111 protein-coding genes, 1 tRNA gene, 1 other RNA gene, 3 pseudogenes and 1 riboswitch (1 of these 117 cut by a window edge) are annotated in these 110214 nt (G+C 61.5%); of the genes and pseudogenes, 47 read left to right on the forward strand and 69 right to left on the reverse strand.

The window, feature by feature from the left end:
- From N554_RS0104800 to N554_RS0104820, 5 genes are all read right to left on the reverse strand, one after another.
- Positions 1-270, reverse strand: partial view of a glutamate--cysteine ligase gene (locus N554_RS0104800; protein ID WP_029582439.1) — the beginning only. It extends 1101 nt beyond the left edge of the window; 270 of the gene's 1371 nt are visible here — the first part of the coding sequence; the start codon lies at positions 268-270; its stop codon lies beyond the left edge, outside the window.
- Positions 271-366: 96 nt separating this feature from the next.
- Positions 367-855, reverse strand: coding sequence for a MarR family winged helix-turn-helix transcriptional regulator (locus N554_RS0104805; protein ID WP_029582440.1), 489 nt, complete (start codon positions 853-855; stop codon positions 367-369).
- Positions 856-1180: 325 nt separating this feature from the next.
- A complete protein-coding gene (locus tag N554_RS0104810; RefSeq protein WP_029582441.1) occupies positions 1181-3397 on the reverse strand; it encodes a 3-hydroxyacyl-CoA dehydrogenase NAD-binding domain-containing protein in 2217 nt (738 codons plus the stop codon).
- A 199-nt stretch (positions 3398-3596) separates the two neighbouring features.
- The gene (locus N554_RS0104815; protein WP_029582442.1) at positions 3597-4805 is read right to left on the reverse strand and encodes an acetyl-CoA C-acetyltransferase; all 1209 of its coding nucleotides are present in this window, start codon (positions 4803-4805) and stop codon (positions 3597-3599) included.
- Between the two features lie 88 nt (positions 4806-4893).
- Positions 4894-6684 carry an acyl-CoA dehydrogenase C-terminal domain-containing protein gene (locus N554_RS0104820; protein ID WP_029582443.1) on the reverse strand — a complete coding sequence of 597 codons (1791 nt, stop codon included), beginning with the start codon at positions 6682-6684 and terminating at the stop codon, positions 4894-4896.
- Positions 6685-7028: 344 nt separating this feature from the next.
- Here N554_RS0104820 and N554_RS0104825 point away from each other — a divergent pair, with 344 nt between their 5' ends.
- From N554_RS0104825 to N554_RS0104835, 3 genes are all read left to right on the forward strand, one after another.
- Entirely contained in the window at positions 7029-10301 is a 3273-nt protein-coding gene (locus N554_RS0104825) for an SEL1-like repeat protein (RefSeq protein WP_029582444.1), read from the forward strand.
- A 222-nt stretch (positions 10302-10523) separates the two neighbouring features.
- Positions 10524-11450, forward strand: coding sequence for a sulfite exporter TauE/SafE family protein (locus N554_RS0104830; protein WP_029582445.1), 927 nt, complete (start codon positions 10524-10526; stop codon positions 11448-11450).
- Positions 11447-12229 (forward strand): TIGR02186 family protein, encoded by a 783-nt coding sequence (locus N554_RS0104835; RefSeq protein WP_029582446.1) that lies wholly within the window; start codon positions 11447-11449, stop codon positions 12227-12229. The genes N554_RS0104830 and N554_RS0104835 overlap by 4 nt, the downstream gene beginning before the upstream one ends.
- A gap of 26 nt (positions 12230-12255) precedes the next feature.
- Here the strand turns inward: N554_RS0104835 and pdeM are convergent, their stop codons facing one another.
- From pdeM to N554_RS0104850, 3 genes are all read right to left on the reverse strand, one after another.
- Positions 12256-12945 (reverse strand): ligase-associated DNA damage response endonuclease PdeM, encoded by a 690-nt coding sequence (pdeM, locus tag N554_RS0104840; protein ID WP_029582447.1) that lies wholly within the window; start codon positions 12943-12945, stop codon positions 12256-12258.
- Positions 12946-12969: 24 nt separating this feature from the next.
- On the reverse strand, positions 12970-15642 hold the full coding sequence (locus tag N554_RS0104845; protein ID WP_029582448.1) for a ligase-associated DNA damage response DEXH box helicase: 2673 nt from the start codon (positions 15640-15642) through the stop codon (positions 12970-12972).
- Between the two features lie 135 nt (positions 15643-15777).
- On the reverse strand, positions 15778-16704 hold the full coding sequence (locus N554_RS0104850) for a class I SAM-dependent DNA methyltransferase (protein WP_029582449.1): 927 nt from the start codon (positions 16702-16704) through the stop codon (positions 15778-15780).
- A 154-nt stretch (positions 16705-16858) separates the two neighbouring features.
- Between N554_RS0104850 and N554_RS0104855 the strand changes: the two genes are divergently transcribed.
- From N554_RS0104855 to N554_RS0104870, 4 genes are all read left to right on the forward strand, one after another.
- Complete coding sequence (locus N554_RS0104855) at positions 16859-17899, forward strand: ligase-associated DNA damage response exonuclease (RefSeq protein ID WP_029582450.1); 1041 nt, start codon at positions 16859-16861, stop codon at positions 17897-17899.
- On the forward strand, positions 17896-19584 hold the full coding sequence (locus N554_RS0104860; RefSeq protein WP_029582451.1) for an ATP-dependent DNA ligase: 1689 nt from the start codon (positions 17896-17898) through the stop codon (positions 19582-19584). Before N554_RS0104855 ends, N554_RS0104860 begins: the two co-directional genes overlap by 4 nt.
- Before the next feature lie 327 nt (positions 19585-19911).
- Positions 19912-20214, forward strand: coding sequence for a DUF6460 domain-containing protein (locus N554_RS0104865; RefSeq protein WP_029582452.1), 303 nt, complete (start codon positions 19912-19914; stop codon positions 20212-20214).
- An 80-nt stretch (positions 20215-20294) separates the two neighbouring features.
- Positions 20295-21569, forward strand: a complete 1275-nt coding sequence (locus N554_RS0104870; protein WP_051677329.1) for an MATE family efflux transporter — start codon at positions 20295-20297, stop codon at positions 21567-21569.
- 20 nt (positions 21570-21589) lie between these two features.
- On the opposite strand, the gene N554_RS0104875 is transcribed toward N554_RS0104870, so the two are convergent.
- On the reverse strand, positions 21590-22684 hold the full coding sequence (locus N554_RS0104875) for a quinone-dependent dihydroorotate dehydrogenase (protein ID WP_029582454.1): 1095 nt from the start codon (positions 22682-22684) through the stop codon (positions 21590-21592).
- Positions 22681-23025 (reverse strand): DUF952 domain-containing protein, encoded by a 345-nt coding sequence (locus N554_RS0104880; protein ID WP_029582455.1) that lies wholly within the window; start codon positions 23023-23025, stop codon positions 22681-22683. Before N554_RS0104880 ends, N554_RS0104875 begins: the two co-directional genes overlap by 4 nt.
- Positions 23026-23201: 176 nt before the next feature.
- Here N554_RS0104880 and N554_RS0104885 point away from each other — a divergent pair, with 176 nt between their 5' ends.
- Positions 23202-23855, forward strand: a complete 654-nt coding sequence (locus N554_RS0104885) for a S24 family peptidase (protein ID WP_029582456.1) — start codon at positions 23202-23204, stop codon at positions 23853-23855.
- 132 nt (positions 23856-23987) lie between these two features.
- Here N554_RS0104885 and N554_RS0104890 read toward each other — a convergent pair whose 3' ends face one another.
- From N554_RS0104890 to N554_RS35400, 6 genes are all read right to left on the reverse strand, one after another.
- A complete protein-coding gene (locus N554_RS0104890) occupies positions 23988-24770 on the reverse strand; it encodes a class II aldolase/adducin family protein (protein WP_245283525.1) in 783 nt (260 codons plus the stop codon).
- 212 nt (positions 24771-24982) lie between these two features.
- Positions 24983-26623: a lysine--tRNA ligase gene (locus N554_RS0104895; RefSeq protein ID WP_029582458.1), complete on the reverse strand. Its 1641-nt coding sequence runs from the start codon at positions 26621-26623 to the stop codon at positions 24983-24985.
- 215 nt (positions 26624-26838) lie between these two features.
- Positions 26839-27699 (reverse strand): transporter substrate-binding domain-containing protein, encoded by an 861-nt coding sequence (locus N554_RS0104900; protein WP_371259456.1) that lies wholly within the window; start codon positions 27697-27699, stop codon positions 26839-26841.
- Positions 27700-27856: 157 nt separating this feature from the next.
- Complete coding sequence (locus tag N554_RS0104905; protein WP_029582460.1) at positions 27857-28447, reverse strand: SCO family protein; 591 nt, start codon at positions 28445-28447, stop codon at positions 27857-27859.
- A gap of 21 nt (positions 28448-28468) precedes the next feature.
- Positions 28469-28663 (reverse strand): hypothetical protein, encoded by a 195-nt coding sequence (locus N554_RS0104910; protein ID WP_029582461.1) that lies wholly within the window; start codon positions 28661-28663, stop codon positions 28469-28471.
- Positions 28664-28735: 72 nt separating this feature from the next.
- A complete protein-coding gene (locus N554_RS35400) occupies positions 28736-29278 on the reverse strand; it encodes a hypothetical protein (RefSeq protein WP_245283526.1) in 543 nt (180 codons plus the stop codon).
- 271 nt (positions 29279-29549) lie between these two features.
- Here N554_RS35400 and N554_RS0104920 point away from each other — a divergent pair, with 271 nt between their 5' ends.
- The 5 genes from N554_RS0104920 to N554_RS35405 all read left to right on the forward strand — a co-directional run bounded on the left by N554_RS0104920 (position 29550) and on the right by N554_RS35405 (position 33470).
- A complete protein-coding gene (locus N554_RS0104920) occupies positions 29550-31208 on the forward strand; it encodes an FAD-binding dehydrogenase (protein WP_029582462.1) in 1659 nt (552 codons plus the stop codon).
- Positions 31209-31293: 85 nt separating this feature from the next.
- Entirely contained in the window at positions 31294-31644 is a 351-nt protein-coding gene (locus N554_RS0104925) for a RidA family protein (RefSeq protein ID WP_029582463.1), read from the forward strand.
- A gap of 244 nt (positions 31645-31888) precedes the next feature.
- Entirely contained in the window at positions 31889-32581 is a 693-nt protein-coding gene (locus N554_RS0104930; protein WP_029582464.1) for an RNA polymerase sigma factor, read from the forward strand.
- Positions 32582-32668: 87 nt separating this feature from the next.
- The gene (locus N554_RS0104935; protein WP_029582465.1) at positions 32669-33190 is read left to right on the forward strand and encodes a DUF4142 domain-containing protein; all 522 of its coding nucleotides are present in this window, start codon (positions 32669-32671) and stop codon (positions 33188-33190) included.
- Between the two features lie 10 nt (positions 33191-33200).
- On the forward strand, positions 33201-33470 hold the full coding sequence (locus N554_RS35405) for a cupredoxin domain-containing protein (protein ID WP_051677317.1): 270 nt from the start codon (positions 33201-33203) through the stop codon (positions 33468-33470).
- A gap of 205 nt (positions 33471-33675) precedes the next feature.
- On the opposite strand, the gene N554_RS0104945 is transcribed toward N554_RS35405, so the two are convergent.
- The gene (locus tag N554_RS0104945) at positions 33676-34248 is read right to left on the reverse strand and encodes a hypothetical protein (RefSeq protein ID WP_029582466.1); all 573 of its coding nucleotides are present in this window, start codon (positions 34246-34248) and stop codon (positions 33676-33678) included.
- A gap of 184 nt (positions 34249-34432) precedes the next feature.
- Between N554_RS0104945 and N554_RS35410 the strand changes: the two genes are divergently transcribed.
- Complete coding sequence (locus N554_RS35410) at positions 34433-34675, forward strand: hypothetical protein (RefSeq protein WP_036052425.1); 243 nt, start codon at positions 34433-34435, stop codon at positions 34673-34675.
- Positions 34676-34843: 168 nt separating this feature from the next.
- On the opposite strand, the gene ssrA is transcribed toward N554_RS35410, so the two are convergent.
- Positions 34844-35203: a transfer-messenger RNA gene (ssrA, locus tag N554_RS37850) on the reverse strand.
- 37 nt (positions 35204-35240) lie between these two features.
- A tRNA-Gly gene (locus N554_RS0104955) sits at positions 35241-35314 on the reverse strand.
- Positions 35315-35561: 247 nt separating this feature from the next.
- On the opposite strand from N554_RS0104955, the pseudogene N554_RS41715 reads away from it, so the two are divergent.
- The 6 genes and pseudogenes from N554_RS41715 to N554_RS39570 form a co-directional block, all read left to right on the forward strand.
- Positions 35562-35675, forward strand: a pseudogene (locus tag N554_RS41715) (cysteine methyltransferase); the annotation flags it as partial.
- 9 nt (positions 35676-35684) lie between these two features.
- Entirely contained in the window at positions 35685-36524 is an 840-nt protein-coding gene (locus N554_RS0104960) for an AraC family transcriptional regulator (protein ID WP_029582468.1), read from the forward strand.
- Between the two features lie 52 nt (positions 36525-36576).
- Positions 36577-36936, forward strand: coding sequence for a VOC family protein (locus tag N554_RS0104965; protein WP_029582469.1), 360 nt, complete (start codon positions 36577-36579; stop codon positions 36934-36936).
- 178 nt (positions 36937-37114) lie between these two features.
- Positions 37115-37516, forward strand: a complete 402-nt coding sequence (locus tag N554_RS0104970; RefSeq protein ID WP_029582470.1) for an SRPBCC family protein — start codon at positions 37115-37117, stop codon at positions 37514-37516.
- Complete coding sequence (locus N554_RS0104975) at positions 37513-38040, forward strand: hypothetical protein (protein WP_029582471.1); 528 nt, start codon at positions 37513-37515, stop codon at positions 38038-38040. Before N554_RS0104970 ends, N554_RS0104975 begins: the two co-directional genes overlap by 4 nt.
- 123 nt (positions 38041-38163) lie before the next feature.
- The gene (locus tag N554_RS39570; RefSeq protein ID WP_029582472.1) at positions 38164-38625 is read left to right on the forward strand and encodes a hypothetical protein; all 462 of its coding nucleotides are present in this window, start codon (positions 38164-38166) and stop codon (positions 38623-38625) included.
- Here the strand turns inward: N554_RS39570 and N554_RS0104985 are convergent.
- The gene (locus N554_RS0104985; RefSeq protein WP_029582473.1) at positions 38622-40076 is read right to left on the reverse strand and encodes an MATE family efflux transporter; all 1455 of its coding nucleotides are present in this window, start codon (positions 40074-40076) and stop codon (positions 38622-38624) included. The two genes, N554_RS39570 and N554_RS0104985, sit on opposite strands and share 4 nt — an antisense overlap.
- Before the next feature lie 239 nt (positions 40077-40315).
- Complete coding sequence (locus tag N554_RS0104990) at positions 40316-41368, reverse strand: hypothetical protein (RefSeq protein ID WP_029582474.1); 1053 nt, start codon at positions 41366-41368, stop codon at positions 40316-40318.
- A 124-nt stretch (positions 41369-41492) separates the two neighbouring features.
- Between N554_RS0104990 and N554_RS0104995 the strand changes: the two genes are divergently transcribed.
- Together N554_RS0104995 and N554_RS0105000 are read left to right on the forward strand one after the other, a co-directional pair.
- Positions 41493-42830, forward strand: coding sequence for a PQQ-dependent sugar dehydrogenase (locus N554_RS0104995; RefSeq protein ID WP_029582475.1), 1338 nt, complete (start codon positions 41493-41495; stop codon positions 42828-42830).
- A 171-nt stretch (positions 42831-43001) separates the two neighbouring features.
- Entirely contained in the window at positions 43002-44246 is a 1245-nt protein-coding gene (locus N554_RS0105000; protein ID WP_029582476.1) for an MgtC/SapB family protein, read from the forward strand.
- A gap of 176 nt (positions 44247-44422) precedes the next feature.
- Here the strand turns inward: N554_RS0105000 and N554_RS0105005 are convergent, their stop codons facing one another.
- Complete coding sequence (locus tag N554_RS0105005) at positions 44423-45529, reverse strand: 2'-deoxycytidine 5'-triphosphate deaminase (RefSeq protein ID WP_029582477.1); 1107 nt, start codon at positions 45527-45529, stop codon at positions 44423-44425.
- Positions 45530-45640: 111 nt separating this feature from the next.
- Positions 45641-45720, forward strand: a riboswitch (SAM riboswitch).
- A gap of 70 nt (positions 45721-45790) precedes the next feature.
- On the opposite strand from N554_RS0105005, the gene N554_RS0105010 reads away from it, so the two are divergent.
- Positions 45791-46996: an O-succinylhomoserine sulfhydrylase gene (locus N554_RS0105010; protein ID WP_029582478.1), complete on the forward strand. Its 1206-nt coding sequence runs from the start codon at positions 45791-45793 to the stop codon at positions 46994-46996.
- 81 nt (positions 46997-47077) lie between these two features.
- Here N554_RS0105010 and N554_RS0105015 read toward each other — a convergent pair whose 3' ends face one another.
- Genes N554_RS0105015 through N554_RS0105025 form a run of 3 tightly spaced genes read right to left on the reverse strand, consistent with a single transcriptional unit; the run spans position 47078 to position 50155 of the window.
- Positions 47078-48118: an SGNH/GDSL hydrolase family protein gene (locus tag N554_RS0105015; protein WP_029582479.1), complete on the reverse strand. Its 1041-nt coding sequence runs from the start codon at positions 48116-48118 to the stop codon at positions 47078-47080.
- Between the two features lie 13 nt (positions 48119-48131).
- Positions 48132-48890, reverse strand: a complete 759-nt coding sequence (locus tag N554_RS0105020; RefSeq protein ID WP_029582480.1) for an SGNH/GDSL hydrolase family protein — start codon at positions 48888-48890, stop codon at positions 48132-48134.
- Positions 48890-50155 carry an OpgC domain-containing protein gene (locus N554_RS0105025; protein ID WP_029582481.1) on the reverse strand — a complete coding sequence of 422 codons (1266 nt, stop codon included), beginning with the start codon at positions 50153-50155 and terminating at the stop codon, positions 48890-48892. The genes N554_RS0105020 and N554_RS0105025 overlap by 1 nt, the downstream gene beginning before the upstream one ends.
- Before the next feature lie 247 nt (positions 50156-50402).
- Here N554_RS0105025 and apaG point away from each other — a divergent pair, with 247 nt between their 5' ends.
- Complete coding sequence (apaG, locus tag N554_RS0105030) at positions 50403-50795, forward strand: Co2+/Mg2+ efflux protein ApaG (protein ID WP_029582482.1); 393 nt, start codon at positions 50403-50405, stop codon at positions 50793-50795.
- Positions 50796-51578: 783 nt separating this feature from the next.
- Here apaG and N554_RS0105035 read toward each other — a convergent pair.
- Entirely contained in the window at positions 51579-52340 is a 762-nt protein-coding gene (locus tag N554_RS0105035) for a hypothetical protein (RefSeq protein WP_156041779.1), read from the reverse strand.
- Between the two features lie 434 nt (positions 52341-52774).
- On the opposite strand from N554_RS0105035, the gene N554_RS0105045 reads away from it, so the two are divergent.
- On the forward strand, positions 52775-53815 hold the full coding sequence (locus N554_RS0105045; protein WP_029582485.1) for an alpha/beta hydrolase: 1041 nt from the start codon (positions 52775-52777) through the stop codon (positions 53813-53815).
- Positions 53816-54157: 342 nt separating this feature from the next.
- On the forward strand, positions 54158-54469 hold the full coding sequence (locus N554_RS41720) for a ParB N-terminal domain-containing protein (RefSeq protein WP_245283527.1): 312 nt from the start codon (positions 54158-54160) through the stop codon (positions 54467-54469).
- A gap of 217 nt (positions 54470-54686) precedes the next feature.
- On the opposite strand, the gene N554_RS0105060 is transcribed toward N554_RS41720, so the two are convergent.
- Together N554_RS0105060 and N554_RS39575 are read right to left on the reverse strand one after the other, a co-directional pair.
- Positions 54687-55253 (reverse strand): hypothetical protein, encoded by a 567-nt coding sequence (locus N554_RS0105060; RefSeq protein WP_029582487.1) that lies wholly within the window; start codon positions 55251-55253, stop codon positions 54687-54689.
- Positions 55250-55423 (reverse strand): hypothetical protein, encoded by a 174-nt coding sequence (locus tag N554_RS39575; protein ID WP_156041780.1) that lies wholly within the window; start codon positions 55421-55423, stop codon positions 55250-55252. The genes N554_RS0105060 and N554_RS39575 overlap by 4 nt, the downstream gene beginning before the upstream one ends.
- A gap of 246 nt (positions 55424-55669) precedes the next feature.
- Here N554_RS39575 and N554_RS0105070 point away from each other — a divergent pair, with 246 nt between their 5' ends.
- The 8 genes from N554_RS0105070 (at position 55670) to N554_RS37165 (ending at position 60883) form a co-directional block, all read left to right on the forward strand.
- A complete protein-coding gene (locus N554_RS0105070) occupies positions 55670-56083 on the forward strand; it encodes a hypothetical protein (RefSeq protein ID WP_029582488.1) in 414 nt (137 codons plus the stop codon).
- Between the two features lie 5 nt (positions 56084-56088).
- Positions 56089-56481: an ASCH domain-containing protein gene (locus tag N554_RS0105075; protein ID WP_051677318.1), complete on the forward strand. Its 393-nt coding sequence runs from the start codon at positions 56089-56091 to the stop codon at positions 56479-56481.
- A gap of 1 nt (position 56482) precedes the next feature.
- On the forward strand, positions 56483-57145 hold the full coding sequence (locus N554_RS0105080; protein ID WP_029582490.1) for an SOS response-associated peptidase: 663 nt from the start codon (positions 56483-56485) through the stop codon (positions 57143-57145).
- A 27-nt stretch (positions 57146-57172) separates the two neighbouring features.
- Positions 57173-57907 carry an AbiU2 domain-containing protein gene (locus N554_RS0105085; RefSeq protein WP_156041781.1) on the forward strand — a complete coding sequence of 245 codons (735 nt, stop codon included), beginning with the start codon at positions 57173-57175 and terminating at the stop codon, positions 57905-57907.
- A gap of 48 nt (positions 57908-57955) precedes the next feature.
- Positions 57956-58498, forward strand: coding sequence for a hypothetical protein (locus N554_RS0105090; RefSeq protein ID WP_029582492.1), 543 nt, complete (start codon positions 57956-57958; stop codon positions 58496-58498).
- 204 nt (positions 58499-58702) lie between these two features.
- A complete protein-coding gene (locus N554_RS35415) occupies positions 58703-59161 on the forward strand; it encodes a hypothetical protein (RefSeq protein WP_036052429.1) in 459 nt (152 codons plus the stop codon).
- A gap of 134 nt (positions 59162-59295) precedes the next feature.
- A complete protein-coding gene (locus N554_RS0105105; protein WP_029582494.1) occupies positions 59296-59601 on the forward strand; it encodes a hypothetical protein in 306 nt (101 codons plus the stop codon).
- A 19-nt stretch (positions 59602-59620) separates the two neighbouring features.
- Positions 59621-60883, forward strand: a complete 1263-nt coding sequence (locus N554_RS37165; RefSeq protein WP_051677319.1) for a DUF5677 domain-containing protein — start codon at positions 59621-59623, stop codon at positions 60881-60883.
- A 1176-nt stretch (positions 60884-62059) separates the two neighbouring features.
- Here N554_RS37165 and N554_RS0105115 read toward each other — a convergent pair.
- Positions 62060-62377, reverse strand: a complete 318-nt coding sequence (locus tag N554_RS0105115) for a hypothetical protein (protein ID WP_029582496.1) — start codon at positions 62375-62377, stop codon at positions 62060-62062.
- Between the two features lie 34 nt (positions 62378-62411).
- On the reverse strand, positions 62412-63377 hold the full coding sequence (locus N554_RS0105120) for an AbiU2 domain-containing protein (protein WP_036052431.1): 966 nt from the start codon (positions 63375-63377) through the stop codon (positions 62412-62414).
- 213 nt (positions 63378-63590) lie between these two features.
- Between N554_RS0105120 and N554_RS42875 the strand changes: the two are divergent.
- Positions 63591-63866 (forward strand): annotated as a pseudogene (locus tag N554_RS42875) (transposase); the annotation flags it as partial.
- On the opposite strand, the gene N554_RS0105130 reads toward N554_RS42875, so the two are convergent.
- Positions 63817-64830, reverse strand: a complete 1014-nt coding sequence (locus tag N554_RS0105130) for a serine protease family protein (protein ID WP_156041783.1) — start codon at positions 64828-64830, stop codon at positions 63817-63819. The pseudogene N554_RS42875 and the gene N554_RS0105130 sit on opposite strands and share 50 nt — an antisense overlap.
- A gap of 693 nt (positions 64831-65523) precedes the next feature.
- Between N554_RS0105130 and N554_RS0105140 the strand changes: the two genes are divergently transcribed.
- Complete coding sequence (locus tag N554_RS0105140) at positions 65524-65733, forward strand: hypothetical protein (RefSeq protein ID WP_029582500.1); 210 nt, start codon at positions 65524-65526, stop codon at positions 65731-65733.
- A 194-nt stretch (positions 65734-65927) separates the two neighbouring features.
- On the opposite strand, the gene N554_RS0105145 is transcribed toward N554_RS0105140, so the two are convergent.
- From N554_RS0105145 to N554_RS0105185, 9 genes are all read right to left on the reverse strand, one after another.
- Complete coding sequence (locus N554_RS0105145; protein ID WP_156041784.1) at positions 65928-66356, reverse strand: hypothetical protein; 429 nt, start codon at positions 66354-66356, stop codon at positions 65928-65930.
- A 209-nt stretch (positions 66357-66565) separates the two neighbouring features.
- The gene (locus N554_RS0105150) at positions 66566-66913 is read right to left on the reverse strand and encodes a hypothetical protein (RefSeq protein WP_156041785.1); all 348 of its coding nucleotides are present in this window, start codon (positions 66911-66913) and stop codon (positions 66566-66568) included.
- Positions 66914-67164: 251 nt separating this feature from the next.
- On the reverse strand, positions 67165-67467 hold the full coding sequence (locus tag N554_RS39585; protein WP_156041786.1) for a hypothetical protein: 303 nt from the start codon (positions 67465-67467) through the stop codon (positions 67165-67167).
- Positions 67468-67554: 87 nt separating this feature from the next.
- Positions 67555-69579 (reverse strand): AAA family ATPase, encoded by a 2025-nt coding sequence (locus N554_RS37170; RefSeq protein WP_051677320.1) that lies wholly within the window; start codon positions 69577-69579, stop codon positions 67555-67557.
- Positions 69579-70292, reverse strand: coding sequence for a hypothetical protein (locus tag N554_RS0105165; protein ID WP_156041787.1), 714 nt, complete (start codon positions 70290-70292; stop codon positions 69579-69581). The genes N554_RS37170 and N554_RS0105165 overlap by 1 nt, the downstream gene beginning before the upstream one ends.
- The gene (locus N554_RS0105170; protein ID WP_029582506.1) at positions 70247-71365 is read right to left on the reverse strand and encodes a DNA polymerase III subunit beta; all 1119 of its coding nucleotides are present in this window, start codon (positions 71363-71365) and stop codon (positions 70247-70249) included. The genes N554_RS0105165 and N554_RS0105170 overlap by 46 nt, the downstream gene beginning before the upstream one ends.
- Positions 71362-71574: a hypothetical protein gene (locus tag N554_RS0105175; RefSeq protein ID WP_029582507.1), complete on the reverse strand. Its 213-nt coding sequence runs from the start codon at positions 71572-71574 to the stop codon at positions 71362-71364. Before N554_RS0105175 ends, N554_RS0105170 begins: the two co-directional genes overlap by 4 nt.
- Positions 71575-71653: 79 nt before the next feature.
- Entirely contained in the window at positions 71654-71782 is a 129-nt protein-coding gene (locus tag N554_RS42625) for a hypothetical protein (RefSeq protein WP_256378722.1), read from the reverse strand.
- A 187-nt stretch (positions 71783-71969) separates the two neighbouring features.
- Positions 71970-72644 (reverse strand): hypothetical protein, encoded by a 675-nt coding sequence (locus N554_RS0105185; RefSeq protein WP_156041788.1) that lies wholly within the window; start codon positions 72642-72644, stop codon positions 71970-71972.
- 173 nt (positions 72645-72817) lie between these two features.
- On the opposite strand from N554_RS0105185, the gene N554_RS37175 reads away from it, so the two are divergent.
- Positions 72818-73132: a helix-turn-helix transcriptional regulator gene (locus N554_RS37175; protein WP_051677321.1), complete on the forward strand. Its 315-nt coding sequence runs from the start codon at positions 72818-72820 to the stop codon at positions 73130-73132.
- 52 nt (positions 73133-73184) lie between these two features.
- Here N554_RS37175 and N554_RS0105195 read toward each other — a convergent pair whose 3' ends face one another.
- Complete coding sequence (locus N554_RS0105195; protein ID WP_029582510.1) at positions 73185-74546, reverse strand: tyrosine-type recombinase/integrase; 1362 nt, start codon at positions 74544-74546, stop codon at positions 73185-73187.
- Positions 74547-75108: 562 nt separating this feature from the next.
- A complete protein-coding gene (locus N554_RS37875) occupies positions 75109-75369 on the reverse strand; it encodes a DUF1488 family protein (protein ID WP_081851112.1) in 261 nt (86 codons plus the stop codon).
- On the opposite strand from N554_RS37875, the gene N554_RS40800 reads away from it, so the two are divergent.
- From N554_RS40800 to N554_RS0105230, 6 genes are all read left to right on the forward strand, one after another.
- Positions 75339-75671, forward strand: coding sequence for a hypothetical protein (locus N554_RS40800; RefSeq protein WP_197033422.1), 333 nt, complete (start codon positions 75339-75341; stop codon positions 75669-75671). The genes N554_RS37875 and N554_RS40800 overlap by 31 nt on opposite strands.
- Before the next feature lie 191 nt (positions 75672-75862).
- Entirely contained in the window at positions 75863-76096 is a 234-nt protein-coding gene (locus N554_RS0105210; RefSeq protein WP_051677322.1) for a hypothetical protein, read from the forward strand.
- Between the two features lie 187 nt (positions 76097-76283).
- Positions 76284-76667, forward strand: coding sequence for a response regulator (locus tag N554_RS0105215; RefSeq protein WP_029582513.1), 384 nt, complete (start codon positions 76284-76286; stop codon positions 76665-76667).
- 106 nt (positions 76668-76773) lie between these two features.
- A complete protein-coding gene (locus N554_RS0105220; protein WP_029582514.1) occupies positions 76774-77553 on the forward strand; it encodes a sensor histidine kinase in 780 nt (259 codons plus the stop codon).
- A 342-nt stretch (positions 77554-77895) separates the two neighbouring features.
- Positions 77896-78396: a hypothetical protein gene (locus N554_RS0105225; RefSeq protein WP_036052434.1), complete on the forward strand. Its 501-nt coding sequence runs from the start codon at positions 77896-77898 to the stop codon at positions 78394-78396.
- Positions 78397-78424: 28 nt separating this feature from the next.
- The gene (locus tag N554_RS0105230) at positions 78425-78649 is read left to right on the forward strand and encodes a hypothetical protein (RefSeq protein WP_029582516.1); all 225 of its coding nucleotides are present in this window, start codon (positions 78425-78427) and stop codon (positions 78647-78649) included.
- A gap of 33 nt (positions 78650-78682) precedes the next feature.
- Here N554_RS0105230 and N554_RS0105235 read toward each other — a convergent pair whose 3' ends face one another.
- From N554_RS0105235 to N554_RS0105245, 3 genes are all read right to left on the reverse strand, one after another.
- Entirely contained in the window at positions 78683-79687 is a 1005-nt protein-coding gene (locus tag N554_RS0105235) for an Hsp33 family molecular chaperone (RefSeq protein ID WP_029582517.1), read from the reverse strand.
- Positions 79688-79884: 197 nt separating this feature from the next.
- Positions 79885-80811 (reverse strand): ornithine carbamoyltransferase, encoded by a 927-nt coding sequence (gene argF, locus N554_RS0105240; RefSeq protein WP_029582518.1) that lies wholly within the window; start codon positions 80809-80811, stop codon positions 79885-79887.
- A complete protein-coding gene (locus N554_RS0105245; RefSeq protein WP_029582519.1) occupies positions 80808-82019 on the reverse strand; it encodes an aspartate aminotransferase family protein in 1212 nt (403 codons plus the stop codon). Before N554_RS0105245 ends, argF begins: the two co-directional genes overlap by 4 nt.
- Before the next feature lie 466 nt (positions 82020-82485).
- Here N554_RS0105245 and N554_RS0105250 point away from each other — a divergent pair, with 466 nt between their 5' ends.
- A complete protein-coding gene (locus N554_RS0105250) occupies positions 82486-82995 on the forward strand; it encodes a GcrA family cell cycle regulator (protein WP_029582520.1) in 510 nt (169 codons plus the stop codon).
- Positions 82996-83290: 295 nt separating this feature from the next.
- On the opposite strand, the gene phoB is transcribed toward N554_RS0105250, so the two are convergent.
- From phoB to N554_RS0105300, 10 genes are all read right to left on the reverse strand, one after another.
- On the reverse strand, positions 83291-83995 hold the full coding sequence (phoB, locus tag N554_RS0105255; RefSeq protein ID WP_029582521.1) for a phosphate regulon transcriptional regulator PhoB: 705 nt from the start codon (positions 83993-83995) through the stop codon (positions 83291-83293).
- Between the two features lie 13 nt (positions 83996-84008).
- Positions 84009-84725, reverse strand: a complete 717-nt coding sequence (gene phoU, locus N554_RS0105260; protein WP_029582522.1) for a phosphate signaling complex protein PhoU — start codon at positions 84723-84725, stop codon at positions 84009-84011.
- A gap of 10 nt (positions 84726-84735) precedes the next feature.
- Entirely contained in the window at positions 84736-85557 is an 822-nt protein-coding gene (gene pstB / locus N554_RS0105265) for a phosphate ABC transporter ATP-binding protein PstB (protein WP_029582523.1), read from the reverse strand.
- On the reverse strand, positions 85554-86399 hold the full coding sequence (pstA, locus tag N554_RS0105270) for a phosphate ABC transporter permease PstA (protein ID WP_036052436.1): 846 nt from the start codon (positions 86397-86399) through the stop codon (positions 85554-85556). Before pstA ends, pstB begins: the two co-directional genes overlap by 4 nt.
- Positions 86400-86403: 4 nt before the next feature.
- A complete protein-coding gene (gene pstC, locus N554_RS0105275) occupies positions 86404-87399 on the reverse strand; it encodes a phosphate ABC transporter permease subunit PstC (RefSeq protein ID WP_029582525.1) in 996 nt (331 codons plus the stop codon).
- Positions 87400-87573: 174 nt separating this feature from the next.
- Positions 87574-88584 (reverse strand): phosphate ABC transporter substrate-binding protein PstS, encoded by a 1011-nt coding sequence (pstS, locus tag N554_RS0105280; RefSeq protein WP_029582526.1) that lies wholly within the window; start codon positions 88582-88584, stop codon positions 87574-87576.
- A gap of 140 nt (positions 88585-88724) precedes the next feature.
- Positions 88725-90023, reverse strand: a complete 1299-nt coding sequence (locus tag N554_RS0105285) for an ATP-binding protein (protein ID WP_029582527.1) — start codon at positions 90021-90023, stop codon at positions 88725-88727.
- 34 nt (positions 90024-90057) lie between these two features.
- Positions 90058-91113 (reverse strand): lysylphosphatidylglycerol synthase domain-containing protein, encoded by a 1056-nt coding sequence (locus N554_RS0105290; protein WP_029582528.1) that lies wholly within the window; start codon positions 91111-91113, stop codon positions 90058-90060.
- A gap of 360 nt (positions 91114-91473) precedes the next feature.
- Positions 91474-91767 carry a hypothetical protein gene (locus tag N554_RS0105295; RefSeq protein ID WP_029582529.1) on the reverse strand — a complete coding sequence of 98 codons (294 nt, stop codon included), beginning with the start codon at positions 91765-91767 and terminating at the stop codon, positions 91474-91476.
- Positions 91768-91773: 6 nt separating this feature from the next.
- Entirely contained in the window at positions 91774-93168 is a 1395-nt protein-coding gene (locus N554_RS0105300; protein WP_029582530.1) for an OmpA family protein, read from the reverse strand.
- Positions 93169-93331: 163 nt separating this feature from the next.
- Between N554_RS0105300 and N554_RS0105305 the strand changes: the two genes are divergently transcribed.
- Both N554_RS0105305 and N554_RS0105310 read left to right on the forward strand, forming a co-directional pair.
- Positions 93332-94390 carry a polysaccharide deacetylase family protein gene (locus N554_RS0105305; protein WP_029582531.1) on the forward strand — a complete coding sequence of 353 codons (1059 nt, stop codon included), beginning with the start codon at positions 93332-93334 and terminating at the stop codon, positions 94388-94390.
- A 180-nt stretch (positions 94391-94570) separates the two neighbouring features.
- Entirely contained in the window at positions 94571-95377 is an 807-nt protein-coding gene (locus N554_RS0105310) for an SDR family oxidoreductase (protein WP_029582532.1), read from the forward strand.
- 75 nt (positions 95378-95452) lie between these two features.
- Here N554_RS0105310 and boxB read toward each other — a convergent pair whose 3' ends face one another.
- The 4 genes from boxB to N554_RS0105330 form a co-directional block, all read right to left on the reverse strand.
- Positions 95453-96889, reverse strand: a complete 1437-nt coding sequence (boxB, locus tag N554_RS0105315) for a benzoyl-CoA 2,3-epoxidase subunit BoxB (protein WP_029582533.1) — start codon at positions 96887-96889, stop codon at positions 95453-95455.
- Positions 96890-97047: 158 nt separating this feature from the next.
- On the reverse strand, positions 97048-98748 hold the full coding sequence (gene boxC, locus N554_RS0105320) for a 2,3-epoxybenzoyl-CoA dihydrolase (RefSeq protein WP_029582534.1): 1701 nt from the start codon (positions 98746-98748) through the stop codon (positions 97048-97050).
- A gap of 138 nt (positions 98749-98886) precedes the next feature.
- Positions 98887-99705 (reverse strand): alpha/beta fold hydrolase, encoded by an 819-nt coding sequence (locus N554_RS0105325; RefSeq protein ID WP_029582535.1) that lies wholly within the window; start codon positions 99703-99705, stop codon positions 98887-98889.
- A gap of 127 nt (positions 99706-99832) precedes the next feature.
- Positions 99833-101383, reverse strand: coding sequence for a benzoate-CoA ligase family protein (locus tag N554_RS0105330; protein ID WP_029582536.1), 1551 nt, complete (start codon positions 101381-101383; stop codon positions 99833-99835).
- 151 nt (positions 101384-101534) lie between these two features.
- Here N554_RS0105330 and N554_RS0105335 point away from each other — a divergent pair, with 151 nt between their 5' ends.
- Positions 101535-102437 (forward strand): helix-turn-helix transcriptional regulator, encoded by a 903-nt coding sequence (locus N554_RS0105335; RefSeq protein WP_029582537.1) that lies wholly within the window; start codon positions 101535-101537, stop codon positions 102435-102437.
- Between the two features lie 16 nt (positions 102438-102453).
- On the opposite strand, the pseudogene N554_RS37880 reads toward N554_RS0105335, so the two are convergent.
- The 10 genes and pseudogenes from N554_RS37880 to N554_RS41460 all read right to left on the reverse strand — a co-directional run.
- Positions 102454-102624: pseudogene (locus tag N554_RS37880) on the reverse strand (IclR family transcriptional regulator C-terminal domain-containing protein); the annotation flags it as partial.
- Positions 102625-102677: 53 nt separating this feature from the next.
- Positions 102678-103397: an ABC transporter ATP-binding protein gene (locus N554_RS0105345; protein ID WP_029582538.1), complete on the reverse strand. Its 720-nt coding sequence runs from the start codon at positions 103395-103397 to the stop codon at positions 102678-102680.
- The gene (locus N554_RS0105350; protein ID WP_029582539.1) at positions 103390-104157 is read right to left on the reverse strand and encodes an ABC transporter ATP-binding protein; all 768 of its coding nucleotides are present in this window, start codon (positions 104155-104157) and stop codon (positions 103390-103392) included. The genes N554_RS0105345 and N554_RS0105350 overlap by 8 nt, the downstream gene beginning before the upstream one ends.
- A complete protein-coding gene (locus tag N554_RS0105355; RefSeq protein ID WP_029582540.1) occupies positions 104150-105097 on the reverse strand; it encodes a branched-chain amino acid ABC transporter permease in 948 nt (315 codons plus the stop codon). Before N554_RS0105355 ends, N554_RS0105350 begins: the two co-directional genes overlap by 8 nt.
- Positions 105094-106011 (reverse strand): branched-chain amino acid ABC transporter permease, encoded by a 918-nt coding sequence (locus N554_RS0105360; protein WP_029582541.1) that lies wholly within the window; start codon positions 106009-106011, stop codon positions 105094-105096. The genes N554_RS0105355 and N554_RS0105360 overlap by 4 nt, the downstream gene beginning before the upstream one ends.
- A gap of 91 nt (positions 106012-106102) precedes the next feature.
- Positions 106103-107275 (reverse strand): ABC transporter substrate-binding protein, encoded by a 1173-nt coding sequence (locus N554_RS0105365; protein WP_029582542.1) that lies wholly within the window; start codon positions 107273-107275, stop codon positions 106103-106105.
- Positions 107276-107617: 342 nt separating this feature from the next.
- Positions 107618-108346, reverse strand: coding sequence for a DUF899 domain-containing protein (locus N554_RS0105370; protein WP_029582543.1), 729 nt, complete (start codon positions 108344-108346; stop codon positions 107618-107620).
- A gap of 25 nt (positions 108347-108371) precedes the next feature.
- Positions 108372-109256, reverse strand: a complete 885-nt coding sequence (locus tag N554_RS0105375; protein WP_029582544.1) for a sigma-70 family RNA polymerase sigma factor — start codon at positions 109254-109256, stop codon at positions 108372-108374.
- Between the two features lie 37 nt (positions 109257-109293).
- On the reverse strand, positions 109294-109599 hold the full coding sequence (locus N554_RS0105380) for a hypothetical protein (RefSeq protein WP_029582545.1): 306 nt from the start codon (positions 109597-109599) through the stop codon (positions 109294-109296).
- 297 nt (positions 109600-109896) lie between these two features.
- A partial coding sequence (locus tag N554_RS41460; RefSeq protein ID WP_210165370.1) for a hypothetical protein occupies positions 109897-110214 on the reverse strand: 318 nt, incomplete at its 5' end.

Raw genomic sequence — 110214 nt, forward strand, 5'->3', positions numbered from 1 at the left:
GCCGCCGCCGGTAACGTCGTACAACCCGATGATATTGCCGCGTTCCATGATCGGCTCCCAGCCGAGCAGCAGCTTCATGCCTTCCAGCAGCGCGCCGATCCCGCGGGCGCCTTCGTAAGCGACGGGTTGATGGCCCTGAAGGGTAAACGGCGTTTTTTCGTGTTCGGTGCCGATCCGGAATTCGGAAGTCGGCTTAACGCCCGCTTCCATCCACGCCACCAACTCGGCGCGCGATTGCAGCGGGGTCATATCGATCTGGTCACGCGCCATGAAAGTTCCGGATGAAAGGCGCTTCGACCGAACGCGCGCGGTGTCGGGGGCATCCGCGGACCGATCGGTCCGGGGATGCTGGAGGGGAAAACAATATCATCGTGCGGACGCGCCGTCTCTTGCGGCGGGCGCCTGCGCCTCACTGCACGAGCAGCCCAGCCGGTCGAGCAGGCCGCAAAGCTTCACGGCATCCGCATCGGACAGTTTCGAGCCAACGTACTTCTCGATCGCGGCGGAATACGCGCTCCACATCTTCTTCTGCAGCTCGCGCCCGGCCTCGGTAATCTCGACGAACTGACCGCGCTTGTCGACCTTGCACTCGCGCCGCGCCGCCAGTCCCTCGTCCACCAGCCGGTCGATCAGGCGCGAGGTCGAGTATTGCGGGATCAGCATTTGTTTTTCCAGCTCGACCGGGCGCATTTCGCCCGTTGGCGCGCGCGACAATTCGAGCAGCGCATCATACCAGGCCAGCGGCGGGAAGCCGGCCTTCTTCAAGTCTTGCTCGACGGCGTCCAGGACACGGCTCTGCACCCGCATAAGGCGAATCCAGGCGGCGGTCGCCTCGGTCGATGGTTTGCGTCTCATGGCCTCGTCCATCATGAACGGGGATCAGTGTACCGCACTAAATGCAGCTGCATCAATCTTGACTATGCATGCAGATGCATTTAATCACCCCCCAAATACGTCCAAGGGAAGGAAAAGTCCGATGAAACTGGATTATTCTCCCCGGCGCCGGTTCCCAGAGCCCCGTTTCGATTCGATCGAAACGGAAAGGGCTCCAACGTTCGTCATTACGAGCCAACGGGTCGCACGAATGCGCGCCCGATGACAGGCTCCACGAAGCAATCCGGTCTTCGTCGCCAAGAACTGGGTTGCGTCGTCGCGAGCGCTCCTCGCAATGACGGCCAACTTACGCCGCGGCCAGCTTCTTCGGCGGGAAGCGGCCATAGAATGTCTCGCCCTTGGCCGCCATTTCGACCAAGAGTTTCGGCGGGGTGAAGCGTGAGCCGTATTTGGCTTCGAGCCTGTGACATAGCTCGACGAATTTTTTCGTGCCCATGAAATCGATATAGGACAGCGTGCCGCCGGTGAACGGCGCAAAGCCGAAGCCGAGGATCGAGCCGACGTCGGCCTCGCGAACGTCGGTGATGACGTGATCCTCCACCGTGCGTGCGGCCTCGACAGCCTGCACCACGAGAAAACGCTGCTTCAACTCCTCGACATCGAGCTTGTCGGGATCGAGATGCTTCGGCTGCAATCCTGACAGTTCCGACCACAGGCTCTTCTGGCCCTTGCCCTTCTCGGGATAATCGTAAAATCCCTTGCCGTTCTTGCGGCCGAAGCGGCCCTGCTTCTCGACCATCTCGACCAGCAGCTTCTTCTGGCTCTGATCGATGGCGTTGGCGCCGAGATCGGCTTCGGTCGCCTTCATGATCTTGAGCACGAGGTCGAGTGCGACTTCATCCGATAGCGACAGCGGCCCGACCGGCATGCCCGCCATCTTGGCGGTGTTCTCGATCATCGCCGGCGGCACGCCTTCCATCAGCATTTCCAGGCCTTCGGCGGTGAAGCGCAGCACGCAGCGGTTGGCGAAGAAGCCGCGGGAGTCGTTGACCACGATCGGCGTCTTGCCGATCACGCGCACATAATCGAGCGCGGTCGCCAGCGCGACGTCGCCGGTGTTCTTGCCGACGATTATTTCCACCAGCATCATCTTCTCGACCGGCGAAAAGAAATGAATGCCGATGAATTTGCTTTGATCCTTGAACTCTTCCGCCAGCGAATTGATGGGGAGCGTCGAGGTGTTGGAGGCAAAGATCGCATCCCCCTTCAACAGCGGCTGCGCCTTGGTGTAGGTCTCGGCCTTGACCTTGCGGTCCTCGAACACCGCTTCGATGACGAGGTCGCAATCCTTCAGCACATTGTAATCGGCGGTGGCGCTGATGCGCGACAGGATGGCGTCGCGATCGCTTTCCTTGGCACGGCCCTTCTTGATCAGATCGTCGATCACGGCCTTGGCGTGGCCCTTGCCCTTGTCGGCGCTTTCCTGATCGCGGTCGATCAGCACCACCTCGATGCCGGCACGCGCCGAGACATAGCCGACGCTGGCGCCCATGAAGCCGGCGCCGATCACGGCGAGCTTCTTGACTTTGGTCGGCGGCACGTTTTGCGGACGCCGCGCGCCCTTGTTCAACTCCTGCATCGAGAGGAACAGGCTGCGGATCATCGCGGCTGCTTCCTTGCTGCGCAGGATTTGTGTGAAGTAGCGGGACTCGACGCGCAACGCGGCGTCGATCGGCAACTGCAGGCCCTCATAGACGCTTTGCATGATGGCGCGCGCCGCCGGATAATTGTCGTAGGTTTCGCGACGATAGATCGCATTGCCGGCCGGGAACATCATCATGCCGCCCTTGGAATAAACCGGCCCGCCGGGGAGTTTAAATCCCTTCTCGTCCCAGGGCGCGACAGCCTTGCCGCCGCCCTTGATCCAGTCTTTTGCGGCCTTGATCAGATCGCCTGCGGGAACGACGGCGTCGACCAGCTTCAGCGCCTTGGCCTTTTCGAGATTGATCGCCTCGCCCTTAAGCAGCAATTGCATCGCATCCTGCGGCGACACGATGCGTGGCACCCGCTGGGTACCGCCGGCGCCGGGGAACAATCCGACCTTGACTTCGGGCAGTCCGAGGCGGGTCTTGGGATTTTCCGCGGCAACACGATAGTGGCAGGACAGCGTCAGCTCGAAACCGCCGCCGAGCGCAAGCCCGTTGATCGCCGCGACCCACGGCTTGCCGGAGGTTTCGATATTGCGAAACACCTGCGAGAGCCGGCGGCTCCGCTCGAACAGCATCTGGTTGGCCGCTTCGTCGCCTTTGGTCTTCTGCAAGTCCGCATATTGACGGCTCATGCCTTCCAGCATCGACAGATCCGCGCCGGCGCATAACGCTTCCTTGCCCGAGGTGATGACGACGCCCTTCACGGCAGCGTCAGTGGAGGTCTGCTTCACGATCTCTTCGAGTTCGTTGACCGAGGTCTCGTCCAGCACGTTCATCGAACGGCCGGGCGTGTCCCATGTCACCAGCGCAATGCCGTCGGCGTCGGTCTCGAGTTTGAAGTTTTTGAAGGCCATGTTGTCGCTCCCTCGATGCCGGCTGCCCGTGGGCGCGGCGGTTGTCTCTGCTCCCTCTCCCCTACGGAAGAGATTGTAGGGTGGGCAAAGCCGCGCTTCGCGCCGTGCCCAATACTAATCCGCGCCTGTCTTGATGGGCACGCGGAGTTTATCATCGGGCGCGCATTCGCGCGACCCGTCGGCTTTGCCCGCCCTGGGTTTACACCCGCTCGATGATCGTCGCGGTGCCCATGCCGCCGCCGATGCACAGCGTCACCAGCGCGGTCGACTTGTTGGTGCGCTCGAGTTCGTCGAGCACGGTGCCGAGGATCATCGCACCGGTGGCGCCGAGCGGATGGCCGAGCGCGATCGCGCCGCCATTCACGTTGATCTTGGCGTTGTCGATGTCGAAGGCCTGGATGTAACGCAGCACCACTGACGCGAATGCCTCGTTCAGTTCGAACAGATCGATGTCCGATTTCTTCATGCCCGAGCGTTCGAACAGCTTCTCGGTGACGTCGACCGGACCGGTCAGCATCATCGCCGGCTCCGAGCCGATATTGGTGAAGGCGCGGATTTTCGCGCGCGGCTTCAGGCCGTGCTTTGCACCGGCTTCCTTGCTGCCGAGCAGAACCGCGCCGGCGCCGTCGACGATGCCGGACGAATTGCCGGCGTGATGCACGTAGTTGATGCGCTCGATTTCCGGATGCGACTGGATCGCTACCGCGTCGAAACCGCCCATCTGTCCCACCGTGACGAATGACGGCTGCAACTGACCGAGCGACTGCATCGTCGTGGTCGGCCGCATATGCTCGTCCTTGGCGAGAATCGTGAGCCCATTGACGTCCTTGACCGGCACCACGGAATTCTTGAAGCGGCCTTCCTCCCAGGCCTTGGCCGCGCGCTGCTGGCTTTGCACCGCATAGGCGTCGACGTCATCGCGCGAAAAGCCGTATTTGGTCGCGATCAGATCGGCCGACACGCCCTGCGGCATGAAATAGGCCGGCACCGCGATCGAGGGATCCATCGGCCAGGCGCCGCCGGAGGCGCCGATGCCGACACGGCTCATCGATTCGGCGCCACCGCCGATGGTGAGCTCATGCTGGCCGCTCATGATCTGCGCGGCCGCGAAATTCACGGCATCGAGGCCCGACGCACAGAAGCGGCTGATCTGGACGCCGGGAACGGTTTCGCCGAGGCCCGCGTTCAGCGCCGCAAACCGCGCGATGTCGGAGCCGGCCTCGCCGACCGGATCGACCACGCCGAGGATCACGTCATCGACGACGTCTTCCGCCAGATTGTTGCGTTCTTTGAGAGCCTTTAGCGGCGCCGTCGCCAGCGCCAGCGCCGTCACTTCATGGAGCGCGCCATCGGGCTTGCCGCGGCCGCGCGGCGTGCGAACGTGATCGTAGATATATGCCTCAGGCATGATGCCCTCCTGGTATGAGGATCATAATATATTCAGCGATTTGGAAGATGTCGCGGATCGAATCGAGGCCTTGGAAGAATTTCTCCGATCAGAACGCTTCCGCCGCCAATTCCATGGTGGTCGCGCATCCGGTCTGGATGCGCGCGAGATGAACCGAGGTTTCCGGCAGCATCCGTTCCATGAAGAAGCGCCCGGTCACCAGTTTCGTCGTCAAATAGGGCGTCGTGCCGTCGGCCGCAATCTTGTCCAGCGCCACTTTCGCCATCCGCGCCCACATATAAGCGAAGGTGACGAGGCCGAACAGTTGCATGTAATCGGTGGCGGCGACGCCGGCATTGTCCGGCCGCGCCATCGCATTCTGCATCAGCCAGGTGGTGGCCTGCTGCAAATGGCCGAGCGCCGCACTCAGCGGCGCGACATAAGGCTTCATGGCGTCGTCAGCGCCGTGGTCCTTGGCGAAGGTGGCCACTTCATTGAAGAACGACATGATCGCCCGGCCACCGTCGCGCGGCAATTTACGTCCCACGAGATCGAGCGCCTGAATGCCGTTGGCGCCCTCATAGATCATGGCAATACGCGCGTCGCGCACGAACTGTTCCATGCCGTGCTCGGCAATGTAGCCGTGGCCTCCGAACATCTGCTGCGCCAGCACCGCATTGGAAAAGCCGACGTCGGTCAGAACGCCTTTCATGACCGGCGTCATCAGCCCCATGTGATCGTCCGCCTCCTGGCGATCCTTGGGATCGCTGGAACGGTGGGCGACGTCGCTCTTCAGCGCGGTCCACACCACCATGGCGCGCGCCGCCTCGTTGAAGGCGCGAATGGTGAGCAGCGTGCGCCGCACGTCCGGATGCACGATGATGGGATCGGCCGGTTTGTCCGGCGCCTTCGCACCCGACAACGAGCGGCCCTGCAGACGATCGCGGGCGTAGGCCACGGCGTTTTGATAGGCGACTTCGGATTGCGCCAGCCCCTGCACGGCGACGCCAAGCCGCGCCTCGTTCATCATCACGAACATGCCCTGCATGCCCTTGTTTTCCTCACCGATCAGCCAGCCGGTGGCGCCGTCGTAGTTCATCACGCAGGTGGAATTGCCGTGGATGCCCATTTTGTGTTCGATCGAACCGCAAGTGACGCCATTGCGTGCTCCCAGCGATCCGTCGGCATTGACCAGGATCTTCGGGACCACGAACAGCGACACGCCCTTGATGCCGGCCGGGGCGCCCTCGATTCGCGCCAGCACCAGATGGATGATGTTTTCAACGAGATCGTGCTCGCCGGCCGAGATGAAGATCTTGGTGCCAGTGATCTTGTAGCTGCCGTCGGCCTGCTTGACGGCCTTGGTGCGCAAAAGGCCCAAATCCGTGCCGCATTGCGGCTCGGTGAGGTTCATGGTGCCGGTCCATTGCCCCGCGACCATCTTGGGCACGAACATCTTCCTCTGTTCGGGTTTGCCGTGCACCATCAGCGCCGCCGTCGCGCCCATGGTCAGGCCGCCATACATCGAAAACGCCATATTCGCTGAGCACTGGAATTCGTTGACGGCCTGGCTCAGCGTGACCGGCAGGCCCTGCCCGCCATACTCCGTCGGCGCCGAAAGGCCGAGCCAGCCGCCTTCGGCGACCTGCTTGAAGGCTTCCTTGAAGCCCTTAGGCGTCGCCACGCTGCCATCCTCGTGCCGGGTGCAGCCCTCGAGATCCCCGACGCGATTAAGCGGCTGCAACACTTCTTCGCTGAGTTTGGCAGCCTCGGACAGGATCGCCTCCCGCACATCGGCCGAGGCATCGCTAAAGCCGGGAAGATTGTCGTAACGGTCGATCTGAAATACGTCATTGAGCAGGAAGCTGACGTCTTCCAGAGGGGCTTTGTAGGTTGGCATCATGTTCCTCCCGGCTGGCGGCTCCCTTTAAGGGAGATTTTGCAGCGCAGCAATCGCGCAATTCCAAAATAGACCTTAAACAGTTCCGAAACCGGCCGGCAGCGGTTGCGACAAGTTGACCGGCGCGGATGGCGGCCCGCCGCTGACCCCACCCGGTCAATTTCGTCGGTGCGGCAACTTTCAGCGGCAGCCGGCCAATTCCTTAACCCGTTATTTACCGTAACACGAAAAAGTCGATGCCAGAGGCAGACGACCTGCGCGGAATTCGATTGTCTCTTCAACAGGGGACGCGCGGGGAGGCCGAAGGCGCAGGTAGCGCGCCGGAGTCTAAACCGGACGAAAGCATGAATTCGCGCGTATCGTGGAGTGTTGAGAGCATCGATCCATCCGTCCGCGAGCGGGCTGAGGCCGCCGCGCGCCGTGCCGGAATGTCCTTGAACGACTGGCTCAATTCCACCATCGGCGATTCCACGCCTCCCAATTTTCGCGTGCCGCCGGATCAACGGCCGATGCCGCCGGGCCAGCAGACACGGGACGTCGCGGACATTCACCAGCGGCTGGATTCGATCACCCGGCAGATCGAACAGATCTCGCGCCCCGCGCCGCGCAACGATGCGCCGCGTGGCGAGCCGGGCGTCGCCCGGCAGTTGAACGATGCCATCTCGCGCCTCGATGCGCGCCTGTCGCAGATCTCAAACTCTGCGCCGGCGAAGCAAATTCAGGTTCAGAACCCGCAACGCCAGGCCGAGATGGTCGAGCGCGCGGCGGCCCACGTCTATCGCCCCTCTCCTCCGCTCAGCCCGGGCTCGCTTGACTTCGCGATTGCAGAAATCGCTGCGCGCCAGAACGAACTTGATCATGCTGCGCCACGGCCGATGCCGCCGCGCAGCCCGCCACCGGCGCCGCCCGCGATGGCTCCGGCAGCGCCGGCGGGTCCGGATTTTTCGACGCTCGAGCGCCATCTGGTCAAGATTACAAGCCAAATCGAAGCATTGCAGCGTCCCGACGGCATCGAGCAATCGATCGCCGCGTTCCGCAGGGAACTGACGGAAATTCGTCACGCTATTACCGAAGCGATGCCGCGCCGGGCGATCGAATCGATCGAGAGCGAAATTCGCTCGCTGTCCCGCCGCATTGACGAGACCCGCCAAAACGGCAGCGACGGCCAGGCGCTGGCCGGCATCGAGCGCGCGCTCAGCGACATTCGTGAAGTGTTGCGTTCGCTGACGCCTGCGGAGCAACTGGCTGGCTACGACGAGGCAATCCGCAATCTTGGCGCCAAGCTGGATCTGATCGTGCGCGCCAACGACGATCCCTCAACGGTCCAACAGTTGGAAGGCGCGATCGCCGCACTCCGCACGATCGTCTCCAACGTCGCCTCCAACGACGCGCTGGCGCGGCTCAGCGACGATGTGCACACGCTGTCGTCCAAGGTCGACCAGCTTACCCGCTCCGAGAGCCATGGCGATTCGTTCGCGATCTTGGAACAGCGCATCGCCGCACTGACCTCGAGCCTGGAAAGCCGCGAACGGCCGGCGGTCAGCGAGAGCACCGAGCATCTCGAGAGCGCATTGCGCGCGCTGTCCGACCGCATCGACCGCATGCCGGTCGGCAACGACAGCGCTTCCGCATTCGCCCACCTCGAACAGCGCGTATCCTATTTGCTCGAGCGCCTCGAAGCGTCCGATCACCGCACCGGCAACCTCGGACGGGTCGAGGGCGCGCTGCAGGACATTCTGCGCCATCTCGAAACCCAGCACGCGATCTTTGCCGCCTCGGTCGAGCGGAGCCGCGCCGCTGCCGAGCCGGCCGACAGCGGCCTGGTCGATATCGTCAAGCGCGAATTGTCCGACATCCGTTTCAACCAGTCGGAAACCGATCGCAACACCCAGGATTCGCTCGAAGCCGTTCACAACACGCTCGGACACGTGGTCGATCGGCTGGCGATGATCGAAGGCGATCTGCGCGCAGTCCGCACCGCACCGGTTACCCCGCAGCCGGAAACGCCGTCGCCTCAAGTCGCTCCGCCGCAGACGCCCGTCCCCCGCGTCGCGATGACGCCGCAACCAAAGCCTGAATTGCCGAATCCTGCGGCGGCACAAGCGCATTTTGCTGCAGCCCCCCGGGAATTCCAAGCCGCACCGCCATCGATGCCGGCTGCCGCGCCCGTGGCGGCAAGGGCCATCAGTGAAATTCTGGAGCCGCATACGGCGTCGCGCACCGCAATCGAACCGGAGCTGCCGCCCGATCACCCCCTCGAACCGGGAACGCGGCCGACCGGGCGGGCGGCTTCGCCATCGGAGCGCATTGCGGCTTCCGAAAGCGCCATCAGTGAAATTCCGGCCAGCGCGCGTGAGCCGGCCAGCACATCAAGCTTCATCGCCGCAGCGCGCCGCGCCGCCCAGGCCGCGCAAGCCGCACCGGCTGGCGACAAAGCCGCGCGCGGTTCACTGAAATCCGCAAGCGACACGGCCAAGCAGCCATCGACGATCACGTCCAAGATTCGCTCGCTGCTGGTTGGCGCGAGCGTGGTCGTGATCGTGCTCGGCTCGTTCAAGATGGCGATGACGCTGCTCGACAGCGGCAGCGCGCCGCCGCTGCCTGCGATGGAAAATTCGAGCGAGCCGCAATCTTCGGATCAATCGCCCGCTGATGACAAAGCCAAGCCGGCGATGCCGGCTCCGGTGGCGCCTTCGATGACCTCGCCGACACCGATCGGGCGGCAATCGCTCAATAGCGCCGCACCGAATGGCGCCGATGGCACCGCTTCCGTCGCTATTCCGCAGACCACGGCTGCGCTGGCCGCCTTGTCTATCTCCGGCAGCGATATCACCGGCACGATTGCGGCCATGCAGGCCACGTCGGCCAGCCGAAAACTCGGCCTCGTGCAAGTCCCGCACACCGAAAGGCTGCCGGAGGCGATCGGCGGCCCAGTACTGCGGGCGGCGGCGCTGAAGGGCGATCCCACGGCGGCCTATGAGATCGGGGTGCGCTTCGCCGAGGGCAAAGGCGTCGCTTCGAATTTCGACGAGGCGGCGAAATGGTATGACCGCGCCGCGCAAGCCGGCGTGGTGCCGGCGATCTTCAGGCTTGGGACCCTCTACGAAAAGGGCCTCAGCGTGAAAAAGGACGTCGATATCGCGCGACGCTACTATCTGCAGGCCGCCGAGCGCGGAAACGCCAAGGCGATGCATAACCTGGCCGTGCTCGATGCCGACGGCGGCGGCAAGGGCGCCGACTACAAGAACGCGGCGCAATGGTTTCGCAAGGCGGCCGATCGCGGCGTCGCCGACAGCCAGTTCAACCTCGGCATCCTGTACGCCCGCGGCATCGGCGTCGAACAGAATCTCGCCGAGTCCTTCAAATGGTTCAGCCTGGCGGCGACGCAGGGCGACGCGGACTCCGCGCGCAAACGTGACGACATCGCCAAGCGCCTCGACGCCCAGTCGCTTGCAGCGGCGAAGCTTGCGATCCAGACCTTCACGCCAGAATCCCAGCCCGATGACGCTATCAACGCGGCGACCCCAACCGGCGGATGGGACAGCGCACCGATCCAGCCGCCTGTAGCAAAGCCCACAGCGAAGCCGGCCTCGATCAAGCGGGCCGCCGCCCGTTAATCTGAATCATTCACCACATTAGAATGACGCGTTGCGCCAAAAAAGCCACTGGCCCGCGGATTCTTTAGTCCCTCCGACGGACGATTTCGGTTATGCAAGGGCGCGGTATTTGATCCGCGCTCGCGCGTATTCCGCAAAAAGCGGGCTGGAAGACGCTCGATTTAGAAACCATGCCGTGAGCGGTTTCGGCCAGCCTCACGGCTAATTCCAAAGCGAACGCGCGTGCAGCTTTACCTTCCGATCGCCGACATTCCGGTCAATGTTTTCCTCATCCTGGCGATGGGCGCGGCCGTAGGTTTCGTGTCCGGCATGTTCGGCATCGGCGGCGGGTTTTTGATGACCCCGCTGTTGATCTTCGTCGGCATCGCGCCCGCAGTGGCGGTCGCTTCGGTCGCGAGCCACATTGCGGCTTCGTCGTTTTCCGGCGCGATATCCTACTGGCGCCGCCGCGCCATCGATCCGGCGCTGGCGCTGGTGTTATTGTGCGGCGGCACCATCGGCACCGCGCTCGGCGTCTGGACCTTCACGCTCTTACGCTCGCTCGGCCAACTCGATCTGATGATCGCGCTGTCCTATGTCGTGCTGCTCTCCACCGTCGGCGCCCTGATGTTCTGGGAAGGGCTGCGCGCGATACTGCGCGTACGGCGCGGCGTGGCTATTCCGATGCGCCGGTCGGGGAGCCACGGCTGGATCCACGGACTGCCGTTGAAGATGCGGTTCAAACGCTCCAAGATCTATCTGTCGGTGATTCCGGTCGTGGTCGTTGGCGTGGTCATCGGCTTCATCGGCGCGGTAATGGGCATCGGCGGCGGCTTCATCCTGATCCCGATTATGATCTATCTGTTGCGGGTGCCGACCTCGACCGTGATCGGCACCTCCATGGTGCTGACGCTGGTGACCATGGCGTTCGCCACCATGCTTCACGCGGTCACCAATCATCTGGTCGATGCCGTGCTGGCGCTGATCCTGATGGTCGGCGGTGTGACCGGCGCGCAGTTCGGCGCCCGCGCCGGTCAGAAAATCCGTGGCGAACATCTGCGGCTATTGCTCGGGCTGTTAATTCTTGCGGTCGGAATCCGCTTCGCGATCGAGCTGGTGATCCGTCCTGACGATCTCTTCACTATTCGGGAACTCGGAGGCGCCGCATGAACGCGCGCACCTCATTCGGCGCTGTGCTGGTGCTCAGCACGATTTTCGCTGTCTTCCCCGCGCGCGCGGAGCGGCTGATCGTGTCGGTCTCGAACCATCGGGTCACCGTCACGCCGAACTATTCCGGCGAAGAACTCGTGCTGTTCGGCTCGGTCGAAAAGGACGCGTCCACGCCGGCCAGCCGTACCAATTACGATCTCGTGGTGACCGTCTCCGGCCCGCGCGCCGATATGGTGACGCGCCGCAAGGAGCGCAAATTCGGCATTTGGATCAACACCGATTACCGGCAATTTCTGAAAGTGCCGACGTATCTCGCACTGTTTTCCAACCGGCCGTTTGACGCCATCGCGTCTCCGGAAGTGCAGCGGCGGCAGCAGCTCGGTCTCAACAATGTGCTGCTCACCCAGCGCGTCGGGCCCGACTATGCCGACGTGGTGCCGAACGATCCGTTCCGCAGCGCCTTCGTGCGGCTGCGCTCCGAACACGGCCTCTATCGCGAGGCGACCTCCGCGGTGACATTCCTGACCCCGACCTTGTTTCGTACCGGCATTCCGCTTCCGGCCGAAGTGCCTATCGGCACCTATGATGTCGAGATCAAGCTGTTTTCCAATGGCGCGCTGGTGACGCGGACCGAAAGCGCGTTTGAAATCGTCAAGGTCGGCTTTGAACAGTTCGTCGCCACCACCGCCCGTCAGAACGGCTTCATCTATGGACTGTTCACGGCATTCATGGCGCTGATGACCGGGTGGATGGCCTCGATCGTCTTCCGCAAGGACTAGGTTCGCTGCAGGTGGAGGCGGCGCAGTCAATAGCAGCGCGAGGCGGCGATGGTATGCAGCCGGCGGTCGCCGAGCACATGCGCCATGAAGCCGGGCGTCCCGAATATTTTCGCAAACGCCGTGTCGCGAATGCTGAGGCCGCCGGTATAGGCACCGAACGCCGGCATCACCGCGCGTTCGCCGTCGCAGGCAAAGCATCGCCGCTCCATCGAACGTCCGCGCGTCGACACGCGCGCTTTCGGATGCAGATGTCCGGCGATTTCGCCGGCCGCCCCGGTCGGCTCATGACGAAACGCGATCGGGCCAACAGCTACCTCGCTGGCAACCAGTCCGCCGAGATCCGATGGCAGCGCCGGATCGTGATTGCCCGAAATCCAGATCCAGTCGCGCCGCGCCTGCAGCGCCGCGATGGCATCGCGATCCACCACCGACAGCCGATCATGGGCGTCGCGGTCATGAAAACTGTCACCGAGCGCAATCACCATCCGCGGGTCGTGCCGCGCAATCACCACACTAAGTCGGCCCAGCGTCGCGACTGTATCGTAGGGCGGCAACAGCACGCCGCGCGTTGCAAAGCTGGAGCCTTTTTCCAGATGCAGATCGGAGACGACAAGCAGGCTTTGCTCTTCCCAGAACAGCGCGCCTGAGAGATCGGCGACCAAGGTCACGCCCGCGACATTGACGGTCGTGACGCGCGCAGCGGGTTCGTCTTGCATAGATTGCGCGCGTGCCGTCACCGTCTATCCAGTCGCCTCTTTGACGAGCTCGTCGGCGGCTTCCGCCAGCAATTCGTCGGATGCTTCGCCATAAACTGACTCGCGGCCGATTTCCAGCATCACCGGCACCGCCAGCGGCGAAACCCGGTCGAGTTCCTTGTGGATGATTCGCCCGTGGATTCGCGACAGCATATCACCGAGGCGGCGAAGATCGAGCAGCCCGGTCGCGGCATCGGCGCGCGCCGCGCGCAATAGCACGTGATCTGCCTGATGCTTGCGCAGCACGTCATAGATCAAATCGGTCGAGAACAGCACCTGCCGCCTGGTCTTTTCCTCCCCGGTGAATCGCCGCGCGATCAATCCCGAGATGATCGCGCAGGTGCGGAAGGTGCGTTTCATCAGCGCGGATTCCGCAAGCCAGGCTTCGAGGTCGTCGCCCAGCATGTCCGGATCGAACAGCGCGTTGAGATCGAGCCGGCCCTGCCGGATCATGAACGACATATCCCCTAATCCCCATACCGCCAGCGCATATTCATTGGCGACGAACCCCAGCGGCCGCACCCGCGCGCGTTCCATCCGCCGCGTCAGCAACATGCCGAGCGTCTGGTGCGCCAGCCTACCTTCAAAGGGATAACAGACAAGGTAGTGCTTGTTGGCTCGCGGAAAGGTCTCCACCAAAAGTTCGCGCACGCCGGGGACGCGTGAAATATCCCTTTGCAGCGATAACCAGTCGCGCACCTGATCCGGCAAGCCGCCCCAGGCGCGCTTGTCGTCAAGCAATTTGCGAACGCGCTCGGCGAGATAGGTCGAGAGCGGAAACTTGCCGCCCATATAGGACGGCACTTTCGCGTCCTTGTCGTTGGCGCGCGAGACATAGACATTGTCTTCCGCCAGCGCTTCATAGCGGACCACCTCGCCGCCGAACACGAAGGTGTCGCCAATAACGAGGCCTTCGATAAAGGCTTCCTCGATCTCGCCGAGCATCCGGCCGCCGCGTCCCAACGCGCCGGTCGATCCCGATCCGCCGCCGCGCGAGCGCACCAGCCGCACCTTCAGCATGGTGTCTTCGACGATGGTGCCGACGTTGAGGCGATAGCTTTGTCGCACCCGGGGATTGGCGACCCGCCATCGGCCGTTCTTGTCCTGCTTGATGCGCGCGAAACGCTCATAGGTTTTCAGCGCATAGCCGCCGGTGGCGACGAAATCGACCACGTCGTCGAAATCGGTTCGTGTGAGATTTGAGTAGGGCGCGGCCGTCAGCACCTCGCCATAGAGCCGATCGGACAGAAATGGCTCGCCGCAGGCGCAGCCGAGCACGTGCTGCGCCAGCACATCGAGCGCGCCGGTGCGCAGCGGCGGAGTATCCTGCGCATTCTCCGCCACCGCGTCGATCGCAACCGCGCATTCCAGCACCTCGAAGCGATTGGCCGGCACCAGTACCGCGCGCGAGGCTTCATCGATCCGGTGGTTGGCACGGCCGATCCGCTGCATCAGCCTCGACGCCCCCTTCGGCGCGCCGACATTGATGACGAGATCGACGTCGCCCCAGTCGACGCCGAGATCGAGCGAGGAGGTGCAGACCACGCCGCGCAATCTTCCCGCCGCCATCGCGTCCTCGACCTTGCGGCGCTGCGCGACATCCAGCGAGCCCTGATGCAGCGCGATTGCGAGACCATCGTCGTTCATGCGCCAGAGATCCTGAAACAGCATCTCGGCCTGGCTACGGGTGTTGACGAAAACCAGCGTGGTCTTGTTGCGCTTGATCAGGTCGTAAATTTCACCGAGCGCATGGCGCGCGGTGTGGCCCGCCCATGGCAACCGCTCGCGCGTATCGAGCATCTCGACAATCGGCGCCGCCGCGCCGCCGGCGACCACGATATCGGCAGCCTCGCTTGCACCGTCGCGCTGTGGCACCAGAAACCGCGCCAACGATTCCGGCTCCGCTACCGTCGCCGACAGCCCGATGGAGCGCATCCGCGGCGCCAGCCGCCACAGCCGCGCCAGCCCGAGCGACAGCAAGTCGCCGCGCTTCGAGGTCACGAGGGCATGCAGCTCGTCGAGTACGATGCGCCGGAGCGAGGAGAACAGAAACGGCGCATCATCGGACGACAGCAACAACGCCAGTTGTTCTGGCGTGGTCAGCAGGATATCCGGCGGATAGCGCCGCTGCCGCTGCCGCCGCGACACGGGCGTGTCGCCGGTGCGGGTCTCGACCTTGATCGGCAGCGCCATCTCGGTAACAGGCGTTTCCAGGTTGCGCGCGATATCGACCGCGAGCGCTTTCAGCGGCGAGATGTAGAGGGTGTGGAGCCCGCGGCTGCGTTGCGCGCCCGCTGGCGGCGCTCCCTCTTCCCTTGTGGGGGAGGGCCGGGGAGACGGATAAGCCGTAGCGTTCGGTGCGTGGAGTTCACCCTCCTCCCGCAGCCCTTCGGGCGTCGACCTCCCCCATAAGCGGGAAGGTGACGAAGTGGGCCGAATGGCGCTGAGCTCCACCAGCGTCGGCAGGAATCCCGCCAGCGTCTTGCCGGCGCCGGTGGGCGCAATCAGCAAGGCGGAACGATCGTCGCGGGCCTTTGCGAGTAGCGCAAGCTGATGCTCGCGCGGCGACCATCCGCGCGCGGCGAACCACGCACGGAAATGCGCCGGCAGGAGCGCGGCTGTTTCGTCCGGGGAAGCGGGCAGGATGCGGGACGGCACAGTCCAAGACCTAAGCCGTTACGACGGCTTCGTCGAGGCCGGCGGCGGATCAAAATCGCTCCGCCCCCCTTGGGAATCGGCTATTCCGTGACCGGCTTGTCGGAAATGTCCCAGTCCTTGCCGTTGAATACAGACTCAAGTTTTCGTCGCAACCACCACCAGGCCGGGCACCGGCGCGTTGTCCTCATTGCGGGCCGACAAATCCTCGAGCCGTGACAGCGTAAACCCGGCATCGCTGATCGATGAACGCATATAGCCGGCGCTATGAGCATAACGCAGCCCCTCACCGAGAATGACGGCGTCGCCGCCATGCGTCTCCACCGTGAACGCCAGCAGGCCGCCGGCGACCAGCACGCGCTTCACTTCACGCAGCAACGGCGTGAGATCGGAGAGATAGACCATGGCGTCGGCGGCGAGAACGAGATCGGCGCTGGCGTCAGGCTTGCTCCGCAAGCCCTCCAACATGTCGGCGACCTCGAGCTGCGCATAGAGACCAGTAGCGCGCGCCTTCTCGATCATGCGCGGCGACAGATCGACGCCGATGAAATGATCGACCGCCCTGGCGAACGCGCTGGCCGCTAGCCCCGTACCGCAGCCGAGGTCGATGGCGCGCTTGAAAAAGGCGGGCCTGCGGAGCGCGTGCCGGGCGGCCAGCACGGCCTTGAATAACAGCGCAGGACCGCGATAGCCGAGATCGTCGACCAGTGCCGTCTCGAATCTCGGCGCGTATTGATCGAACAGCGCGCGCACATAGGCCTGCGGCATCGCCGAGAGTTTGTCGGCACCGAGCAGCGTCAGCCGCAGGCTTGCGCCGTGCCGATCCTCGGGATCGGCGTCTTGCGCTTTCCGAAATGCAGCAATCGCCGCATCGCGCTCGCCGAGCTGTCCGCGAATTTCTCCCAGCGTGAACCAGGCGGATGCAAAGCCGGGCGCCAGCTCGGTCGCCTGTAACAACAGATCGGCAGCGGCGGCAAGATCGCCTTTCAGTTGCAGGTCGCGCGCAAAATCGAACCGGCGGTCGGCAACGAGATCGCCAGAGGACAGGAATAGGCGGGCGGGCATGGCTCTACATTCATCATCGCCGAACGCCTGTCCCCCACTTGATCGGGATGATCCGGCAATTCATAAAAAAAGAATTCTTTCGGAAAATGGATGCGCGGGTCAAGCCCACGCAGGACGGGTAAAAATCGCTCCACTGGAGCCCTATATAACCGAGATGCGTCCGCAAGACATCCTGATGCCGGTGTCCGCCGGCCTGTGCTGCAAGCCCGGCGGCTTCCATATCGATCCGGTGCGGCCGGTCGAGCGCGCCGTGATCACCCATGGCCATTCCGACCACGCCCGATCAGGTCATGGCGCGGTGCTGGCTACCCGGGAGACGCTCGACATGATGCGGCTGCGTTACGGCGATCATTTCGCCGGCACTACGCAGGCCATCGCCTATGGCGAGCAAGTGCGGCTCGGCGACGTCCGGATCAAATTTCATCCCGCAGGTCACGTGTTGGGCTCGGCGCAGATCGCGGTTTCCTGCAAAGACACCTGCATCGTCGCCTCCGGCGATTACAAGGATGCGCCCGACCCGACCTGCGCGCCGTTCGAGGTGGTGCCGTGCGACGTGTTCATCACCGAGGCCACTTTCGGTTTGCCGGTGTTTCGTCACGGCAACGCGGAGGACGAAATCAGAAAGTTGTTGGCGTCGGTCGCGCTGTTCCCGGAGCGGGCGCATCTAGTCGGCGCCTATTCGCTCGGCAAGGCGCAGCGCGTGATCGCACTTTTGCGTGAGGCCGGCTACGACGCGCCGATCTATCTGCACGGCGCGATGGAAAAGATCACCGGCTACTATGAGAGCCGCGGCGTGGCGCTGGGCGAGCTGCGCCTGATCAAAGGCATGAAGAAGGCCGATCTGGCCGGCACCATCACACTGGCGCCGCCATCGGCCACCTCAGACATCTGGACGCGGCGATTTCCCGATCCGGTCACGGCATTTGCATCGGGGTGGATGCGGGTGCGGGCGCGGGCACGGCAGCGCGGCGTCGAATTGCCGCTGGTGATCTCGGATCACGCCGATTGGGACGGACTGACCGCGACCATTGACGCCACCGGCGCAGGCGAGGTCTGGGTCACCCATGGCCAGGAAGATGCGCTGGTGCATTGGTGCACGGCCAAGGGGCTGGCCGCGCGTCCGCTCGATCTGGTCGGCTATGGCGAGGAGGACGAAGGCGACGCGACGGCGGCAGGCGAGGACGCCGAGGCATGAACCGTTTCGCCGAACTGCTCGATCGGCTTTCCTACGAGCCCGGCCGCAACAACAAACTGCGGCTGATCACCGGTTACTTCCGCGAGGTCGAAGACCCCGACCGCGGTTACGCGCTCGCGGCGCTGACCGGCGCGCTATCGTTCAAGCATGCCAAGCCCGGGCTGATCCGCGACCTCATTGCGGCCCGCACCGATCCGGTGCTGTTCGCATTGTCGTATGACTATGTCGGCGATCTCTCGGAAACGGTTGCGCTGATGTGGCCGAAATCGGTGATCGATCGCGAACACGATGGTCATGATGATCAACGACACCACAACAACCCTCCGCCGCCGACCCTCACCGAGGTCGTCACCACGCTGCGCACGCTCGGCAAGACCGAACTGCCGAAACAGCTCACGCGCTGGCTCGACGAGTTGGACGAGACCGGCCGCTGGGCGCTCTTAAAACTCGTCACCGGCGCGATGCGGATTGGGATCTCGGCGCGGCTGGCGAAGACCGCCGCGGCCGAGCTCGGCGGCAAGGACCCCCACGATATCGAATTGATGTGGCCGGGGCTCAGCCCGCCTTACCTCGATCTGTTCGCGTGGCTGGAAGGCCGCGCGGAAAAGCCTGTCAATCTCGATCCGACGCCGTTCCGTCCAGTGATGCTGGCGCATGCGATCGAGAACACGGACTTTGCCAATCTCGATGCCGCCGATTTCATCGCGGAATGGAAATGGGACGGCATTCGCGTGCAGGCGGTCAGCGGCCGCGACGAGCGCGGCAACATGCAGGTGCGGCTCTATTCGCGCAGCGGCGAAGACATTACCAGGAGTTTTCCCGATCTATTGCCGTCGCTGCATTTGCCCGGCGCCATCGACGGCGAGCTGCTGGTGGTTCGCGATGGCCGGGTGCAAACCTTCAACGTGCTGCAGCAGCGCCTCAACCGCAAGGTCGTCTCACAAAAACTGATGAAGGATTATCCGATCCATTTGCGCGCCTACGATCTACTCGGCGAGGGCGACAGCGATCTGCGCATGCTGCCGTTCGAGGAACGCCGCGCCCGGCTCGAGGCCTTTGTCACAAAACTCGACGATGCCAGGATCGACCTGTCGCCAACGATTCCTTTCGACAGTTGGGACGCGCTCACCGCCGCACGACGAAATCCGGCCGGCGCCGGCGCAGGCGAAGATGCCGAGGCGGTCGAAGGCGTGATGCTCAAGCGCCGCGACGCGCTCTATTTGCCGGGCCGCCCGAAAGGGCAATGGTGGAAGTGGAAGCGCGATCCGCACATCATCGACGCCGTGCTGATGTATGCGCAACGCGGCCATGGCAAACGCTCGTCGTATTACTCGGACTATACGTTCGGGGTCTGGACCACGGTCGAGAATGGCGAGCAGCTGGTACCGGTCGGCAAGGCCTATTTCGGCTTCACCGACGAAGAACTCCTGCAGATCGACCGCTTCGTGCGCCGCAACACCACCGAAAAGTTCGGACCTGTCCGGCATGTGGTACACGAGCCGGACCAAGGGCTGGTACTGGAAGTCGCCTTCGAGGGATTGGCACGCTCGCCGCGGCACAAATCCGGCGTGGCGATGCGGTTTCCGCGCATCAACCGGCTGCGCTGGGACAAGCCGCCGCGCGAGGCCGACCGGCTGGAAACCCTGGAGCGGATGCTGAAAACCGACGCAATAATTCAAGCGTAGCGTTGTCCCGCGAAAGCCCGCCCCACACCTGATGCAGGGTGGACAGCGGTTGGCACGACGAAAGCGCGCCAAAATAGAAAGATAGAGCCGCCGTTCCGACCGAGAACCGGAACGGAAAAGGCGCTGCGCCGGCAGGCGGCCATTGACGCCGACAGGCGGGTTCCCCATCTGCCCTCCACCGTACGCGCATGATCCGCCAAAGTGTGAGCGGTTTGGCGATAAGATCATGCGCTCTTTTAACTGTTTAGAGCGCGATCGGACGCAAAACCGGTTTCCACTTTTGCTGATCGCGCTCTAGAGTGCGCAAGCACGCGCAGGAGACCATCGATGCCCAACGACACCCGAGAATTGCCGGCAGCCGGTGACGGCCTCTATCGTTTTCTCGGAGGCTCGCCGCTGGCGGTGGCATTTCGGCTGATCCTGCTGTCGATTCTCGTGGGCGTGGTGCTCGCTGCGATCGGCTTCGATCCCTGGAATATCGTCAACAGCATCCGGCTGTTGTTTCGGCGGCTCTGGGATCTCGGCTTCGACGCCATCAACTGGTTGTGGCGCTACTTCCTGCTTGGCGCCGTGATCGTGATTCCGGTCTGGCTGCTGTCGCGGATGTTCGGCGCGCCGCGCGGACGCTAAGCGTCGCGCGCAGGGAACGTTCGTTGGCTTCCGTATCCAAGGTTACCACCGCGCAGGTCTTCGCCATCGCCGGGCCGGCGATGGTGGCAAACCTGACGACGCCTCTGATCGGCATTGTCTCGACGATCGCGATCGGGCGGCTGGGCGAGGCGACGCTGCTCGGCGGCGTGGCTATGGCGTCGGTCATCTTCGACTGTCTGTTCTGGCTGTTCGCATTCCTGCGCATGAGCACGGTTGCCTTCACCGCGCAGGCCCTTGGCGCGGACGAAAAGCTGGAATTGCGCGCGCTGCTGGTGCGGGGTTTGGTCGTCGCGGCGTTGATCGGTGCGTGTCTCATTGTTCTGCAAATGCCGCTTGCCGCAATTTTGCTGGGGGCGATGGGCGGCAGCGAGGGCGTCACGCGCGCTGCGAAGGTCTACTTCATGATCCGCATCTGGTCTGCACCGCTGGTACTGGCCAATTATGTCGTGCTCGGCTGGCTGATCGGACAGGCCCGCGCAAAGCTTGCGCTTGGCGTGCAGATTGCGATCAACGTCATCAATATGGCGGCGACGGTGGCGCTGGTACTGGTGCTGAACGCCGGAATCGCCGGCGCCGCGGTTGCCGCCGTCATCGCGGAAGCGGCCGGGCTCCTGCTCGGCATTCTGATCGCGCGAGGCCTGAGTAATGGACGGCTTGGCGTGCCGCGCGCCGCCCTGCTCGACCGCGCCAAGCTTCTGCGCATGCTCGCGGTCAACCGCGATATCATGATCCGCACCGCCGCACTGATATCAGCGTTCCTGTTTTTCACCGCCCAGGGCGCACGCGCCGGTGACGTGACGCTCGCGGCCAACGCGGTGCTCAACAACTTTCTTTTGATCAGCGCGTTCTTTCTCGACGGCCTTGCCAACGCGGCCGAGCAGCTTTGCGGCCGAGCCTACGGCGCCCGCGACCGGATCGCGTTCTCAACTGCCGTCCGGCTGGTAGTGCTGTGGGGATTCGCCTTTGCCGTTGCGGTGACAGCGAGTTACGCGCTGTTCGGGCCTGGGCTCATCGATATCATGACCGCTAGCGAAGAGGTTCGGCGCACCGCGCGCAACTATCTATGGCTGGTGGCGCTGGCCCCGGTGCTTGGCGTCTTCGCCTTCGCCTATGACGGGGTTTTTATCGGCGCGACCTGGGCTCGCGATATGCGCAACCTGATGGTGCTTTCGTTGTTGATATTTCTCACGGCGTGGCTGGCGCTGCGGTCGTTCGGCAATGCCGGCCTGTGGGGAGCCCTGCTGGTGCATTATGCCGCGCGCGGAGGTTTGCAGGCCATGCGCTATCCGGCGTTGCTGCGCGCTTCATTCCACCAGGAGCCGCTGCCCGGCTGAATTTAGGGGATGGTATGTGATTAAACCGGCCATTCCTCGGCCGTAATCGTCGCGGCATCGGCGCCGACGATTTCGGACAGCGAGTCGCGTCCGGTGCGCAACAGCGTTGACGCAAGATCGCTCTTGATGTTGTCCACGAGGCCAAGGCCCTTGTAGATCAGCGAGGAATAAAGCTGGATCAGGCTGGCGCCGGCACGGATCTTGGTCAGCGCAGCACCCCCGCTATCGATGCCGCCGACGCCTACCAGCGGAAACGCGCCCTCGGCTCGCACATATGTCTCCGCTACCATCCGTGTCGACAGCCGAAACAGCGGCCGGCCCGACAAACCGCCCTGCTCCTTGGCCCGGGTCTGTTCGCGCAAGGTCGCCGGCCGCGCCACCGTGGTATTGGCCACGATCATGCCGTCGACGCGGCGCGAGCGGGCGATATGAACGACATCGTCGAGTTCGGCCAGACTCAAATCGGGCGCGATCTTGAGCAGCACCGGCGTTTCGCCGGCGTTCCGCCGCACCCGCTCGCGCGCATCGATCACCTTGGCCAGGAGATCGTCGAGCGCGGAAGCCTGCTGCAGGTTGCGCAGACCCGGCGTATTCGGCGACGAGACGTTGACCGTAAAATAGCTTGCCACCGGCGCGAAGGTTTCGATCAGCTTGACATAGTCAGCGACGCGGTCGGCGGTATCCTTGTTGGCGCCGACGTTCACGCCGACGATGCCGCCGAGATGGGCTCGCCCGGCCAGCCGCCGGAGCACTGCATCAGCCCCGTCATTGTTGAAGCCCATGCGATTGATGATGGCTTCATCGCGCTCCAGCCGGAACAAACGCGGCCGCGGATTGCCTGTTTGCGGCTTCGGCGTCACGCTCCCGATCTCGACAAAACCGAACCCGAGCCGCAACAGCGCGTCCGGCGCTTCCGCGCTCTTGTCGAAACCCGCGGCCATGCCAATCGGATTAGGAAAATTCAGGCCGAAGGCCCGCACAGCAAGCTTTGGATCGTCCGGCCGCGGCCGGATCGGCGGCAGCAGCCGCAAACCCTGAATGGCCAGACGATGCCCGTCCTCCGGATCGAACCAGCGCAACAGCGGCAGCGAAAAGGCATCGAAGGCCCGGATCACGGCGCTAGCTCCGGGATCTCGTGATATCCATCGGACCGCGCGCGCAGCTCGCGCACACCAACGACCGCGCCGAGATCGAGTTCACCGTAGAGATGCGGAAACAACTCGTCGTTGCGCGAGCATTCCCACCGCACCGCCTCGCCCAGGGCGTCGGCATCGACCTCGATCAGAAACAGTCCGCTCTGGCCGAAGAAATGCTTTCTTGCCGTCTCCGCCACCTGCGATGCGGTCGAAAAATGAATAAAGCCGTCGCGGAGGTCGTCGGCGCTGCCGCGGTATACGCCTTGCCGCTCGGCCTCGCGCCAAGCCGAAGCAGGACAGATTTTGTAGATTCTGCGCACGTGTTCCGGAGTTCCTGCTTTGTCGTTGAGTCTCTTGGGATTTCCCGGAATTTCCGGACCTCGCGCCGACCGTATCGGCGCGCCTTGCCCACTTCAAGGGTCGCGGCATCGGCTGTTTGCGGATTGCGAAAACGAGTTCGTTGAGGTAATAATTCCTAATTGTGGAAGGCTGACCGATGGCCAAGCAGCCAAAAACTCCGCGCGTGCTGACCCACAGCCAGATCTGGACCGCGCTGGATCGGCTTGCCGAGCGCGCCGGACTGTCGGCCTCGGGGCTCGCCAAGCGCTCCGGCCTCGATCCCACCACGTTCAACAAATCCAAGCGCATCACCGCTGACGGCCGTGAACGATGGCCCTCCACCGAATCGGTGGCCAAGGCGCTCGCCGCCACCAACAGTTCCCTCGATACCTTCGTGCAGCTGATCGGCGATAGCGTGCGCACCGTACAGTCGGTGCCGCTGCTCGGTTTTACACAGGCCGGAAGCAGTGGCTATTTTGACGAGAATGGCTTCCCAACCGGCAAGGGCTGGGACGAGGTGGCGCTGCCCTCGGCCAATGACGAGCATGCTTATGCGCTGGAAATTTCCGGCGATCAGATGAAGCCTGTCTACCGCGACGGCGACGTCATCGTGGTGTCGCCGGGCACGCCGATCCGGCGCGGCGACCGCGTCGTGGTGAAAACGCGGGCCGGCGAGGTGATGGTGAGGGAATTGAAACGCCGGACGGCGAAGACGCTAGAGCTGCAATCGCTGAATCCGAATGACGCCGACCGCACCTTGGCGGCCGGCGAGGTCGAGTGGATCGCCAGGATTATTTGGGCAAGTCAATAACCCTATCCTAGCCTCGTGGAACGCGGCCGCCTTTTTCTAACAAGCGATGACACGGAGTACGGGTCCCGGCGTTCGCCCGGGACGACGATCGCGGCGCTTCTGGCCGAAAAGCGCGAAGTCCCTCGTCGGCGCCTACGAAGCGTAGTCAGGCTCCTTCCGATCGAGGATGCGCTTCAATGCATCGAAGTGCCGCTGTGCCGGGGTTGGCCCCTCGTAGAAACCAGTCCCGCCGATATCCCGCTTGGTCTTCTCGACAACCGCGGCAGGGAGCTGTTTCAGGGGTTGCCCGGTCCACATGGCGTAGACCTGAACCTGTGCCGCGCGTTCGATGTAGTAAAGCCGATCATAGGCATCGGCGACCGTATTGCCGACCGTGGTAATGCCGTGATTGGCCATGAACAACACTGTCTTGTCGCCGATGACCCTGGCGAGGCGATCGCCTTCCGCGGGGTCGAGGGCCGGGCCGGTGTACTCGTCGTCGTACGCAATCTCTCCCATCATCCCGACCTCGGTCTGGCCGATCTCCTTGATGCGCGGGTCTTCGAGGCGTGTCAGCGCACTCGCATACGGCATGTGCGTATGAAACACGGCTTTGGCCTGCGGCAGCGCCTTGTGGATGGGCGCATGGATGCAATAGCAGGAGCGTTCCACCTCGCCCGCCCCGCGCCTGATCTTGCCGTCTTCGAGGCCAACCTCCATGAAGGAAGAGGCCGTCACCTCGGACCAATGCATCCCGAACGGGATCTGGTAGTAGCGGTCGCTGTGGCCTGGCACGACAAGCGTCAGGTGGTTGAAGATTCCCTCGCTGAAACCGTGCATGAAGGCCAGCCGGTGCGCGGCCGCCAGATCGACACGCGCCTGCCATTCCTCGGCACTGCAATCCTGGAGCTCTTTCGGCGAAACCCTGAACTGCATAGGCATCCTCCCTGCTGTTGCTGCGATGGCGTCCGCGTCACCGCCTCGACGGAAGCCGGACGGTTTTCTTATGAGCTGGATTGTAATGCATTTTGAAACGGTGTCGGCTGAAATTACAGCCGGCCTCCCATCTCGATTTGCAGTGTCACCATCGCAGCTGGGTGATGATGCGCTGCGAAGATAAAGCCATGGCAGTCACGGAGCCCGCAGGATCATCCCGACCGTGCTAGCGCGCCGTCGATCATCGTCACCGCATTTTGTAACCCATACACCGCAACGAAGGATCCGAAGCGTGGGCCTTTTTCCTGACCGAGCAGCACCTGATAGAGCATGTTGAACCAGTCGAGCGAGACACCCGGCCGGCCATCCTTGCCCTTCTTTACCGGATCGAGGAACGGTTCGCGCCGGCCGATCTCGTAGACCACGTTCTGGATCTCTTCCGCGGAAGTGTCCGCCGGCAATTGCGACAGCGCGTCGCGCAAATCCTGCAGCGCCGCACGTTCGAGAGGGCTCGGGTCGCGGAATTTCTTGGTCGGCGCCACGAAGTCGCGATAGTAGTTGATGGCGTAGCCGACCATTGCGTCGAGCTTTGGATGGGTTTGCGGCGTGACGCCGGGACGATAGCGCCCGATGAAGCCCCACAAGGTTGCGGCATTCTCCGCGTTCGAGGACGACACCAGCGTCAGCAGCATTTGGAAGGTGACGGGCATATCGGACGCAGGCGGATAGCCGGCGTGGATGTGCCAGACCGGATTGGCGAGCTGCTGCTTGGCATCCTGCCGTGGAAACGCTTCGAGAAATTGCTGGTAGTCGTCGACGTTGCGCGGGATCACGTCGAAGTATAATCGCTTGGCCGCTTTCGGCTCGCGATACATGAACAGCGAGAGCGATTCCGGCGACGCATAGCGCAACCATTCATCGATGGTGAGCCCGTTGCCCTTCGACTTGGAAATCTTCTGGCCCTTGTCGTCGAGGAACAGTTCGTAGTTGAACCCTTCCGGCGGCATGCCGCCGAGTGCCGTGCAGATCTTGCCCGACAGCTTGACCGAATCGATTAGATCCTTGCCGGCCATCTCATAATCGATGCCGAGCGCCAACCAGCGCATCGCCCAGTCCGGCTTCCACTGCAGCTTGCAATGTCCGCCAGTGACCGGAAGCGTGACGCGCTCTTTGGTCTCGGGATCGTCATAGGAGATCGTGCCGGACTTCGCGTTGTGCGCCACGATCGGCACATACAGCACCATGCCGGTACGCGGACAGATCGGCAGGAACGGTGAATAGCTCGCCGCGCGCTCTTCGCGCAAAGACGGCAGCATGATCGCCATCACTTGCTCGAGACGCTCTAGCACGCGCAGCAGCGCGGCGTCGAACTTTCCGGAGGTGTAATAGTCGGTCGAGCTGGCGAACTCGTAGTCGAACCCGAAGGTATCGAGAAAGGCACGCAGCCGCGCATTGTTGTGCGCGCCGAAACTCGGATGGGTGCCGAACGGGTCGGGCACCCGGGTCAGCGGCTTGCCGAGATGTTCTGCCAGCATCTCCTTGTTCGGCACGTTGTCCGGCACCTTGCGCAAGCCGTCCATGTCGTCGGAGAACGCGATCAGCCGCGTCTTGATCTTGTCCTCGGTGAGCACCCGGAACGCATGACGCACCATGGTGGTGCGCGCCACTTCGCCGAACGTGCCGATATGCGGCAGGCCCGACGGCCCGTAACCGGTCGCAAACAGCACCTCGTCCTTCGGTTTCTTCTTCAGCCGCGCGACAATCTGCTTCGCCTGCTCGAATGGCCAGGCGCTGGATTGCTCGGCGAGCGGGCGCAGATCGCTCGGACTGGCGGCAAGATCGATCGTGGACATCTAAAGGGGTCTCCAAGGACGCGGAAACTAACGTGTCAGCCTGTAAATGCAACGGCTGAACGTTGAGACCAGCCGTCATTGCGAGCCGACGGATCGCGCCAATGCCCGCCCGATGACTGGCTCCGCGAAGCAATTAGAGGGCAACAAAGGAAGACTGGATTGCTTCGTCGCCTTGCTCTTCGCAATGACGAGAAGTGCGCCATCCAATCAGACACTCAAAACGGGCTGACGGAAAAATACCGCAGCCACAAATCGGTGTAGCGGCCCTTTTCCCAGACCCGGAACAACGCCCAGTTCAACGCCTGCCGCAACAGGTCATTACCCTTGCGGACGGCGATGCCGATGCCCTCGCCGAAATAGCGGCTCTCGACAAACGGCCCGCCGCTGAAGGCGCAACATTCGGCGGAATCGGTGCCGTTGATCCAGAACGCAAGCGAGATCCCATCGCCGAAAATGAAATCGACTTCGCCGCGCCGCAGCGCCAGCCGCAACGCATCGTCATTGGGATAGGAGTGCAATTCGGCATCGGTGAACATCGCCTTAAGATAGGCCTCGTGCGACGAACCGGCGATGGCGCCGACCTTTTTTCCCTCGAGATATTCGGGGCGAATCTCCGGCATCACGGCGTCGCGCCGCGACACGAACCGCGCCGGCGCCCGATAATACGGATCGGTGAAATCGACGCGGGCGCGCAGTTGCGGCGTCACCGCGAGCGAGGCAATGATGGCGTCGCCCCGGTTGCTGGCGATGGCATCGAGCAGCGTCTCGAACCGCCGCATCTGGATCGTACAGGTGACCTTGATCTCTTCACAAAGCTGCCGCGCCAGATCGACATTGAAGCCGGCCGGATTGCCGTCCGGGCCGGTGAAATTGAAGGGCGGGTAATCGGTTTCGGTCAGGAACCGGATCACCGTGAGGCGGGACAGGTCGGGCCGTTCCGGGCGCCGCCTGGGGTCCCAGAAGCCGGGGACGGCTTGCGGTGCCGCCTCCGGGGCGGGCTTGGCGATGCCTTGGGCGTGCGCAGCGCCGCCCGACGCTGCCGCTGCCAACACAACGCCGACCGAGACCCCGGCCATCGCGAAGCTTGTCCGGAGTGCTCGAAGCAGTCGTTCGCTAGCGAGGGGGGCCATCTGTGATCGCATTGTCAGCGGTTTTTCCGAAATTCGACGGCCTTTTAGACCATCCGGCTGATAATGCGAATGTCGTTTGCGTCAGGACCGGGCGGTCCGCGGATCAGAGATACCGCTTCAGATCGGCGGCAGCTTCCTCAGGCGTCCGCTTGAGATTGAAGGGAGAGACGAATTTGCCGTCGCGATCCATCAGGTAAATCAACGCGGTATGGTCCATGGTGTAGTCGCCATCCTTCAGCGGGACTTTTTTGGCATAGACCCGGAAGGCCGAAAGCACTTTCGCCACCGCGTCGGGATTGCCGGTCAGGCCTTTGAGACGCGGATCGAAGCTCGACAGATAGTCCTTCATCGCCGCTGATGTGTCGCGCTCGGGGTCGACGGAGACGAAATAGGCGTTGACGCGATCGGCGTCCTTGCCCATCGCCCGCAGCACCTCGGAAATCTCAAACAACGACGTCGGGCATATGTCGGGGCAATGGGTGAAGCCGAAAAAGATCAGTGTGGGGCGGCCCTGCAGGCTTTTTTCGGTCACGGTCTGGCCGGCCTGGTCGGTCAACTGAAACGGGCCGCCGATCGCGGCAGGCGCCGCCACATTACGCAATCCGCCTATCGCCCACAGCATGAGCGCGAGGCCAATCGCCAGGCTTCCGGCAAATGCCGCGACAATGACCAGCGGGCGGATGGTCCGGTCCATTGTGAAAATTCCTTTGTCGGATCAGAAGCAGGCGGCGATGCCGGATTCAATCATTTCGAAGAAGACCGCCGTGCCGTAATGAAACCACAACGCCACCGCAGCCAGCACGAGCGCGCCGCCGAGAGCCACAGCGGCCACCACGATTGCCGAAGCAATCCTGTGAGCCGGCCGCGACACGCCGGGCAGGTCCTGCTGGGTAGAAATCGGCTGAGCCATGCGCAGTCATCCGAGCAAATTGACGAGACGAGACGGCGCTGCCGCCGTTCGGCGTCTATCACTCAGATAGGGCTAGTCGGGCTCCCGGGCAAGCACGGCGGGAGCACGGATGACCATGTGATGCTGACGCAAATCGCGATCTCGGCGTGACGATGATGACCGCGGAGAGGACGCCTGGGCGTCGAGATAGCAGGGGCGGTACATGCTCATTAACTGCTTGCCGCGCAGGAAAATCATCCGCGGGGTCAGTCCACCGCGCTGCGCGATCCAGCGCCGTATCGGCGACGGATACATCGAGTACAGCATCTGCGTCGCTTCGCGGTTGGTGATCGCCCGGCCGTTGGCGCCGAAATCCCAGGCGGCGTGGAAACCCAGATTGGCCTGCGACGTCACGCAAATCTTGTCGTGGGGAACCGCGCCGAGGACGATGGTGCAGGCCGAGGCGCACAGGCCGTCGATGATCACCGTCTCGCCGGAACTGCGCAGGCCCTGGTATCTGTCTACATAGGTTCCGATCCGGCCGCCTCGGTCCTCCGCAATCCGGACCACCGCGTGACTTGCCCCCACGCCCGCCAGCAGAAGGACCACCGCGAGCAACCCCGTCACGAATTTCATTTCCGGCCCCAGTCCAACCTGTCGAACCCGAATCTGATCGACTTGAGTGATGCAAGACTTTGGCCAGCGTGTTGCGAGATTGCGATTTTGTCCAGACGGCGGGAGGGATTCACAACAAATTCAAATTAAGTGTTGCAGGCGCGCTGCACCGGTTCGCCGATCGGTCCCAAACTGGAACATTACGACGTTCCAGCTGCGGCGCACCGCCATTTGCCGTTGACCGCGGTTAACGCCGCGGGCTTCAATCCCAAAGAAGTAGGGGGATACCAGAATGCCAGGGGATGCGGACGTAATCGTGGTTGGCGGCGGACTGGCGGGCCTCGTCGCCGCGACCGAAATTGCCGACGCCGGCAAGCGCGTCATCGTGATCGATCAGGAAGGCGAACAAAGCCTCGGGGGCCAGGCGTTCTGGTCGTTCGGGGGCCTATTTCTGGTGGACAGCCCCGAACAGCGCCGGCTCGGCATCAAGGACAGTTACGACCTCGCGCTGCAGGACTGGATGGGGTCGGCGGGCTTCGACCGCGATGAGGATCTCTGGCCAAGCCGCTGGGCGGAAGCCTATGTGGCGTTCGCGGCCGGCGAAAAGCGCGGATGGCTGCGGGCGATGGGCCATCGAATCTTTCCGGTGGTCGGCTGGGCCGAGCGCGGCGGCTACGATGCGATGGGCCACGGCAATTCGGTGCCGCGGTTCCATGTGACCTGGGGCACCGGCCCCGGCGTTGTCGCGCCCTTCGAGCGGCGGGCGCGCGAAGCCCAAGCGAGCGGCCGGCTGACGTTTCGGTTCCGCCACCGCGTCGATGCGCTTACCGTCACCAACGGCACGGTCGATGGCGTCAGCGGCTCCATTCTTGAGCCTGACAATGTCGAGCGGGGCAAGAGCAGCTCGCGCAAGGTTACCGGCGATTTCACGCTGCACGCCCAAGCCGTGATCGTCGCCTCCGGCGGGATCGGCGGCAACCATGATCTGGTCCGGCAGAACTGGCCGAAACGCTTGGGCGAAGCGCCGAAGAGCATGATCTCCGGCGTGCCCGAACATGTCGACGGACGGATGATCGGCATCACGGAAGCCGCGGGCGCGCGGCTGATCAACCGCGACCGGATGTGGCACTATGTCGAGGGCATCAAGAACTGGTCACCGATCTGGCCGCGCCACGGCATCCGCATCCTGCCGGGACCATCGTCGATGTGGTTCGACGCCACCGGCACGCGGCTGCCCTCGCCGCTGTTTCCGGGTTCCGACACGCTCGGCCAGCTGCAATACATTATGGGCACCGGTTACGACTATTCGTGGTTCGTGCTGACCCAGAGCATCATCAAGAAGGAATTCGCACTATCAGGCTCGGAGCAAAATCCGGACTTGACCGGCAAGAGCTGGCTGATGACCGCGCGGCGCGCCACCAACAAGGGCGCGCCCGCTCCCGTCGAAGCTTTCAAGACCAAGGGCGTGGATTTCATCGTGCGCGACAATCTCGCCGATCTCGTTACCGCCATGAATGCGCTTGCTGGCGACACCCTGCTGAAGCTCGAATATTTGAAAGCCCAGATCGAGGCGCGCGACCGCGAGATCGAAAATCCCTACGTCAAGGATACCCAGGTGATGAACATCCACAACGCGCGCAAGTACGTCGGCGACCGGCTGATCCGCACCGCGAAACCGCACCGGATTCTCGATCCCGCCGAGGGTCCCTTGATCGCGGTGAAACTCAACATCCTGACCCGCAAGACGCTGGGCGGCTTCGAAACCGACCTCGACTCCCGGGTATTCGGAAACGACGGACAGGTCATGCCGGGGCTTTACGCCGCCGGTGAGGCGGCCGGCTTCGGCGGTGGCGGCATGCATGGCTATCGGTCGCTGGAAGGCACCTTTCTCGGTGGCTGCCTGTTTTCCGGCCGCAACGCCGGACGCGCGGCGGCGAAAGCGGCTTCCTGAGGTCGACAGGCTACGGATGCCAGAACGCAGTGGCGCATACCGCTCCGGCGCGCTAGGTAATCACGACACACATTCGGAGAGCAGCATGACCATCCAGCGTTTCGATACCGGCCCGCGCATGAGCCAGGTCGTTGTCCATGGCGACACCGTCTATCTCGCCGGCGTCGTGGCCAACGGTGCTGCCGGCGAAAGCGTGACGAAGCAGACGCAGGATGTGCTTTCGATCATCGACAGCCATCTCGCCAAAGCAGGAAGTGACAAATCGAAACTGCTGACGGCGACGATCTATCTGACCGATATGAAAACTTTCGCCGAGATGAACGCGGTGTGGGAAGGTTGGGTATCGGGGGGAAATACGCCGGCGCGTGCCACCGTCGAGGCCAAACTTGCGGCGCCCCAATATAACGTTGAAATCATGGTGACCGCGGCGCGGTAACGCTCCCGACGTCCGAAATTCGATTCAGGTCCGGACGCGGTCGGTCGGCGGCCGGCTCTGCGGTTCGGCCGAAGCTGGTTGCCGAGCCAGACGTGCGCCTGGAATGAAAAAGCCTGCGGCGAAGGCTGCGGGATAACGTTCCGGATAGCCATTTGGGGCGCTTTTTTTAAGGCGCGGGAACCTCCTTGGCTTTGCCGCATCCAATCCTCAGCAGTATCGTGTTATCGGTTGGAGCGAAGCCATCATGCGCGCGGCACAAGCACCACAAGTCGCTCCCATCGGGAGCCCTGAGGCCGAATTGGTCCAGCGCGCCCGCAATCGCGACGAGCCGGCCATTCGCTCGATCATGCAATCGAACAATCGCCGGCTGTACCGGCTCGCCCGCGGAATCCTACGCAACGACAGCGAGGCCGAGGACGTGGTGCAGGAAACCTATCTCCGGGCGTTCACGCATCTGCAGGATTTCCGCGGCGATTCAAGTCTCGCAACCTGGCTGGCGCGTATCGCCATGAACGAAGCTTTGGGCCGGCTGCGCCGCCAGCGGCCGGGGGTGGAATGGACGTCGCTGCCGCCGGGAACGCTGGAGGCGCAAGTCATCCAGTTTCCTCTCTCGGCCGTATCCGAGGACCCGGAAAAATCCATGGCACAGCGTGAAATTCAGCATGTCGTCGAGCACGCGATCGACGAACTCCCCAACGCCTTTCGGATCGTTTTCATCACCCGCGTGATCGAGGGGATGAATGTCGAGGAGACATCGGAGCTTCTCGGGCTGAAACCGGAGACCGTGAAAACCAGGCTGCACCGTGCCCGCACCATGCTGCGGAATAATGTGGAAAGGAAAATCGGCCCCATCGTCATGGAAGCGTTTCCCTTTGCCGGCAAGCGCTGCGAACGGCTGACCGACGCGGTTTTGAAACGGCTCGGCCTGACCGCATAGTTTTTCGGGCGTCCTCGCTCCATCCAATCCTGTGCAACCAACAATGCCGGGTGGCGGAAAGCCACGGCGCCACAGGAGTGTCAAACCATGTTCGTTCGAATGAGCGCGGCAATCGCCGCGGTGAGTCTGTTGAGCAGTGCCGCTCTTGCACAAGGTGCGAAGCCGACCGATCCGCAAATCGCGCATATCGCCTACACCGCCGGCGTGATCGATATCGCGGCGGCGAAACAGGCGATGACGAAAGCCAGCAACAAGGAGGTCAAGGCATTCGCTGGCGACATGGTGCGCGACCATGAAGCCGTGAACAAGCAGGCGCTGGATTTGGTGAAGAAGCTGAAGGTCACGCCGGAAGACAACGACACCAGCCGCTCGCTTTCGAAACAGGCCGCCGACAAGCTCGCCGAACTCGGCAAGCTGAAAGGCGCGGAATTCGACAAGGCCTATGTCGCCAACGAAGTCGCCTATCACAAGGCGGTCAACGGCGCGCTCGAGACCCAGTTGATTCCTTCGGCAAGCAATGCCGAACTGAAAAGCCTGCTGCAGACCGGCCTGAAGATCTTTCAGGGCCACCAGCAGCACGCCGAACATGTCGCAGCGGCGCTGAAATAAGGAGCCTCACATGACGCTGAGATGGATACTCCCGATCAGCGCAACGCTAACGCTGGGAATATTCGTCTCGGCGCGTGCGGCGACCATCCAAATCTCGATGGAAAACCTGGTGGTCTCGCCGGCGGAGGCCACAGCCAAGGTCGGCGACACCATCGAATGGATCAACAAGGACATTTTTGTCCATACCGCGACGGCGCGAAACGGCGACTGGGACGTAACGATGCCGCCGAAGAAGACCGTCACCTCGGTTTTGAAGAAGGCCGGTACAATCGAATATTAATGCCGCTTCCATCCCAACATGAAGGCAACCCTTACCGTCGAGCCGTAACGACGCCGTCGTGAAGCCGAGCGCGAGTTGCGCGTGCAGCGGCGAGTTCGGATCGAACAGCCGCGCGCCCGATCGCGATGTGATCAGCATGCCCCGGCGCCAGAATATCATCGGCCTGTCAAAACCTTGCTGTCTTGAACATAGAGAGAAATACCTGTCAGGAAACCCTCGTCCGCCGCAACGCCGTCGCCAGCGCGACCGCGACGCCGGCCTGCCAGACCGGATAGAGCACCGACGTCAGATCGACGTCGAGCGCATTGTCGAGCGCCAGCAGCGCGCCGGCGATGGTGCCGTAGAGCAACATCGGCGCCCACGCCACGACATCGCGCGGACCGGATGGCAGCAGAGATATTCCAAGCGCCATGATCGTCGTGCCGGTGAATCCACCGGCCAATCCGGACCAGATATTTCTCAGGGCCTTGCTCGCATCACTTGCCTGCCCGTCGATGAAGATCGCAGCATTCACCGCGCACACGAAGGCGATCATGGTGACGACGGCAGCAAGCAGCGCTGCCCACCACGGATTTGCACTGCGCCGGACCAGAAAGAGAACGAGGATCGCGAACGGGATCGACACCAGCGCGATCCGGAATTCGCCGGGCGTGCCGCTGATCCTGTCGATCAGTTGCGGGAGCAGCGGCGTCAGGATGCCGGTCAGCACGCCGGCGACTGCGACCGCGAACAAGCCGCCGTTGCGTGATGTGTCGATTGAAATGATCGCTTCGGCCAAACGTTCTCCTCTTGCACTTTCTCGGGCAAACTTGGAGCGGGCGTTCCCGGATGACGGGTGCGCCAATTTCGGTAGCGGTCAATTACGATGCCGGATTATCACGTTTGAAGGAGCTTACCAAAAGCTAATTGGCGAAACTGAAGGCGCGTTTCCATCTTCCCTTTGCACTATACAGGAGATCAAGATGAAACTCGCAATGATTGGCGCCGCCGCTGTTGCCGCGGCAGCTTTCGCAACACCCGCGCTGGCGCAACAGGTAATCGAAGACCCCGGCTATTGCGCGCAGTTCTACCCGAATGCAAATTGCCAAAACCTGGGAGCCGGCAATCCGTATACCGATGGCGGCTACTATCGCAACAACTGGCGGAATGGCAACGCGTCCATGGCGCCTCGCTTGCACCATCGCCAACGGACGCATCACGGATAATGGAAAATGAATAAGAAGTGGCCAGGGAGCCACTTCTTTTTTTATCCAGAGGTCGTCGCACAGCCTTTTGCCGGATCGCCGTGCTTCTTTCGGAGCCGCCGGCACGGCGGGCCAATTCCTGGCCTCGAGACAAAATAAAAGCCGCGCCAACCCGAGGGCTGACGCGGCAATGAAGCTTCTGTTGCCAGGTGCTCCGAACCCCGAACAGGTTACGCCGCGAGGCGCACTTCGTTCAATGCAACGTTATCGTTTGCATTTAGGTTTTTGACCCGATAACGGCGGTATCATGCCGGGCACAATTCAGAACTTCTTCGCGACCATCGATCCTATTTCGCCCCCGCCTTAGCAGCCCAGGGATTCTGCCTTACGGCAGAATCGATCTCACCGGGATGAGACCTTTAAGCTCAAGCTGCTAAGGTGGAGGCGCCGGGTACTGCCCCCGGGTCTGCCCGCAGTCCGCTCTAAGTTTCAGCGCCATCGTCTTGCGACGATAACACCGTACGCGCGATTGGTGAAGAAAGATAGGCTGCTATCGCCGCCACGGTCGGGGCAACCTGAGCAAATTTGGAGCGGGCGAAGGGAATCGAACCCTCGTATGCAGCTTGGGAAGCTGCCGTTCTGCCATTGAACTACGCCCGCACGAAAGCAGTTAGAGCAAACCACGGCACGATTATCAATTTAAGATTTGGGCGAGCAAAGCGGATTCCTCAAACTTCCGCAATCAGTCTAAGCGGCCATTGAGGCTCACTTTCGATTGCGAGCGCCAGCTTGGAGATGCTCTCTGGCGTCGTGATGTGCTTCGCAGGATGTCTCAGCCTTGCCTGACAGGCCGTTCAATTGGGACCCAGCGTTCTCAAGGCGGGCGGCTCCCTGACAACATGTCGCTGGCGGGGTTATTTCGAAGCGCCGGCCGCTCTCGATCGAGGGCGCGCACAGTCCAAGCAGCAAGACGCTGTTCGACGTGTTGCTGCCCGTTGCGCCGCCACGGGCCCATCACTAGATTTGTGCGATGATCTCGACCACGCTTCTTGAGCGGAAATCCATATCTGTCTTCGACTTTCGCTGCAGCGCGGGACCGGGCGACAAGCCGTTCGCGGAGCAGCACAGCGGTCACTCCATGTCCTATGTGCGGAAAGGCAGTTTCGGCCTGCGCAACCGCGGCAAGTGCAGCGAACTGGTGGCGGGATCGATGCTGATCGGCCACCCCGGCGACGAATATACCTGCACCCACGACCACGTCTGCGGCGACGAATGCCTGTCGTTTTTCATCGGTCCCGAACTGGTGGAAGCGATCGGCGACAGCCACGCACCCTGGCAGGTCGGCTCCGTGCCGCCGCTGCCGGAACTCGTGGTGCTCGGGGAACTGGCGCAATCGGCAGCAGATGGCAGCAGCGACATCGGCCTCGACGAGATCGGCCAGGTGCTGGCGAGCCGCTTCGTCGAGGTAGTTTCCGGCAGGCCACGCAAATCCGGCCCGGATGCGGCGCGCGACCGCCGCCGCGCGGTGGAAACGGCGCTGTGGATCGACGCCCATTCGCACCGTCAGATCACTCTGGAAGACGCCGCCGATCAGGCCGGGATCAGCCCGTACCATTTCCTGCGGCTGTTCTCGGACGTTCTGGGAGTGACGCCGCACCAATACCTGCTGCGCTCGCGGCTGCGCCATGCGGCGCGGCGGCTCGCCGACGACGACAGCCCGATCACCGATATCGCCTATGACGTCGGCTTTGCCGACCTCTCCAATTTCGTGCGCACCTTCGGCCGCGCCGCCGGCGCCTCGCCGCTGAAGTTCCGTCAGGCCTCCCGCGGCGACCGCAAGATTTTCCAAGAACGTCTTGCCCTCAACTGACTAGGGTTTCTCCAGGCCGCGCGACATCGCGCGCTTTGCACCGGAGAACGTCATGTACGACCACATCGGATTACGCGTCGGAAATCTCGACACCAGCGTGCGCTTCTATACGGCAGCGCTCGCCCCCTTGGGCTTTGTGCTGTGCTCGCGCGACGATTCCGGCGCGGGCTTTGGCCCCAAGGACGCGCCCGCGCTCTGGCTGCATCTGCACAAGGGATCGGCCGGGTCAGCCGCACATGTCGCGTTCCGCGCGAAGGATCATGCGGCGATCAAGCAATTCCACGCCGAAGGCCTGAAGGCCGGCGGCCGCGACAATGGCGGCGCCGGCCCGCGGGCCGACTACAGCCCGACCTACTATGCGGCGTTCCTGATCGACCCCGACGGCAACAATGTCGAAGCGGTTTGCACGTAGCGCGCTGCTCGTCCCGCCGTCATTGCGAGGAGCGAAGCGACGAAGCAATCCACTCTTGCTTTTGCCGTACGATGAATTGCTTCGCGGAGCCCGTCATCGGGCACGCATCCGCGCGACCCGCTGGCTCGCAATGACGGCTTCGTAGAAATATCGACTTCCTGCAACAAGGACTCAATCCATGGCCTCCATCCAGAAAAACATTCTCATCGACGCGAACCCCAACGACGTCTGGGACGCGCTGCGCGATTTCGGCGCGCTGCATACGCGGCTCGTGCCGGGCTTCGTGACCGACACCAAACTCGACGGCGACGCGCGCATCGTGACGTTCTCGAACGGAACAGTGGCGCGCGAGATCCTGGTCGATTGCGACGACGCGCGACGCCGGCTGGTCTACGCCATCGTCAGCGAGCGCATCAAGCAGCACAGCGCCTCAGCACAGGTCTTTGCCGAGAGCGACGGGCGCACCCGCTTCGTATGGATCGCCGACGTGCTGCCGAATGAGATCGCACCCTATATGGATGCGCAAATGGATCTGGGCGTGCTCGCCATGCAGAAAAAGCTGGGACGTAGTGCGGCATGACCAACCCGTTTCTCGACGCGCTCGGCGCGGACGGACCTTCCCCCGGCCGCGCCGGCAAGATGGATGTCTACGGGCGCTTCGTCGGCTCCTGGGATCTGGATGTCAGGCAATTTTCCGAAGACGGCAGCGAGCGGCGCCGCGCCGGTGAATGGCACTTCGGCTGGGCGCTCGAAGGCCGCGCGATCCAGGACGTCTGGATCGTGCCGCCTCGCGGCGAATTGCGCACGGGCGATGCCGCCGCGAACGTCAATTCCTATGGCACGACACTGCGGGTCTACGATCCCAGGATCGATGCATGGCAAATCCAATGGACCGATCCAGTCACGCAGAATTTTCTCCATATGATCGGCCGCAAGCAAGGCGACGATATTGTCCAGCTCGGCACCCGGCCCGACGGGGTTCTGATCCGATGGAGCTTCTCTGAGATCACGCCCCATTCCTTTCGTTGGCGGGGCGAAGTCTCGGCCGATCAGGGGGCGACCTGGCGTCTCAACGTCGAATTCTCTGCCCGGCGTGCCGCGTAGGCTCCTGCCTCATTCCTTGAACGTGATCTTTCGCACAGAAAGCAGCTCTGGCGTTTTCTAGCGTCGCCTTGTGCGTCCGGTTTGCGCCGCTTCCGCGGAGCTACGCACGCGAGGAACAGAACCATGACTGGAGCTGACAAGGTGGTGTGTCAGGCAGCCACGCTGTTGCTGCTGTTTACGCTGACAACAGGGACGGCAAAGGCACAATTTGCTGGTTTTGGCGGCGGAGGTGGCGACGACATGATGACCCAGATGGCGCCGATGCTGGAAATGATGAAGGCCAAGATGGGTAAGCGCCGCTTCGGCATGATGATGCGGACTATGGGGCCGATGATGAGCCAGATGATGGAAGGCGGCGGTGGCGGTTTTGGCGGTATGCTCGGCGGCGGCGGAATTCCCGGCGGTCTTGGCGGCGGGGGAGCGGCCTTTGCTCCCGAAGGTTACGCGATGGCCATGGGCGGCGGCGACTTCACGGCCATGGTCGGCGATGGTAGTGGCGGCGAATTGATGAGCATGATTCCGCAATTGATGCGGACGGCCAATTTCGGCGTCGGACACGGCCCCCGGCGCTACCGCCGGCGTTAATCTGCGATTCCCGACGAGGCGGGATGAACTTCGGGAGCGGGGCGGCGCTTCGGTTCCCATCGCGTCAGGATGACGCTGGCGGCGGACAGCACGCCCAGCAGCACCATCGAAGCCGCTGCCAGCGCGAAGAAGTTGGCAGCGGTCGCGCCATGCATCGACAGCCACCAGCCGCCGACGGACACGAACACCAGCCGCGCGGTTTGCGCGAGCACCGGTCCCAGTACCTTGGCCGCGCCCTGCGAGGAAAAATACATCGAGATCGACAGGCCGATGAAGGCGTACATCGGAGCCGCCGTCGACAGATATTGCCGGCTGGCGGCACGCACGCCGGGATCGCTGGTGAATATATTGACCCAGAGATCGGGGAAAATCGCGATCACGGTCGCGACGACGCCGACCGACGCGAAAGCGACGCAGCCTGCCGTCCAGGCAATCCGTCGCGCGCGCGCAACCCGCCGCGCGCCGATCGCCATTCCGACCATCGGCACCGACGCCATGCCGACCGCGAATGCGATCGAGGTCAGCATGAATTCAAGCCTGGCGCCGATGCCGTATCCCGCCAGAATTTCGGTTCCGAACTGCGCCAGCATGTGGGTGAAGATGCCGACGGTGAGCACCGACTGCAGCGGGGAGAAACAGGCGACGGCGCCGACTTTCAGAATGTCGACGAACATCGCCCACCGAATGCGAAGCCCCCTGACCTTGGGAATGACGCGCGCCCGACCGCAAAACAGATACCACGCCATCACGGCTATGCTGATCAAATAGGCGATCAGTGACCCGGCGGCGACGCCGCGCATGCCGAATTGCGGAATAGGACCGAGGCCGAGACCGAGCGTGCCGCCGAGAATGATCTGGCAGACGGCGGAAACGAGAATCATCAGCGACGGCAGTTTCATGTTGCCGGTGCCGCGCAGGATTCCCGCCATCGTGTTCATCAGCCACGGCAACACCGCGCCGCCGAAAAAAATCTGCACATAGTCGATGGCGTAAGCCAGCACATTGCCGCGGCCGCCGAGCAATTCCAGTAACGTCGGCCCGAAGATCAACATGCCAAGCATGAACGTCAGGCCGAAACAGACGCCGATCAGCAATGCATGCGCGGCAAGCGTCGATGCACGGTCGATATCCCCGGCCCCGAGCGCCCGCGCGACCGCGGATGCCACGCCGCCGCCCATCGCGCCACCCGACATGGTCATGGTCAGGATCACGAACGGAAACACCAGCGCCATCGCCGCCAGCGACTCCACGCCGAGCCGGCCGATATACGACGTCTCCGCGATGACTACGCAGGTGCCCGCGCTGAGCGCGATGATATTCGGCCAGGCGAGCCACAACAGCGTACGCAGGATCGGACCGTCGACCAGCGCATTTCTTGCCGGAGCTTCAATAGGCGGGAGTGGTTGTTCGTCGTCGTCGACGGGAATTTCGGCAACACCGATATCGGACATTTCTGCTCCCGCGCGCGCATGGTCCGCCAAAGCATGCCCTCGGGCTTGACCCGAGGGTGTGAGCGGTTGGCGATAAGATCATACGCCCTATTAATATTTGGAGCGCATTTGCTAATCGTGCTCCAGCCCGATCTGCCGGCCGTGCCGAGCCGCTTCCTAGCACCGATCTAGCCGGATGCCATGTGCGTCGGGCGCAGGGGCCCTCTGCGGGATTGCCGATAAACGCAAACGGAGAAGGCCTAGCCGATCGACCAGAGAAACGGCGGCGTGCCGGCCGCCGGTCTCATGCCGACATTGATGTAGCGACCACAGCCGGCCGCAAGGCCTTCGAACAGCCCTTCCATGACCCTGGCGCAGGCCGGATGATAGTCGGCAACGTCGGCCATGAGCTTCCACGTCTGTTGCCTGATCTCGAATGCGCCACCGGACTCGTTGATGCCGACAGCATCGTCCTGCGCTTCGAACAACGCACACAGAAACGCCGCGAAGTCTTTGGCAGTTCCCCGACCAGCCGAAAAGCCGCGCGCGACTTCATCGAAGTACTGCATGCCGATCAATTTGCCGGTCAGATGCAAGAGATAGCCGGCGTCTTCGGGGCCGAACAATTGTACCATCACGGGGGCGGCGGTCCGCACATATTCCATCGCGTAGTTGCGATAGGCTTTCTCCAGCCGCGGTTTCGGCCAGCTTGCGACCGGCAGAGCCGGTGCCGTTGCGGGATCGAATATCGGTGCTTCGAGATGCTGCGCGAACACCAGGCGCTGATCGATCTCGAGCGCATGGTCGTATTCGCAGTAATAGCCTTCAAGGCCATCCTGTCCCTCGACGCTCTGCTTGGTGCAGACGAAACCGAGATTGGGATTGCCGAGCGAAACGCCGTTATTGGCATGCCATCCGCGCAGCATCGCCCGCGATACCTCGCCCGGCACGCCGCAGATCGCGGTGCCTCGCCAGATCCAGCGCGGCGGCGGATAGCGAATCCAGGCCTTGCGATCCGTCTCGTACATGTACTCGACCGAAACGCCGCCGATCCAGTTGGAGAGATAGTGATATTGCGCTGCCGCTACCGCCGGCGGCAGGTGGCTCAGGCCGAGTTTTTTCAGCCCCGGCAGAAAGCGTTCCTGCTGCTGACGGCGAAAAACCCGGAACACGAATTCCGCGGCGTCGGCTGTGCCGCGCCGCGTGACGACGGTCAGGATCAGCCCGGTGAAATAGGCGTGGTACAGATTGGCGACGCTTCGCCATCGCAGCCATTTCGCCTCGTCCGTACTGCCGCCGGTCACCTCGGTCATCGCCGTCCCTCTTGTTGCCGCAAGTCCATGCCCCGCGTTCGTCAAGTCACACGAATTTCAGAGCGACGTCGCGAACATTGGCCGGTTTTGGGCATTATAAGAGGGCAATATGCAACGAGCCACCATGCGTAAAAATGTACTACTTGCGATTCTGACTGGAGCGTTCGCGCTTCCCCTCGCTTCCTGTAGCGAGCCGCAGAACACTGCTTCTGCTGATCAGACTTTTGGACCTTCTCCCGCCCTGCCGCCGCCGCAAAATTCCTGGATACCGACGGTCAATATCGCCACCGCTACCGGTTGGCCTCCCGACGGCAAGCCGGTCGCCGCCGATGGAATGGCCGTCAATGCCTTCGCCACGGGGCTGGAGCATCCGCGCACGCTTTATGTTTTGCCGAATGGCGACGTTCTGGTAGCCGAAACCAACGCCCCGCCGAAGCCCGATGATACAAATAGCATCAAAGGCTGGGTAACCAAGATGGTAATGCGCCGCGCCGGCGCCGGCGTGCCGAGCCCAAACCGCATCACGCTGCTGCGCGATGCCAACAACGACGGCGTCGCCGAAACCAGAAGCGTCTTTATCGAAGGGCTGAATTCGCCGTTCGGCATGGCGCTGGTCGGCGAGGACTTCTATGTCGCCGATTCCGATGCAATCATGAAATTCCCCTATCATGCCGGCGATACAAAAATCACCACGCTCGGCATGAAGCTGGCAGACCTGCCCGCGGGCACCATCAACCACCACTGGACCAAGGATCTCACCGCCAGCGCCGACGGCTCGAAACTTTATGCAACTGTCGGCTCCAACAGCAATGTCGGCGAAAACGGCATCGAGGCCGAGGCCGATCGCGCAGCCGTGCTCGAAGTCGATCGCGCGACCGGCAAATGGCGCGTGTTCGCCTCCGGCCTTCGCAACCCTAACGGGCCTTCATGGGAGCCGCAGAGCGGCGCGCTGTGGGTCGTCGTGAATGAGCGCGACGAACTCGGAAACGATCTGGTGCCGGACTATATGACCTCGGTGAAGGATGGCGGCTTCTATGGCTGGCCTTACAGCTATTTCGGTCAGCACATCGACGACCGCGTCAGCCCGCAGCGGCCCGATCTGGTGGCGAAGGCGATTGCGCCGGATTATGCGCTGGGCGCCCATACCGCGTCGCTTGGGCTGACATTCAACACCGGCAGTCTGTTTCCCTCGGAGATGGCCGGCGGCGCGTTCATCGGCCAGCACGGCTCGTGGAATCGCAAACCGCGCTCCGGCTACAAGGTGATCTTCGTACCGTTCGCCAACGGAAAACCCTCGGGCAAGCCGCGGGACGTGCTGACTGGTTTCCTCAACGACAACGGCCAGGCGCAGGGGCGGCCGGTCGGCGTCAAACTCGACAAGCACGGCGCGCTGCTGGTCGCCGACGATGTCGGCAACACGGTGTGGCGCGTCAGGCCCGGGTCGCACTCAGCATCGCGCTAAGTTCATGCTCGCGGTGGTCTCGGACGACGTCGGCCGTCGTTGCGAGAGGGCGAATGGCCTAGTAGTTCCAAAAAGGCGTAAGCTCATCGCAGCTGTTCCCTGAGCCTGGTTGAAACATGGTGCCAACGAACGGATGAGCGCGCATGATATGATCTAGCGACGAGAGAGCTCATGGCCGATTCTGCTTTCCTGCTCCTAAACCTCGCGGCAGCGCTTGGTATCGGGCTTCTGATCGGGGCCGAGCGGGAGCGCCACAAGGGTGGAGGTGCTGCTCGTTCGCCTGCCGGAATTCGCACGTTCTCCGTCGCCTCACTCGCCGGCGCAACCAGCGTTATGGTGGGAGGTTCACTTGTGCTGGGAGTGACGATCCTAGGCGTGGCGGCTTTGACCGCTATAGCTTATTTCAAGTCCAGCGACAGCGATCCCGGCCTTACGACCGAGATCGCGCTGATTCTCACCGCGCTTCTTGGCGGTCTCTCGGTGCAACAGCCGGCATTGGCGGCCAGCATCGCCGTCGCCCTTGCCGGCCTGCTCGCGGCGCGAACCCCATTGCATCATTTTGTCCGTTCCGTGCTTACCGGGGGTGAGGTCAGAGACGCTCTGCTCTTCGCCGGCGCGACGTTGGTGGTCCTTCCGCTGCTGCCCAATCAGGTGTTGGGGCCCTACGATGCTCTGAATCCGCGCTCGATCTGGATCGTTGTCATTCTGGTGATGGCCATCAGCGCCGCGGGGTACGTCAGCGTTCGTGCGCTCGGCGCGCGTTTCGGGCTCCCTGTAGCGGGTTTCGCGTCCGGCTTCATTTCCAGTACCGCCACAATCGGCGCCATGGGAACGCGCGCCAGGAAAAGCCGCGGCGTCATCACCGCGGCGATCGCAGGGGCAGCCCTCTCGACGGTTGCCACGATCATCGAGCTGTCTCTGGTTCTCGCTGCCACCAGCATATCCACCCTGCGCGCGCTAGCTATCCCGCTGGTTTGTGCAGGCGCTGCCGCAGGAGCATACGGCGCCGTCTTCACGGTCCGCGCCTTACGCGAAAGGGAAGCGGCTGACCCTCAGCCGGGACAGGCGTTCAGCCTCCCGGTCGCGCTGCTATTCGCCCTGATCCTATCCGCAATGCTCGTTGCCTCAGCGGCGCTGCGTGAATGGTTCGGCGAGACGGGCGTCATTGTAGCGGCTGCGGCTTCCGGCTTCGTCGACACGCACTCCGCCGCTATCGCTGTGGCTTCACTGGTCGCATCGGGGAAGATGACGCCTGCTGACGCCGTCTTTCCTATTCTCGCCGGATTCTCAACCAATACAGTCAGCAAGATAATTTTCGCCTGGAGCAGCGGAAGCCCGGCCTTCGCGTTTCGCTTGATCCCGGGCTTGGTCTTGGTCGCGGCGGCGGCGTGGGCCGGTGCACTCCTGATGCAATAGACGCTTGGGCTGACGTTAACACCGGAAATCTGTTTCCGTCTGGAATGGCCGGCGCCGTCCGGCGCGATAGGCAGCTGATCCGCGGTCCATATTGCACGCGTGTTGGAATGATCCCGGCTCTGCGGCGCACCGCCGGAAGCCCTGCACCGCGTCCGGGACACGAGCCACAGTCACACTCATACCCGAAAATGCTTGCTCAGTTTCAGGCCCTGCGCCTGATAGTTCGAACCGATGCGCTGGCCGTACAAGGCGTCTGGGCGCGCCAGCATCTTTTCATAGACCAGTCGACCGACGATCTGGCCGTGCTCGAGGATGAACGGCACTTCGCGCGAGCGCACTTCCAGCACGGCGCGGGATCCTTGCCCGCCGGCGCCGGCATAGCCGAAGCCGGGATCGAAGAAGCCGGCATAATGCACGCGGAATTCGCCGACCAGCGGATCGAACGGCACCATTTCCGCGGCGTAATCCGGCGGCACCTGGACGGCTTCCTTTGAGGCGAGAATGTAGAATTCGCCGGGATCGAGAATGAGGCTGCCGTCGGGCCGCGCTGGTATCGCTTCCCAGAATTCATCGACGGCGTAGCCGCCGCGACGGTCGATATCGATTACGCCGGTGTGACGCTTGGCGCGGTAACCGACAAACCCCTTGGCGTTTTCGCCGGACAGATCGACGCTCAGCGCGACGCCGTTGACGAGATCGGCATCGTCGGCGTCGACCAGCCGCTCCAGATCATGCAGCGCGTCGAGCTCGTCGGCATTGAGAATGGCATCGCCGGTGCGAAAGCGGACCTGCGACAGCCGCGATCCCTCGCGCAGCAGCACCGGAAATGTTTTCGGACTGATCTCGGCATAGAGCGGGCCGTGGTAACCCGCGCCGATCATGTCGAACCGCCGCGTGCCGTCCGCGATCACGCGGGTGAACACGTCCAGCCGCCCGGTCGAGCTCTTCGGATTGGCTGATGCGACGATTTGCGGCGGCAGCGCCAGACTCTCCAGTAACGGCACGATGTAGACGCAGTTGGTCTCCAGCACCGCGCCGTCGGTCAGATCGATTTCGTGCAGCTTCAATTCGTCAATACGCTCGGCCACCGTCGCGCCCGGCCCCGGCAAAAAGCTCGCGCGCACCCGATAGGCGATGTCGCCGAGCCGCAGATCGAGGCTCGCCGGCTGGATCTGACTTTCGACAAACGGATAGGCGGGCAGGATAAGGCCGGCATCCGCCATCGCCGCGATCATGCGGTCGGGCAGAATGCCATCGGCGTCGGGTTGAAGCGTGAAAGGCACGTCCGATCGTCCTTGAAAACGCGTCCCTGCCATTCAGACGCTGTAAATATGGACATTTATCGGTTATCCGATGGCCGCCTTGACGGAAAGGGCGCTAGGGAATATCAGCATGACTTATCCCGTGGTGATTTGAGCCGGCCGGCTTGCAGCCACGTAAAATAAGTCGCTAAACAGGCCGGGGACAGTGTGATCCCGGCCTGTGGAATTCTTCCAGGCCGGTTTTTTGTGACCATTTTCAAGGGTGGTCACGATGGAGGTCACATGTCTGAGTCTACCGCATCCGCGGCATCGATCGCCCGCTACCGTCCGGAAACCCGGCTGGTCCATTCCGGAACCTTGCGCTCGCAATTCGGCGAAACATCCGAGGCGTTGTTCCTGACGCAGGGCTTTGTCTACGACACCGCCGAGCAATGCGAAGCGCGGTTCAAGGGCGAAGATCCCGGCTTTCTCTATTCGCGGTTTTCCAATCCCAACGTCTCGATGTTCGAGCGCCGCATGATCGAACTCGAGGGCGCGGAAGCGGCGCGCGCCACCGCCACCGGTATGGCCGCGGTGACGACGGCTGTGCTGGCCCCGCTGAAAGCCGGCGATCACGTCGTTGCCGCCAAAGCGATGTTCGGATCGTGCCGCTATGTGGTGGAAGATCTGTTGCCGCGCTACGGCATTCAATCCACTCTGGTCGATGGTCTCGACCTGGAGCAGTGGCGCAAGGCGATGCGCCCGAACACCAAAACCTGTTTTCTGGAGAGCCCGACCAACCCGACGCTCGATGTACTCGACATCTCGGCCATCGCCGAGATCGCCCATCAAGGCGGCGCACGGCTGATCGTCGACAACGTCTTCGCCACCCCGATCTGGCAGAGCCCGCTTACCCTGGGTGCCGACGTCGTGGTGTATTCCGCGACCAAGCATATCGATGGCCAGGGCCGCTGCTTGGGAGGAATCATTCTCTCGTCGGAAGCCTTTATTGCCGAGCACATCCACACTTTTCTGCGCCAGACCGGCCCTTCGATGTCGCCATTCAACGCCTGGGTGTTGCTGAAGGGGCTGGAGACGCTGGCGATCCGGGTACGCGCACAGACCGAAACCGCGGCGGCGGTCGCAGACGCGCTGGCACAGCATCCGAAGATCTCGCGGCTGATCTATCCCGGCCGCGCTGATCATCCGCAGGCAGCCTTGGTGAAGAAGCAGATGCGTGCCGGATCGACGCTGGTCGGCTTCGAAGTCAAAGGCGGCAAGGCGGCGGCGTTCCGCTGTCTCAACGCGCTGAAGCTTGCGCGGATTTCGAACAATCTCGGCGACGCCAAGAGCCTCGTCACCCACCCCTCGACCACGACCCACCAGCGGCTGACACCGGAGGCTCGAGCCGAACTCGGGATCAGCGAGGGCTTTATCCGGTTCTCGGCCGGCCTCGAGCATCCCGACGATCTGATCGAGGATTTGCACGAAGCGCTGGCGAAGGCGTGAGGTAAGGGGGCGAGTAGCGAATGGCGAGTGGCGAATTGCAACTTCACCATTCGCTATTCGCCACTCCCCATTCGCGCACGCTCACATCGGCCGATACGTCTGCACGTGAGCCGGCACGTTGACGCCGATTTTGACCTGGCCTACCGATCGGATGATGTTGTCGCCAAGCAGCTGGGCAAAGCAGGCGTACCCCCAATCGGTCATGTGCAGGCCGTCGGCGATCACGAAATTGTCGATCGGGATCGCCTGCTTCTCGTGCCAGTCGCGCATCACCTCGAAGCGCGGGAAAACGCCGACGTGACGCAATTCGGCGGTCTTGCCGAGCAGCTTCACCATCTTGCTTGCGCTCTCGCCGCGCTCGGTGACCTGCGGAGAATATTGCGGATCGACCAGCACAAGATCGGCGCCCGTGGCCTGAATGCGCGCGATACCCTCCTCCACCAGCTTTATCGTCTCCGTGGGATCGAGGTTGCGCAACACGGCATTGGTGCCGACTTGCCAGATCACGAGATCGGGCTTCATGTCGAGCACCGCTACCTGCAGCCGCTTCATCATTTCGGGAGCGTCTTCGCCGCCCTGACCGCGATTGACAACGGTAATGTCGGCAGTCGGATACTGCCGACGCAACTGCGCCGCCAGCCGGTTGGGATAGGTGAACTCGGGTGATGTCGTGCCGTAGCCAGAGGTCGAAGACGATCCGAATGCGACGATCACCACCGGCTCGCCCGCGGCGAGCTTGCTCGCCACACGCGGCAGCGACCCCATCGATTTGGCGCCGCCCTTCGGCGGCAGGCAGGGAACGCGGCTGAAGATGTCGCTGGCCGATTTCGCGACCTCCTTCACCTTATCGATCGCCTTGGCGGTGAGGCTCTTTTGCTGCGCTGGATTTGCCTGGTCGACAGCTGCAGCATTGCCCGCGCCGGTCGCGGCGGTCGTCTGCGGCGCCTGCGGCTTGGTGTTGCCAGATTTGGCTTTATCAGACTTAGCGCCGTCCGAGAGCGTGGCCTGTTGCGCGGCCTGGGCGCGCGCGGGCGACATCGACACCGGCGTCAGCAGGACGAGTGCCGCGACGGCGGCCAGAGCCAGCGATGCGCTTCGACAAAAAGGGCTGGGACAACTCATTAACGCCGGATCCTCAATTCTGTTGCGCCGGGTTGAGGCGAGCTAAGTCGATCACAAAACTCGACAGGGCCCGGCCAAGGCAATCGTGGACACGCTTTGCAAGTCCGATGCCATGCGATGTGCTGAACAGATTGAAGTCTCCCGTATCGTTCCAGTGACGCATGATGGCGAAGCGATCGAACAGCGGAATCTCGTGCTGCTGCGCTACCACCCGCATATTATCTAGGTACGGCGCTGCCGAAATCATCGTTTCCGTGCGGGGGCTATATTGCAGATTCATTAAGACCACATCGGCCCCGCCTTTTTGCAACGCAACAACTCCTTCGTCGACGGCGCTGCGAAAATCATCGGGGTCGATGGATCGCATAGCATCGACGGTGCCGGTTTGCCAAATGACCAAAGTAGGCTTCTTTGCTTCCACAAGCTTGGCGAGCCCGGCGGCTACTTCCTCGGAGGTTTTCTTTGCCTGTAGTTCGACGGAAACGTTCACCGGCACCCCAGGCAGCTGATCGAGAAGCATTGCCTGCAGGCGACTGGGATAGGCGCTTCCGTCTGATGTGTTGATGGTCGACGACCGGCTACCCACCACCAGAATATCCAGCGAACGGCCGTTTTTTATGGCTTCCGCGACCTTCGGGAGCCTGCTTTCGCTTGTGAGCAGATAGGCCGGAACTTCGCAACTCTGCGGAGCATCCTCGGCGCGAACGGGCCCCGCGATCAAAAGGCCGGCCAGCAATGTCAGGCGCAGGATGGTTCCCGACTTGGACTTCATCAGCCCCCTCCCGCCATATCAGCGTTGCCGCCGGTGCCTTTTGCTCGTGAGGCACTCTTGTCGGCAACGTGCTTGTACCACGAAATCACCCACGCCATGCCGCACATAATGAGGATTCCGGAAATACTGATAATGAAATGCAGCCGGGCCCCGCCGGCAATTTCGGCCAGCACGAAGTGCCCGGCGAACGCCAGGAAGACGCCGAGGCAGAAAATCTCCAGCGAATGTTGTCCGCACAGGATCAGCGGCCGCAGCCAGCGCGATTTCAGTCCCGGCCAGTCCTTCGGCAGGAAGCGCACCGTAATGGCCGCCAGCGCCAGAAAATGCGCGAACCTCAGCACATCGAGATCGGTCTTGTTGATGGGATACATCCATTGCTCAAGCCGGCGCGGCATCAGATGATTCAATTGCGGGTAATACCACGTCAGCGTCACGCAGAACGCCGCGAATAGATAGACAAAACAAATCCACAACGTGATCGGCGACGAGAGAATCCGCGACATTCGCCTGGCGCCGCCCAGCGCACACCACGCACCGAACACGAACAGCAATTGCCAGGCGAACGGATTGAAGGCCCAGAAGCCGTTCGGGTAGGCCGACAGATACCAATCGTAGTGCCAGGTGAGGGCATAGAGCAGCACCGATAGCCCCAGCGTGACGTCGGCTCTCCATTTCATCAGCCACAGGATCCCGGGCAGAAACAGCATCAGCACGATATAGAGCGGCAGCACGTCCATGTTCACGGGCCGAAATCTCAGGAGCAGCGCCTGGACGATGATGACGTCCGGCTGCTTGAGGAAATCCATAATCCCCATTTCTTCTGTGTACAGCGGGTTCTCGAAACTGGTGGCGACGTAGGAAATCTCCGCGAGGAAGATCGTAAACAGGAAGACGTGCGCGACATAGATTTGCCAGACCCGCCGCAGGATGCGCGCGGTCGCCACCACGACGCCGGAGTCAAGCATCGCGCGGCCATAGACGAACGCCGCAGTATAGCCCGAGATGAAAATGAAGATTTCGGTGGCGTCGCTGAACCCGTAATTGCGGATCGTGAACCAGGTCAAAAAATTTGGCGGCAGGTGGTCGATGAAGATCAGCCACAGCGCCAGCCCACGAAACAGATCGAGCCGCAGTTCGCGCTCGCTCCCTGCCGGAGGCGACACGGCGGTCGCCGCAACAGCCGGCGCAGCTACCGGCTCTCGCGCAATCGCATCCGCGGCCTCCGCGAAAGGTCGTCCGGCGATCCGATCGGCAATTGTCGTCATCTGGCCCATCTCGAGATCGGTTTTTATACGCTTGCTTAACACGAAAGATAGTATCGGCAGATACTATAGTCCCCGAGTTGCAAGCAAGATGCGCGGCTTGTGGCGGCGCGGACGCGCATTAGGCCGGAACTTTGTTGAAACGACGATCTGGAACTTGAACGATATGGATGTCGTCGGTGCCGGCCGGCGATTGGTTCCGCCTGAAATTTTCGCTATGATGTCACACGATTTGGAAAGAATCGCCCGTATGTACCGCGCCGTTACCCGCCAGATCGAAGTCACCGTCGAACCGAACTTCCTGCCGGAACGCTCGTCGGTCGAAAACCGCCAATATTTCTGGTCCTACACCATCGTCATCACCAACACCGGCGACGAGACGGTGCAACTGCGGACGCGGCACTGGATCATTACCGACGCCTCGGGCCGCAAGCAGGAAGTCCGCGGCGAAGGCGTGGTCGGCGAACAGCCCGTGCTCGCGCCTGGCGAGCGCTTCGAATATACCAGCGGCGTGCCACTTCCGACCGCCTCAGGATTCATGACCGGCCGCTACCAGATGGTGAATGAGAGCGGCGAGCGGTTCGAGATCGACGTCCCGACGTTCTCGCTCGACGGTCCGGACTGCAAGCGGACGTTGAATTAGGGGCGCTGCGCCCTCCCCGTCATTGCGAGCCGACGGGTCGCGCAAATGCGCGCCCGATGACAGGCTCCGCGAAGCAACCATTTTGCCGCTTGCGGAGGCGTGGATTGCTTCGTCGCTTCGCTCCTCGCAATGACGGCTCGATACAGTTTTGCATTCTCGCGACACATTGCGCCCGAGGTTTGCAATTGCAGTCGCCCTCGAAAATCAGAGGGCGCAGGGAAGACCGGGTGCGCGCTGCACCCGCGGTCTCGTGTGCAAATGCACATAAAGAAAACGCACACGAGCATACAGGTTCAGCGGAGGCATCCGGCCTTCCCTGCGCAATGGCTTTACGGTTTACTTCGCGCTCTCCCCGGTGACCGGGCTTTGTTGTCACCGTCGCCGCGCAGATACTTCTGCGCAACTTGACGCCAGCATCGGGGCGCCAGGACCACACGACTTGAAGTCTAGGCGTTTTTTCCGCCTGTTGAAAACTCTAAAAACCTCCGGAAAATAAGGGTTTCTTTGAATTGGCGGCCCGCGTCGTGCTGCTGGCGGAAACGCGCCGGGCCCTATTAGGCCCTAGTTTCACATCCTGCCGTTTGGGCGAGAGTTGGGGCTGCGCCCGGCAAGGCTTGATCCGGTCGGGCTGCGCCTCGGTGGCCTGTGGCCGCCTGTGCGCTGGCGCGGCTTGCCCGGTGTCCTTGGCCTGTCGCTCGCGGCGCGCTGTACGGCCTTCCTGCGGCCTTGACGCTGCCGCCTGTCGCCTGCGCCGTCGCTCCCGGTGCGCGGCCTGCCCAAAAACTAACTCAGGCCAAGACGCTGACATTCAAGTTCGGTCTCCTTCAACACGCGATCAACCTGGATCGCCGCTCCGCCAAGCAAGCCAGCAGGATCGCTGCCGCCGATGACAGGATCGCTCGAAGCAAACGAGAGACCGAAAGCGAAATAGCCTCCTCCGTTCGTGAAATCGGCACCGTTAAGGCCGAGAAGTTCCAGCGCGAATGACTGCGGGTCCCAGCGATGCCCGAAGCCCAGCATTATACCCTTGGTGACGTACATGACCTGATGCTTATCCGTCTTGAACGGGATCAGCGTGGCGTGCTTCTGAGTATTGCAGAGCGTGTTCAGGGCAGCCAACCAAAGGTTGCCACCGGCGTAGGGGTGGAAAGTCCTAAACAGTGCGATGATCTCCGGTCGAAGATCGGCACATCTTCCTTTGACGACATCGTCCAGCTTTTCGAGAGAGCCAGCCATCGGAAAGTACGCCTTCTTTGGCTTAAGCGTTCCGTCGGCGAGAGCGGTTGCGTAGGCGGTCTGATCAAGTGCAGAGCGCAGGTTGTTTGCGGCATCAAACGCGATGCTGCAAAGTTCTTCGAAGAAGTCCCGATCAAATTTGATTGTGTGCTGGTTTTTCGGACCGGGTCGTCGCTCGATCATATAGGTCCCAGGCGCCCTGCCATTCATGAAATCATCTGTCTTGGAACGGAGGACCTCTATATGATGATGCGCCCGAGCAAGCGTTCTCTTTGGGCTGTAAAATAAATCGGCTTGCACCTGATCCACTCCTCTGGTCCCGAGAAGCTATCGCACAGGTTGCGATCGGGCGGAAGGTGGCGCCTCAAGTCGCCGCTGAAAATGGCTGTTCGCGCGACCATATGGCAAAGCATTGCAGCGCTTTTCCGGGCCTTTCGATGAGCGCGTGGCGCTGCTGGCGTGTCGGTCGTCTGCGCGGCGCCGCGGTGGTCACGATGATGCGGCGACGGTGCGACTTCCGCTTTCGGTGGCATAGCGGACCATGCACGGACTTGCCGCTGGCCAACCCGGTCGCGAATGGACCCGAAGGCGACATGCTGAAAAAGTCGTCAACGCTCCTAACGTGCTCCGCTTGGTTGCACCGAAATGTGCCAAATTGATCGTTTCTTGATGGCGGTGGTTCGAGATTACAGCTACCATCCGGATAATTTTGATCAACGAATTGGGAAGTATGGGAGGTTACATTGAGATTTCAAATTGCCGCAATCGGAGCTGTCATTTTCGCTACAATCGCTGCTCCTGCAATCGCACAAACGCCGCCCCTTGTCACAGACGAGATAATGGTGAAAACGGGCGATCCGGGGATCGAAATCTACGTTCGCAACAAGCGACCAGCAAGCATGACAACATTCCGTCCCGAGCAGACGGTGTTGTATGTTCATGGCGCGACATATCCGTCAGAAACCGCGTTCGACCTCAAGCTCGATGGTGTCTCGTGGATGGAGTATATGGCCTCGCGCGGATACGACGTGTGGCTTTTGGACTTGCGCGGTTACGGCAAATCGACCCGCCCGGCGGAGATGGCCGATAAGCCTGAAGCTAATCCACCCATTGTGCGAGGCGAAACCGCCGTAAAAGACATTGGTACGGCTGTCGATTTCATCCTACAGCGCCGCAACATACCAAGGCTAAACCTGTTGGGTTTTTCGTGGGGCACCGCGCTTATGGCCACCTACACGACCCAGAACGCGCAGAAGGTCGAGCGGCTGATCCTGTATGCGCCGCTTTGGATCAGGCAGACAGCCTCGCTGGTGCAGGCTGGTCCGGGTCCGCTTGGTGCTTATAGGATGGTCAACCGCGAACAGGCCAAGCAGCGTTGGTACACCGGCGTCCCGGAGGAGAAGAAGGCAACGCTTATTCCGGCTGGATGGTTCGACGCTTGGGCTGATGCAACCTTCGCGACCGATCCCGTTGGCGCTCAAATGATGCCCGCGGTTGTCCGGGCGCCCAACGGGGTTGTGCTGGACGGCAATGAGTTCTGGGGGGCCGGAAAGCCCTACTATGACCCTTCGAAGATAACTGTACCCACCTTGCTGGTTGGAGCCGAATGGGATAGGGACGCCCCGCCCCACATGGCGCAAACCTTGTTCCCCTTGTTAGTCAACGCACCCGACAAGCGCTATGTCGCATTGGCTGAGGGCACCCACTCGATAAGTTTGGAGCGAAATCGGCTGAAGCTTTTTGAAGCCGTGCAAGCATTCCTCGACGAAGCGAAGCGTTCCTGATCTCACGAGCGGTCGACCCGTGGTATCTGAGCGAGAGCGCTACGTCCGCTTGTGGCACATCGCGTCATTTCGCTACGCTGCGGAATTTGGTCCCTATCTGAGCATAGCGGACATTGAGTAGGACGCGCCGCCTCCCTAATTGCCCGTCGATGATATATGCCATCGACGTGCTCGATGACGCGATGGGCGTGATGCAACCGCTCCCATCGGTTCGCGGGTCCTTCCGAGGGCGTGAGGAACTGCCGGGACCGCGCGACGCCGGGCTATAAATATATTTCAAAACAAGCATTTCGTGGTTTAGTTTGCGAACCGGTACACAATAGGCGGCGTGCGATGTGGCGCATGCCGAATACGGAAGCCGTGATATTCATGGGTTGGAACGCCGGGGCCGGCACGAGGTTAGATGGATTGCGCGCCATCGCGGCGGCGCTGACCGGCGCGTTGGATTGGAGGCGGCCCATGAAAATCATCGTGGACGAAGCCGGCGAGATCATCGCCCAAACAACGGATGACCATACTCTAATCGGCGGCCACCACCGCCTCTCAGTGGCGGCCAGCCTCGGTAAAAGACTGTTCTGGCGAGATACCGGCGAACCTGTGAAGCTTGATCTCTTCTTCAAGCGTCATGGAAGTTCTCTTCGACGTACAGCCTGAGCCGCTCGCCGAGCGTATCGTTGTTCGGGTACATCGCGATGGTCGTCATCGCGGTTGCGCTGCTGGTGGCGTGATCGTTGACCGGCAGCGGCGCGGTGTGGACGTGGCAATAAGGGAAAAGCGGAAGAAACTTCCGGTTTTAGCCAGACGCGGCTGAAGGAGGCCCGCACTGTCTTGGCCGCGCGAACTTGCCATTGCCGCTCGCGACGGCCCGGCGCTATCGCCTCACCTTGCCCTGCTGCTTGATCGCCCACAGCCGGTAGGCTTCGTCCTCGTAGAGATCATCACCTGTCGGCGGCGGGACCAGTCGCGCGCCTTCCTTGCGGAAATGATCGAGACCACGGCCCAGCTTTTTCCCGGCGATGGTGTGCCGATCGTTGGCCCAGTCCGGTATCTCCGGCGCGAAGCCTTCGAGTTGAGCGCGCAGCCCGATCGCCGCACCGAAGTGATCGCCCTCACGGCTCTTTTGGGCGCGGCACATCAACCGGATGGCATTGCCTATTGCCAACCGCGATGCGCCTGGCTTCTCCGGGTCATACCATCGCATCGCCTGTGCGACGGCAGTCGCGACGAACGGCACGATGGCCGGGTCGGCCTGAGTGTCGATGTCCTCGTGGGAGATGATCTCAAGGCGTTTGCAGACCATCGAGTGGAACGCCTTCGAGGTGTGCATCAGTTCGACGGCGAACTCCATCGCTTCGCGCTCCAGGCCGCGCCTGATCGCCTTCTGCATCGCTGAGACGCAGGCCATCGCAGGAAGGCCGCTCTTGGTATCGGGGATCATCGGCTGGCTCCGTCGAGAGCGACGGGACCGATAACGAACGTCTCGCCCGCGATCATTGCCGCGACGATCACGCGGGCCTGCGCGAGCGAATAGGCGTGGATGGTGAAAAGTTGCTTCGGGTTCTGGCCGGGTATCGGCTGAAAGACCGTGAAGGGCTTGGGGTTGCGCACTGGCTTGCTCCTGTGGCTGGCTGGTGTTCGTCCGTTCAGCCACCGAAGTTGCCCGCAGTAAAACATTGTTTTCATTAGGAAATTCATTATCCAACATTGTTTCGGACCTGACCGCCGCCGCCTCCATTAGCGCGGTTGAAGCCGATGCCGGGGGGTGCCGCGTCGCCTTCGTTGTGCCCGGCACGCCATCCACCGCAATCTGTAGCGGCTTGCCTGTCCATCGTGCCCCGACGCATCCTCTCTCGCATGGGCAACAAGTCACGCGAGACGATCTACGGCGCATCGATCCGGGCAGCGGCTGAGCAGGCGGCGGAAGCGCGCAAGACCGCTGACCGTTTGGCCTGCGAGGCGTGGAACAAGCGCATGCTCGGCTTTCAGGGTCCGGCGCAGCCATCGCCGACGCTGGGCGACGCGATCAACGCCGGGTTTGGCTATCTCGAAGTCCGCTGCCTTGGCTGCGACACGCACCAGACCATTGCCCTCGACATCGTGCGGCGACCGAAGGCAACGCCCGTCCATGAGCTGGAGCGCTACATGCGCTGCAAGGATTGTTCGCAGGTCCGGGGCTATCCCTACAAGCGGAGCCATCTGGTGGCGCTGCGCGCGACCAAGATCACGGCGAGCGATCCGCCGTCGACGTGGTGGCCGGGGGAACGATAGCGCGCATGGTCATGGACTGGCGATCACTCGAAACATTTTCATTTGGCGACCATCCAGCACTGGCCGACGAACTCGTCGAGCTGGTGCTCGAAGGCAAAAAGCGCGCTACATGTTGGGCGGTTAGCGAGGGGCTGAAAGGGGCCGCTGTAGGAAAACCCATGGTGGCGCTCGATGGCAAAAATAGGCCGCGCGTCGTGCTGAAAACGATCGAGCTAACGCAGCGCCAGTTCGATCAACTCGATGAGGCGTTTGCCTATGACGAAGGTGAAGGCGATCGGTCACTCGCGTATTGGCGTGAAGCACACAAGCGCTATTTCACCCGGCTTGGTCTATTTCAGCCGCAGATGATGCTTTGGTGCGAGCGCTTCCGAGTGGAGCATGTGATCGAGCGGTACTGACATGTGCAACCTTTACAGCATCACGACGAACCAAGCGGCCATCGCCGCGCTGTTCCGGGTGATCAATCGGTACGTCGGCAACCTGCCGCCAATGCCGGGCGTGTTCCCTGACTACCCCGCCCCCGTGGTTCGAAACGCAGGTGCAGAGCGCGAGATGGTGATGATGCGCTGGGGAATGCCGCCACCGCCGCGCACGGGCGGCCCGCCGGTCACCAACATCCGCAACACGTCGTCCCCGCACTGGCGGGGCTGGCTGAAGCCGGAAAACCGGAGCCTCGTCCCGGCCAACAGCTTCGCCGAGTATGCGCCTGAACCGAACCCTGAGACCAAGAAAAAGGACGTCGTTTGGTTCGCGCTCAACGACGACCGGCCGCTCTTCGCCTTCGGCGGGCTCTGGACCGAGTTCAGGGGCGATCGTGGCATCAAGTCGAAACCGATCCCCGGCCCTCACTTCGTCTACGGATTCCTGACGACGGTGCCGAACGCCGTCGTCGAGCCGATCCATCCGAAGGCCATGCCGGTGATCCTGACGACTGACGAGGAGCGCGACGTCTGGTTGCGCGCGCCATGGGATGAGGCGAAGGCTCTGCAGCGGCCCTTGCCAGATGACGCGCTGAGGATCGTGGCACGCGGCGAGAACAAGGAAGACATTGCCGCAGCATGACGCAGCCGAGGCTCGAGGACGGGGATGGTGACGGACATAGCATTTAGGGACGAACTCGAGGTCTTCCGGAAGGAAGAACAAGTTGCACAGCAATATTTTTTTGCATGGCTCCAAATCCGCACCGAACTTGCAGCCGACGAAAAGCTTCTCGATCGGATTAATGACACGCCGCTTTTCTGGATTACCGCTCATCATGCGCTGCTGCTTGCAGCTTTCGTCGCTCTCGGTCGTGTCTTCGACCAGCGCTCGCGTCATAACGTCGATGTGTTACTCAAGATGGCAAGAAACAACAAAGCCATTTTCACCCAGGACGCGCTGCGGGCGCGCAAAATCCGCGAAGGCGTCACGCCTGTTTTCGCGGCAGAGTATGTGCTCGGCAAATACGAAGCCAGCGACGCCGATTTTCGTGCCTTGCGCGGCGAAGTCGCAAAGCGCCGACGGGTCTACGAGGAACTCTTCCGGGATGTACGCGATAAAATCTTCGCGCATAAGGAGCTGTCCGACCGCGACGAGATGAACGCGCTGCTCGGCAGAGCCACAATTGACGAACTGAAATCATTGTTTGGATTTCTGCACGCGCTGCACGAGGCACTGTGGGAACTCCTCTTCAATGGCCGACGGCCGATCTTGTGCCTGCCGGATTTCGAGTTGCCGACCCGCCCACGCACGCCGAGCCATAGCGACGCGCCGGGCGAAATCGTGGCGCGCGACGTGGCGACTTTTTTTGACAAGCTTATGGCCCCCGCGCGCGCAGGCGCCTAAAGTCGACCCGCTACGTAATCTGGTTTTTAGTTTGGAAAAGACGAGAAGATGGCTAACGAACTCGACAAGTGGATGCGACACGGAACGGTGTTGGGCCGTAATCTCCACCCCGCATGGGCCTATCTCGAGACCGCACGCGAATACCTTGAGGCCGGGCGAACTCTACATCTCCATCCGATGCCCAAGAAAGACGTTCGTTGGCTGGTCGATGATGTGCCCGAAGACTGGAAATTCTACGAGCTTCAATTTCCATTGTTGTTCTGTCTTGCTCACGCATCGGAGCTCTTGTTCAAGGCGTTCTTGTCTGCCCACGGAAAAGGAAAGGAAACGCCGGGTTGGCGGAATCACGCCATCGGCGTGTTGTGCCAAAGCTGCCTAAACCTCGGACTAGTGATAACCGACAACACGCGCAGTTTCATAGATGATCTGGCATCAGAAAATGATGACTTTACGTATCGTTTCGGGGAGCGAACGACGCCCATTTTCTTTCCGCCTACGAAAAGCGCCCTTCAAGCCGTCGACGAGCTAGAACGGAGTGTTACTCCCCCGGTTGAGCCGTTCATAGGCACGAAGGGGGGTGGTTTGTTGTGACTCAGGCGGCGGAGATGCCGACGTGCCGCGCGGCAAAGAGCGCCGATCAGCGCGACTGGACGGCCCGGAAGTATGCCATGTGGGAACGCGGCGAGCGGTTTCCGTCGCAACAGGCCAGTCGATGAAATACTCTCACGTACCTTTTATTATACCCGTGCAAATTATTTCAGGTTTTGGGAAAGCCCGTCATATCAGGAGGCTGCATTGAAGAAGGGTTTACTTATTTTCGGGATAGGCGTTGTCGGCCTTTTGGCTGTGATGATGATCGTCGGGTGGGAAGATGGCGGCATGATCGCTCGGGCAAAAGCTGTCGTACGGGCTAATCTTCGCGATCCGGATTCCGCTCAATTTCAAGATATTATCGTTTTCCGACACGGAAACAAACACACGGCTTGCGGCAGTGTGAACTCCAAGAACGGATTTGGCGGATATGTCGGCTATAAACCCTTTATCTACCGAGAACCTTCATATGGGCTCATAATTGCGGGTAAGGATTTTAACGATCTCGATATCGAGCAGGCTTGCCAGCAGGCAAGGCTGGAGGGCGCTGCTGCTGACACTGCCATGAGCGGCACGAAAGAGAATGCCGCAAAAGGGTCCTCCTGCTTTGGACCAGAAGATTGCAATCCGGGCTATGTGTCTTTTGGCACTGCCGGAAAATGACTTGTGGCTGCCGCATACGCATTCCAGCCTATCCTCGGATTCAAGAGCAGGCCCAGCGCCTATGCCGGGAGACGCGCGGCGTACGTCCTCGAAGAACCCCGGCGTCATCACGGCGGCGAAAGGGTGTTCGCCTGATGGCTGACAAAGGTTGGCAACGCAGGTTCGATAATCCAATTGAATTGTCAGATGGCACACGTCTCAACACATTGCGCGAAGCGGTGGCCTACCTCGCCAAGACCGTCCCCAAATCGGAACGCGATATGCCGGCGGTCACGACCGCGACGGAGATGTTGACGTATGCGGCTGAGCGCGGCATCGCCTGGATGTTTATGGCGCGCATTGGCGTCATACAGGCGCTACACCGCAACGAGGTGCGGCAGTTCAATCTTGATGCTAAAGAGCATCATTGGCGACGCCGTAAGTTGAAAAGAGACGACTAGACATACGAGTCGGAGCATCATGACCTCGAAATTGACCCTACCACTTGTTCAGGGTTCTCTCCAGGAAGCGCTGGACCGGACGTTAGGCGAGCTACCGCGTCGCGCTTTGGCAGATTTTCTGAAACAGAAAATTGGCGAACAAGGCATCGAGTTGACCGAAGCACAGCTCAGCGCCCTCACACAGCAAGCTCTGCAAGCAAGTAGCGGGAGTGTCCTTGTTGAGGACGGAAATCCCGACAAGGAAGTAATCATTTCGTTTACCGAGCAGGACCACGAAGCATTCGGGCGGCGCCTTGACGAGCTATCAGACAGCGTTCCTGCTATTGCGGAGGAATTCATCGAGAAAACCTCGGCTGATCTGCTTGCGTTGCTGAAGCAGGAATGGCCTAGCGCCGCGCGAGATCAGCAGGAGTTGCTAGACGGATTTCGGCAAAGAATGGGTGAGCGCTGGGGACCGGGTATTGACGGTCTCCGCTTGCTTACCACGATTGCCCGGGAATTCGGTAACAACATCACCCACGGTATCGATAAGCCAGATCTGGTTGCGGGCACGTTAGCCGTACTTCGTCTGCTCCATTCGCGGTCCTGCCAAATTACCGAAGAGATCGTCGCGTTGCTAAGCGGTGGATTTGCCGATGGGGCCATGGCCAGGTGGCGAACTCTCCATGAGATCGCAGCCGTCGCGTATCTTATTGGAGAGCACGGCGAGGATTTGGCAGAGCGTTATCTAGTGCACGAAATCGTTGAGACTCGAAGAGCGGCTCGTCAGTATCAAAACCATGCCGCGCGACTCGGACAAGAGCCGATTGATGATCAAGAAATGGGACAGATCGAAGGGCAATATACTTCAGTCATCGATCGGTACGGACGCGAATTTGGAAAGCCACAGGGGTGGGCCGCAGCACACCTGAAAAAATCCGACCCACAGATTGCGGACATCATGGAAGCCGCCAAACTCGATCACCTCGGTCCTTATTATCGATTGGCTAGCCATAGCGTTCATGCCAATCCTAAAGGGGTCTTGTTCAAGCTTGGTCTGCTTAGAGAGACCGAGGCGCTATTGGCCGGCCCGAGTGACCTTGGCCTCGCAGATCCAGGGCACGCCGCAGCTCGTTCATTGCTGCAAATATCGACAACCCTAACTGGCCTAAATCCAACAATAGACAACGTGATAACAACTAAGATGATGCTCCAGTTGCTTGACGAGATTACGGAAAACTTCCATATGTCGCACGAATCAATAATGGTCGACGCCAGCAGGGGCCCGCCAAAGGGGCTTTGATGGGGTCCGGTCCCAAGGCATCGCGATTGTATTTTGCCCTTGAGACGCTATGTTAGCCAAATTCGGCATCAGGACAACGAACTGGGATCGTTCTAACGAACGATGAGTGTACCCATCCTTTCAAGCAACCCAAGAAAAGGCCACGGCGCTAGGGCCGGATAGCGCCGTATCGCGGTCCTCCAGTGTAGGAGGGCTCGATGATTGTCATCGTGACCATCGCCATCTGGCGATGGTGGCGTAATCGCCGCAATCGCAAGTAACTCTATCGAGGGCCTCGGTTGAAAAAGATCGGGGCCCTTTTTGCATAGTAAAGGTGCCGGCCTGCTAACGGCCGCCATCGCACCAAGGCCGCCGCTTCGGACAGGAAGTCCCGCTGCACACATACGGGTGTGCGAGGCCTTCTCCGATCAAGATTTGCCCGACGTCTCGTCCACCGATGGTTAGCGTCCCACAAAGGCGGCCGTAGTTGCAGCGGCTCGTGCCTTCCTCCCCTGGCCGGCAGGCGCACGCCACGCGTGTCAGGTGCGGATTGCCGGTGCTGAGGAGGCTTCGAAGACGCTGGGTAGCTTTCTCAGCTCGTTGGCGCTCGTCATCACAGCGGGCCTTGTCCCCTCGCTCCGGCGTGTCGAAGCCGACTAGGCGATAAGTGAAGCCCTCGTGGCGCACGGTGTCGCCGTCAACAACCTCGATCGGACCGGACGGACGCGGATCGGGACGAAGGATTGTGACTTCGTTCTGCTGATTGGCGGCATGTTGGACGCTTGGCCCAGCCTTCCAATTTAGGAATGCCATGGTCGCGGCAAATGCGACCACTGCGGCAACAATCGCGCCGAGGACGATCGGCAGGCTAGATCGGCGGGAAAATGGAATCATGGGGGACATGGGCGGCTGAGGTTATAAGTCGCCTCGCGGGATGCAACGCGATCTATCACCGCACGGGCGACCTGCTGCGCGCCCGCGACCGCTCGCCCATGCGGCGGCGCAGCGCTGCCATGTTCGTGGCTGTCCCGATCGAACGGCGCTCAGCGAGCCGCGATGTCCGCCCTGCAGCGCATAACGGACTCAAGTCGGACATGGCGCGATGTCCGAAAAGTGCCAGAGCAGACCTTGCGTAAGATCGCACGCGGGTCGGAACCCGCTACGCGTCGGCAGGGCAGAAACCATAAGGGCCGGAAGCTAGTGGTGATCCATGCGGGATATTTTGAATTTTGAGCCTAAACGGTATCCGATGAATGCCATCACACCGACAGTCCCAAGAACCCAGTAGAACGGCTCCCCAAGAAGTCGGACTCCGTAAACGTCTAGATAGCTGCCGATCTTTCTTCCTTCTGCAAGGATAGTGCTGACCTGCTCTGGAGGAATCCCGCCTGGCATGGGGGTGCCGTCCAGAGTCACAATCATATTGACACCTGGAAGACCCATCAGCACGAGGCCTAGCAGTGCGAACACGCCCGACGAAAGAATTGGAAGGACCCAGCTCCTTACAAATACCATCTAGTTTTCCCTTGTTCTCTCGGCCGGCTTGCGTTCAGCACGCCAACGTAAGCGGAGGCGAAATCAGTACCGCAGAAACGTCGTCGAGGAACGCGTTACGTTCATCTATGAGCGAATCCCAGTAACGCTCCAACGCGTCACAGTCGGATTCTGACAATACGGCTGAGCTGAGAAATTCGTACTTGTTGAATTGTGCGATCGGAACAAGTTCTCCGAAACCGCTGCTGAACAACCCCGCGATCACCTCGGATACTCGGGCGAGGCACCGGATAGCATTTGTGATTTTCGCGAGACTCGGCTGAACCGCTGCAAGATCGATCCTCTGTCTCGAATGCACGTCTGCGCCATGCGCCAAAAACTTATGGCTCCAATCAACAAGCTGATCTGCGTCGGAGGCATCGAGCCATTCCGACAGACGATCAAACAAAGCAGATGGTATTTGCTCAGTACGAGTTCGACGTTCCGGGATCACAGCCGCGAGCTGGTCGAAAGACTCATGGGTGCGTTTCGACTTCGAATAAGCATCGGGGCCAGTCATTGCTCCCCAAAATGGGCCGCCGCCTTCACGCGACTTCCAAACCCGACGCTCCGCCTCCTCGTAGTCGTACGGCAGGCCGTCGTGCGAAACATAGTTCTCGCGTGTCAACAAGCCTCTGTGTTTTTTCAGATCGCTTAAAAGCCTCCGCAGGGAAATAACGCCTTTCGACTTGTCCATAAGCCTGCGGACTGCCAGTACCTGCGTAGCAAAATGCCCATCAATGATCGCCTCAGCTACGAGCGAATTTCGCAACGGGCTGCTGGTGTCCTTCTCCGCCATGCGCGCAAGAAAGCGGAACACAACATCGTTCCATGCCATATTATGAATGAGGGCCAAGATCGCATGGCTTTCGTCGTGCTCAAGCCAGTTCAGCCATGCCGCTCGCTTCTCGCGATACTTTTGCAATGTCTGTTTGTCTTCGACATCGCAATCGACCACGCTGAATTTGAAGTCGCCTGTCACGCTTGTCCCACTCCCAGAGCAAGCTTAACACGCGCCCTTGAAAAGAGTTGAGAAATTATGAAGACCCTGCAATGATATAGCGTTGCCCAGTTTCATCCTCTGGTGCGCCATTTTGCCCGATGATTGCCCGAAACAATGGCTTCCCCGGCAACGATCGGCCCAACAGCCTCCCTTAACCCTTGATCATGCCAGGCCCCATGCACCGATGAAAGCAAGGCTTACCACGGCCTGCGTCACTACTATGAACACGGTACGGTCAACCACTCGGCGAAAGAGTATGCTGGCGACATCCATCATGTGAACGGGCTGGAAAGCCATTGGTCGCTGTTCAAACGCGCTATCAAAGGGACACACTTTCACATCTCAGCGAAGCACTCTTGGAAATACGTCAGCGAATTTAGCTATCGCCGCAACATGCGCCACTCACATTGGGCAATGTTTAACGTTCTTGTGGAGGCTTTCGCGCTGCCGCGCCGAATAGACGCGTGAAATCCTTCCGGTGCTTGGGGTTTGCGTCGTTGGAGAGAGGGGCGGATTCGTCGGAGGAATCCAAAGCTACCTGTCCCGCGCCGCGATCCTTAGCCCTCGCTACCTGCTCCGCAAACTCATCCATAATCGGTTTCAAGTCGGGTCCTCCTAAAATATCGGCTAGTTTCCATGCAGGTACTACACCCATTATTCCGGTGTTTAATCGCACATACCAGTCATCACTAACCGGCTTGCCGGTGATGCGGCTATGCACCTTCTCTTTTGCGTACATGTGGCAATAATCAATGCCCATGAGCCATGGCCCGAGGGGGAATGGCATGTTGGGGCGTTTTGACTGTTCTGGAATCATCCCCTTAGGGAGCTTGGGTATTATGACCTGAGGCGGAATTTCCAAAAAAACGGGAGAGCCGCTGAAGCCGGAAATAGATCTGGCCTCTACTAAAAAGCTTTCTTGCGCAAACCCATCGTCTTGAATTATGGGCTCCCACGGCATTTGAGCAACGCTGCCCCAGCGCACCGTGGGCAAATTCTTCTGTTTTCCTTCGTGGCTAACAAATCGGCCAACTATAAAAACGTCGTCGCCACAACCGATATCGAAGGTCTTAATTATCTCATGCGTGAGAAATTGATTTAGCTCAACAAACTGGAAGCGATGCGCTACGTTAAGTCCAATTGGACATACAGCGAGATCGTCCCCGTCCGGATGGGTAAACCATTTAGCGCCGTCTAGAGGAATTACGTCTTTTTTTCCATCCTGAGTGTTGAGGCGAACAACCATCGACCCGTTGTCTATGACGTGTTTGTTTGTGACAACAAATAGAGTTGCGATTACTTGGTTTCCGGCTTGAGCGCTGCGGCCCACCAAAAACCCCGTACCGCCCATCTTCTCCCCATCCTCTGCCGCCGCCTCAGAGGGATAAAGGTAAACAACACAATCCAGAAAAGCGTCGTTGATGCGCGGCACTTCCGGCTCCAATACTTGCACGGGGTAGCCTAACGCAGTTAAGCGCGTTACCCATCGCTCCCTACCTTGATTATCCGACATGGGTACGATTCCCAAGTCGCCCACAAAGCAGGGGGAGTGATATGAGTGACGCGCCAGCTTTACCTATGTATCGGGACTGTACTGTGGACCCCCTGGGCCCCGGCGTGGCCGTTCTCGCCCTGACTGTTTTGGTCCCAACGGACGCATCCCTAAACGGGCCAATCGGCGGTTTTGCCCTTTCCCTAACGCATGAACAGGCGACCGAACTTGCTAGGGAGCTGCTTCGGGAAGTCGGCCTTTTAAGAACCGACAACTCGCCATTGGGCTTGGGCTGGAAGCGCGACGAAGTCTGAGCACTCAACCAGTACTTGGCGTCAAGGGATAAATCTGCCGGTAGGCCAGAGGAACAGAGATCAGGGAGGTAGATCATTTCGGGAACGTGACGGGTCTGGGTCGCACTAGACGCTCATGTCCGAGGCAGTCCAAATGCGCTATGGAGGCAGGCCATGCCAGATGGCCGCGCCGCACCCCATTTGATCTAGGTAAGGTACTTTGGGCCTCAAAAACCGAGGCGGGATCGCGGGACGGCCCTATTTGAAGATATTTGCGGTTTTTGTTTTCCGGGTTTGTTGGCCCACTTAATGTTGCGAAATCCGCGACATAGGCAAGGCGATGAATAGACTGGAACTGGCATGGTCGGCATGGCGGGCGCTTTCCAGGATCGAAAGGGCGCAGTTTCTGCACCTGCTCCGTGGGGCGTATGCCGCAGAGCGCGAGGCGGTGCGGCGGGCGAATGGCCGCGGCGCTCATGGCGCAAGGGTAGAAAACCTTAGGGAATTGACGTTGACCGAGGCGGACTTTCGAGCGGCGGTGATGGAATGATCGCGGCCCGATTGCCGTAAACGGCCACTGGTGAGTCTTTCGGCTTGGCGCCCTCAAGGCCGAGCCGCTACCGTAAATTCATGGCTGGTCGTTTACGGCGCGGTAAGCAGCGAACCCAGACCGAAGGACGAGAAGCGGGCCAGCCTCCTCAATCGCTATGGGTACGAACCCGACCAGTGGCGAATTCTCATACATCACGCGGGTCGACGCGGGATCCGCGCTTCGCCCCGCTCGACGGCTGCCGCCAGGCCACGCAGTTGAGGCACCGCGACGCCCAACGCGACCTCGATCTCGCCGGCCACTCTTTTAAGGAAACGACCGCCTTGACCGACGTCGAACGCTAAGTGGTCGACCGCGACGAGGCTTTCCCCGAAACTGCGGATCTCGCGGAGTAGCGACTCAAGCTCTTCCTGAATTGCGCCGGCAGTAGCCGTGATGTCCTTCGCTACGGCATTCCGCTCCTCGCGCTCGGCCTCGGTGGCTACCTCCTGTTCCGCATCGGCAATCTGAGCCGCAAGCGCTGCGCATGCGTCGCTGAGGCCGGATAGGCGCAGGGTTGCCGCGTCGACCGCATTTTCAAGTTTCGCGATCGCCCTGTCATTGCTGATGTCGGATTCGAGCAAAAATTTCTGTTGATCCGCCCTAGCCTGATCGAGCGCAGATTGGGCTTCCGCTTTTCGCTCGTTGAGCGCCGAATGGCGTGAACGCAATGCCACGAGAGCGGTTTCGAGCTTCTCAATCGTTGTAGTCTTCCTGACTGCCATGGTGGGATGATATTTCGTCGTCGTAAAATTGGAAGAAGTCACGCTGTCGCCGCGCGCTCATTCCGTACCTAAGCTTGCAGCGGCGCGCTCATTTGAGTGAGCTTCGTCGCCCGTGTCGTCGCGCAGAGCGCCGCGTGTTCGCCTTCATGGTCTCGAATCCAATTGATCAGTCGCCTCTTGCTGATGAGCCAGATCGAACCCGCGATCAAAATGCCGAGCGGCTTACCGCATGCCGCTGCTTCGGTCGCGCGACGCCGGATTGTGGCCGACGAGACATCGGCAATGAAGCCCGCTGCATCGCTGTTAACCGCATCGCCCGTGCTATACGCGTCGACCCAATCGTTCGACGGCGGCAGTTGACGCACCTGCGCAGTGATCTGCTCAAGCGCTCGGGCGATGCACTCCTGTTCGTCCATCTGATCGCTCCCGAGAAGCACCGATGAGAACGTTCGCTCGCCGTGGTCGCTCGACGAAACCCCGTCCGCGCTGAACGTCACGCGGCCCTGCCTCATTCGATTTAATTCCTTCTTAGCGTCCTAAGACACGTCGTGCCGGGCGCGCGGGCCGCGACCGGGATATCTGGACCTCAGAAGGACCCCGCCCGAGCCCGGGCGTTTTCCTGGCGCTCTTTGACTGTCCACCGTCGGCCCGCGAGCGCTCTCGTCTCTCAGTCTAATTCTTGCCGCGGAGCGACACTTGGCCGATTGAGCGTGACGACGATCTGATCGATCGCATTCCAGTCGGGCCCAAGTTCCACAATATCGTGCAACTCGGCCAATTCTTCAAAGGCGACCACTCCCGGCGGCTCGCCATTGTTGTAGTGGATCTCAGCCATCCAGCGATACGTCATTTGTAGAGCACCCTGTTTGCAAGAACAGATTGGGATAATGATCCTTCGGGTCTCTGCCGCGAGCGTCGTTGCGCCATTGGTGCGCCGTTGGGAAAAAGCTAATGGAAGCCCTTGCGCCATTAGTTTTTTTCCTTAGGCACCAATTCAATGATGGCGCAGATCGGTTGCGCCATTGATGCGCCATTGAATTGGGGTCAATGGCGCAACTCATGACGGCCTCTTTGCGGGGTCGATCCAGAAGCCGGTAACGACCTTCCGGGTGGCCGGATTTTCGTAACTCTTGCGGATTAGGAGGCCGGACATCGTCCAGCTCTTAATGATCTTCCTTGCGGCCGCTTCGCTTTTGTCGGGGCAATGTTTAACGATCACACGCCATGCCGCACGCTCGAAAGCTTTCGGGGCGTCGGTATACCGATTGGTGTCAGGTGCGCCGGCCTCGATGTCGGTCAAAATCTGATTGAGCAGTACGGTGCTCAGCCCTTCGAAGGTGTCAGGCGGCGACCACGGCTCGACCGTCTGCACTTGGTCGCCATTCGGATAAAGCTCGGTCGAGTTGCCGATATCGACGCCAACGATCCGAAACCATTTGGCCTCGATGGTCGGCCGCGCGATGTTGACCTTGGCGCTGTCCATGCGGATCAGGCTGCGGCGATCAGCTTCGCTTAGGGCAAGCGCCTGCGCTTCCTCGGGGGTCATCGTCGTCAGGGTGTAGACCAGCCTTCCGGCGTCTTTCATGCTGCTGGCGCCCCGGCCTCGATTGGGATTGCCGGGATCAGCCGGTCCTTTCGAGGTATGGTGCGGCACATCGACGGCTATATCGAATTCTCCGGCGAGATCACTGAGGACCTGCACCACCTCATCAATCAGGCTATTGCTGTTTTCCTCAACCGAGTGCGCCTTCACAAACGGATCAAGGCTGACGATATCGATCTGGCGGGTCTTGATGGTGTTCGCCAGCTTGGCGGCAAGGTCACCAATGACTGGCCTGCCGTGCTGATCCGTTGTCATGATCTTGCCGCCGGCCCTGCCGGGCGCCGCCAGGAATAGCCAGCCCTTGAGTTCGCGGCGCTCAATGCCGTGATGCAGACAGGCTGCCCTTAGCCGGCGCTTAAGTTCATCGGCATCGTCTTCAAGCGAAACAATCAGCACCTTGCATCGCATGAATACATGTTCGGCGGTGAGCGCGCGGCCGATTGCCAACGAGAGCAGCTGCGCGAGGCGCAGCGCCGACTTTCCGGTTCCCCCATCGGCAATCACCGAGGAAATGAAGCGCCGACAGAAGATATTGCCGAGCAGCCAGCCGCGCGGCGGTATCTCTGTCGTATCGTCACCGGCGTCCCATTCGCCAAGAGGTTCTGGCGGTGCGGGCGCCGACGTAGCGGCCTGCGGGTCAAACTCCGGCGTGTCAAGACAACGCGCGACGAGAGCATCGGCATTATGGCGCTCCGGATCGACTGCTATCCAATCGGAGACGTCGCCTTTTTCCGGCAGCTCCGAAAAGCTGGTAATGCGAATACTCTTGGCAATGCCGTGCAACGCATGTCCTGCCTTGGCCGCCTTCTCGCCGCCCGCTTTGTCATTGTCCGCAAGGCAAATGACATCGCGGCCCTTGAGCACGGCGGCGATCTCCGGGGTCCAGACGCTGCCCGCGACACAAGTCGCAAATAAGCCAAGAGCGCGGACGTTCTCACAATCCTTTTCGCCCTCGGTGCAAAAAATCGGTGCATCCGGATAAGCTGCCAGGTCAGCCGCCAATTCGGGCCAATGATACAGAACGCGGCTGACGCCCTCGAAAACCTTGGTGGTGATCCAGCTGCCTTTCCCGTCCGGCCGACGCTGTGTGAAGTCTTTCGGGTCCCAGCGTTGGACTTGGTAGAGCAGCTTGCCGTCGAGATTGGTGTAGTCGTAGTTGCAAACCCACGTCCGCTTTGCAGCCGGCTTGATCGGCGCCGGCTCTGGTTGCCCGGCATCGATTTCGAAAGATCGCCCGTTGCCGGCCCGGCCCTTCGTGGGCTTCCACGGCTCCATGCCGAGCCGGTCGCGGACGTAGTCCTTGGCCGCAAGCACGTCGCCGCCATTGTGCAGGGTGACAAGAAAGCCGCCGGGCGCCTCGGCACAAGGCTTGATCGACATGCCGCGATCTGCACGCGAATGGCCGGGGGCAGGTGCTCGCACCTGCCCCGCGGACACTTCGCCGCCAAGCAACTGGGCGATCTGGGCAAGCGACAGCATCAGTACGGGATATCGTCGTTGATCGATCCCTTGTGCGGCTCAATCGCCTGCGGCGGCGCTTTTTCCTGCTTGCCGCGCCAACCCACGACCTTGAAGGCCGGGCGCATCTTAAGCCCGAAGCGGGTTTTCATCGTCGTGCTGGCGGGCTGGACAATCGCAACCGCATTCGGGTGCGCAAAGCGGACATTGGCGATCTGCGATTTGAGATCATGGACGGCGCGGCGACCGCCGAAGCTGTCGGTCACGAAGGTATAGTCGGCGCCGGTCTGCGGATCGATCAAATGCAGATAGCGCGTATCCCGCCACGGGTCGCTCGGCTCGTCATTGAGACCGGGCGGCCATGCGCTCTCGTCCAGGTCCGGCAGTTCCTCACGTTCGGGATGCTGCTGTCCGGACTGGGTGATGCGATGCTCAGCTGGTTTGCCGTCCACCCAATGCACCCACGCCGTGATCGAGCCGACCGCCGCGAGCACGGTGTCCGGGGGCAGCAGCTCCGTTTTATCGACCGTGTACCGCCCGTCGTTGAACTTGAGCATCTTGCCAGAGATCATGGTCTCGCTGGATTTCTCCACGACGGAGAAGCCATCGTCGTTGGTAATCGCGATATCATTCATGCGTTTGTTCCAAGCTGTTTCTGATTGATGGGGCATGCTGAGACGTTTGTTTGCTAGGCGGCTTCCTCCTTTTCGTTGCGGTTGAAGTTCCAGGCGCATTGGCTGATCAGCGCGAGCTTTTCGCCATCGCCGCGGATCACGATGGGCTGGCCCGTAGCGGCTTCGATACGCAGATGCATGCTGCTGAACTCGCTGAGCATGGCCGCGAGTTGCGAGGGCGCTACGGCAACCTTGGCGCTACCGGTTGCCTCGGCAGCAATGAGGTCGCTGCCGTCGTCGGGTTGCCGTGCGAGGAAAACGTTCAGGTCCGACGAGCCATCAAAGGACAACACAAGCAGCGGCGGCTCGACGGTCGCAACAGCAGCAAGGCGCGACAGCGCCGAGAGCAGCTCGGCCCGAACAAAGGTCGCCGAGGTCCGCGAGGCCGGCGGGATCACGGCTTCATAGACCGGATACTTGCCGTCGATAAGCCGCGAAACGAAAGTGAATGCGGGCCCATCGACGGCAAGCAGCGTCCGGGACCGGCGCAACGTCAGTTTGCCCGGCCGCGTGCCTTTGACGAGCCGGGCAAGGGCCACTGCGGCTTCGCGTGGCACGATCAGATCGCGGTCTTCCGAAAACTTGCCGGCCGCGATGCAGGTGTGGATCAGGCGGACGCCATCGGTCGCAACCGCGACTAGCCTATCGTCGATTGAATGCCAAAAAATGCCGCACAGGCAGAAGCGCGTCACTTCGCTTGCGGCGGCCGGAAGTGGCTCAAGCAGAGTGAGGCAATCGGCACCACTGATCTCGATGCGACCGATCTCGCCGTCAACGGCAAGCGCAGCAGGCAGATCATCCCACGGGAAAAGCGGTAGCCGACCTCGGCTGTTGCCGCAGATGATCGTCGCCAAGTTTTCGTCCGTGCCGATCGTTACCTTCTCACTGGCTGTGAAACCGGAGGTAAGCGACGCGAGTCGATCAGCCGCAATCGCAGCTTTTCCCGGCTCAATGATTTCGGCGGTGGTTTTGGCGGTGATCGCAATGCTATTGCTGGTACAGGTAACCGAAAGCGCGCCCTCAGAGGCGACAATACGCACCGCACCAAGCGCCGGGGTTTTCTTGTTTGGGCGCGCGGCGGCTGCCAGCGCCAGGGCGGTGGCCAGCGTGCCGGCATGTGCGACGATCTTCACGACGCAGGCTCGAAAACGATGATGTCACGGTGACAGCCGTCGCAGAGGAGGCGAAACCCGTCATCGAGCGGTTCCGGATAGTTGCGCACGACAGCGCCGCAGGACGGGCAGTGCATATCCGCGGCGATGCGCAGCTCGTGCCCATCGCCAAGAATTGCCGACAGCCGCGCAAGGTTGACATTGCGGGTTTCGAGCGTAGAAGTTGTCATTGCGTGAACTTTCAGGCTGGCCGCGGTTGCCGCCGCGGCATGAATTTCCGGAGGGCCGCCGATTTCGGCGGCCCTTTTTTCAGGCTTCTTCGAAGCCGAGCCGCACCCGCTCGGAGTCCGGGATCAGCCGAATGCCGCAGTAGACGATGCTCTTGAGTTCGCCGTTCCGGATCGCGCGCCAGGTCGTCTGGCGGCTCGTGCCGGTCAAGGCGGACCATTCTCCGACGCGGTAGCCGAGACGAGTCCCCTTAGATTTTCTGTTGGATTGTAGCGCGCACCGGGCAGCTGCTGCCTGCGGCGTGTTCATGGGCAAGGCTCACTTCGGTTGCTGGACATGCCGACGAAGGTCTGCCTGTTGCCGCTGAAAGTGAAGGTTACGCGTTCGGGTGTTTTTGCTACTCGCTTAACGCCGGCCGCCTCTTCGAGCCTTTGCCCATCAAATCATAAACAGTGCGCCGGACCCGTCCTTCATTCGGCGGCTCAATCCCAAGGGCAAGGTGCAGCAATTTGATCCCGTGGGAGAAGTCGCCGTATTGACCTGGCTTCACGCCTTGCTCTTTCATCAACTGCAAGAGCGGCTCCCATAGAAAAGCGCGTTCGAGCGTCTTGTGCGTCTTATGGCTATTCTCCGGTTGCAAAGAAGCAGCGGTGTAGTTGTTGGCATCGCTGAGCCATTTGAGGACTGGCAGCAAGTTGTTTAACGCGGGGCCGGGATTAGTCGGAACTTCAAAGTCGCGGTGCCGGCGTTCATGGGGTGGGGTCATCAAGATCATCGCTCGGGTAATGATCTCCGGGTCAAGCAGCGGCTCGATCTCTTTCCATATGTTTAAGAAAGGGCGACCAAAGCTTGCAAGTTGCTCAAGTTCTGCCGCAGGGGCTTTGATAGCTGGCCTGTGTCTGCGCGCGGACCCATAGTTGGTTCCCCATGCATCCAATGCGACGACGATTTCCCTAAACGTGGGCTGTGGCTGGCGGCCGAAGATTGTCGTCAGCACATCGGGGACGTGCTCGGGCTTTCTGATGTAAGGCGACAAGCGCCAACCGAATAAGACACGAGGGTAAGCAGCCATGATCAGAATTCTTAGATGCGCCGGGGCTACCGCTAGAGCCATCTAGAAACAATTGGGCGCACTCAAGGCAGGAGTGGCAGCGTTACGCGCGCGGCTGAAATTGCCGGGGCGCGTAACCTTCACAGGTTCGGCAAAGCGGGGCGATACTGCGAGCAACACCGTGGGAGTTCGCGATGATCGCAGCAGACCGACAAGAAGCCGAGCCGGGAGATGTGGCACCGGATAAGCCCGGCCCTCGACGCATGCTTAGCGAAAAGCAGGTTTTGGAAATCGTGCCTGTTGGCCGCACCACGCTGTACCGGATGGAGAAGGCAGGCCGGTTTCCAAAATCGACCTACATCTCGCCGAACCGCAGGGTCTGGTTCGAGGATCAGGTTGTCGCTTGGCAGAAGGCGGTTGACGAGTTCGACCCGAACAGGGGACGGGGTAAAGGGCGACGGCATCACCCCGACCCGGTCGAAATCCTGAAAGCCTTACAAAAGAAATAGCCCGGCCAGCTTCGCGCTGACCGGGCTTTCCGCAACTGAGGGATGGGCTTGATCAGGCGGCCAGCCGCAGTCCGGTTTCTGCGGGCTTGCCGATGATCCGCCGCAGCTCGATAGCCCATGCATCGAGCACCTCGCGCTTCTTCGCTACCCGGACGCGGGTGGCGAGGTTGTAGACCTTGCGGGTGACCGCAGGCAGCGGCTTGCCGTTCTCGTCCTTGTTCGCCTGATGGTCGAGGCAAAGCGAGATACCGGCCTCCGACAGACCAAGTTCGCCACACATCGTCGCTGCCGTGCGCCGCAGATCATGCGGGGTGAAGGGCGCAAGGCCGAGCAACTCGCAAATGCCTTTGGTTTTCTTGTTGCCGCGCAACGCGTTCCCCATGGCCGTGCGCGCGAGCGGCGCATCGCCGTACCGGCCTACGAACGCAAACTCGTAGTTGCCCATCGCCTCGTTGATGATCTCCAGCGCGAGGTCGGAGAGCGGCTGGTTGATCACGCGCCGCCGCTTAACCCGCCGTGCCGGGATATCGACGGTGCCGTTCCCGGCGTTGAGTTCGTCGCGTTGGATCGGCAACAATTCGCCCGAGCGCAACATCGTGGTCAGCGCGAACCTGATTGCGAGCCTTGTCCTGCGATCCCACGGCATGTCCTCGCGGTCAAGGCCGTGCCAGAGCGTCCTGATCTCGTCTTCGGTCAGGACGCGGTCGCGCGGATGCTCATCGTCCAGCTTCGGCAGGTTGACGCAGGGGCTGGCGCTCACATAGTCGCGGCCCGCTTCCGCCGCCCAGTTGAACAGGCCGGACGCCGCGCGCCGCATGTGGCGGGCGTTGCTCACCGATGCCTTGCCGCCGAGCTTGCCTGCAACGATGTCGTTCGAGAGCGTGGCAATGTCGTGCTTGGTGACCTCGCCCGCGATCTTTTTGCCGAGCCGTGGGCTGAGGAAGCGCCGCAGGTGGCTGGCGACGTTCTCCCAGCTTTCGATCCGGGGCCGCATTTCGCCGTCCGGCTTCTTGACCGGCGTCTTCATCCACTCGATCCGCTCCTCGATGATATCGTCGACGGTCTTGCCCCGCTTCGCCTGCCGCACTTTCCGGTCGCGGAAAGTTTCGGCGAGCGCCGCAGCGCCTGTGCCCCTCAGGCCGTAAACCCTGCTGCGGGCGTCCTCGACGAGGAAAGTCTCGGGGTTGTAGACGCCAAGCCAGCCGGTGCGCTGCTTGCCGGTCTCTGGATCGGTGAACTTGAACGAGAAGGTCGCCACCCCGGTGGCGGTGATGCTGACGTAGAGGCCGCAGCATTTGCGGTCGTAGATTTTGACCCGCTTGGTGACGCGCTTTTCGCACATGCGGTCGGTGAGGATGACGCTGCTGTTGCGCGCGCGCTTGGCGGGTTCGGTGGTCGTGGTAGTATCGCTCATGGTTTCAGGCTCCTGAAGGGTTTGGGACCATGGGCTTGGCCTTGGGCCTCTCAGTCCTTGGAGGGTCGAGAGAGGCTTAGGGCCGGGCCCCTGTTTTGGCGAAACGCGCTGAAACGGCCCGGATCAGGGTAGTCGAAAAGTGCCTGTTTTAAAGGGTTTTCTTGGTTTCGGCGTGTTTCACCGAATACCAAAATATAGTCCACACGACTTCGCCGTACGCTTCAGCGCCGTTCGTCTGCGCAACTGAGTGCGCACCGACGTTGCCGCGTCCACCGCAACCTGTCCCAACGTTCGTGACGATGGCCAACGCCCCTCTGGTGGGACAGGATGGCACGAGTCTTACAAATGATTTGCCCGACGGGTTAAGCGGAAAATTTTTCCGCGAGGGGCTGGACAGCTTTTTCAGTGATTTGCCCGTCGGGCAGATTTCACCGTCTTTACGGTCCCGCGCCGCGGAGCGCTTGGGCAATGACCGGAACGCATCACATGCGAATAGCGACAACTACAGCTCCGCTCCTGGAACCATTGCTCCGCAGGGGTAATCAGACCAAAAGTGTTCGTTTCAAAAATTTGCGGCGACCAGATCGTAAGAGCCCCGGCTTCCACGGACGTAAACCTTCGCAGCCGCCGCGCATATCACATCACGGTTGCAATCGAACGCGTTGAGGAAACCGGACTCGTCGGGGCGGGCATCTGGTTGAATTCGCCTCAATGCGTCTTCGTCTATGAAGAATGACGCTTCCAGCGCGCTGTCGTGCCCCCAGAACCGCACGGCTCGCCGGGTTTGGTCATATGAACGGCTATGATTTGGAAACTCAATCATGGATTGGCACCGATCAAGTTCTCGCCGGCGAACCACGCGCGTGCCGGCTTTCGCACGAGCTGCACCGAGGCATACTCGATGCCCATCGGTTGTCCCGACCGGTGACGCACATCGAAGCGATGTGCGGCTGGTCAATGTCGTTGACAAGGTTTGGCGTGGCTAAGCTTCGCGCTGCCGTAAAGGCGATGCTGAAGCAATACGATGGCGCTGGCATTCAAGTGGCTACTCAGTGCCGCATTACAAGCCTTGTCCGGGTCTGCCTGCAAAACAAATTGCGATTCTTCTCGCTATTCGGCAGATGATCACTATATGGTCGATATCATCGCGCACCCCCGGGCTGTTATCGGTGACTGAGAGCGTCGTGCTCCCGCCTCAACCAAAAGGGCGGTCATATGCCAAAATTTCCCACATTCAATCTTCGTGAGTGGCTGGTACCCCCGGTATTGATGCCGATGTTTCTTGTGCTGCTGGTCGCCGCTGCGATGGTTATTCAATGGTGATCGAACGTAGCGCGGTTTCACTGCAGGACGGGCTATCTCCGATTAAACAATCCCAATCGTCGCTAGCGCAGGAACTGGACACCAGGGCGGTGATCGCCTTGGACGAGGCTCACGAGATGCCGCCGGGGGATGAGCGCGCCGAGGCGATTAACAAAGCAATCGTCCTTCGGAATGCCGCCGAACTTCACGAGCTGCTCTGCGGCAAGCGCGGCGCGCCGGCCGTATGACCGCAGCGTTGGCATGGCTTTTGGAGCTCTTTCCGGGGCGGAAGCCCAGTGGAGAGCTGGCGATCAATTGCCCGAAGTCGCGATAGTTGACGGCGACTTTATTGCGTCATTGTTGAGCAAGCGCGGATCATATGGACAGTGAGATGCTTGTCCCAGTCGATGGCCGTTCCTCGCGAGCTCCCTTATGATGGTACTTGATCATTCATGCATTCCCGCCGTCGTTCTCATCGTCGAGGACGAGATGATGCTCCGCATGCGCGCGGTCGACATGGTGGAAGACGCCGGATACACGCCGCTTGAGGCGCTGGATGCCGCCGAAGCCATCGCCATCCTGGAATCCCGATCCGACGTCGTGCTGATGTGCACCGATATCCAGATGCCTGGCCAAATGGACGGCGTCGGACTTGCCCATGCCGTGCATGAGCGTTGGCCGACGATCAGGATCATCGTGGTATCGGGGCAATTGAACCTGCCGCACCTCGATCTTCCTCCCCGCAGCAGGTTTTTCGGGAAGCCCCTCAATGCCGGGGACGTGATAGCCGAAATGCGCGACATGATCGGCTACGCCTGAGACGCCAGTGCCTTTCACACCAAATAGGGCCTAAATCGCGTGATTGCGGCAGAAACCCAACCACCAAGATCAGTGCAGTAGTTAGCCTAGGATGATACAATCGGTCATGTCTGAAGCCGACCTCCGAACGGACCCGCGTCCCGCAAGCAGCGCAGCACAGCACCAGGACGATCTCGCGGAAGAGAACGTCAGCCTGCGGCTTCTGCTCGCGCAGGCCGAGATTAATGCGCGGAGTTTGCTTGCCACGGCCGGCATCGACGCCAGGGAGCGCGAGGCGTCCGACAAGTTGCAGAAGCTGATCCTCGAGGAACTGCACCACCGTATCAAGAATACGCTCGCGACCGTCGGCGCCATCGTCTCGCAGAGTCTGCGCGACCTGCCAGGCGCCGAGCACGCACAGCACGCCATCGAGGGCCGGCTGCTCGCGCTTGGGCGAGCGCACGATCTCCTCTTGCAGGCAAGATGGACCAGCGCGAACCTTGCCACGATCGTCCGCAGCGCCACCGAAGCCTTCGATAATCCCGATGAGCCAAAATTCTCGATTTCGGGACCCGATATCCGGATGATGTCGGGCGCCGTCATCGCCATCGCGATGACGCTTAACGAGCTTTGCACCAACACCACGAAGTTTGGCGCCCTGTCGGTCCCGCAAGGGCGCGTCGATATCAGCTGGACGCTGGATCAACAAACGCAGCGCCTGCACCTCACATGGACCGAGAAGAACGGCGCGGCAGTTCGCCCGCCCGAAAAGCGCAGCTTCGGCACACGGCTGATCGAGACGCTCGGCAGGCAGCTCCGTGGCGACGTGAGGCTGACCTATGCGCCGACCGGGTTCGTCTACGCATTCGACGTGCCGATGGCTTCTCTGACTTCCGCCGCGGCATAAGCCCGTATTCGGGCATTGCCGAAGCAATCGTACTTGCCAACCTGAACCGCCGTTCCGCGAACTCCTGGCGTTGGACACCTTGCCTCCAAGGAATTCGCCAGTAACGGATCATGCGCCGGCCGTGCGACCCGGTCCCGAGCGTGAGGCTATGCTTCGCAGGGACCTCGTCACGCCGGGCAGCATTCACACGCGCCATCCGATTTGTGCCCGTGATCGATGACGTGGTGATTTGTCACCGGTGCTCGTTATTCGACCCTCTGATCCCCATATAAGAGTCTATCCTCGTCAACCATCGAGGGTGGTCGGAATGCGCGGAGACTTCCAACGGCGAAAGGACCCGGCATGTTCAAATCTCAGCAATATCGCGCCAAGGCAGCCGAATACGGCGAACTGATCAAGCATTCGAGCGGTCAGGGCGAAAGCCACAAACTTCAGGAACTGCAGGAACGCCACGCCGAGCTCGCGGATAACGAGCAGGGATTGGCTAACAACTATGAAAGTGCCGTGAACGTTGCGGAGCAGGATCGCGCTCGCGGCGAGGCCCTGGTGGCCGAGGAGGAGCACGTTTTGCGATGTCTCGGCGCGGCCGTCATCATGCAATGGAACGCGCTGCCGAAGACGCTGCAACGGGAGATCTTCGACACCGCCGGATCGGTCGGAAAGTTGTTGGAGACGGCGGCGCTCCGCGGGCAGATCGCCCGATTTCTGCACAAGCACAAGAACGATGCCAGCGCCAAAGAAATTTCCGCGGCAGATATGCATCAGAACGCGAAATCGAGTGCTGCGGCATTGTCGCGGTGGGACGATGAGGGAGGTGCAGTCCCCGACGGACTGCCGAAGTGAACCGACGTCGGCAACAGGAGGATTTCCTATGTCACGCAAAAAGCATGTTGACGAACCCGAGCCGAAAAAAGCGATGCGAGCCGACCAGCCTCCGACCGATGGTTTCGTGACGGTTGTCGACGGCCATTTCAAGTCGAAGTTTGACACCGCCGAGGCAGCCGAAACGGCGGCGCGGAAATTGAAGTCGGCTTACCCGATGCTCCAGATCGAAACCTATGATGCGGCCAACAAGGTCCGCACATTGGTGAGCTAGCCAACCCGTCACCTTTAGGCGCGGCAATCGCCGCTACTCCTCCACGCCCGCTTCGTGCGGCGTGAACTGGTAGACCGAGGAGCAGAACTCGCAGGTCACCACCACCTTGCCGTCCTTGACCATTTCGGCGCGGTCCTTTGCAGCGAAGCTTTTCAGCATCGACGACACCGCATCGCGCGAGCACGAGCATTGCGCGCGCAGCGGCAACGGTTGAAACACCCGCACGCCGCGTTCGTGAAACAATCGATACAGCAGGCGTTCGCCCGACAGATCCGGATCGATCAGTTCGACATCCTCGACCGTTCCGATCAGCGACTGTCCCTCGACCCAGGCGTCGTCTTCGGCAACCGAATGCGTTACTGCGCCGTCCGGCGCATCGCCGGGATGAAGATCGGCCCGGCGCGCCCGCTCCGGCGCCTTGGGAAGAAACTGCAGCAGCATTCCGCCGGCGCGCCAGCGATGTCTTGGGCCATCGCCGCCGCGCCATTCTTCGCCGACCGCAAGCCGTACCCGCGTCGGAATCTGTTCCGAGCGTAGAAAATATTCATGCGCGGCATCTTCCAGGCTGCCGCCTTCGAGCGATACCAGCCCCTGATAGCGGCTCATGTCCGGCCCCTGATCGATGGTCATCGCGAGATGGCCTTTTCCCAGCAGCGCGCCGGTGTCCTGGCCATCTTTGAGCCGTTTCGCGTCGAACCGCGCATAGGCACGCAAACGATCCGGCGCCTGAAAATCCACGATCAGAAACGACACCGGACCGTCGGTCTGGGTCTGCAGAATGAAGCGGCCCTCAAATTTCAGCGAGGAGCCAAGCAGCGTCGTCAGCACGATCGCTTCGCCGAGCACCTTGCCGACGGGCGGCGGATAATCGTGCTTGGTCAGGACGTCGTCGAGCGCAGGACCGAGCCGGGTCAAGCGGCCGCGCAGATCGAGCGCGTCGACCTCGAACGGCAGCACCGCATCGTCGACGGGAACCGCCGAGGGCGCACGGATCGGAGTTTCCAGGGAAATTTTCATGTCGGGGGATTGATCAGGCATGGCGCTTTATCTGGGGTCGGGGGACCGAAATCGAAAGGGGGTTGCGGACGTCGAATCCCCCACTTGTCGTCCCCGCGCACGCGGGGACCCATACTCCGCGGCGTTCGTTATGCGAAGAGCGTCTGCCACATTGCGAAAACGAGAGATCACGCGGTATGGGTCCCCGCGTGCGCGGGGACGACAAACCATTTTAAATCTTACGCCACCGCGTCGAAGCACCACGCCAGAATGCCCTTTTGCGCATGCAGGCGATTTTCGGCCTCGTCGAACACCACTGATTGCGGGCCGTCGATCACCTCATCGGTGACCTCATCGCCGCGATGCGCGGGAAGGCAATGCATGAACAGCGCGTCGGGCTTGGCCAGCGACATCAGCTTGGCGTTGACCTGATATGGCTTCAAGAGGTTGTGGCGGTGCTCGCCATCCTTGTCGCCCATCGAGAACCAGGTGTCGGTGACCACGCAATCGGCGCCGCGCACGGCGGTCTCCGGATCGTTGCCGAGCACGATCGGGGCTTGCGTTGCCTTGATCCAATCCTTCATTGCCCTGTTCGGCGCGAGCTGCGGCGGCGTCGCGACGTTCAATTTGAACTTGAAACGCTCTGCCGCATGCGCCCATGACGCCAGCACGTTGTTGTCATCGCCGGTCCATGCAATGGTGCAACCCTCGATCGGACCGCGATGCTCCTCGAACGTCATCAGGTCCGCCATCACCTGGCAGGGATGCGAGCGGCGCGTCAGCCCGTTGATGACCGGGACGGTCGCGTGCGCGGCGAGTTCCAGCAGCGCATCGTGATTGAGAATGCGGATCATGATGGCATCGACATAACGCGACAGCACCCGGGCGGTGTCGGCGATGGTCTCGCCGCGGCCGAGCTGCATTTCCGCACCGGTCAACATGATCGCTTCGCCACCGAGCTGGCGCATGCCGACATCAAACGACACCCGCGTTCGGGTCGAGGGTTTCTCGAAGATCATGGCCAGCGTCTTGCCTTCAAGCGGCTTATCCGGCTTGGCATGTGCCTTCAGCTTCGCCTTCATGGCGACGCTTGAGGCGAGCATGTTGCGCAACTCTTTGGTCGGAAGCTCGTTGAGATCGAGAAAATGGCGCAGAGCTTTGCTCATTGCCCCGCCGCCCGTTTCAGATGCGCGCCGGAAAGCGCTACGCAGGCGCGCTCGAGCCGCTGCACGGCCTCCTCGATCTCCGCCTCTGTGACGATCAACGGCGGCAGGAATCGCACCACGTTTTCGCCGGCGCCCACCGTGAGCAGCCTTTGTTCGCGCAACGCCGTCACGAGATCGCCCGACGGCACCACCGCCTTCAGGCCGATCAGCAGTCCCTCACCGCGTACTTCAGAGAGCACGTCGGGGTGGCGATCGACCACCGAGGCCAGCTTCTGTTTGAGCAGCAGCGACATCTTCTGCGCGTGCTCGAAGAAGCCGGGCTTCAGCATGACGTCCAGCACCGCGTTGGCGGCGGCGACCGCCAGCGGATTGCCGCCGAAAGTCGAGCCGTGCGAGCCCGGCGTCATGCCGGCTGCGGCTTCGGCCGTCGCCAAGCAGGCTCCGATCGGAAACCCGCCGCCAAGCGCCTTCGCCAGCGACATCACATCCGGCGTGATGCCGAGGCGTTTGTAGGCGAACAGCTCGCCGGTGCGGCCCATGCCGGTTTGCACCTCGTCGAAGATCAAGAGCAGGCCGCTATCGTCGCACAGCTGGCGCAACGCCTTGAAGAAGGCATGCGGCGCGGCGCGCACGCCGCCTTCGCCCTGCAACGGTTCGATCAGGATGCCCGCGGTCTGCGGACCGATCGCCTTCTTGACGGCTTCGAGATCGCCGAGCGGCACCTGATCGAAGCCATCCATCGGCGGCCCGAAGCCTTCGAGGTATTTTGCGGAGCCGGTCGCGGCGAGTGTCGCCAGTGTTCGTCCGTGAAAAGCGCTATCGAAGGTGATGATGCGGTAACGCTCGGGATGGCCTTTGGCGGCGTGGTGCTTGCGGGTTATTTTGATCGCGCATTCCATCGCCTCGGCGCCCGAGTTCGCGAAAAACACGAAGTCGGCAAAGCTCTGCTCGCACAGCCTTGCCGCGAGCCGCTCGCCGTCCGGGCTCTTGAACAGGTTCGACATGTGCCACAGCTTCGTCGCCTGTTCCTGCAGCGCCGCGACCAGATGCGGATGCGCATGGCCCAGGGCATTCACCGCGACGCCAGAGGTGAAATCGAGATAGCGCTCGCCGTCGGAAGCGATCAGCCACGCGCCCTCACCGCGCTCAAAGCCGAGATCGACTCTGGCGAATACGGGAAGCAGATGCGACGTCGCGCTGTTGGTCATGGCGTTCACTGAGGGTTAGGGCAGGCCGCGATCCGCACATTGGCGCGAACGCATCAACGGCCAGCCCCGGAAAACAAAACGTGCCGCCTTTTCGGGGCGGCACGTGGGAACCATTCTATGCGTGCGGCGATGCCTGTCAACCGGTCACGCAGGCCACCACCCCGCCCGCGGTAGCTTCCGGTGCCGTGGAAAAATCCAATTGCAATGCTTGGCTGACGGAACATGTGGACGCACCCATGCGGTCTCTTGCGCCGGAGTCACGCCATATTGTAGCTTCTGGGCTGTTGGGTACGACATCTCGTGCGGCGGTTCTGATCCTCTAAGTCCTAAGTGTCTGGCGTAAACGTTCGGCGCGCTTGCAGCGGTCGGCGAGGGCTAAGGGATTCTGCCCGCGGGGGGATTTTAGAGATTTGGCATCGCAGCGCTGCCCCACAATCGGCCGGCGCGACGAGAAGGAAACAGTGCGATGACGGTATTGACTTGGTCTGACGATCGTGTCGAGCAGTTAAAAAAACTCTGGGAAGGCGGGCTTTCGGCCAGCCAGATCGCCGCGGAGCTTGGAAATGTGACGCGCAACGCCGTGATCGGCAAGGTCCACCGGCTTGGCCTTTCCGGCCGCGCCAAAAGCCCCTCCTCGGCGGCGCCGCGGCCACGCAAGGCGCGCCCGGCCCAGCAGATGATGCGGGTCTCGCGTCCGGTCTCGCGCGGCAATACCGCGCTGGCGCAGGCGTTCGAAGTCGAGCTGGAGCCCGATCCTATCGCCTATGACAACGTGGTCCCGATGAGCCAGCGGCTGTCGCTGTTGGAATTGAATGAGGCCACCTGCCATTGGCCGATCGGCGATCCCGCCAGTTCGGAGTTCTTCTTCTGCGGCGGCAAAACGCTGACCAGCCTGCCCTATTGCGCACATCACTCGCGGATCGCCTATCAGCCCGCCAGCGATCGCCGCCGCCAGCCGCCGAAGCCGACAAGGTAAGGCGCGGTCTATCGCAGCCCGGATGGAGCCAACGGGTGGCGCGAACGCCCGCCCGATGACAGGCTCGGCGAAATCCAGACTATGTCGCCACGGCTGATGGCTTCCCGGGTTGCGCTACGCTTCACCCCGGCTACGAACTCGCAATGACGATCTTGTCGTCCCTGCGAACGCAGGGACCCATAGCCACAGGCATTCGTGGTTATGTCACGCTGGAACTCCGGCGCATTTCAACAATCATGATTGGTGGTTATGGGTCCCCGCGTCCGTGGGGACGACCGTGGAGAGCTATTCCGCCTTATTCCGCCGCCTTTGCGAACCGGTCATCCAGCGCATAGCCGGCGCCGCGCACGGTGCGGATCGGATCCTGCTCGCGGCCCGGATTCAGCAGTTTGCGCAACCGCCCGATATGCACGTCGACCGTGCGCTCGTCGATATAGATATCGCGGCCCCAAACGCTGTCGAGCAATTGCTCGCGGCTGAACACCCGGCCCGGATGCTCCAGAAAAAATTCCAAAAGCCGGTACTCGGTCGGACCGAGATCGATCGGGCGGCCCGAACGGGCGACGCGGCGCTTCTCGCGGTCGAGCTCGAGGTCGCCATAGCTCAGCACGGTGGCGAGCCGTTCGGGGCTCGCGCGTCGCAACAGGCCCTTCACGCGCGCCAGCAATTCCGGCACCGAGAACGGCTTGACGATGTAATCGTCGGCGCCGGTCGCAAGGCCCCTGACCCGTTCGCTCTCCTCACCGCGCGCGGTCAGCATGATGATCGGCAGCTGCCTGGTCTCCGGCCGCGCCCGCAGGCGGCGGCACAGCTCGATCCCGGACAGGCCCGGCAACATCCAATCCAGCACGATCAGGTCGGGAACACGCTCCTTCAGCCGCGTATCGGCGTCGTCGCCGCGTCCGACGGTTTCGACATCGTAGCCTTCGGCATCGAGGTTGTAGCGCAACAGCGTGGTCAGCGCCTCCTCGTCTTCGACTACCAGAATGCGCGCGCTCATTGGCTCAGGCCTCTCAGTTTCCAGATATAGTGGTGGCAAAGGTCGTCATGTCGCCCTTTGGCCGCTTGTCGAGAATCTGTTGTCCTTCGATCATGTAAAACACGGTTTCCGCGATATTGGTGGCGTGATCGCCGATCCGTTCGATGTTCTTGGCGCAGAACATCAGATGGATGCAGAAGCTGATGTTGCGCGGATCTTCCATCATGTAGGTCAGAAGTTCGCGGAACAGCGAGGTACAGATGGCGTCGACCTCCTCGTCGCCCTTCCAGACCGTCATCGCCGCCGGCAGGTCGTGCGCGGCGTAAGCGTCGAGCACGGACTTCACCTGCGACTGCACGAGATCGGTCATGTGCTCGAGGCCGCGGATCAGCTTGAGCGGCTGGAAATCGCTCTCCAGCGCCGCGACCCGCTTGCCCATGTTCTTGGCCAGGTCTCCGATCCGCTCGAGATCGGTCGCGACCCGCATGGAGCCGACGATCTCGCGCAGATCCACCGCCATCGGCTGGCGCCGGGCGATGGTCAATACTGCGCGCTCCTCAATCACGTGCTGCAGGCTGTCGATTTCGGCGTCGGCGGCCACAACACGCTGGCCGAGCGCGACATCCCTGCGGATCAGCGCATCGACCGATTCGACGATCATGCGTTCGGCGAGGCCGCCCATTTCCGCGACCAGCCGGGTAAGTTCCTGCAGGTCGCTGTCGAACGCCTTGGCGGTATGTTCAGTAGCCATATGTCTCTCCTCAGCCGAACCGGCCGGTGATGTAGTCCTGGGTCCGTCGATCGCTCGGCGAGGTGAAAATCTTGCTGGTCTCGTCGAATTCGATCAATTCGCCAAGATACATGAAGGCGGTCTTGTCCGAGACGCGCGCGGCCTGCTGCATATTGTGGGTGACGATGGCGATAGTGTAGTCCTCCGCCAGCTCCTGAATCAATTCCTCGATCTTGGCGGTCGAAATCGGATCGAGCGCCGAGCACGGCTCGTCGAACAAGATCACCTCGGGCCGCACCGCCACGGTGCGGGCGATACAAAGCCGCTGCTGTTGGCCGCCGGACAGGCTGAGGCCGCTGGCGTTCAGCTTGTCCTTGACCTCGTTCCACAGCGCGCCGCCGCGTAGCGCCTTTTCCACACGGCCGTCCATCTCGGACTTGGAAATTTTTTCGTAGAGCCGGATGCCGAACGCGATGTTTTCATAGATCGTCATCGGAAATGGCGTCGGCTTCTGGAATACCATGCCGACGCGCGCACGCAGCAGATTGAGATCGAGCTTGGGATCGAGAATGTTGGTCTGATCGAGCACCACCTGACCAGTGGCGCGTTGCCCCGGATAGAGATCGTACATCCGGTTGAAAATCCGCAGCAGCGTCGACTTGCCGCAGCCGGATGGCCCGATGAAGGCAGTAACGCGATGGGTACCGAGCGTCAGGTTAATGTTTTTCAGCGCATGATGCTCGCCGTAATAAAAGTTCAGGCCGCGCGTCGTAACCTTCGCCGGGGCCTCGGGCAACGCTGCAGAGGGAACGGGTCCAACCGCGTCACTCATCGATACAGAAAGACTGTTCATTTTGGTGTCCTCTCGGCGCCAATAATGCGCGCGCCAATATTCAGGGCAAGTACGGTCAAGGTGATGAGCAAGGCCCCGCTCCAGGCGAGCTGCTTCCAATAGGCGTACGGGCTTTGCACGAAATTGTTGATGGTGACCGGCAGGTTGGCCATTGTCTTGGTCAGATCGAGGCTGAAGAACTGGTTGCTTAGCGCGGTGAACAATAGCGGCGCGGTTTCGCCGGCAACGCGCGCCGTCGCCAGCAGTACGCCGGTGATCAGCCCGGCACGCGCCGCGCGGTAGGCGATACGTTTGATGACAAGCGAGCGCGGCAAGCCGAGCGCCGATGCTGCCTCGCGCAGCGGATTGGGCACCAGCAGCAACATGTCTTCGGTGGTGCGCACCACCACCGGGATGACGATCACCGCCAGCGCCAGCGATCCGGCGAAGGCGGAGAACCCGCCCATCGGGACTACAATGGCGCCGTAGATGAACAGGCCAATGATGATCGAGGGTGCGCTCAAGAGAATATCGTTAATGAAGCGGATCACCGTGGTCAGGCGGTCGTTCCGGCCGTATTCAGCAAGGTAGGTGCCGGCGAACAAACCGAGCGGCGCGCCGATACCGACGCCGATCCCGGTCATGATGAGCGAACCGGTGATAGCGTTTAGCAAGCCGCCATCGGTCGATCCCGGCGGCGGCGTGTTCTGGGTGAAGACCTGCACGTTGAGACCAGCGAGGCCGTTGTAGAGCAGCGTAAACAGAATCAAAGCCAGCCAGGTGACACCGAACACCGCGGCCCCGAGGCATAGAAACTTGACGAAAATATCTGACCGGCGGCGGGATGCATAAATCGGGTTCATGATCTCAGTTCCCCGCCTTCTGTTGCAGACGCAGCAGCATTAGCCGCGCCGCGGCCAGAACAAAGAAGGTCAGCACGAACAGCAACAGGCCGAGCAGGATCAGGCCGGATTGATGCAGCCCATCGCTTTCGGCAAATTCGCTCGCGATCGCCGCCGAAATCGTGGTGCCCGGCGCAAACACCGACGGGGAAATCCGGAACGAGTTGCCGATGATGAAGGTCACCGCCATGGTTTCACCGAGCGCGCGGCCCAGCGCCAACATGATGCCGCCGATGACGCCGACGCGCGTATAGGGAATCACCACGCTGCGAACGACTTCCCATGTGGTGCAGCCGACGCCGTAGGCCGCTTCCTTCAGAACCGGCGGCACCGTCTTGAACACGTCGACCGAAATCGCGGTGATAAACGGCAGCACCATGATCGCGAGGATCAGCGCCGCGTTGAACAGGGAGAGGTAGGAGGGCGGACCCGCGAAAATGGATCCGAGAACGGGGACACCGTCGAACAGTTTGATCATGAACGGCTGAAAGGTATCGGCCATAAACGGGCCGAGCACGAAGAACCCCCACATCCCGTAGATGATCGATGGAATTCCCGCCAGCAACTCAACCGCAATGCCGATTGGTCGGCGCAACCATATCGGGCAAAGCTCGGTGAGGAAGATCGCAATGCCGAGTCCGACCGGGATCGCGATCATCATCGCGATGACGGAAGTCACCAACGTACCATAGATCGGGCCGAGGGCGCCGAGCACGGGCGGGTCGGCTGACGGCGCCCATCGCGATGTGAACAGGAATGAAAGACCGTACTCCCTTATCGCCGGCCATGCGCCCACGATCAGCGAGAGAATGATGCCGCCTAGGATGAACAGCACCGAAATCGCGCAGGCGCGGGTGATCCAGTAAAATGTAACGTCGCCGACTTTGAACGCGCTCAATGCCTTGGCGCGATCGTAAGGTCCGGCTGCTTCCATTACATCTACATCGCTCTGAACGGCCATCTCTGCCACGCCAATCCCCCCGTACTGTTATCCGCCTCGCACCCCGGATGCGGCGCAGCGCGCGGTGCGCTGCTGACCTGGGGGTCCACCTTAATTAACTGCGAGTGGGTGTTCCGACTCCGCGGAGCAGCGCGCAAAGCGCTGCACCGCGTCCGGGACACGAGACCTTTCCAATCAGCTCTTGATATCCGCCGACCAGGTCTTCTCGATCAGCTTGACCACCGCATCGGGCATCGGGATGTAATCGAGTTCCTCGGCCATCTTGTCGCCCTTGGCGAAAGCCCATTTGAAGAATTTCACGGCTTCGGCGGACGCGGCCTTATCAACCGGCTCCTTGTGCATCAGGATGAAAGTTGCCGCAGTGATCGGCCATGAGGCCTCACCCGGCTGGTCGGTGAGGATCACGAAATAACCGGGAGCTTTTGCCCAGTCGGCGTTGGACGCCGCGGCCTGGAAGGCTGCCATCGTCGGCTGCACGGTCTTGCCGGCCTTGTTGATCATGGCCGCGTAGGTCAGCTTGTTTTGCTTGGCGTAGGCGTACTCGACATAGCCGATCGAGTTCTTGGTCTGGCTGACGTTGCCCGCAACGCCTTCATTGCCCTTGGCGCCAACGCCGGCCGGCCACTCAACCGCGGTACCCGAACCGACCTTCGTCTTCCATTCCGGGCTGGATTTCGACAGGTAGTCGGTGAAATTGAAGGTCGTTCCCGAACCGTCAGAGCGACGCACCACGGTGATGGCGTCGGTCGGCAGCTTCAGCTTCGGATTAAGCTTGGCGATCGCGGGATCGTTCCATTTGGTGATCTTGCCGAGGTAGATATCGCCGAGCAATTCACCCGACAGCACGAGTTCGCCCGGATTGATGCCCTCGAGGTTCACGACGGGAACGATCGCACCCATCACCATCGGCCACTGCACCAGGCCGTCCTTCTCGAGCTGCTCGGCCTTCAGCGGCGCGTCGGTAGCGCCGAATGTCACGGTCTTGGCCTGGATCTGCTTGATGCCGGCGCCGGAGCCGATCGACTGATAGTTCAGGCCGTTGCCGGTCTCCTTCTTGTAGGCATCGGCCCACTTCGAATAGATCGGGAACGGGAACGTCGCACCCGCTCCCGTGATGTCGGCGGCGAATGCCGACGTCGATGCGGCGACCAGGCCGGCAGCGACGATAGCTTTCATGAAATTCATTGCTGGTCTCCATCAGTTGAGCGAAGCGCCAAACGCGCCCGATTGCGCTCACGTCGCCCGTTTAAGAGCCGTCAATGCTGCTTTTACGAAGGTTTGGTGACAGCTGGATGACAGCATCAAACGATTGAAATCGCTTGCTTTTACTCCGACGCCAGCACCTTCGCCTGGGGAAAACAGGCGGTAAAAGTGGCGCCGTTTTTCGGCACGCTTTCGATCAAAAGCCGGCCGCGATGGCGGTTAAGAATATGTTTAACCAGCGATAAACCGAGCCCGGTTCCGCCCTGCGCGCGGCTGTCGCCGACATCCACCCGATAGAACCGCTCGGTAAGCCGCGGCAGATGTTCCGGCGCGATGCCGGGGCCGAAATCGCGCACCATGACGCGAACTTCCGGCACACCTTCGCCCGAGATCGCCGAGATCAGCGAGACGACTACCTTGCCGCCGGACGCGCCGTATTTCAGTGCGTTCTCGATCAGGTTCTCGAACAGCCGCAACAACTCCTCGCGATCGCCCGCGATTAGAACCGGCGCATCCGGCAGATCGATATCGACGGTGACCTGACGTTCCCGCGCCAGCGGTTCCAACCCGTCCGCGACCTGGCGGATGATCGGCACGATATCCACCAGCGTGTCGGGACGGACCTGGGCGGAGAGTTCGACCCGCGACAGCGACAGCAAATCGTCGATCAGCCGCGCCATCCGCTTCGCTTGGGTATGCATGATACCGAGAAAACGCTCGCGCGCCGTGGCGTCCTCCTTGGCCGGCCCCTGCAGCGTATCGATGAAGCCCGAGAGCGCCGCCAGCGGCGTACGCAATTCATGGCTGGCATTGGCCACGAAGTCCGCGCGCATCTCCTCGACCCGGCGCAGCGGCGTCTGATCGTGAAACGTCATCAGCATGCATTTGTCTGTGCCGCCGAACAGGGTCGGCACCGGCACCGGCGCGATGATCAGTTCCATCCAGCGATCGACCGGCACGTGATCGAGATAGGTCGCACGCCGGCTTTCCGTCGTCGCGATGGCTTCGCGGAGCGCGGTGATTATTTCGGGCGAGCGCAACGCGAATTGGGCGAGTTCGTTCTTGCGCAGTGCCGGCGCGAGCTGAGCCGCGGCGGCATTGAGGTGAATGACGCGGCCGGCGCGGTCGAGCAGCACTGCCGGGTCCGGCATGCCGGCAACCACGGCGCTGACCGCTGCGCTTTCGACGGGATTGACCCCGCGGACATCCTCAGGCGACGCGGCGACATTGTGCAATCGCCAGGGCACCAGCGCGGCGGCGGCGATGCAGGCCAAAACCGCGGCGGCGTGGACCAGCGCCAGTTGGCCGAATGCGACGAGGACGGCGAGCGCCAGACCGGCGGCGAGCAGGATAATGGCCGAATGCCGCAACCTATCCGGCCACGGCGAGAAGAAGTGAGAAGAAGGAGCGTCTATCGCCATCGGGCCGGCTCTCTCCCCATTCGGGTTTGCATTGTCAGGCGCCAGTGTCCCCACGCTCTCTCACATAGGCGGCTTCGCGCGCCGGCTCGGCGTTGAGCCCCGGCGCCGCCCGACGCAGACGCTTCATTCGCGTACCTAAGATAACTTCTCTAAGCGTCAGCAGGATTACAGATATGACAAATGGAGCAATATAATAGAGGACGCGAAACAGCAGCATCCCGGCAAGCAGTTCTTCCCTGTCCATCTGCCACAGTCCGACCAGCATGGCGGCGTCGAATACGCCGAGCCCGCCGGGGGAATGGCTGGCGAAACCTAATAGCGTTGCCGAGACAAAAATAACCGCGATCACGACAAAGCCGAGGTTGGGCTCGTCCGGCACCAGCACGTACATCGCAAGCGCGCAAAAGCCGAGATCGACGATTCCAATCGCGATCTGCAGCAGCGTCAGCGGACCGCCCGGCAGCTCCACGGTCCATGGCCCGCGACCTACCCGTCTCGGCTGCGTCCAGACCCAGACTACATACGCCACCAGCGCAGCGATGATCGCAAAAGCGGCCAGGCGGTTGAGCCAGGGCGGGAGCTGATCGATCGCGGCCGCCGCTTCCGGATGATAGGCGATCCCCAATCCCAGCACCGCGGCATTGCCGAGCCAGAATGTCAGGCCGGCCAGAAAGCATATCTTTGCGACGTCGATCGCGTTCAATCCCCATGCGGAATAAATGCGATAGCGCACCGCGCCGCCGGTAAAGACGCTGGCGCCGACATTATGCCCGATCGAATAACTGGTGAAGGCTGCGAGCGCGTTGACGCGGTAGGGGACTTCGCTGTGGCCGATCGCGCGAACCGCGAACCAGTCGTAGAATGTCAGGGTGAAATAGCCGGCCGCCACGAACAGTGCCGCCAGCGCGATCTGGCGGGGCTCGGTCCTCTTGATGGCCTCGACGACCTCGTCGACATCGATGCCTCGCAGCATATGATACAGCACATAGCACGCGATCCCGATAACGGTGACGCTGACTACAACACCCAGCTTGTGCAGGATTTGCTTCTGGCGCAGAAACGAGATCGCCCTGCGTATTGCTTCCAGCATCTAGACCTCGAATTACGATCCCACGACGACGGCCGGGCGAGCTTTGCCGCAGCCGGGACGACGCTTGCTCCCTGATAGGATGTCGTAGCGCGTTTTAAGCCGGAGTGGAATTCGCTTGGCGTGAATAAAACGCGCTCCTTCAATATATTAGGGGAAGGACACCGGATACGTGGTTTTGCTGCATTGGCTCCGGTAGGGGCAAAGTCCCCCGCCGCACTCCTGCGCAGGCCGGAGTGAAGTTTTCGTGATCGCAGACGACCGGTATTGCGACAGCCGAAGGAAAATCAGCAGATCGGGTTCCGGCGGCTTGCCGACAGGGCCGGGCAACGAGGTGCGGATTGCCCGCGGCGGTCCGTTCGCTCACGTCGGCATGCTGCGCGAAAGCGCCCAATCCCGCAGCCACGATCCCGCCGCGCAGCCGGCCAGATACAAGGCAAACATCGTAAGACCAAGATCGAGCCAATAGCCGGGCCGGCCGGGGATCACGCGTGCAACCGCCACCGCGACGAGCGCCGCCGCAACTACCGCCAGCCACCGGGACGTGCGCTTCGACACGCCCTTGCCGCGGTGAACCACGGCGATCCAGCCCATCGCCAGACCCAGCAACAGCGACGCCAGCAGCCAGCCCCAATGAAATGTCGCGAGAAATGCCATTCGTCGTTACCTCACCACGAAATCGATGCGGCGGTTTCGCGCCCTGCCTTCGTCGCTATCGTTGCTGGCGACCGGCTGCGTGCTGCCATAGCCCATCGGGGTGAAACGATCTGCGGGCAAGCCCGCTTTGACAAGATAGTCGATTACCGCCTGCGCGCGCTTTTCCGACAGCGCCTGGTTTGAGGAATCCTCGCCATCGCCGTCTGTATGCCCTGCAATTTCGATATTGGCGGTCGGACAGCGCAGCGCCGTTTCGATCAGCCGATCAAGCAGCCCTGCCGAATCCGGATCGATGGTGGCGCGTCCGGTTTCGAAGCGGATTCTTCCCTTGGAGAGCAACTCCGAAAACAGCTGCTGACATACCGTCGCATCCACCGGCGCGGCCGCCGGCTTGACCGAAATGTCGGCCTTGAACTGCCAGCCTTGCGGGAAATCCTTACCCAAGCCGGCACGGATCTGAGCCGCAGCGGCGTCATAGAAGGCGTCGCCCGAAAGCTTCACCTCCCGGTCGGACACCACCAGCGTGCCCGTCGATAGCCGCGACAGCGCGCCCAGCGCCGGCATCACCGCCTTGGCGAATCCGCTGGGCGCACCGACACTGGCCTTGAGATTGTCGACCACCTTTTCGCTGAAGAACTTGCGTGTCGCCGTCGTCGCAAGCGCTGCGTGGACATTGTTGTCGGGCACATAGCCGGTCAGCGTCAGCGTCACCGCGACAGGATCCTTGTAAGCCTGGAAAATATAGGGCGGAGCCTTGATCTCGTTGGCGGCGACCGAAAAACCCTCGGGAAGATTTTTCAGGGCCGCCGCGATCGCTTCGCGGCCGCCAAGATCGCGCGCCATACCGGAAAGGCTGACCTTGGTATCAGAAAGCGTGATCTTGCCGTCTTTCAATTTCCCGATCTGATCGATCAGCAGCAGCGCCGCATTGTCGAAACGCGGCGGCGCGCCCCGCGACAAATTCATCTGATCGACGACTTCGACGCCGCCAATGCCTGCACGGGCTGCCTCGAGCAATTTGCCCTTGCTGGCCGGCAACGGAGCACTCCCGCCTAACGTCACCTTGACGACGTCGCGCTCGGCCGACCAGACGAACGGCTTGGCCTCGGGAATCAGGCGGGTTTCGTCGTTGACCAGCCGCACGCCAGGCACGGCTTCTACCGACGCCACTGCGCCGCGACGGCCATCTTCCGAAAATGCGTCCGCAGCAAAGCTGACGTCGCGGCCGGCGACCGCGATTCTTCGCTTGTCGAGTACGGTATCCTTAAGGGCGGCGGTGGAGCGGGCGGCCAGATCGGTTTCCAGGGGCACCGTACTTGTCCAGGCCGCGATAGCCCAAAAGACAACCAGTGGAACCACGCCCGGCCACCATTTTCTGCTCCATTTGAAAAGTCCGTGCATTCGATGTCCTGCGGGTCTGGAACAGAGAAAACAAACCCTTGCGAGGCTGTCAAACTGGAAATAACAGGAATAGTCCAATCAATGGATAGTCGTCCGAATAACTGTTTCTTCAGCGGTTTCCCGCTAGCTTCGCTTTCGCATCCCCACCGGCCAGCCATTGTTAATGAAGCAGCTTCGCAACAACGTCATCCGCGCCGGGTTGGGAGCGCTTTACCTCACCGGTGCGCACTATCTGCTGCGGCCGATCTTCGCAGGCGTCGGCGCCATTTTCATGCTGCACCATGTCCGCCCGCGCCGTGACGCCGAATTTCAGCCCAACCGTCACCTTGAGGTCGCGCCGGAGTTTCTGCGCGCGATGCTGGGGCATCTTCGCTCGCGCGGCGTCGATATCGTCACAATGGATGAGGTGCATCAGCGGCTGATCGAACGTAACTTTTCACGGCGATTTGCCTGCTTCACCCTCGACGATGGTTATCGCGACAACAGAGATTTCGCGCTGCCGGTGATGCGCGAGTTCGAGGCGCCGCTCACCGTATATGTCGCCAGCGATTTCGCAGAGGGTGCGGGCAGGCTATGGTGGATCGCGCTGGAAGCGGTGATCGCCAAGACGTCCTCGATCGAGGCCAAAATCGGCGACATCGCGACCCGCTTCGATACCAGCACGCCGGCCGCCAAGCAGGCCGCGTTCGACCGTCTGCACGACTGGCTGCGCGGCTTGCCGGGCGAGCATGATACCCAGCGCGAGATCGGTGCGCTGTGCGCGCGTTACGGCGTCGACCAAACTGCGATCTGCCGCGAGCTCTGCATGTCCTGGGACGAGTTGAAACCGTTCGCGGACGATGCCCTGGTCACGATCGGCGCACATTCGATCACGCATTGCAATCTCGCCAGGCAGACCGAGGAGATCGCCAGCCAGGAAATGGCGGTCAGCCGCGCGCGAATTGAACAAGCATTGCAGCGCCCCGCCGTCCATCTCGCCTATCCCTTTGGCGACAAGATCTCGGCCGGCGCCCGCGAGTTCGCGCTGGCGTACGCGGCCGGATTCAAGACCGCGGTGACGACGCGGCCGGGAATGATCTTTCGCGAAAGCGCTGACTATCTGACCGCGCTGCCGCGGGTCTCGCTCAATGGCAACTATCAGGACACCCGCATTTTCCCGGTGCTGACCTCCGGCGCGGCGACAGCGATGTGGAACGGCTTTCGTCGCATCGACGCGGCGTAACCGTCGTCCCTGCGAACGCAGGGACCCATAGCCACCGAATTAGTGAGACGCGCCGCACTCCCGTCGAGGCCCTCTAAGCGCCGGGATTATGGGTCCCTGCGTTCGCAGGGACGACGGGCTGTTCCTTGACTCATCAAACCCCTGCCCCCAAAACCATCGGCAAACTCGAGGGAGAAACGCATGTTCAAGGATCTGTTTTCGCTGCAGGGCCGCGTGGCGCTGGTGACTGGGGGGTCGCGCGGCATCGGCAAGATGATCGCAGCCGGATTTCTCAGCCAGGGCGCGGCGAAGGTTTATATTACCGCGCGCAAGGCCGGACCCTGTGAGGCGACCGCCAAAGAGCTGACGGCCAAATATGGCGGCGAATGCATCGCGCTGCCGATCGATATTTCCACCATGGCCGGCATCGAGATGCTGGCGGCGGAAATCAAAAAGCGCGAGCCGAAGCTGGATATTCTGGTCAACAACGCCGGCGCGGCGTGGGGCGCCGACTTCGACGAGTTTCGCGAAAGCGGCTGGGACAAGGTGATGAACCTCAATCTCAAGACGCCATTCTTTCTCACCAAGGCGCTGGCCGCGCCGCTGCGCGCCGCCGCCAGCGCGGAGAAGCCCGCCAAGGTCATCAACATCGCTTCGATCGACGGCATCTTCGTCAATCCGATGGAAACCTATTCCTATGCCGCGAGCAAGGCGGGCCTGATCCATCTGACCCGTCGGATGGCGGTAAAACTCATCGGCGATCATGTCGTGGTATCCGCGATCGCGCCGGGACCGTTTAAATCCGACATGAACAAGGCGGCGCGCGACAATGCTGACGAGGTATCGAAGCGCGTGCCGTCGGGACGGATCGGGACCGATGAAGATATGGCGGGAGCCGCGATCTATCTCGCCTCACGCGCCGGCGATTACGTGGTCGGCGCCACGATCCCGGTCGATGGCGGCATTGTCTACGCCAATCCCGGCATCAAGGGAGACGGGTGGGGCTAGGGGCGGCGAATAGTGAGTAGCGAATGGCGAATAGAATTCCTTCCCTATTCGCTACTCGCCATTCGCTAACTGACTTCACGTCTCGATTTTCACGTATTCGAAATCGCCGGGCTTGTTGTCGATCCCAACCTTGGGCGGCGAAATCCAGGGGGCGAACACGCCGATCTCCGTCACCGGCGTCATCAATGAGCCGATGAAATCGCCATCGTCCACGGAAGGCAGCCAGTCGCCCTTGCGCCTGGTCCAGGTCGCATCGTCGACCAGCACCCCATCCGGGGTGGCGTGGATGCCCTTGAATTCGCCGATCTGGCGATGGAACGCGACATCCGGCAGGCTCAGTTTGAAGTCGTAGCCGGCCAGCGAAATGATCTTGTTCCAGCGCAACAGGCCTTTGACGCAGTCCTGCGTATAGTCGTCGCGCAACCGCATATTGAGCGCGGTCAGCGCCGGCTCGTCGACCCGCTTGATTTCGCCGTTTACCAGCTTGAGCACCGGATAGGTGTCGTTCTGCAGTCGGTGATCGTCCTTGATCTGGGTCTCGTGATAGCGGCCCTTGACGCCGGCATTGAAGGCGTTCGCCGCATTGGTGGAGACCTCCGAACCGAACAGGTCGAGCGAGAGCGAGTAGTGCAAATTCAGTTTCTTCTGGATGGTCGGAAGATCGATCACGCCGAGCGCGCGCACCTTGGCGATATCGGAGGGATCGCTGATACCGGCAGCCTTCATGGCTTCGCAGGTGCGCTGCACGACGCGGCTGATGCCGGTCTCGCCGACGAACATATGATGCGCTTCTTCCGTCAGCATGAAGCGGCAGGTGCGCGACAGCGGATCGAAGCCGGACTGGGCCAGGCTGTGCAGTTGCATCTTGCCGTCGCGGTCGGTGAAATAAGTGAACATGAAAAACGATAGCCAGTCCGGCGTCGCTTCGTTGAAGGCGCCCAACATACGCGGCGAATCGGCATCCCCCGAGCGGCGGCGCAACAATTCGTCGGCCTCCTCGCGGCCGTCGCGGCCGAAATATTTCTGCAACAGGTAGACCATCGCCCAGAGATGGCGGCCTTCCTCGACATTGACCTGGAACAGGTTGCGCAGGTCGTAGAGCGAGGGCGCGGTCTTGCCGAGATGGCGCTGCTGTTCGACGGACGCCGGTTCAGTGTCGCCCTGGATCACGATCAGGCGGCGCAGCATGGCGCGGTGTTCACCGGGGACTTCCTGCCATGCCGGCTCGCCGCAATGCTGGCCGAACGGAATGACGCGATTTTCTTCCTGGGGCGCGAGAAGAATGCCCCAGCGATAGTCAGGCATTCTCACATAGTCGAACTTGGCCCAGCCGCGCGGATCGACCGAGTAGGCGGTGCGCAGATAGACCAGGGATTGCTGGAAGCCGTCCGGCCCCATGTCGTTCCACCAGTCGATGTAGCCGGGATGCCAGCCTTCCAGCGCTTTGAGCACCTGCCGATCCTCGCTGAGATTCACGTTGTTGGGAATCTTGGTTGAGTAATCGACGTTCATGATGTTCATGGGGAGGTCTCCCGTGTTGAGGCAAATGCGGTTGGGTCGGCGAATGGCGAGTAGCGAATAGAGAGTAGAAAGGACTGGAGAAGCGGCGACTTGCTATTCGCTATTCGCCACTCGCCATTCGCCCTTACACGCCATTCGCCATTCGCCCCTCAAACCCTCGTCATATCGAACTGCGCCTTCTGGCCGGTGCCGTAACGCCGCAGCGCGCCGTCTTCGCCGACCGCATTGGGACGCTGAAAGATCCAGTTTTGCCACGCCGTCAGGCGGGAAAAGATTTTCGATTCCATGGTCTCGGGCCCGACGAAGCGCAAATTGGCTTCCATGCCGGTGAGACCGTCGGGCGAGAAGCTGGTCCGCTCCTCGAAGAACACCCTGATCTCGTCATCCCAATCGATATCGTCGAGCGCGAAGGTGACGAGGCCGAGCTGCTCGGCCTCCTCGGCGTCGAGCGCCTGGCCGATCCTCTCTCGCGCGCGCTCCAGGTCCGATGGGTCGGCCTGAAAACGCGATTGCAGCCGCGTCAGGCCGTGGCTCATCGGGTAGGATCCGAAATTCATCGCAGTCAATTCGATCGTCGGAGGCGCGCGGTTGTCGCCCTGCTTCTGGCCGATCAGCATGTAGGAGCGGTCGGCTGCGAACACGAGTTCGGCCAGCGTGCCGACGAAGCACGAGCCCGGCTCCACCAGCGTCACCAGCGTGCGCGAGGTGACGTCGATGCGCTTCAGCACGCGCTTCCAGTACTGCCTGACTTCGTTGACCAGCCAGTGTGCCTTGTTGGCTTCGAGAAACGCGTCGCAAGCAGCAATGTTGGCGCGCTCGCCATGCGACTTGAACACCAGCATCGCGGTCTCAAGCTCGTTGATGCGCAAATGAAGTATCGCGTCATCAAGTTCGCGCGCCACCTGCAGCGGCCAGAACGAGGCGCCTTGCGCGATCATGCCGTCGATATCGGCCGGTGGACGTGCCTCCGGAGCCTTGATCGAAATGGTCGCGATGCGTTCGGCGCGATTGATATCGACACTGACGAAATCGTAGCGCACGCCGTTGTCGTCAAAGCTGCGCGTCAATGGCGTGAGCACAATGCCTTTTCCCGCGCCGTTGCGCGTCGACGCGGCGGCGAATTCTTTCGTGCGCTCCGCGACCTTGGCTTCTAACTTGCTGTTCGGCACGATCTCGTCGACGAGGCGCCACTGCACAGCGCGCTTGCCCTTGATGCCTTCCTCGATGGTGCAGAAATAATCGGCGTGATCACGGCGCACCTTGCGCTTGTCGACCACCCGCGTCAGTCCGCCGGTGCCCGGCAACACCGCGAGCAGCGGCACTTCCGGCAGCGCCACCGCCGCCGCGCCGTCGTCGGCGAGGATGATGTGATCGGTTGCGAGCGCCAGTTCGTAACCGCCGCCGGCCGCGGTGCCGTTGACGACGGTGATGAAGCGCTGCCCGGAATTCTCGCTGGAATCCTCCAGGCCGTTACGGGTCTCGTTGGTGAACTTGCAGAAGTTGACCTTGTGGGCGTGCGTGGCGCCCGCCAGCATGCGGATGTTGGCGCCGGCGCAGAACACGCGGTTCTTGCCGGAGCGCAGCAGCACCACCTTCACGCCGGGGTGCTCGAAGCGCAGCCGCTGCACGGCATCGGCGAGTTCGATGTCGACGCCGAGATCGTAGGAATTCAGCTTGAGCTGATAGCCCTCGAACAGGCCGCCATTCTCATCGACATCCATGGTCAGCGTCCCGACGTCGCCATCGACGTCCAGCTTCCAGTGCCGGTAGCGCGACGGATCGGTCTGAAAATCGATGCGCTGGGCGCCGCCAGCAAGGACGCGATCTTCACCGGCCTTTTCGCCAGCCATTGGGCCACCATCATTCGCTTTTCGGGTTAACGATTACATGCACAATAATGCATGTTTTAGAACTGGTCCACCCTAAAACGCCGAAAGATGCATTTTGTTTCATGTGCGGCTGACGGCAAAGCTGGCTCGGCCAATGGCCTACACAGCCCGCCCCTGCGAGGCCTCGTTGCTGTGTAAAACGGCGCTTGCGAATTCCGAGATCGTCTCCAGTGCCGCCTCGGATGCTTCACGATGCGGCGAGTGTCCGGCCCCCGGGATGATCGTGACGTCGACCGGGCAATAGCATTCGTCCCTGGCGATCTCGATCTGCCGAAGTGTCCCGTATTGGTCATCGGCGCCCTGCAGGATCGCAACCGGCACGCGGATATAGGCGAGGTATTCCGAGATATCCCAGTTCCGAAATGTCGGATCGAGCCACGCTCCATTCCAGCCGTAGAACGCGTTGTCTACATCTTTGTGCCAGCGCGCCAGCTTTGTCTTCAGATCGGTAGTTTCATAAGCGGTCTTGATCTCGGCGATCGAGGCCACCGAAATATCTTCGACGATGAAATGCGGCGCGATCATCGCAACGCCTTGCACGCGATGGTCCTGATGCGCGCCGGCATAGATCGCCGCGATCGAGGCGCCGTCGGAATGCCCGACGAGCACGCCGCGTCGGAAGCCGATCGTATCCAGCAGTTTCGGCAGCACATCGAGCGCTTCGATATGCATGTAGTCGATCGGGCGCGGCAGCTTTACAGGCGTCGAGGCGCCATAGCCGGCGCGCGAATAGACCAACACGCCGGCCTCGGTTGAGGCCTGCAGCCGGTCCGGAAAATCCCCCCACAGCCCGGCCGACCCTAAACCCTCATGCAGCATGACGATCGTCGGCGCGTCCTCCGGCGCGGGACCGATCATGCGGTATTCGAGATCGGACGCGCCGATGGTCAGGAAGCCGGCGGGGGAAAGGGTGGTCATGTCGTTTCGTTCACACGCTTAGTCATTCCGGACAGGTCGCGAAGCGAGCTGATCCGGAATCTCGAAAGATTGTTCACCGCTCGAGATTCCGGGTTCGCGCTGACGCGCGCCCCGGAATGACGAAACATCATCTGTTATCCCCATCCCGCAACTTGAACCGCTGAATCTTCCCGGTCGCCGTCTTCGGCAGGCTGTCCACCACATCGATCCAGCGCGGATATTTCCACGGCCCGATCTTCTGCTTGACGTGTTCCTTCAGCGCATCGTGCAGGCCGTCTTGTTTCGCATCCGCACGCAGCACCACGAATGCTTTGGGCTTCAAAAGGCCTTCCGGGTCGGCTTCCGGCACCACGGCGGCCTCTAACACCGCGGGATGGGTGATCAACGCGCTCTCGACCTCGAACGGCGACACCCAGATGCCGGACACCTTGAACATATCGTCGCTGCGGCCGCAAAACGTGTAGCGCCCGTCGGCGTCGCGAATGTATTTGTCGCCGGTACGGGTCCAGTGGCCCTCGAATGTTTGCCGGCTTTTGCTGCGCTGGTTCCAGTAGCCTTCGCCGGCCGAGGGCGCATCGACCAGCAGTTCGCCAATCTCCCCATCGGGCACATCGGCACCGGCCTCGTTGACCAGCCGCACCCCGTAGCCCGGCACCGGGCGGCCCGACGTGCCGTATTTGATATCGCCCGGCGCGTTGGAGAGAAAAATATGCAACAGCTCGGTCGAGCCGACGCCGTCGAGGATGTCGACGCCGAATCGCGCCTTCCAGGCGTTGCCAACAGATTCCGGCAGCGCCTCGCCCGCGGAGGTGCAGATGCGCAAGCGTATGCCGCAGCGTTCGTTCTTCAGCGCCTCGTCGTTGAGCATCGCGGAGAACAGGGTCGGCACGCCGAAGAAGATGCTGGGGTTGTATTTGTTCATCAGCGCGAACATCACAGGCGGCGTCGGCCGCTCGGGATTGAGAATGGTGGTGGCGCCGACCGACATCGGGAACGTCAGCGCGTTGCCGAGGCCATAGGCGAAAAACAGTTTTGCGGCCGACAGCCCGACGTCGTCCTCTCGAATGCCGAGCACTTGCTTCGCATAGGTGTCCGCCGTGGCGGCGAGATTGGAATGCAGGTGCCGAACCCCCTTGGGCATGCCGGTCGAACCTGAGGAATACAGCCAGAACGCCGGCTCGTCGGCGTGGGTTGCGGCGGTTGCAAATGAATCGCTTTCGCCCGCGAGTTCATCGGAGAGTTTCTTGTAGCCATGCGCGTCGTTGCCGGCGACGACGACATGCTCGAGGTCCGGCATCCGCCCGACCATATCCTTGACGACGGGCAGCAGCGCTTCGGAAATGAACAACACCCGCGCGCGGCAATCCGCCAGCACATAGGCATATTGATCTGACGTCAGCAGCGTGTTGAGCGGCACCGGCACCACGCCGGCGCGGATCGCACCGAGAAACACGATCGGAAAATCAACCGTATCGAGCATGATCATGGCGACGCGCTCTTCGCGGCGGACGCCGAGGCGGCGCAGCAGATTAGCGACGCGGCGGCTTTGCGTTTGCAATTCGCCGTAGGTCAATTCGGAGACAGTGTCGGTGAAGGCGAGCTTTGCACCGCGGCCTTCCTCGACATTGCGGTCGAGCAGCCAGGTCACGGCATTGTAGGAACCGGACTCGCCGCTCATGCCGCGCCCCCAAACCTTAAGCGTGCCACGACGTCTTCTCCCCGGCTTTTAAGAATTATAATTCATAGAAAGGCACTCCACGCGCTTGCTGTCAATCCTTGTCGGCATTATGTTTCCAAGCGCCGCATTTCGCGCCCAACCGAACGGGGACATGACCGAAACTCTCGATCCCGAAACCGGCTTTCTCGAGCAGCTCGGCCAGCGTGTCCGCACCATGCGCGCGCTGCGCGGCATGTCGCGCAAGGTGCTGGCAAAAGTCTCCGGCATTTCCGAACGCTATATCGCGCAGCTCGAAGGCGGCAAGGGCAACGTCTCGATCGTGCTGTTGCGCCGAGTGTCGAATGCGATGGGCGCGCACCTTGAAGACCTCATTCCCGCAACCGAGCCGGCGCCGGACTGGCCGGTCATCCGCGACCTCGTGCGCAAGGCGACGCCGAACCAGATTGCGCAGGCCAAGGACGTTCTGTCCGGCCAAGGCAGCGGCGCCTCGGCGCAGCGGCGGATGTCGTTTTCCGGCATCGCCTTGATTGGCCTGCGCGGCGCCGGCAAATCCACGCTCGGCAAAATGCTGGCGAAAAAAATCGGCTGGAGTTTTGTCGAGCTGAACAAGGAGATCGAGGCGCAGAACGGATTGTCGGTCGCCGAGATCATCGCGCTCTACGGCCAGGAAGGTTTTCGGCGCATGGAGCAGGCGGCGCTCGGCCAATTGCTGGCGCGAAAAGAGCTGATGGTGCTCGCGACCGGCGGCGGCATCGTCTCGGAGCCGCTCACCTTCGACCTGATCCTGTCGTCGTTCTACACGATCTGGCTGAAGGCCGAGCCGGAAGAACATATGGCGCGGGTGCGCAGGCAAGGCGATCTGCGGCCGATGGCGGATGATCGCTCGGCGATGGCGGAATTACGCACCATTTTGTTGAGCCGCGAGCCGTTGTATGCCCGCGCGTCTGCGGTGGTGGATACCGCAGGGCTTTCCGTGGATGCGGCGGCGGCGCGTTTGATCGATGCGGTGTCACCGGTGCTGGAGCAAGATGCGCGAATGTTCGCGCGGGGGTGACGTCGCACGTCACCCGTTACAGCAGCATCGATTTCACCGAATCCGCACCCTCGCGAAGCAGCGGCAGAAATCGATCGATCATTTCACCGGTCGAGACACGATCGACATGCGCGCCCATATTGACCGCGGCGACGATGGCGCCGTCGTAGCGGCGGATCGGCACGGAGATCGATCGGAATCCCACCTCTCCCGTCGGGAGAGGTGAAACCGAGCACGCGGCAATGGTTGTGAGCAGCAAATTTAAACACCCAAGTACCGGTGCTGCAGGCTGGGCTGTGCGATCAACTCCTGCGATGTGCCGCTCCACACCGCGCGGCCGCGCTCGATAATATAATGCCGGTCGGCGATGCGGGTGAGGTGCTCGATGTTCTTGTCGATGACCAGAACCGATTGCCCCCGCGCCTTGAGCATCGACAGGCAGTTCCAGATTTCCTCGCGGATCAGCGGCGCGAGGCCCTCCGTGGCCTCGTCCATGATCAACAGACGCGGATTGGTCATCAGCGCGCGGCCGATCGCCAGCATCTGCTGCTCGCCGCCTGACAGCGTGCCGCCCATATTGCTTCCGCGTTCGGCCAGCCTCGGGAACAGCGCGTGGATCTTTTCGATCGTCCATGGATCGGGATTACCGAGACGATTGCCGGCAGCCGCGACGAGATTTTCGCGCACCGTCAGGTTCGGAAATATTTGACGCCCCTCCGGCACCAGTCCGATTCCCAATTGGGCAATCCGGAACGAGGGAAGCTTGCGAACGTCCTGTGCGGCGAACCGGATCGCGCCGGCGCGCGCCGGAGTCAGCCCCATAATGGATCGGATGGTGGTGGTTTTGCCCATGCCGTTGCGGCCCATCATGGCCACCATCTCACCGGTCCGCACGGAAAGCGACAGACCGAACAGCACCTGACTGAGGCCATAGCAGGTCTCGATGTCGTTGACCTCAAGCAAGGCAGTCGCGTCAGCCATGACGGGTCACCGCGTGCTGTTCGCCGAGATAAGCGCGCCGGACTTCTGCGTTTTGGCGGATCGCCGCCGGCTCGTCGGAAGCGATGACGCGCCCGTAGACCAGAACGCTGATGCGGTCGGCCAGCGCGAACACCGCGTCCATGTCATGTTCGACCAGGACGATGGTGACTTCCCGCCGCAACTCCTGCAGCAGCTTCACCATGCGGCCCGATTCCGTGGCGCCAAGTCCCGCCATCGGTTCGTCGAGCAGCAATAATTGCGGCTTGGTGGCCAGCGCGACGGCGAGTTCAAGTTCGCGTTGCTCGCCATGGCTCAATTCCGAAACCAGGACGTCGGCGCGGTTGGCGAGTCCAACCCGGTCCAGGGCGGCCAGCGCGCTTTGACGGAGATGGCTTTCCTTGCGGGCGTTGCCCCAGAAGCGGAACGAGTGACCGTCGTTGGCCTGCGCCGCCAGCGCGACATTGTCGAGCGCAGTGAACTCGAGCAACAGCGAGGTGATCTGAAACGAGCGTGCCAGCCCGAGCGCGCAACGGCGATACGCCGGCACATGGGTGATATCGGCACCCGCCAGGCGAATGGTGCCGGCATGCGGCAGCAAATGCCCGGTCAGCTGGCTGATCAACGTGGTCTTGCCGGCGCCGTTCGGGCCGATGATGGCGTGCAATTCACCTTTCGCGACATCGAGCGAGACATTGTCGGTCGCCAGGATTCCGCCAAAGCGCCGGACCAGATTTTCAACGCGGAGCAAGGGATCAGCCACGACGCAGCCTCCCCAACAGCCCGTCAATGCCGCCGCGCCCGAACAGCACGATCAGCAACAGCAGCGGCCCCATAATGAGCGCCCAATATTCTGTGACCTGCGAGAGGAACTCTTCCAGAACCAGAAAGGCGATCGTGCCGATCACCGGGCCGAACAGCGAGCCCATGCCGCCGAGGATAACCATCACCATCAGGTCGCCGGAGCGGGTCCAGTACATTGTCGCAGGACTGATGAAATCCGTGTTGTTGGCAAGCAGTGCGCCGGCCAAACCGCACATTGTGCCGGCGATAACAAAGCAAACCAGCCGGTAGCGGTTGGCGGGAAACCCGATCGCCTGCATCCGCTGTTCGTTGGAGCGCAGGCCCTGAACCACCATGCCGAAACGCGAATTGACGATGCGCCAGACCAGATAGATCCCGCCGAACAGACAGCCGAGGCAAAGATAATAAAATTGCACGCGGCTCGACAGATCGATGAGGCCGCCGAAATCGCTGCGCTTGTAGATCGTCAGGCCGTCGTCGCCGCCGTAGCGGGCAAGCCCGGATGCGACGTAATAAGCCATCTGCGCGAAGGCGAGCGTAATCATGATGAAATAGACACCGCGCGTGCGCAGCGACAGCGCGCCGACGGCAAGCGCGAACAGCGCCGAGGCCGCAAGCGCCATCGGCCACTGAATCAGTGCCGAGCCGACGCCTTCTTGCGCGAGAATGCCGACCGCATATCCGCCGATGCCGAGATAGGCGGCGTGACCGAAGCTCATCATCCCGCCATAACCCATGATGAGATTGAGGCTTACCGCTGCCAGCGCGAAAATGACGATGCGGGTGAACAGCGTCAGCGCGAAGACGTTGCCGCTCGCCGACGTATAGAGCGGAAGCAATAGGAGTCCGGCGGCCACCAGCGCCGCGGTCACGTTGCGGGCGTTGAGCGAAGCGGTCATCGCCGGCTGGCTGGAAACAGCCCCTCCGGCCGCACCACCAGCACCATCGCCATCAAGAGATAGATCAGCATCGAGGAGAGCGCGGGCGCCGCGGTCGACGCGGCGGTCGAGCTCAGCATCTGGCGCAGCAGGTCGGGCAGGAACGCACGGCCCAGCGTATCGATCATCCCGACGAAGATCGCGGCGAGAAACGCACCGCGGATAGAGCCGATGCCGCCGATCACGATGATGACGAAGGCGAGGATCAAAATGTTTTCGCCCATCCCGATCTGGACCGTCAAGATAGGCGCCTGCATCAGCCCGGCGAGCCCGGCAAGTGCCGCGCCGAGCCCGAACACCAGGGTGTAGAGCAGCTTGATGTTGACGCCGAGCGCACCGATCATTTCCCGGTTGGAGGCGCCGGCGCGGATCAGCATACCGACCCTGGTGCGCATCACGACGAGGTAAAGCATCAGCGCGACAGCGAGTGCCACCACGATAATCGCAAGCCGGTAGGCGGGATAATAGACGCCGGGCATGATCGCGATCGGCACCGTCAGCCACGCCGGCAGCGGCAGCGTAAGACCAGCCGGACCCCAGATCAGCCGCACCGCATCATTGAAGAACAGGATCAACCCGAACGTCGCCAGCACGTGATCCAGATGATCACGGCCGTAAAGGTGGCGAAGCGCTGCGAATTCCAGCACGATACCGAGCAGCAGCGTCGCGCCCAGCGCGAGCAGCACGCCGATGATGAAATTCCCCGTCCACATCACGAAGGTCGCCGCAAAGTAGGCGCCCATCATATAGAGCGAGCCATGCGCCAGATTGACGAAGTCCATGATGCCGAAAACGAGCGTCAATCCCGCCGCCAGCAGAAACAGCAGCAGGCCGAACTGCAATCCGTTCAGGAATTGTTCGACGACAAGCAGCATGAAAATTTTACATCGCGCCTAAAGAAAACAATGTGCTGAAAGGAAAACAGCGGCAGCGCGAGCGCCGCCGCCGTGTTGCCGAGGGCCGCAATCACTTCATCGGGCATTTGTCGTGGAAGTTATCCTGGCTGTCCTTGACGATGGTGGCGACGGTTTTGAGCGAGAGCTGGCCATCGGCGTCCTTCACCACGTCCTGCAGATAGAAATTCTGGATGGGGATGTGGTTGTTGCCGTATTTGAACGGGCCACGTACCGATTTGAAATTCGCCTTCTCCATCTCCGCCTTCATCGCGTCTTTCTTGCTGGTATCGCCCTTCACCGCGACCACCGCGCTGTTGATCAATTGCGCAGCATCATAAGATTGCGCACCGTAAAAGGTCGGGCGCAAGTTGGGGTACTTCTTGCGGTAGTCGGCGACGAAGCGCTTGTTCTCTTCATTCGGCAGGTCGTTCACCCATTCCTGGGCGCCGGGAACGCCGAGCGCGTTCTCCTTCTGCAACGGCAGCGACAATTCGTCGATGGTGAACGCCGTGTAGAGCGGAATCTGCTGTTTGATGCCGGCCTGGACATACTGATTGAGGAACTGCACGCCGGCGGCGCCGGGATAAAACACGAAGATCGCCTCCGCCTTCGACGCGCGCGCCTTCGAGAGCTCGGCGGAGAAGTCGAGCTGGCTCGGCCACACCGTATATTCCTCGCCTACCACCTGCCCCTTGAACGTGCTCTTGACGCCGGCCAACATGTCCTTGCCGGCAGCATAGTTCGGGCCGATCAGGAAGACCGACTTCACGCCCTTCTGGTTCATGTAGAGACCCATGGCCTGCGGGGTCTGGTCGTTCTGCCATGACGTCGAAAACACGTAAGGCGAGCACAGTTCGCCGGCGAGCTGCGAGGGTCCGGCGTTGGCGCTGATCAGGAAAGTCTTCGAATCGACCGCGGTCTTGAGCGAGGCCAAGAGCACATTCGACCAGATATAGCCGACGATGAAGTCGACCTTGTCCGACTGGACCAGCTTTTCGGTCTTCTGCTTGCCGACATCGGGCTTCTGCTGATCGTCCTCATAGATCACTTCGACCGGCAGGCCGCCGATCTTGCGGCCCATATGGTCGAGCGCGAGCTCGAACGAATTGCGCATGTCGTTGCCGATCACCGCGGTCGGACCGCTGAACGTGCTGACAAACCCGATCTTGATGGAATCCGCCGCCATGACGGGCTGTGCCAGCGCCAATACCGTCGCGCCCGCCAGCCAGAATGCCGTTCTCATATTCACTCCCCTCCTCGTTATCGGCGTGATGCCGCATGACCTGCCCCGTCCAGGACGCCCGTTGCGCTCCGTTTGCCGAGCATCTTTTTAGGTGGCTGTTTTGTGCGCGAAATCTTGGGCTTGCGGCAAGCATGAACCGTCGGCCCCTCTTAGAACCTTTGGCTCAATGCAGGCTTTTCTGCACCATAATTCGTATGAGTCGCCGATGGCAAGAAATATAGTTCTGGTCGGCGGGCTACGATTGTCGCAGCCGCGCTTGGGCTGACCGACCGGGCATCCGGCGGAGGTTTCTGTCGGACGAAAAATTTGCCCGAGCCAAATGCCCGCGTTGGTCAGCTCGATCTATCCATAGGTCGGCCGCTGCGGCCAGCCCGGCGGCGAGTCTTCGAAATCCTGTTGCCGACCGTAGGGCGTCACGTCGAGCAGGGCGCGGGAATCGATAAGGGCTTCGGTACCGCGCCCATAGGTCGAATAGGTGTGAAAGACGTCGTCGCCGAGGCGGAAGAAAACACTGAGCCCGTGCTCTTCGCCGGCGATGGCGTTGGGGACCTTGTTCGCCTCCAGCTCGGCCTTGCTCCGGTAGTTGTACTCGACCGGCGCGACTTTCTCGTCATTGGTAACGTGGAAGTCGTAATTGAAGTCGCTTCCGAACGAGGAAACCCACGGAAAGCTCCATCCCTGTCGCTCCTTGTAGGCTTCGAGCTTGGAAAGCGGCGCACGAGACACCATCACGAAGGTGGTGTCGCATTCGTTCAGCATGCTGAGATCGCCGATGGCGTTCGCGTAAGCAGTGCAGCCCGGGCAGCCCTTTTCCCAGGAGGGATCGAACATGAAGTGATAGACCACGAGTTGCCGGCGGCCTTCGAAAAGATCCTTGAGCGATTGCTCGCCGCCCGGACATTCGAACATATAGTTCTTTTTGATTTTGACCATCGGCAGCCGGCGCCGTTCGGCGTTGACGCGATCGTATCGCCTGGTGAGCTCCTTCTCATGCGCGAGAAGCTTTTTTCGTTTGCCGAGCCACTGGTCGCGGGTGACGATCGGGGGATGCGGGACTTGGTGGGTCGTCATGTCCGTTTCTCCTTATCGCAGCTGATCAGATCAAATATTCAGCACCGTCGATGATGTAGGTCGCGTGGCGGAAATCGCGGATGGTTGCGACTTTGTCGGCGGCCCATTGCAGCAACATGAAATATTTTGGCCTTGAGCTCGGTTCGTTGGGATCGAACACCAGGATCGCGGGGCGCCCTTCGACCAGCCCGGGCACCAGATGCCAATCCCCGGCCTTCGAATAATTTGCGAAATACCGGGAAACCTCGGCCTTGCCGTTCAAGCGCATCTTGTTGACGAGATCGAGGCGCACATCGTCGGCGATCATGGCGCGGATCGCATCGAAATCCCGCGCGTTGAAGCGCGCGACATAGGCGCCGAGGCGATCGCGGTCGGCCGCCGACATCTTCGGATGCGACAGATCGTCAGGTTCGTCAGCCAGTTCGCGCAGCCGCGTGCGTCCGCGGTGCAGCGCGGCTTTCACCGCAGGCAGGCTGAAATCCATCACCTCGCAGACTTCCTGCAATGAGCAACCGAGCACATCCATCAGGATCACGCTGGAGCGCTGCGCGACCGGCAGGCGCATGAAGGTGCGAAGACTTGCGCTTGCAATCTGGCGGCTGCTGACGGCATCGGCCGGGTCGGCAATCATATCCACCTCCTCGCCTGATCGGAAGGCTTCCTGCCGGTTGCGGCGGCGCAGAAAATCCAGCGCAGTGTTGTGCGCGATCCGGAACAGCCAGCCCTCGGGATTGGCGATCGGACCGGCGGATGCCAACGCCTCCACCGCCTTGATCAGCGCATCCTGCAGCACGTCCTCGCCGTCGATCACCGAGCCGACCATGCGCGCGCAGTAGCGATGCAGCCTTGGCCGCATCGCGGCGAGCAGGCCGTCTATATCGGTCGTGCTCGCCGGTGCGTCAGGAACCAGTTTCATGCTGCTGTCCGCAACTTCTGAATTTAGGCAACTATTCCCCGAGCATTCGATAGTTGCCGACGATTGTAGCACCGCGGGCCAGCGGAGGCTCGGCACAACGTTCGCGGATCCCGCTCTGGAACGCCTGAAAAGCCGCCAGTTTCGGCAGCACGCTGCTACCATCGCCGGATTCGGTCTCGACGAAATGAATAAAACTGTCGTCTTCGAGCCGCAGCGAAAGATAGCGAACGCCGTCCGGTTTCGCGGCCTTCAATTCCTCAAACACCCCGGCGATCAGCTCCGCATTCTTCTCAGTCATATCCGGCTTTGTCTTGTACCTGATCAACGTCCGTTTCATCATTCTCTCCATGGCTGGCGTTGCGACGCGGGACATCGCGTCTCGGCCAATAGACGTTCGGCACCCGGGCAAGGATTCGGCCGCACAGAAAATATTTTGCACGGCATCCTTCGAGCCGTCATACCCCGCCACCGGGTCTCGCCTTCGGGCCAGCCCGATGATAGGCTCCGCGAAGCAATCCATTTCGCTGAAAAGAACGAATGGATTGCTTCGTCGCTTCGCTCCTCGCAATGACGTCGAGAGTCGTCATACCCCGCGCATGCGGGGTATCCAGTACGCCGCGGCTCCTCGGTTCGATCACAAGCGCCTCGGAATACTGGATCGTCCGCCTTCGCGGACGATGACTGGTGGAGGGTCGCGACGCAGCTGCGCGCTCTCGCGGCGCGATGCGCCCGAGGCGTGCAAAAATCGTTCGCCCAGGAAAATGAGGGCGTGGGGAATGCCGGGTGCACGGTGCACCCGCAGCCCGTGTGCAATGGTAGTAAGCACACGGTAGTCACCGCAGGTCACCGGAACACCCGGCATTCCCGCACGCAATGGTTTTAACGGCTTATATCGTGCTCTCCCCGGCGACGAATTCGTCTTGTCACCGTCGTCGGCGGATTGAAGGTTTTG

The organism is Bradyrhizobium sp. URHD0069 (assembly GCF_000701345.1).
Taxonomy (GTDB): Bacteria; Pseudomonadota; Alphaproteobacteria; order Rhizobiales; family Xanthobacteraceae; genus Bradyrhizobium.

Excerpts from the sequence above, each read along its gene's own strand:
- N554_RS0105000 (WP_029582476.1), top strand. The coding sequence starts at position 43,002 with ATGGCCGATTCTGCTTTCCTGCTCCTAAACCTCGCGGCAGCGCTTGGT.
- N554_RS0104925 (WP_029582463.1), top strand. The coding sequence starts at position 31,294 with ATGACCATCCAGCGTTTCGATACCGGCCCGCGCATGAGCCAGGTCGTT.
- N554_RS0105105 (WP_029582494.1), top strand. The coding sequence starts at position 59,296 with ATGGCTGACAAAGGTTGGCAACGCAGGTTCGATAATCCAATTGAATTG.
- N554_RS0104835 (WP_029582446.1), top strand. The coding sequence starts at position 11,447 with ATGAACGCGCGCACCTCATTCGGCGCTGTGCTGGTGCTCAGCACGATT.
- N554_RS0105185 (WP_156041788.1), bottom strand. The coding sequence starts at position 72,644 with ATGGCTGCTTACCCTCGTGTCTTATTCGGTTGGCGCTTGTCGCCTTAC.
- N554_RS0105370 (WP_029582543.1), bottom strand. The coding sequence starts at position 108,346 with ATGACGACCCACCAAGTCCCGCATCCCCCGATCGTCACCCGCGACCAG.
- N554_RS0105175 (WP_029582507.1), bottom strand. The coding sequence starts at position 71,574 with ATGACAACTTCTACGCTCGAAACCCGCAATGTCAACCTTGCGCGGCTG.
- N554_RS39585 (WP_156041786.1), bottom strand. The coding sequence starts at position 67,467 with ATGGCGCAAGGGCTTCCATTAGCTTTTTCCCAACGGCGCACCAATGGC.
- N554_RS0105195 (WP_029582510.1), bottom strand. The coding sequence starts at position 74,546 with ATGAGCGATACTACCACGACCACCGAACCCGCCAAGCGCGCGCGCAAC.
- N554_RS0105140 (WP_029582500.1), top strand. The coding sequence starts at position 65,524 with ATGAATAGACTGGAACTGGCATGGTCGGCATGGCGGGCGCTTTCCAGG.
- N554_RS0105285 (WP_029582527.1), bottom strand. The coding sequence starts at position 90,023 with ATGGCGATAGACGCTCCTTCTTCTCACTTCTTCTCGCCGTGGCCGGAT.
- N554_RS0105235 (WP_029582517.1), bottom strand. The coding sequence starts at position 79,687 with ATGCCTGATCAATCCCCCGACATGAAAATTTCCCTGGAAACTCCGATC.
- argF (WP_029582518.1), bottom strand. The coding sequence starts at position 80,811 with ATGAGCAAAGCTCTGCGCCATTTTCTCGATCTCAACGAGCTTCCGACC.
- N554_RS0105245 (WP_029582519.1), bottom strand. The coding sequence starts at position 82,019 with ATGACCAACAGCGCGACGTCGCATCTGCTTCCCGTATTCGCCAGAGTC.
- N554_RS0105325 (WP_029582535.1), bottom strand. The coding sequence starts at position 99,705 with ATGACCACCCTTTCCCCCGCCGGCTTCCTGACCATCGGCGCGTCCGAT.
- pdeM (WP_029582447.1), bottom strand. The coding sequence starts at position 12,945 with ATGCAAGACGAACCCGCTGCGCGCGTCACGACCGTCAATGTCGCGGGC.
- N554_RS0105010 (WP_029582478.1), top strand. The coding sequence starts at position 45,791 with ATGTCTGAGTCTACCGCATCCGCGGCATCGATCGCCCGCTACCGTCCG.
- N554_RS0105335 (WP_029582537.1), top strand. The coding sequence starts at position 101,535 with ATGACCGAAACTCTCGATCCCGAAACCGGCTTTCTCGAGCAGCTCGGC.
- N554_RS37875 (WP_081851112.1), bottom strand. The coding sequence starts at position 75,369 with ATGATTGAGTTTCCAAATCATAGCCGTTCATATGACCAAACCCGGCGA.
- N554_RS0104905 (WP_029582460.1), bottom strand. The coding sequence starts at position 28,447 with ATGGACCGGACCATCCGCCCGCTGGTCATTGTCGCGGCATTTGCCGGA.
- N554_RS35410 (WP_036052425.1), top strand. The coding sequence starts at position 34,433 with ATGAAACTCGCAATGATTGGCGCCGCCGCTGTTGCCGCGGCAGCTTTC.
- N554_RS0104870 (WP_051677329.1), top strand. The coding sequence starts at position 20,295 with ATGGTGGCAAACCTGACGACGCCTCTGATCGGCATTGTCTCGACGATC.
- N554_RS0105230 (WP_029582516.1), top strand. The coding sequence starts at position 78,425 with ATGTCACGCAAAAAGCATGTTGACGAACCCGAGCCGAAAAAAGCGATG.
- N554_RS41720 (WP_245283527.1), top strand. The coding sequence starts at position 54,158 with ATGCCGAATACGGAAGCCGTGATATTCATGGGTTGGAACGCCGGGGCC.
- N554_RS0104900 (WP_371259456.1), bottom strand. The coding sequence starts at position 27,699 with ATGGCCGGGGTCTCGGTCGGCGTTGTGTTGGCAGCGGCAGCGTCGGGC.
- N554_RS37165 (WP_051677319.1), top strand. The coding sequence starts at position 59,621 with ATGACCTCGAAATTGACCCTACCACTTGTTCAGGGTTCTCTCCAGGAA.
- N554_RS0105080 (WP_029582490.1), top strand. The coding sequence starts at position 56,483 with ATGTGCAACCTTTACAGCATCACGACGAACCAAGCGGCCATCGCCGCG.
- N554_RS0105290 (WP_029582528.1), bottom strand. The coding sequence starts at position 91,113 with ATGCTGGAAGCAATACGCAGGGCGATCTCGTTTCTGCGCCAGAAGCAA.
- N554_RS0104815 (WP_029582442.1), bottom strand. The coding sequence starts at position 4,805 with ATGCCTGAGGCATATATCTACGATCACGTTCGCACGCCGCGCGGCCGC.
- N554_RS0105015 (WP_029582479.1), bottom strand. The coding sequence starts at position 48,118 with ATGAGTTGTCCCAGCCCTTTTTGTCGAAGCGCATCGCTGGCTCTGGCC.
- N554_RS39570 (WP_029582472.1), top strand. The coding sequence starts at position 38,164 with ATGACTGGAGCTGACAAGGTGGTGTGTCAGGCAGCCACGCTGTTGCTG.
- N554_RS0104865 (WP_029582452.1), top strand. The coding sequence starts at position 19,912 with ATGCCCAACGACACCCGAGAATTGCCGGCAGCCGGTGACGGCCTCTAT.
- N554_RS0104805 (WP_029582440.1), bottom strand. The coding sequence starts at position 855 with ATGAGACGCAAACCATCGACCGAGGCGACCGCCGCCTGGATTCGCCTT.
- N554_RS0104850 (WP_029582449.1), bottom strand. The coding sequence starts at position 16,704 with ATGCCCGCCCGCCTATTCCTGTCCTCTGGCGATCTCGTTGCCGACCGC.
- N554_RS0105075 (WP_051677318.1), top strand. The coding sequence starts at position 56,089 with ATGGTCATGGACTGGCGATCACTCGAAACATTTTCATTTGGCGACCAT.
- N554_RS0105330 (WP_029582536.1), bottom strand. The coding sequence starts at position 101,383 with ATGAGCGGCGAGTCCGGTTCCTACAATGCCGTGACCTGGCTGCTCGAC.
- N554_RS0104990 (WP_029582474.1), bottom strand. The coding sequence starts at position 41,368 with ATGACCGAGGTGACCGGCGGCAGTACGGACGAGGCGAAATGGCTGCGA.
- phoU (WP_029582522.1), bottom strand. The coding sequence starts at position 84,725 with ATGGCTACTGAACATACCGCCAAGGCGTTCGACAGCGACCTGCAGGAA.
- N554_RS0105300 (WP_029582530.1), bottom strand. The coding sequence starts at position 93,168 with ATGCACGGACTTTTCAAATGGAGCAGAAAATGGTGGCCGGGCGTGGTT.
- N554_RS0104810 (WP_029582441.1), bottom strand. The coding sequence starts at position 3,397 with ATGGCCTTCAAAAACTTCAAACTCGAGACCGACGCCGACGGCATTGCG.
- N554_RS0104960 (WP_029582468.1), top strand. The coding sequence starts at position 35,685 with ATGATCTCGACCACGCTTCTTGAGCGGAAATCCATATCTGTCTTCGAC.
- N554_RS0105365 (WP_029582542.1), bottom strand. The coding sequence starts at position 107,275 with ATGAGAACGGCATTCTGGCTGGCGGGCGCGACGGTATTGGCGCTGGCA.
- N554_RS0104910 (WP_029582461.1), bottom strand. The coding sequence starts at position 28,663 with ATGGCTCAGCCGATTTCTACCCAGCAGGACCTGCCCGGCGTGTCGCGG.
- N554_RS0105360 (WP_029582541.1), bottom strand. The coding sequence starts at position 106,011 with ATGCTGCTTGTCGTCGAACAATTCCTGAACGGATTGCAGTTCGGCCTG.
- N554_RS0105210 (WP_051677322.1), top strand. The coding sequence starts at position 75,863 with ATGGTGATCGAACGTAGCGCGGTTTCACTGCAGGACGGGCTATCTCCG.
- N554_RS0105310 (WP_029582532.1), top strand. The coding sequence starts at position 94,571 with ATGTTCAAGGATCTGTTTTCGCTGCAGGGCCGCGTGGCGCTGGTGACT.
- N554_RS0104970 (WP_029582470.1), top strand. The coding sequence starts at position 37,115 with ATGGCCTCCATCCAGAAAAACATTCTCATCGACGCGAACCCCAACGAC.
- N554_RS0104890 (WP_245283525.1), bottom strand. The coding sequence starts at position 24,770 with ATGCAGTTCAGGGTTTCGCCGAAAGAGCTCCAGGATTGCAGTGCCGAG.
- N554_RS0105225 (WP_036052434.1), top strand. The coding sequence starts at position 77,896 with ATGTTCAAATCTCAGCAATATCGCGCCAAGGCAGCCGAATACGGCGAA.
- N554_RS0105070 (WP_029582488.1), top strand. The coding sequence starts at position 55,670 with ATGGGCAACAAGTCACGCGAGACGATCTACGGCGCATCGATCCGGGCA.
- N554_RS0105295 (WP_029582529.1), bottom strand. The coding sequence starts at position 91,767 with ATGGCATTTCTCGCGACATTTCATTGGGGCTGGCTGCTGGCGTCGCTG.
- pstB (WP_029582523.1), bottom strand. The coding sequence starts at position 85,557 with ATGAACAGTCTTTCTGTATCGATGAGTGACGCGGTTGGACCCGTTCCC.
- pstS (WP_029582526.1), bottom strand. The coding sequence starts at position 88,584 with ATGAATTTCATGAAAGCTATCGTCGCTGCCGGCCTGGTCGCCGCATCG.
- N554_RS37170 (WP_051677320.1), bottom strand. The coding sequence starts at position 69,579 with ATGCTGTCGCTTGCCCAGATCGCCCAGTTGCTTGGCGGCGAAGTGTCC.
- N554_RS0105150 (WP_156041785.1), bottom strand. The coding sequence starts at position 66,913 with ATGGACGAACAGGAGTGCATCGCCCGAGCGCTTGAGCAGATCACTGCG.
- pstC (WP_029582525.1), bottom strand. The coding sequence starts at position 87,399 with ATGGCCGTTCAGAGCGATGTAGATGTAATGGAAGCAGCCGGACCTTAC.
- N554_RS0105090 (WP_029582492.1), top strand. The coding sequence starts at position 57,956 with ATGGCTAACGAACTCGACAAGTGGATGCGACACGGAACGGTGTTGGGC.
- N554_RS0104920 (WP_029582462.1), top strand. The coding sequence starts at position 29,550 with ATGCCAGGGGATGCGGACGTAATCGTGGTTGGCGGCGGACTGGCGGGC.
- N554_RS0104965 (WP_029582469.1), top strand. The coding sequence starts at position 36,577 with ATGTACGACCACATCGGATTACGCGTCGGAAATCTCGACACCAGCGTG.
- pstA (WP_036052436.1), bottom strand. The coding sequence starts at position 86,399 with ATGAACCCGATTTATGCATCCCGCCGCCGGTCAGATATTTTCGTCAAG.
- N554_RS0105020 (WP_029582480.1), bottom strand. The coding sequence starts at position 48,890 with ATGAAGTCCAAGTCGGGAACCATCCTGCGCCTGACATTGCTGGCCGGC.
- N554_RS0105060 (WP_029582487.1), bottom strand. The coding sequence starts at position 55,253 with ATGATCCCCGATACCAAGAGCGGCCTTCCTGCGATGGCCTGCGTCTCA.
- N554_RS40800 (WP_197033422.1), top strand. The coding sequence starts at position 75,339 with ATGAACGGCTATGATTTGGAAACTCAATCATGGATTGGCACCGATCAA.
- apaG (WP_029582482.1), top strand. The coding sequence starts at position 50,403 with ATGTACCGCGCCGTTACCCGCCAGATCGAAGTCACCGTCGAACCGAAC.
- N554_RS0105250 (WP_029582520.1), top strand. The coding sequence starts at position 82,486 with ATGACGGTATTGACTTGGTCTGACGATCGTGTCGAGCAGTTAAAAAAA.
- N554_RS0105305 (WP_029582531.1), top strand. The coding sequence starts at position 93,332 with ATGAAGCAGCTTCGCAACAACGTCATCCGCGCCGGGTTGGGAGCGCTT.
- N554_RS0105220 (WP_029582514.1), top strand. The coding sequence starts at position 76,774 with ATGTCTGAAGCCGACCTCCGAACGGACCCGCGTCCCGCAAGCAGCGCA.
- N554_RS0104995 (WP_029582475.1), top strand. The coding sequence starts at position 41,493 with ATGCGTAAAAATGTACTACTTGCGATTCTGACTGGAGCGTTCGCGCTT.
- N554_RS37175 (WP_051677321.1), top strand. The coding sequence starts at position 72,818 with ATGATCGCAGCAGACCGACAAGAAGCCGAGCCGGGAGATGTGGCACCG.
- N554_RS0104975 (WP_029582471.1), top strand. The coding sequence starts at position 37,513 with ATGACCAACCCGTTTCTCGACGCGCTCGGCGCGGACGGACCTTCCCCC.
- N554_RS0105025 (WP_029582481.1), bottom strand. The coding sequence starts at position 50,155 with ATGACGACAATTGCCGATCGGATCGCCGGACGACCTTTCGCGGAGGCC.
- N554_RS0104855 (WP_029582450.1), top strand. The coding sequence starts at position 16,859 with ATGCGTCCGCAAGACATCCTGATGCCGGTGTCCGCCGGCCTGTGCTGC.
- N554_RS0105165 (WP_156041787.1), bottom strand. The coding sequence starts at position 70,292 with ATGCGCCTGGAACTTCAACCGCAACGAAAAGGAGGAAGCCGCCTAGCA.
- N554_RS0105345 (WP_029582538.1), bottom strand. The coding sequence starts at position 103,397 with ATGGCTGACGCGACTGCCTTGCTTGAGGTCAACGACATCGAGACCTGC.
- N554_RS35405 (WP_051677317.1), top strand. The coding sequence starts at position 33,201 with ATGACGCTGAGATGGATACTCCCGATCAGCGCAACGCTAACGCTGGGA.
- phoB (WP_029582521.1), bottom strand. The coding sequence starts at position 83,995 with ATGAGCGCGCGCATTCTGGTAGTCGAAGACGAGGAGGCGCTGACCACG.
- N554_RS0105355 (WP_029582540.1), bottom strand. The coding sequence starts at position 105,097 with ATGACCGCTTCGCTCAACGCCCGCAACGTGACCGCGGCGCTGGTGGCC.
- N554_RS35400 (WP_245283526.1), bottom strand. The coding sequence starts at position 29,278 with ATGAAATTCGTGACGGGGTTGCTCGCGGTGGTCCTTCTGCTGGCGGGC.
- N554_RS0105115 (WP_029582496.1), bottom strand. The coding sequence starts at position 62,377 with ATGGTATTTGTAAGGAGCTGGGTCCTTCCAATTCTTTCGTCGGGCGTG.
- N554_RS0104930 (WP_029582464.1), top strand. The coding sequence starts at position 31,889 with ATGCGCGCGGCACAAGCACCACAAGTCGCTCCCATCGGGAGCCCTGAG.
- N554_RS0104860 (WP_029582451.1), top strand. The coding sequence starts at position 17,896 with ATGAACCGTTTCGCCGAACTGCTCGATCGGCTTTCCTACGAGCCCGGC.
- N554_RS0104825 (WP_029582444.1), top strand. The coding sequence starts at position 7,029 with ATGAATTCGCGCGTATCGTGGAGTGTTGAGAGCATCGATCCATCCGTC.
- N554_RS0105380 (WP_029582545.1), bottom strand. The coding sequence starts at position 109,599 with ATGAAACGGACGTTGATCAGGTACAAGACAAAGCCGGATATGACTGAG.
- N554_RS0105215 (WP_029582513.1), top strand. The coding sequence starts at position 76,284 with ATGGTACTTGATCATTCATGCATTCCCGCCGTCGTTCTCATCGTCGAG.
- boxC (WP_029582534.1), bottom strand. The coding sequence starts at position 98,748 with ATGGCTGGCGAAAAGGCCGGTGAAGATCGCGTCCTTGCTGGCGGCGCC.
- N554_RS0104885 (WP_029582456.1), top strand. The coding sequence starts at position 23,202 with ATGGCCAAGCAGCCAAAAACTCCGCGCGTGCTGACCCACAGCCAGATC.
- N554_RS0104895 (WP_029582458.1), bottom strand. The coding sequence starts at position 26,623 with ATGTCCACGATCGATCTTGCCGCCAGTCCGAGCGATCTGCGCCCGCTC.
- N554_RS0104985 (WP_029582473.1), bottom strand. The coding sequence starts at position 40,076 with ATGTCCGATATCGGTGTTGCCGAAATTCCCGTCGACGACGACGAACAA.
- N554_RS0104935 (WP_029582465.1), top strand. The coding sequence starts at position 32,669 with ATGTTCGTTCGAATGAGCGCGGCAATCGCCGCGGTGAGTCTGTTGAGC.
- boxB (WP_029582533.1), bottom strand. The coding sequence starts at position 96,889 with ATGAACGTCGATTACTCAACCAAGATTCCCAACAACGTGAATCTCAGC.
- N554_RS0104820 (WP_029582443.1), bottom strand. The coding sequence starts at position 6,684 with ATGCCAACCTACAAAGCCCCTCTGGAAGACGTCAGCTTCCTGCTCAAT.